General features: G+C 52.0%; 108 protein-coding genes, 1 tRNA gene, 3 pseudogenes and 1 riboswitch (2 of these 113 only partly in view). Of the genes and pseudogenes, 34 read left to right on the top strand and 78 right to left on the bottom strand.

Annotated elements, in window-relative coordinates:
* The 4 genes from ACTID9_RS07115 to istA all read right to left on the bottom strand — a co-directional run.
* On the bottom strand, nt 1–166 hold the 5' end (the start) of the coding sequence (locus ACTID9_RS07115; RefSeq protein ID WP_441070530.1) for a DarT ssDNA thymidine ADP-ribosyltransferase family protein. Its footprint begins 410 nt before the window's first position; only the first 166 of its 576 coding nucleotides appear in the window; the start codon lies at nt 164–166; the stop codon falls past the left edge of the window.
* 177 nt (nt 167–343) lie between these two features.
* Complete coding sequence (locus ACTID9_RS07110) at nt 344–1,354, bottom strand: recombinase family protein (RefSeq protein WP_441070529.1); 1,011 nt, start codon at nt 1,352–1,354, stop codon at nt 344–346.
* Between the two features lie 31 nt (nt 1,355–1,385).
* Nucleotides 1,386–2,111: an IS21-like element helper ATPase IstB gene (istB, locus tag ACTID9_RS07105; RefSeq protein WP_441070528.1), complete on the bottom strand. Its 726-nt coding sequence runs from the start codon at nt 2,109–2,111 to the stop codon at nt 1,386–1,388.
* Between the two features lie 76 nt (nt 2,112–2,187).
* Entirely contained in the window at nt 2,188–3,600 is a 1,413-nt protein-coding gene (istA, locus tag ACTID9_RS07100) for an IS21 family transposase (protein ID WP_441070527.1), read from the bottom strand.
* Between the two features lie 542 nt (nt 3,601–4,142).
* Here istA and ACTID9_RS07095 point away from each other — a divergent pair.
* On the top strand, nt 4,143–4,412 hold the full coding sequence (locus tag ACTID9_RS07095) for a helix-turn-helix domain-containing protein (protein WP_441070526.1): 270 nt from the start codon (nt 4,143–4,145) through the stop codon (nt 4,410–4,412).
* Between the two features lie 73 nt (nt 4,413–4,485).
* Here the strand turns inward: ACTID9_RS07095 and ACTID9_RS07090 are convergent, their stop codons facing one another.
* Nucleotides 4,486–5,484: an integrase gene (locus ACTID9_RS07090; protein ID WP_441070525.1), complete on the bottom strand. Its 999-nt coding sequence runs from the start codon at nt 5,482–5,484 to the stop codon at nt 4,486–4,488.
* A gap of 448 nt (nt 5,485–5,932) precedes the next feature.
* Between ACTID9_RS07090 and ACTID9_RS07085 the strand changes: the two genes are divergently transcribed.
* On the top strand, nt 5,933–6,409 hold the full coding sequence (locus tag ACTID9_RS07085; RefSeq protein ID WP_441070524.1) for a hypothetical protein: 477 nt from the start codon (nt 5,933–5,935) through the stop codon (nt 6,407–6,409).
* Nucleotides 6,410–6,515: 106 nt separating this feature from the next.
* Here the strand turns inward: ACTID9_RS07085 and ACTID9_RS07080 are convergent, their stop codons facing one another.
* Nucleotides 6,516–7,514, bottom strand: coding sequence for a hypothetical protein (locus tag ACTID9_RS07080; RefSeq protein ID WP_441070523.1), 999 nt, complete (start codon nt 7,512–7,514; stop codon nt 6,516–6,518).
* 160 nt (nt 7,515–7,674) lie between these two features.
* Here ACTID9_RS07080 and ACTID9_RS07075 point away from each other — a divergent pair, with 160 nt between their 5' ends.
* Nucleotides 7,675–7,989 (top strand): helix-turn-helix domain-containing protein, encoded by a 315-nt coding sequence (locus tag ACTID9_RS07075; protein ID WP_441070522.1) that lies wholly within the window; start codon nt 7,675–7,677, stop codon nt 7,987–7,989.
* Between the two features lie 186 nt (nt 7,990–8,175).
* Here ACTID9_RS07075 and ACTID9_RS07070 read toward each other — a convergent pair whose 3' ends face one another.
* The 3 genes from ACTID9_RS07070 to ACTID9_RS07060 form a co-directional block, all read right to left on the bottom strand.
* Nucleotides 8,176–8,424 (bottom strand): hypothetical protein, encoded by a 249-nt coding sequence (locus ACTID9_RS07070; protein ID WP_441070521.1) that lies wholly within the window; start codon nt 8,422–8,424, stop codon nt 8,176–8,178.
* Between the two features lie 939 nt (nt 8,425–9,363).
* On the bottom strand, nt 9,364–9,597 hold the full coding sequence (locus tag ACTID9_RS07065; RefSeq protein ID WP_441070520.1) for a hypothetical protein: 234 nt from the start codon (nt 9,595–9,597) through the stop codon (nt 9,364–9,366).
* Entirely contained in the window at nt 9,594–9,779 is a 186-nt protein-coding gene (locus ACTID9_RS07060; RefSeq protein WP_441070519.1) for a helix-turn-helix domain-containing protein, read from the bottom strand. Before ACTID9_RS07060 ends, ACTID9_RS07065 begins: the two co-directional genes overlap by 4 nt.
* Nucleotides 9,780–10,216: 437 nt before the next feature.
* Between ACTID9_RS07060 and ACTID9_RS07055 the strand changes: the two genes are divergently transcribed.
* Complete coding sequence (locus tag ACTID9_RS07055; RefSeq protein WP_441070518.1) at nt 10,217–10,378, top strand: hypothetical protein; 162 nt, start codon at nt 10,217–10,219, stop codon at nt 10,376–10,378.
* The gene (locus ACTID9_RS07050; protein ID WP_441070517.1) at nt 10,378–11,928 is read left to right on the top strand and encodes a recombinase family protein; all 1,551 of its coding nucleotides are present in this window, start codon (nt 10,378–10,380) and stop codon (nt 11,926–11,928) included. Before ACTID9_RS07055 ends, ACTID9_RS07050 begins: the two co-directional genes overlap by 1 nt.
* A 110-nt stretch (nt 11,929–12,038) precedes the next feature.
* Here the strand turns inward: ACTID9_RS07050 and ACTID9_RS07045 are convergent.
* Nucleotides 12,039–12,114 (bottom strand) — tRNA-Ala (locus ACTID9_RS07045).
* Between the two features lie 278 nt (nt 12,115–12,392).
* Here ACTID9_RS07045 and ACTID9_RS07040 point away from each other — a divergent pair.
* The gene (locus tag ACTID9_RS07040; protein ID WP_441072471.1) at nt 12,393–13,517 is read left to right on the top strand and encodes a DUF5050 domain-containing protein; all 1,125 of its coding nucleotides are present in this window, start codon (nt 12,393–12,395) and stop codon (nt 13,515–13,517) included.
* A 58-nt stretch (nt 13,518–13,575) separates the two neighbouring features.
* On the opposite strand, the gene ACTID9_RS07035 is transcribed toward ACTID9_RS07040, so the two are convergent.
* Together ACTID9_RS07035 and ACTID9_RS07030 are read right to left on the bottom strand one after the other, a co-directional pair.
* Nucleotides 13,576–14,232, bottom strand: a complete 657-nt coding sequence (locus tag ACTID9_RS07035) for a response regulator (RefSeq protein ID WP_441072469.1) — start codon at nt 14,230–14,232, stop codon at nt 13,576–13,578.
* Nucleotides 14,233–14,276: 44 nt separating this feature from the next.
* The gene (locus ACTID9_RS07030) at nt 14,277–15,866 is read right to left on the bottom strand and encodes an ATP-binding protein (protein ID WP_441072467.1); all 1,590 of its coding nucleotides are present in this window, start codon (nt 15,864–15,866) and stop codon (nt 14,277–14,279) included.
* A gap of 108 nt (nt 15,867–15,974) precedes the next feature.
* Here ACTID9_RS07030 and ACTID9_RS07025 point away from each other — a divergent pair, with 108 nt between their 5' ends.
* Together ACTID9_RS07025 and ACTID9_RS07020 are read left to right on the top strand one after the other, a co-directional pair.
* Nucleotides 15,975–17,039: a DctP family TRAP transporter solute-binding subunit gene (locus ACTID9_RS07025; RefSeq protein ID WP_441070516.1), complete on the top strand. Its 1,065-nt coding sequence runs from the start codon at nt 15,975–15,977 to the stop codon at nt 17,037–17,039.
* Between the two features lie 109 nt (nt 17,040–17,148).
* Complete coding sequence (locus ACTID9_RS07020; protein ID WP_441070515.1) at nt 17,149–18,417, top strand: dicarboxylate/amino acid:cation symporter; 1,269 nt, start codon at nt 17,149–17,151, stop codon at nt 18,415–18,417.
* 62 nt (nt 18,418–18,479) lie between these two features.
* Here the strand turns inward: ACTID9_RS07020 and ACTID9_RS07015 are convergent, their stop codons facing one another.
* Nucleotides 18,480–19,814, bottom strand: a complete 1,335-nt coding sequence (locus ACTID9_RS07015; RefSeq protein ID WP_441070514.1) for a purine/pyrimidine permease — start codon at nt 19,812–19,814, stop codon at nt 18,480–18,482.
* Between the two features lie 114 nt (nt 19,815–19,928).
* On the opposite strand from ACTID9_RS07015, the gene ACTID9_RS07010 reads away from it, so the two are divergent.
* Entirely contained in the window at nt 19,929–20,813 is an 885-nt protein-coding gene (locus tag ACTID9_RS07010; RefSeq protein WP_441070513.1) for a LysR family transcriptional regulator, read from the top strand.
* 24 nt (nt 20,814–20,837) lie between these two features.
* Complete coding sequence (locus tag ACTID9_RS07005) at nt 20,838–21,431, top strand: YdcF family protein (RefSeq protein WP_441070512.1); 594 nt, start codon at nt 20,838–20,840, stop codon at nt 21,429–21,431.
* Nucleotides 21,432–21,468: 37 nt separating this feature from the next.
* On the opposite strand, the gene dnaI is transcribed toward ACTID9_RS07005, so the two are convergent.
* From dnaI to nrdR, 4 genes are all read right to left on the bottom strand, one after another.
* Nucleotides 21,469–22,419: a primosomal protein DnaI gene (gene dnaI, locus ACTID9_RS07000; protein WP_441070511.1), complete on the bottom strand. Its 951-nt coding sequence runs from the start codon at nt 22,417–22,419 to the stop codon at nt 21,469–21,471.
* Nucleotides 22,420–22,428: 9 nt separating this feature from the next.
* The gene (locus ACTID9_RS06995) at nt 22,429–23,880 is read right to left on the bottom strand and encodes a DnaD domain protein (RefSeq protein ID WP_441070510.1); all 1,452 of its coding nucleotides are present in this window, start codon (nt 23,878–23,880) and stop codon (nt 22,429–22,431) included.
* A 95-nt stretch (nt 23,881–23,975) separates the two neighbouring features.
* Complete coding sequence (locus ACTID9_RS06990) at nt 23,976–25,751, bottom strand: ABC transporter substrate-binding protein (RefSeq protein WP_441070509.1); 1,776 nt, start codon at nt 25,749–25,751, stop codon at nt 23,976–23,978.
* 23 nt (nt 25,752–25,774) lie between these two features.
* On the bottom strand, nt 25,775–26,251 hold the full coding sequence (gene nrdR / locus ACTID9_RS06985; protein WP_441070508.1) for a transcriptional regulator NrdR: 477 nt from the start codon (nt 26,249–26,251) through the stop codon (nt 25,775–25,777).
* 149 nt (nt 26,252–26,400) lie between these two features.
* On the opposite strand from nrdR, the gene ACTID9_RS06980 reads away from it, so the two are divergent.
* A complete protein-coding gene (locus ACTID9_RS06980; RefSeq protein WP_441070507.1) occupies nt 26,401–27,522 on the top strand; it encodes an HD-GYP domain-containing protein in 1,122 nt (373 codons plus the stop codon).
* A gap of 124 nt (nt 27,523–27,646) precedes the next feature.
* Here ACTID9_RS06980 and ACTID9_RS06975 read toward each other — a convergent pair whose 3' ends face one another.
* The 5 genes from ACTID9_RS06975 to polA form a co-directional block, all read right to left on the bottom strand.
* Nucleotides 27,647–28,690 (bottom strand): glyceraldehyde-3-phosphate dehydrogenase, encoded by a 1,044-nt coding sequence (locus ACTID9_RS06975; protein WP_441070506.1) that lies wholly within the window; start codon nt 28,688–28,690, stop codon nt 27,647–27,649.
* A 199-nt stretch (nt 28,691–28,889) separates the two neighbouring features.
* A complete protein-coding gene (locus ACTID9_RS06970; protein WP_441070505.1) occupies nt 28,890–29,453 on the bottom strand; it encodes a lytic transglycosylase domain-containing protein in 564 nt (187 codons plus the stop codon).
* On the bottom strand, nt 29,453–30,052 hold the full coding sequence (gene coaE, locus ACTID9_RS06965) for a dephospho-CoA kinase (protein WP_441070504.1): 600 nt from the start codon (nt 30,050–30,052) through the stop codon (nt 29,453–29,455). Before coaE ends, ACTID9_RS06970 begins: the two co-directional genes overlap by 1 nt.
* A 16-nt stretch (nt 30,053–30,068) precedes the next feature.
* The gene (gene mutM / locus ACTID9_RS06960) at nt 30,069–30,896 is read right to left on the bottom strand and encodes a DNA-formamidopyrimidine glycosylase (protein WP_441070503.1); all 828 of its coding nucleotides are present in this window, start codon (nt 30,894–30,896) and stop codon (nt 30,069–30,071) included.
* A gap of 34 nt (nt 30,897–30,930) precedes the next feature.
* The gene (gene polA, locus ACTID9_RS06955; RefSeq protein ID WP_441070502.1) at nt 30,931–33,591 is read right to left on the bottom strand and encodes a DNA polymerase I; all 2,661 of its coding nucleotides are present in this window, start codon (nt 33,589–33,591) and stop codon (nt 30,931–30,933) included.
* A gap of 214 nt (nt 33,592–33,805) precedes the next feature.
* Between polA and ACTID9_RS06950 the strand changes: the two genes are divergently transcribed.
* Together ACTID9_RS06950 and ACTID9_RS06945 are read left to right on the top strand one after the other, a co-directional pair.
* Entirely contained in the window at nt 33,806–34,744 is a 939-nt protein-coding gene (locus tag ACTID9_RS06950) for a DMT family transporter (RefSeq protein WP_441070501.1), read from the top strand.
* Complete coding sequence (locus tag ACTID9_RS06945; RefSeq protein WP_441070500.1) at nt 34,710–34,844, top strand: hypothetical protein; 135 nt, start codon at nt 34,710–34,712, stop codon at nt 34,842–34,844. Before ACTID9_RS06950 ends, ACTID9_RS06945 begins: the two co-directional genes overlap by 35 nt.
* A gap of 113 nt (nt 34,845–34,957) precedes the next feature.
* Here the strand turns inward: ACTID9_RS06945 and ACTID9_RS06940 are convergent, their stop codons facing one another.
* From ACTID9_RS06940 to ACTID9_RS06905, 8 genes and pseudogenes are all read right to left on the bottom strand, one after another.
* Nucleotides 34,958–35,902: a VanW family protein gene (locus ACTID9_RS06940; RefSeq protein ID WP_441070499.1), complete on the bottom strand. Its 945-nt coding sequence runs from the start codon at nt 35,900–35,902 to the stop codon at nt 34,958–34,960.
* A gap of 35 nt (nt 35,903–35,937) precedes the next feature.
* Nucleotides 35,938–38,064 carry an RNA degradosome polyphosphate kinase gene (locus ACTID9_RS06935; protein ID WP_441070498.1) on the bottom strand — a complete coding sequence of 709 codons (2,127 nt, stop codon included), beginning with the start codon at nt 38,062–38,064 and terminating at the stop codon, nt 35,938–35,940.
* Nucleotides 38,065–38,172: 108 nt separating this feature from the next.
* Nucleotides 38,173–38,832, bottom strand: coding sequence for a phosphate signaling complex protein PhoU (gene phoU, locus ACTID9_RS06930; protein ID WP_122917797.1), 660 nt, complete (start codon nt 38,830–38,832; stop codon nt 38,173–38,175).
* Nucleotides 38,833–38,931: 99 nt separating this feature from the next.
* Nucleotides 38,932–40,203: a two-component system histidine kinase PnpS gene (pnpS, locus tag ACTID9_RS06925; protein ID WP_441072465.1), complete on the bottom strand. Its 1,272-nt coding sequence runs from the start codon at nt 40,201–40,203 to the stop codon at nt 38,932–38,934.
* Nucleotides 40,204–40,260: 57 nt separating this feature from the next.
* Nucleotides 40,261–40,590: pseudogene (locus tag ACTID9_RS06920) on the bottom strand (two-component system histidine kinase PnpS); the annotation flags it as partial.
* A gap of 123 nt (nt 40,591–40,713) precedes the next feature.
* Nucleotides 40,714–41,409 carry a winged helix-turn-helix domain-containing protein gene (locus tag ACTID9_RS06915; RefSeq protein ID WP_441070497.1) on the bottom strand — a complete coding sequence of 232 codons (696 nt, stop codon included), beginning with the start codon at nt 41,407–41,409 and terminating at the stop codon, nt 40,714–40,716.
* 237 nt (nt 41,410–41,646) lie between these two features.
* Nucleotides 41,647–42,453 carry a carbon-nitrogen hydrolase family protein gene (locus ACTID9_RS06910; RefSeq protein ID WP_441070496.1) on the bottom strand — a complete coding sequence of 269 codons (807 nt, stop codon included), beginning with the start codon at nt 42,451–42,453 and terminating at the stop codon, nt 41,647–41,649.
* Nucleotides 42,450–43,715, bottom strand: coding sequence for a sigma-54 interaction domain-containing protein (locus tag ACTID9_RS06905; protein WP_441070495.1), 1,266 nt, complete (start codon nt 43,713–43,715; stop codon nt 42,450–42,452). The genes ACTID9_RS06910 and ACTID9_RS06905 overlap by 4 nt, the downstream gene beginning before the upstream one ends.
* Before the next feature lie 236 nt (nt 43,716–43,951).
* Between ACTID9_RS06905 and ACTID9_RS06900 the strand changes: the two genes are divergently transcribed.
* Nucleotides 43,952–45,304: an APC family permease gene (locus ACTID9_RS06900; protein ID WP_441070494.1), complete on the top strand. Its 1,353-nt coding sequence runs from the start codon at nt 43,952–43,954 to the stop codon at nt 45,302–45,304.
* Between the two features lie 54 nt (nt 45,305–45,358).
* Nucleotides 45,359–46,228 (top strand): carbon-nitrogen hydrolase, encoded by an 870-nt coding sequence (locus ACTID9_RS06895; RefSeq protein WP_441070493.1) that lies wholly within the window; start codon nt 45,359–45,361, stop codon nt 46,226–46,228.
* A gap of 166 nt (nt 46,229–46,394) precedes the next feature.
* Here ACTID9_RS06895 and mdh read toward each other — a convergent pair whose 3' ends face one another.
* The 3 genes from mdh to citZ form a co-directional block, all read right to left on the bottom strand.
* Complete coding sequence (gene mdh / locus ACTID9_RS06890) at nt 46,395–47,333, bottom strand: malate dehydrogenase (RefSeq protein ID WP_441070492.1); 939 nt, start codon at nt 47,331–47,333, stop codon at nt 46,395–46,397.
* A gap of 45 nt (nt 47,334–47,378) precedes the next feature.
* Entirely contained in the window at nt 47,379–48,662 is a 1,284-nt protein-coding gene (gene icd / locus ACTID9_RS06885; RefSeq protein WP_441070491.1) for an NADP-dependent isocitrate dehydrogenase, read from the bottom strand.
* Nucleotides 48,663–48,782: 120 nt separating this feature from the next.
* Nucleotides 48,783–49,895: a citrate synthase gene (citZ, locus tag ACTID9_RS06880; protein ID WP_441070490.1), complete on the bottom strand. Its 1,113-nt coding sequence runs from the start codon at nt 49,893–49,895 to the stop codon at nt 48,783–48,785.
* Between the two features lie 306 nt (nt 49,896–50,201).
* Between citZ and ytvI the strand changes: the two genes are divergently transcribed.
* Nucleotides 50,202–51,326, top strand: coding sequence for a sporulation integral membrane protein YtvI (ytvI, locus tag ACTID9_RS06875; RefSeq protein ID WP_441070489.1), 1,125 nt, complete (start codon nt 50,202–50,204; stop codon nt 51,324–51,326).
* Nucleotides 51,327–51,410: 84 nt separating this feature from the next.
* Here ytvI and ACTID9_RS06870 read toward each other — a convergent pair whose 3' ends face one another.
* The 11 genes from ACTID9_RS06870 to ACTID9_RS06820 all read right to left on the bottom strand — a co-directional run bounded on the left by ACTID9_RS06870 (nt 51,411) and on the right by ACTID9_RS06820 (nt 63,749).
* Nucleotides 51,411–51,992, bottom strand: coding sequence for a DJ-1/PfpI family protein (locus ACTID9_RS06870; RefSeq protein WP_441070488.1), 582 nt, complete (start codon nt 51,990–51,992; stop codon nt 51,411–51,413).
* An 89-nt stretch (nt 51,993–52,081) separates the two neighbouring features.
* Nucleotides 52,082–52,477 (bottom strand): FxsA family protein, encoded by a 396-nt coding sequence (locus ACTID9_RS06865; protein WP_441072463.1) that lies wholly within the window; start codon nt 52,475–52,477, stop codon nt 52,082–52,084.
* Nucleotides 52,478–52,554: 77 nt separating this feature from the next.
* The gene (locus ACTID9_RS06860; RefSeq protein ID WP_441070487.1) at nt 52,555–52,968 is read right to left on the bottom strand and encodes an acyl-CoA thioesterase; all 414 of its coding nucleotides are present in this window, start codon (nt 52,966–52,968) and stop codon (nt 52,555–52,557) included.
* A gap of 14 nt (nt 52,969–52,982) precedes the next feature.
* Nucleotides 52,983–54,737, bottom strand: a complete 1,755-nt coding sequence (gene pyk, locus ACTID9_RS06855) for a pyruvate kinase (RefSeq protein WP_441070486.1) — start codon at nt 54,735–54,737, stop codon at nt 52,983–52,985.
* Nucleotides 54,738–54,851: 114 nt separating this feature from the next.
* On the bottom strand, nt 54,852–55,811 hold the full coding sequence (gene pfkA, locus ACTID9_RS06850; RefSeq protein ID WP_441070485.1) for a 6-phosphofructokinase: 960 nt from the start codon (nt 55,809–55,811) through the stop codon (nt 54,852–54,854).
* Nucleotides 55,812–56,042: 231 nt separating this feature from the next.
* On the bottom strand, nt 56,043–57,002 hold the full coding sequence (gene accA, locus ACTID9_RS06845) for an acetyl-CoA carboxylase carboxyl transferase subunit alpha (protein WP_441070484.1): 960 nt from the start codon (nt 57,000–57,002) through the stop codon (nt 56,043–56,045).
* Between the two features lie 2 nt (nt 57,003–57,004).
* Nucleotides 57,005–57,886 (bottom strand): acetyl-CoA carboxylase, carboxyltransferase subunit beta, encoded by an 882-nt coding sequence (gene accD, locus ACTID9_RS06840; RefSeq protein ID WP_441070483.1) that lies wholly within the window; start codon nt 57,884–57,886, stop codon nt 57,005–57,007.
* A gap of 16 nt (nt 57,887–57,902) precedes the next feature.
* Nucleotides 57,903–58,088 carry a glutamate decarboxylase gene (locus ACTID9_RS06835; protein ID WP_122917816.1) on the bottom strand — a complete coding sequence of 62 codons (186 nt, stop codon included), beginning with the start codon at nt 58,086–58,088 and terminating at the stop codon, nt 57,903–57,905.
* A gap of 86 nt (nt 58,089–58,174) precedes the next feature.
* Nucleotides 58,175–58,846 carry a FadR/GntR family transcriptional regulator gene (locus ACTID9_RS06830; protein WP_441070482.1) on the bottom strand — a complete coding sequence of 224 codons (672 nt, stop codon included), beginning with the start codon at nt 58,844–58,846 and terminating at the stop codon, nt 58,175–58,177.
* 48 nt (nt 58,847–58,894) lie between these two features.
* Nucleotides 58,895–60,139, bottom strand: a complete 1,245-nt coding sequence (locus ACTID9_RS06825; RefSeq protein ID WP_441070481.1) for an NAD(P)-dependent malic enzyme — start codon at nt 60,137–60,139, stop codon at nt 58,895–58,897.
* A 145-nt stretch (nt 60,140–60,284) separates the two neighbouring features.
* On the bottom strand, nt 60,285–63,749 hold the full coding sequence (locus ACTID9_RS06820; protein WP_441070480.1) for a DNA polymerase III subunit alpha: 3,465 nt from the start codon (nt 63,747–63,749) through the stop codon (nt 60,285–60,287).
* 134 nt (nt 63,750–63,883) lie between these two features.
* Between ACTID9_RS06820 and ACTID9_RS06815 the strand changes: the two genes are divergently transcribed.
* The 4 genes from ACTID9_RS06815 (at nt 63,884) to ACTID9_RS06800 (ending at nt 69,018) form a co-directional block, all read left to right on the top strand.
* On the top strand, nt 63,884–65,149 hold the full coding sequence (locus ACTID9_RS06815; RefSeq protein ID WP_441070479.1) for a S8 family peptidase: 1,266 nt from the start codon (nt 63,884–63,886) through the stop codon (nt 65,147–65,149).
* 115 nt (nt 65,150–65,264) lie between these two features.
* Nucleotides 65,265–67,415 carry a YhgE/Pip family protein gene (locus tag ACTID9_RS06810; protein ID WP_441070478.1) on the top strand — a complete coding sequence of 717 codons (2,151 nt, stop codon included), beginning with the start codon at nt 65,265–65,267 and terminating at the stop codon, nt 67,413–67,415.
* An 81-nt stretch (nt 67,416–67,496) separates the two neighbouring features.
* A complete protein-coding gene (locus tag ACTID9_RS06805; RefSeq protein WP_441070477.1) occupies nt 67,497–68,624 on the top strand; it encodes a glycosyltransferase family 1 protein in 1,128 nt (375 codons plus the stop codon).
* An 82-nt stretch (nt 68,625–68,706) separates the two neighbouring features.
* A complete protein-coding gene (locus tag ACTID9_RS06800) occupies nt 68,707–69,018 on the top strand; it encodes a YtpI family protein (RefSeq protein ID WP_441070476.1) in 312 nt (103 codons plus the stop codon).
* 86 nt (nt 69,019–69,104) lie between these two features.
* On the opposite strand, the gene ACTID9_RS06795 is transcribed toward ACTID9_RS06800, so the two are convergent.
* The 7 genes from ACTID9_RS06795 to ACTID9_RS06765 form a co-directional block, all read right to left on the bottom strand.
* Nucleotides 69,105–69,674 (bottom strand): metalloregulator ArsR/SmtB family transcription factor, encoded by a 570-nt coding sequence (locus tag ACTID9_RS06795; RefSeq protein WP_441070475.1) that lies wholly within the window; start codon nt 69,672–69,674, stop codon nt 69,105–69,107.
* 129 nt (nt 69,675–69,803) lie between these two features.
* Nucleotides 69,804–70,004 (bottom strand): copper chaperone CopZ, encoded by a 201-nt coding sequence (gene copZ, locus ACTID9_RS06790; protein WP_441070474.1) that lies wholly within the window; start codon nt 70,002–70,004, stop codon nt 69,804–69,806.
* Between the two features lie 26 nt (nt 70,005–70,030).
* Nucleotides 70,031–70,351 (bottom strand): metal-sensitive transcriptional regulator, encoded by a 321-nt coding sequence (locus tag ACTID9_RS06785; RefSeq protein WP_441070473.1) that lies wholly within the window; start codon nt 70,349–70,351, stop codon nt 70,031–70,033.
* A gap of 502 nt (nt 70,352–70,853) precedes the next feature.
* Nucleotides 70,854–72,164, bottom strand: coding sequence for a DRTGG domain-containing protein (locus ACTID9_RS06780; RefSeq protein ID WP_441070472.1), 1,311 nt, complete (start codon nt 72,162–72,164; stop codon nt 70,854–70,856).
* 256 nt (nt 72,165–72,420) lie between these two features.
* Entirely contained in the window at nt 72,421–73,116 is a 696-nt protein-coding gene (locus ACTID9_RS06775; RefSeq protein ID WP_441070471.1) for a metal-dependent hydrolase, read from the bottom strand.
* Between the two features lie 201 nt (nt 73,117–73,317).
* Nucleotides 73,318–74,073 (bottom strand): polysaccharide deacetylase family protein, encoded by a 756-nt coding sequence (locus ACTID9_RS06770; RefSeq protein ID WP_441070470.1) that lies wholly within the window; start codon nt 74,071–74,073, stop codon nt 73,318–73,320.
* A 66-nt stretch (nt 74,074–74,139) separates the two neighbouring features.
* Complete coding sequence (locus tag ACTID9_RS06765) at nt 74,140–75,294, bottom strand: DUF445 domain-containing protein (RefSeq protein ID WP_441070469.1); 1,155 nt, start codon at nt 75,292–75,294, stop codon at nt 74,140–74,142.
* Nucleotides 75,295–75,381: 87 nt separating this feature from the next.
* Between ACTID9_RS06765 and ACTID9_RS06760 the strand changes: the two genes are divergently transcribed.
* From ACTID9_RS06760 to ACTID9_RS06735, 6 genes are all read left to right on the top strand, one after another.
* Nucleotides 75,382–76,821 carry a YheC/YheD family endospore coat-associated protein gene (locus ACTID9_RS06760; RefSeq protein ID WP_441070468.1) on the top strand — a complete coding sequence of 480 codons (1,440 nt, stop codon included), beginning with the start codon at nt 75,382–75,384 and terminating at the stop codon, nt 76,819–76,821.
* Nucleotides 76,822–76,827: 6 nt separating this feature from the next.
* Nucleotides 76,828–77,940: a YheC/YheD family endospore coat-associated protein gene (locus tag ACTID9_RS06755; protein ID WP_441070467.1), complete on the top strand. Its 1,113-nt coding sequence runs from the start codon at nt 76,828–76,830 to the stop codon at nt 77,938–77,940.
* 2 nt (nt 77,941–77,942) lie between these two features.
* On the top strand, nt 77,943–79,319 hold the full coding sequence (locus ACTID9_RS06750; protein WP_441070466.1) for a YheC/YheD family endospore coat-associated protein: 1,377 nt from the start codon (nt 77,943–77,945) through the stop codon (nt 79,317–79,319).
* Between the two features lie 38 nt (nt 79,320–79,357).
* Nucleotides 79,358–80,668 carry a YheC/YheD family endospore coat-associated protein gene (locus tag ACTID9_RS06745; protein ID WP_441070465.1) on the top strand — a complete coding sequence of 437 codons (1,311 nt, stop codon included), beginning with the start codon at nt 79,358–79,360 and terminating at the stop codon, nt 80,666–80,668.
* Between the two features lie 114 nt (nt 80,669–80,782).
* Complete coding sequence (locus ACTID9_RS06740; protein ID WP_441070464.1) at nt 80,783–81,472, top strand: hypothetical protein; 690 nt, start codon at nt 80,783–80,785, stop codon at nt 81,470–81,472.
* A 99-nt stretch (nt 81,473–81,571) separates the two neighbouring features.
* A complete protein-coding gene (locus ACTID9_RS06735) occupies nt 81,572–81,991 on the top strand; it encodes a hypothetical protein (protein WP_441070463.1) in 420 nt (139 codons plus the stop codon).
* On the opposite strand, the gene ACTID9_RS06730 is transcribed toward ACTID9_RS06735, so the two are convergent.
* The 11 genes from ACTID9_RS06730 to ACTID9_RS06680 form a co-directional block, all read right to left on the bottom strand.
* A complete protein-coding gene (locus ACTID9_RS06730; RefSeq protein ID WP_441070462.1) occupies nt 81,983–82,510 on the bottom strand; it encodes a hypothetical protein in 528 nt (175 codons plus the stop codon). The two genes, ACTID9_RS06735 and ACTID9_RS06730, sit on opposite strands and share 9 nt — an antisense overlap.
* 14 nt (nt 82,511–82,524) lie before the next feature.
* The gene (locus tag ACTID9_RS06725; RefSeq protein ID WP_441070461.1) at nt 82,525–83,658 is read right to left on the bottom strand and encodes an HD-GYP domain-containing protein; all 1,134 of its coding nucleotides are present in this window, start codon (nt 83,656–83,658) and stop codon (nt 82,525–82,527) included.
* Nucleotides 83,659–83,701: 43 nt separating this feature from the next.
* Nucleotides 83,702–84,856: an ATP-binding protein gene (locus ACTID9_RS06720; protein ID WP_441070460.1), complete on the bottom strand. Its 1,155-nt coding sequence runs from the start codon at nt 84,854–84,856 to the stop codon at nt 83,702–83,704.
* Between the two features lie 263 nt (nt 84,857–85,119).
* Nucleotides 85,120–85,557, bottom strand: a complete 438-nt coding sequence (locus ACTID9_RS06715; RefSeq protein WP_441070459.1) for a DUF350 domain-containing protein — start codon at nt 85,555–85,557, stop codon at nt 85,120–85,122.
* Nucleotides 85,554–86,777, bottom strand: a complete 1,224-nt coding sequence (locus tag ACTID9_RS06710; RefSeq protein ID WP_441072461.1) for a glutathionylspermidine synthase family protein — start codon at nt 86,775–86,777, stop codon at nt 85,554–85,556. Before ACTID9_RS06710 ends, ACTID9_RS06715 begins: the two co-directional genes overlap by 4 nt.
* A gap of 49 nt (nt 86,778–86,826) precedes the next feature.
* Entirely contained in the window at nt 86,827–87,111 is a 285-nt protein-coding gene (locus ACTID9_RS06705) for a hypothetical protein (protein WP_441070458.1), read from the bottom strand.
* A 14-nt stretch (nt 87,112–87,125) separates the two neighbouring features.
* Nucleotides 87,126–87,575, bottom strand: coding sequence for a hypothetical protein (locus ACTID9_RS06700; RefSeq protein WP_441070457.1), 450 nt, complete (start codon nt 87,573–87,575; stop codon nt 87,126–87,128).
* A gap of 352 nt (nt 87,576–87,927) precedes the next feature.
* The gene (hutI, locus tag ACTID9_RS06695) at nt 87,928–89,154 is read right to left on the bottom strand and encodes an imidazolonepropionase (protein ID WP_441072459.1); all 1,227 of its coding nucleotides are present in this window, start codon (nt 89,152–89,154) and stop codon (nt 87,928–87,930) included.
* A gap of 168 nt (nt 89,155–89,322) precedes the next feature.
* Nucleotides 89,323–90,987, bottom strand: coding sequence for a urocanate hydratase (gene hutU / locus ACTID9_RS06690; protein WP_441070456.1), 1,665 nt, complete (start codon nt 90,985–90,987; stop codon nt 89,323–89,325).
* Complete coding sequence (locus ACTID9_RS06685; protein WP_441070455.1) at nt 90,984–91,973, bottom strand: agmatinase family protein; 990 nt, start codon at nt 91,971–91,973, stop codon at nt 90,984–90,986. The genes hutU and ACTID9_RS06685 overlap by 4 nt, the downstream gene beginning before the upstream one ends.
* A 70-nt stretch (nt 91,974–92,043) precedes the next feature.
* A complete protein-coding gene (locus ACTID9_RS06680) occupies nt 92,044–93,273 on the bottom strand; it encodes a helix-turn-helix domain-containing protein (RefSeq protein ID WP_441070454.1) in 1,230 nt (409 codons plus the stop codon).
* Between the two features lie 180 nt (nt 93,274–93,453).
* On the opposite strand from ACTID9_RS06680, the gene ACTID9_RS06675 reads away from it, so the two are divergent.
* The 3 genes from ACTID9_RS06675 to ACTID9_RS06665 all read left to right on the top strand — a co-directional run bounded on the left by ACTID9_RS06675 (nt 93,454) and on the right by ACTID9_RS06665 (nt 96,156).
* The gene (locus ACTID9_RS06675; protein ID WP_441070453.1) at nt 93,454–94,125 is read left to right on the top strand and encodes a hypothetical protein; all 672 of its coding nucleotides are present in this window, start codon (nt 93,454–93,456) and stop codon (nt 94,123–94,125) included.
* Nucleotides 94,126–94,292: 167 nt separating this feature from the next.
* Entirely contained in the window at nt 94,293–94,943 is a 651-nt protein-coding gene (locus ACTID9_RS06670; protein WP_441070452.1) for a phosphatase PAP2 family protein, read from the top strand.
* 79 nt (nt 94,944–95,022) lie between these two features.
* Nucleotides 95,023–96,156 (top strand): glycosyltransferase family 4 protein, encoded by a 1,134-nt coding sequence (locus ACTID9_RS06665; protein WP_441070451.1) that lies wholly within the window; start codon nt 95,023–95,025, stop codon nt 96,154–96,156.
* A gap of 30 nt (nt 96,157–96,186) precedes the next feature.
* Here ACTID9_RS06665 and ACTID9_RS06660 read toward each other — a convergent pair whose 3' ends face one another.
* The 4 genes from ACTID9_RS06660 to ACTID9_RS06645 form a co-directional block, all read right to left on the bottom strand.
* Complete coding sequence (locus ACTID9_RS06660) at nt 96,187–96,558, bottom strand: DedA family protein (RefSeq protein WP_441070450.1); 372 nt, start codon at nt 96,556–96,558, stop codon at nt 96,187–96,189.
* 18 nt (nt 96,559–96,576) lie between these two features.
* Nucleotides 96,577–97,518: an alkaline phosphatase family protein gene (locus ACTID9_RS06655; RefSeq protein ID WP_441070449.1), complete on the bottom strand. Its 942-nt coding sequence runs from the start codon at nt 97,516–97,518 to the stop codon at nt 96,577–96,579.
* A 118-nt stretch (nt 97,519–97,636) separates the two neighbouring features.
* Nucleotides 97,637–98,941 carry a sensor histidine kinase gene (locus ACTID9_RS06650; protein ID WP_441070448.1) on the bottom strand — a complete coding sequence of 435 codons (1,305 nt, stop codon included), beginning with the start codon at nt 98,939–98,941 and terminating at the stop codon, nt 97,637–97,639.
* Nucleotides 98,928–99,605 carry a response regulator transcription factor gene (locus ACTID9_RS06645; protein ID WP_441070447.1) on the bottom strand — a complete coding sequence of 226 codons (678 nt, stop codon included), beginning with the start codon at nt 99,603–99,605 and terminating at the stop codon, nt 98,928–98,930. Before ACTID9_RS06645 ends, ACTID9_RS06650 begins: the two co-directional genes overlap by 14 nt.
* 247 nt (nt 99,606–99,852) lie before the next feature.
* On the opposite strand from ACTID9_RS06645, the gene ACTID9_RS06640 reads away from it, so the two are divergent.
* Nucleotides 99,853–101,025, top strand: a complete 1,173-nt coding sequence (locus ACTID9_RS06640) for a glycosyltransferase family 4 protein (RefSeq protein WP_441070446.1) — start codon at nt 99,853–99,855, stop codon at nt 101,023–101,025.
* 61 nt (nt 101,026–101,086) lie between these two features.
* Here ACTID9_RS06640 and ACTID9_RS06635 read toward each other — a convergent pair whose 3' ends face one another.
* The 6 genes from ACTID9_RS06635 to ribD all read right to left on the bottom strand — a co-directional run bounded on the left by ACTID9_RS06635 (nt 101,087) and on the right by ribD (nt 106,726).
* Nucleotides 101,087–101,944 carry an SDR family oxidoreductase gene (locus ACTID9_RS06635; RefSeq protein WP_441070445.1) on the bottom strand — a complete coding sequence of 286 codons (858 nt, stop codon included), beginning with the start codon at nt 101,942–101,944 and terminating at the stop codon, nt 101,087–101,089.
* Between the two features lie 135 nt (nt 101,945–102,079).
* Nucleotides 102,080–102,850: a DODA-type extradiol aromatic ring-opening family dioxygenase gene (locus ACTID9_RS06630; RefSeq protein WP_441070444.1), complete on the bottom strand. Its 771-nt coding sequence runs from the start codon at nt 102,848–102,850 to the stop codon at nt 102,080–102,082.
* Nucleotides 102,851–103,217: 367 nt separating this feature from the next.
* Complete coding sequence (gene ribH, locus ACTID9_RS06625) at nt 103,218–103,685, bottom strand: 6,7-dimethyl-8-ribityllumazine synthase (RefSeq protein WP_441070443.1); 468 nt, start codon at nt 103,683–103,685, stop codon at nt 103,218–103,220.
* A 6-nt stretch (nt 103,686–103,691) separates the two neighbouring features.
* The gene (locus ACTID9_RS06620; protein ID WP_441070442.1) at nt 103,692–104,894 is read right to left on the bottom strand and encodes a bifunctional 3,4-dihydroxy-2-butanone-4-phosphate synthase/GTP cyclohydrolase II; all 1,203 of its coding nucleotides are present in this window, start codon (nt 104,892–104,894) and stop codon (nt 103,692–103,694) included.
* A 47-nt stretch (nt 104,895–104,941) separates the two neighbouring features.
* Nucleotides 104,942–105,598, bottom strand: a complete 657-nt coding sequence (locus ACTID9_RS06615; RefSeq protein ID WP_441070441.1) for a riboflavin synthase — start codon at nt 105,596–105,598, stop codon at nt 104,942–104,944.
* Nucleotides 105,599–105,625: 27 nt separating this feature from the next.
* Complete coding sequence (gene ribD / locus ACTID9_RS06610) at nt 105,626–106,726, bottom strand: bifunctional diaminohydroxyphosphoribosylaminopyrimidine deaminase/5-amino-6-(5-phosphoribosylamino)uracil reductase RibD (protein WP_441070440.1); 1,101 nt, start codon at nt 106,724–106,726, stop codon at nt 105,626–105,628.
* A gap of 139 nt (nt 106,727–106,865) precedes the next feature.
* Nucleotides 106,866–107,013, bottom strand: a riboswitch (FMN riboswitch).
* 375 nt (nt 107,014–107,388) lie between these two features.
* Here ribD and ACTID9_RS06605 point away from each other — a divergent pair.
* Complete coding sequence (locus ACTID9_RS06605) at nt 107,389–107,934, top strand: helix-turn-helix domain-containing protein (protein ID WP_441070439.1); 546 nt, start codon at nt 107,389–107,391, stop codon at nt 107,932–107,934.
* Between the two features lie 88 nt (nt 107,935–108,022).
* Here the strand turns inward: ACTID9_RS06605 and ACTID9_RS06600 are convergent, their stop codons facing one another.
* The 3 genes from ACTID9_RS06600 to ACTID9_RS06590 all read right to left on the bottom strand — a co-directional run bounded on the left by ACTID9_RS06600 (nt 108,023) and on the right by ACTID9_RS06590 (nt 110,607).
* Nucleotides 108,023–108,889, bottom strand: coding sequence for an alpha/beta hydrolase (locus ACTID9_RS06600; protein WP_441070438.1), 867 nt, complete (start codon nt 108,887–108,889; stop codon nt 108,023–108,025).
* Between the two features lie 280 nt (nt 108,890–109,169).
* A complete protein-coding gene (locus ACTID9_RS06595) occupies nt 109,170–109,568 on the bottom strand; it encodes a DoxX family protein (RefSeq protein ID WP_441070437.1) in 399 nt (132 codons plus the stop codon).
* A gap of 100 nt (nt 109,569–109,668) precedes the next feature.
* The gene (locus ACTID9_RS06590) at nt 109,669–110,607 is read right to left on the bottom strand and encodes a LysR family transcriptional regulator (protein ID WP_441070436.1); all 939 of its coding nucleotides are present in this window, start codon (nt 110,605–110,607) and stop codon (nt 109,669–109,671) included.
* A 119-nt stretch (nt 110,608–110,726) separates the two neighbouring features.
* On the opposite strand from ACTID9_RS06590, the gene ACTID9_RS06585 reads away from it, so the two are divergent.
* Entirely contained in the window at nt 110,727–111,962 is a 1,236-nt protein-coding gene (locus tag ACTID9_RS06585) for an MFS transporter (RefSeq protein WP_441070435.1), read from the top strand.
* A gap of 54 nt (nt 111,963–112,016) precedes the next feature.
* On the opposite strand, the pseudogene ACTID9_RS06580 reads toward ACTID9_RS06585, so the two are convergent.
* Nucleotides 112,017–112,368 (bottom strand): annotated as a pseudogene (locus ACTID9_RS06580) (formylglycine-generating enzyme family protein); the annotation flags it as partial.
* A gap of 362 nt (nt 112,369–112,730) precedes the next feature.
* Here ACTID9_RS06580 and ACTID9_RS06575 point away from each other — a divergent pair.
* Both ACTID9_RS06575 and ACTID9_RS06570 read left to right on the top strand, forming a co-directional pair.
* Nucleotides 112,731–113,180, top strand: coding sequence for a deaminase domain-containing protein (locus ACTID9_RS06575; protein ID WP_441070434.1), 450 nt, complete (start codon nt 112,731–112,733; stop codon nt 113,178–113,180).
* 14 nt (nt 113,181–113,194) lie between these two features.
* The gene (locus ACTID9_RS06570) at nt 113,195–113,542 is read left to right on the top strand and encodes a hypothetical protein (protein ID WP_441070433.1); all 348 of its coding nucleotides are present in this window, start codon (nt 113,195–113,197) and stop codon (nt 113,540–113,542) included.
* A 348-nt stretch (nt 113,543–113,890) separates the two neighbouring features.
* Here ACTID9_RS06570 and ACTID9_RS06565 read toward each other — a convergent pair.
* Together ACTID9_RS06565 and ACTID9_RS06560 are read right to left on the bottom strand one after the other, a co-directional pair.
* Nucleotides 113,891–114,046: pseudogene (locus tag ACTID9_RS06565) on the bottom strand (SDR family NAD(P)-dependent oxidoreductase); the annotation flags it as partial.
* Between the two features lie 232 nt (nt 114,047–114,278).
* Nucleotides 114,279–115,000: the 3' portion of an energy-coupling factor ABC transporter ATP-binding protein gene (locus ACTID9_RS06560; RefSeq protein ID WP_441070432.1), read on the bottom strand. Its footprint extends 166 nt past the window's final position; only the last 722 of its 888 coding nucleotides appear in the window; the start codon falls outside the window, past its right edge; it ends in the stop codon at nt 114,279–114,281.

Here is a 115,000-nt window from a genome sequence, read left to right as displayed (position 1 = left end):
CGTAATCAGTAATGCTATTATCTTCTCTAAACTCGATTATTTCTGCATCTGCAATATCTACAAAACCATCTAATTGATTTCTTGGTAATAATCCCGACTGGAGTATCGACTCAAAATTCTGAATGCTGGTAAGATGATAGATTAATTTTTGATCCCGTATCGACATACCTAAGGTCAGCTCCTAGTCTTAATAGTTAACATAAACCATATACTTCAATTAATCAAAAAGACCTATTTTTATAGTATCACATTGACTACGAAAAGAATGTCGAATTTTCCCGAACACATAAAATTAGACTCCTGCAAGTAGCAGGAGTCCTATCTTGAATTAGTCTTATATACCTTAAACAATTACCTTATTAGCATCCACCTGATTTCCCCCATCTACACCCATCGTACCAATGAACTGGCTGATCCGCAGCTTATAGTGAATCTTGATTCCGTCTTTTCGAACCTCGATCCCTCCAATTATGGTTCGAAGCATCATTTGCTTTTGCTGGACAGAAGCCTGATTGAAAACCTTGCGCCAATTTGGAATATGCTGCTTCAAGGTCTCCAGTTCCTTCTTCTCGATACGCTTGGCTTCCACTTGGCGCCTGACCTGCTCGACCTGCTCCTCCAACTTGGAGATTCGCTGGGCAGTTTCTCCGATCAGTTCATTCAACAATTCACTTGTGAATTTCCCCGTACCTTTCAGCGACAAGATCACCTCAGCTTTGTAGGTCTTCATTTCCTCTCGTGCATCATCCAAATCTTTACTCAGCCTCTGGAGCTGTGTGGTCTCCGTGCTGCTATTCCGTTTCTTGAGTTCGTTCAGTTTGCTGGTCAAGTCAACTTGTTCCAAGTGGTCTAAATATCGCAGTACCTCATCGATGACCACATTTTCCAGCCGCTTTTTGGAATAAAGCGTCTGTCCTTCGCAATCCACAGCCTTTTTCAAACCTTTACCAGAACAACGGTACATCATATACTTCTGTTTTATTTTTGTTCCATCTTGCAAGATGTACTTCTTATAGTTAGGAGTAGAGGACAATACATGTTGGCAATGACCGCATCGTGCGAGTCCGATCAAGAGCATTTCACCTTTTGTATTTTTGACCATCACTTCAACGCCATGCTTCTTGGTCTGCTCTGGATTGCGTCCCGCCCGGATCGCCTGTACACGATGCCATTTCTCTTCTGAAATAATAACCAGTTCTGGATTCGCGGCACTTGAACGAACTTCTTTTTCCTTCCCTTGAGCGTAGGTCAGGTACCCCATATAGGTCGGATTTCGAAGAATGGCACTAATCGTATTCGATGCCCAAGGCTTGCCTGTGTTTTGCAAGTAGAAAATGCTCATTTTTGCAGCCAAAATTGCCTAAGCACTTGCCAGCCGTTTGAAACTACATAGGAATCCTATCCATTGCCTGCTTGAAGCGGAAACTCTCACCCGTAAATGAGAGGATATGAGCGTGGTGCACCAGACGATCAACGAGCGCCGACGTGAGCTTCGTGTCTCCAAACACCGATGTCCATTGGCCAAACTCTAGGTTAGATGTAACGATCACACTCTGTTGCTCATAGCAATCCGCAATCACGTTAAACAATAACTCAGACCCGGTTTGGCTGAACGGCACGTAACCGACTTCATCAAGAATAAGTAAATCTATCTTTTTCAATTTCTCGCGAAATCGGCTGAGTGTTCCCGCCACAAATTTTTCCTGAAGTACAGAAACCAAATCGGAAGCCCGGTAGAACTGTACCGCCTTGCCCTGGCGGCAAGCCTCCACACCTAATGCTGTTGCCATATGGGTTTTCCCTGTGCCGACGGCACCCATTAAGAGTAAATTTTCTTTGCGTTCGAGCCAATCCAATTCCTGGAGCAGCTCCGGACTACTGCCACTAGGGAAAGAGATATGGTCATACACATACTCCTCGAAAGTCTTAATATGCGGGAACCCCGCCTGCTGAACAAGCTTACCTAACTTGGCACGGCGGCGGCCGTCCAGTTCCGCGACAAGGATTTGCTCCACAATGCTACGAATCTGCTCATTCTGTTGAACGGATACGTAGTCCACGACATGCGCCAATCGGAGTTGTCGGCACAAATCTCCCAATGCCGTCGGCATCTCAGCTCACCCCCACAAGTTGATCATAGCGTTGGAGGGAACCTTCTACGCGAGTTCCCGGAGGGGACAACGTCTCCTACCACGTGACAGGGAGGTCACGACCGCCGTATTTTACGCCTAGCACGGCCGTGATGCGCGTAATCGGTGTGTCTTGGCCTAGTAGAGCAATTACCTCTTGAATCTGTTCGATGGTGTAAATATCACACCAGTGTGACATTGCCTGAAGACGATCTTTTCGCTCTGTTAGATCCTTCACGGTTACATACCCTTGCAAGATCTCCGGTAGCATACGGAGAAACTGCGAGTGCGTTACACTACGTGGTTTTTTCAGCCATCCAGCGCATACTTGTGACCACGGAATATCTACATTTCGTCCCGTATAAGGTCTGGGTACTTCCCGAATTAGCTGGTGTTGGCCGTTTAGAATGACAAGGCGATCCCAAAACGTTTGGATCAGTACCTCGCTGCCTGGCGTTGCCATCCCCAACAACGGAACCGTCAATTCATCCATACGAATTTCTCCATACTTATTCACCACTGCAGCACCCAAGCGAAAAGCCTCAAATCCATGCTCCGGCAAGGTAAGCAATTTACGGCGATCATCCTCCCATAGATCTGCGATGCAACGATTTAGGGCATAATGCTGACGACCACGATCACGGCTAGCTTGCTCGGCGAAGTAGGCAACTAACTGTTCATGGCTTTCATAGATGGGAATCGGCACTGCCCAATTGCGCTTGGAGTACCCGCATTTGTTCTCCACGTGCCCCTTCTCATGACCACTGTATGGGTTGCAAAAGACAGCTTCAAACCGGTAGTGAGCGCAGAATCGCTGGAAGCCATCCGTTAATTGCCGTTCGCCCTGCTTCTCGATATGAACGACGGCAGCGGAGAGATTGTCAAACCTGATTCGCTGAGGAACACCTCCCATTTGTTCAAAGCACAGCTTCATCGCCTCCAAAAAGCATTCCTGATTTTCCGCTGGTGTCGGATAGACGAAAGCAGCATTGCTGTACGGAAAAGACATTACCAGCAGTTTGTATGTGACCAATCGATGATCTCGGCATACCTCAATGGTTGTAAAGTCCACTTGTGCCTCACCCCGTGGATGTTCAAGCCGTTCGTACGTTTTGGCACGGTCCAGTTCCATTTCATTTTTTCGTCTCTGCACATAGGCCAATACTGTACGCTGTCCACCTGTAAACTGATGCTCATCGCGCAATCGTTGGAAAATGCGCACACCTGTGTGTCGCTGCTTACGGGGGACCAAACGGTCCTCCTCTAACCAGGTATCGACGATCTCCATAAATGGACCCATGACAGGACTTCTGCCCTTTCGTTTTGTCATCGAGGCATTCCAATCGGTTTCATCGGCATATTTTTTGGCAGTCCGCCAGTGAACACCTACGCGTTCTGCAATCTCGTTTACCGAGCATCCTTCTACTTCGCGTAAAAACCTGATATAGTGTTGTTGAGGCATTTTCAGCATCCTTTCCATTCTCCTTCGCTAAGTTGTCCCAAACCTAACGGTAGGAGGAAGTATTGATGCTGACAAGTGCCTTTTTTGTATTTGTTTTGAGCATTTTTACGCTGCAATATTAGGCATTTCAATTGTGCAATAAACAGCCGAGTCCAAGTTGACTAAAATGGACAGAAAGATAGGCTTATATCCCGATGTTTGTCTCTACTCAACTTTCTCTGAGTTGAACTATTATCGTTTTTCCTCATAATCCATCCATGCCTATACTTTATATCCTGCGAATTGTCTTAAATTGCTTGTTGTTTCTAGTGTTTGAGAAAATATATCCTCCGGCATACTGACATAGTAGAAAGTCAAACTCACAAGGATAGACTGGTTTTGTTGGCTTAAACTGGTTTTCTATTGTTTTTACCAACTTCTGAAGTCACTAGAAAGGATCTGGTGACCAAAAAACATACAAGAAATTGTAAATAATTACCTTTTTGTTGAATACTCTATCTGTTGTTGCTATTATACCAATTTGATAATGGTTGTAAAAGGAGTATTTCCCTTTGAAAAACCATTACCTGACCATTAAACAAATCATCGGTAAAACCTTGAAAGCCTTACGAATCAAGCAAGGATTAAGTCAAGAAGATCTCGCTGGCCTTTGTGAAGTAGATCGTTCTTACATCTCAATGATTGAAGTTGGAAGAAACGAACCATCTGTCAGCAAAATATTCGAAATATGTGATGGGCTTAAAATTAAGCCGTCTTTCTTCTTACAGTTAGTTGAATCAGAATATGAAGATCTTAAAGATTCCAATCATGGTAACAAATAAAGAGCGGAAGGTAAGTTAATAGCTTATCCCTCCGCTCTTTATTAATTGATATATTTTCCAATATCAGGGAATTTTATATCAAATGGCAATAGTTGCTTTTGTTTATTTCGTGATTAATCGATATATCGATATCAATAATATGTTTTAAAAAGTTATTATTATAAAATTTCTTCTCAATTGCAGACAATGTTGTACCATTTATTACTGAAATAAATGCTGGATTTGTTCCGTTTCTAACCAATTGATAAATAGCAGAGTTCATAATAACTTCTACAGGATATGTGGTTTTCTCATCTTCAATTTCTATTATTTCATAATGCTTAAGAAAGCTACAGAACCAATCATTCAAATTTTCTCCTCTGAAACTTTCTCCACTAATAACATTAAATAAAAAATCGCAATCTCTGAACTGTCTTTTATTTTCCTGTTCAACTAGAGCTAATGTACCAGTAATATCACGATATAAACCTGTAGGTACTTTAATCAAAACTCCATTAATTATTACAGAACGAAAATCATCTGTAAAATCACTTTTTTTTAAAGAACAAATTACAGACCTTTTTGCAGGTGCAATCAACGTAAGCTTTATAAAAATTCTAAGCGCTAAGTATTTAAAGAATCTCTTATATTCATGTGATCTTTTATTTTGATTTATTGAATGTGAATCGAAGTAAAGGTCTAACTTCTCTAGAATTTCAACTACTATCAATTCATCTAGCCACTCCCTTTCCTTAACCGTTTTAAGACTATACTTATCGATGATCAATTCTTTAAAATCTTGATATGATGATATTTTCGAAAAAATATCAGTTGCATAGTCTTTTTCAACCAAAAATTTATAAAAAGCCTTTACACTTTCCAAATGACTCTCCATCGACTTTATTGTGTTAATTTTACCCAACTTATTATAGAAACCAACACAATCTATAACATCCTCTAAAGTAATACTGACAGGTCTATTTGCTTTTCCGATGTGGATAATATAATCTATAAACTTTGTAATGTGATTCTTATAAGTGCTATCATTTTCTAAGCATTCTACCTTCCATTGGACAAGGATAAAATTATTCAAAATATCTACTCCATTTCATGTTCCAGATAATCCATAAGCAAAAAAGTCGAACTACAAATACTAACCTTGAAATAATAAATAGGTGCATCAGCCTCACGAGAAACGCACCTTTAGTTTAGCTTATTATGTAAAATACTCCAACACTAATATCCACTTCTCAACGTCTGTCCCTGAATTAAATAGAACATCATCAAAATAATTTTATATTACAATATAAGTTAATGTGTGGCTCCATTATGCTATTCCTTCACTAGCAACACACAGCACTCCACATGTGTTGAATCGACACTGATAACAAACTTATGTCCAGCGGAAACGGGAGTATTCGCTTTGTAGCGTTTCAAAGTACTGAATGGCGCTGTCTTTTCTCAGATTGCGCATGTTACAATATGGTCAAATAACATAGCTTTCTAAAATCAATATGATATAAGTGGGGCTGAATCGCTCTATGAACAGTTTTAGAAACAACAAATCGCTGATTACCGTTTTTTGCGATGCTTCATGCGATGAATCAAATAACTCAATTGGTTTGGGTGTGATCGTCGTAGGTATGAAGAAGCATATCATTGCTTCTGAACTAAAACAAGTAGCCGTTCCCGATCCTTTATTTGGCGAACTAATGGCAGTCGAATTTAGCCTTAATAGACTGTCAGAACTTCTCGAATCCAATACTTTTGCTGTAGATAACTTGGAAAGGGTTATTATTTATTCCGACTGCGACATAATAAAACGCCTTTTTTCCAAAACCGTATCATCTAAACCCCTGTACACAGAGTTAATCGACGAAATAATTGATCTGCTGCAAAAATTATCTACTACTTATGAAAACACCGCTTTTAGCGTGAAATACATTGGGCGTAGGAGAAAATTTACATACTATAAAGCCGCCCATGCCACGGCGAGGAAGGTATTAGGGAAGGGGTAGCGGGGGTTAACTATTTGGACGGCAACTGCCAATAAAGAAATTGCCATCAAAATAAAAAGGCACAAAAAAAAACGCTGCTACGGTAAAACGTACAGCGTTTTTGTCATTATTTCAAGTGATCAAGAGGCATGTAGCCTTTTTCTCCGCTGAATGTTCCTGACGTTACCTTGACCATAGCCCATCCCTTTAGGAAATTCGTTTCAAGCACAAGAACCGTAGTTCCTTCCTGTATCGGAATAACTTCTCCAGACGACATAAAGCGTTTCAGAGCGTCAACATCCAATCTAGCCATAATTTTCATTCCTGTATCAAATGACTGTTCTGAGGGCGCTACATAACTTAGGCTTTTTGTTTCCCTCTCATCCCCGACCATTACCCTAGTAGGATCACCGTTAGGCTTGATGTCTTTTGTTGTTTCGGAAGAAAGTTTTTGCCTGTTTTGTTTATCATGTTGATTTACTATTTCTGCATCTTCCTGCATCTTAGAGACAAAGGAGGGATTTTCATTCGTAAATTTACTGTTCTGGCTGCTTAGCCAATCATAATACTCTTTGAGTTGCTTATCGTTCATGATTTCATCGTATTGTTCCTGCTCCATTTGCTGTTCGAGCGCTCTATCTTTTTCATTATCCATTGGATCGAGCACAATATACCACTTACCTTTTACCCTTTTCAAACCATAGGGCGATTTGATGTAAAACTCCCCTTTAGCTTCCGAGAAAGTAAGTTTTGCGGCAACACCCACGACGGCAACGCTTCCAGTTATTTTTGTTCCAAAAATTTTTTCTACAGAGACTGATGTTGGATTATGAAAAAGTAGTTTTAAGTCTTCCACAGAAGTTGTTTTTTTAGAAATATCGAACAAAAGCGAATGAGCATTTTCATATTGGCGTAGGTTTATATAATTGAAGTACTTCTTTATTACTTCTTCCGGCGTTTCAATAGCTGGTATTGAATCGTCTTCCTCGTTAGCTTGTTCCGCCGCGACATTTATGGATTTTTTATCAGTTTTTTTCTCGAAACTTTTGTTGATTGAATTCAATATGCCTACGGCGATTAAAACGCAGAAACAGATAACAAAGACTTTTTGAATCCTTCCATACAATGTAACCACTCCTCGGATATAAACTAACCTTATAGATATATCGGAAATTGTCAGTCTCCATTTGATATTCAAAAATACAATTTTAACTTAAAACTGTATTCAACGCCTGATGTCTCGTGTTCGATTCATTACCTACACTTTTTCTTAAAGAGGTGGGGTAATGGACGAAATTGCTAAACAGGTTGGTTTACGGATTCGAGAACTAAGAAAAGCAAGAGGTCTTTCGCAAGAAGCGCTGGGGGAGAAAGGTGGTTTCCACTATTCCTACATCGGTCAAATCGAGCGCGGCGAGAAAAACATATCGCTTCAAAATATAGCCAAGATTGCTGAAGCCTTAGAGGTCGGCATACATCAGTTGTTCAGTTTCTCTTATGAACTTGAATCGTTGACCGAATCTGAGCAGACAATTAAAGAAATATTGACCATTCTTAAAAAGTTAAACCGGATCAGCTTGTTAAGGTTCGAAATGTGTTGATCGAAATCTTCGATGAATTAGCCTGAATTTGTGTGCGTACCCGCCATTCAGAAAAATTTGGTACAGGATAAACGAGAGTTCCCCTTGTTCAGAACCATATTTGATATTTATTCGGCACTGGGTGGGGGCTTGAACGGCTGGAAAATAAAAAAGTGCTACATTCGTTAGTAGCACTTTTTACTATCGCTATATCAATCTATCAAGTCTTTCTTTTAACTCGTTCATCGTTGGTTTTCGTCTGGCGGTTGCCGTGATCGTCTTGCTGCGCTTGAATTCAGCACCGTCAAACGGTATGGATGCGTCTTGATTTTGATGAAAATCGCTTAGTTGCACATTATTATTTTTCAATAAGGAAACCAACTCAGTAAGTATTTGAGTTTGACTGTTTAATACTGTTTCAATATGGTCAAGCTGTTTTTTGATTTTTTTACCCATGCTTTCACCCACCCTTCATAATGCAATTGCCCTGCTGATACTAATATCTGCTTACAAAATCCCGCCTCTTAAAATGCCGAGAAAATCCCTTTTGCTAAATCATAAAGTTAAAGTGAAATCATTCTGTGACTTTAAAGTAAGAGTCCAAGAAAAAAGGCGGGGGAAACTATTAAATTGGGACAATATCTGCATCGGCTAGCCCCTCGTTTGAGAATTGAATGGTTCTCGAGCTGTGATCGTAGACGGTAGTTTTTGGTTATTTGAAGTGCTGTTTTTGTCACTTCATTTTTATTTTGAAATGTCATTTTCGTCACTTCATGAAGTGTCATTTTCGTCATACAAAGTATATTAAGTAGAACTATAGAAAGTAAAGAGTGAAGTATAGAAAGTCTGTCTGCGATCACATATTATGTTCCAACTTACTGATTGCCCGCCCTTGGCGGGTTTTCTCTTTATGAAAATCAGTTTACTGATGTGGCAGCCGTTCGCTACGCTCACGTCTGCTCACATGCGGGCTTCGCTGCGCTACGCCCGCTGACATCAGAAGAGTTTATTTATTCTTTGGCTGGGGGGAACACAGGTGGTTTAGGAAACTTTACTCCCCCCTAATTTTAGGGGAAGAGTAAAGGAAACAGGTGGTTTGAGGTTTCCTACATGACATCAGACGCGCTCAGGTACGGCTTTACCTCGTTTATGATAAATTATCATAAGTCTGTCATGACTCCCTTGCCTTTCGGCAACCGTGACGGGGCTACATAAAGTAGAATCTGAGGGATGCAAGGATCATTTGCGGATTGTCCCTGTACCGTGTGGTATCAAACCAGCAGTACAGGGACATGCTCCTCTAACGAGCGACACACCGACTGATTAGTCGGGACGGTTATTTAACGTGTGCTACCGTAAAACCACGGAAGATACTTATGTTTGTGCAAACTCGTCTTATTGGACTGGGAAAATAGAACCAATATCCCAGTCTTTTTCCTGTAAAAAGACGATTAGATCAGTTTCAGCAATAAGGTACGGTCTTGATCCGACTCTGATATTGTCGGGGGCACGTTCAGCCCGTAGCCCCTCGTTCTTAATCCATTGCCATACCCGATCAGGTGTTACAAGTCTGCTTCGGCTAGAATTGGTTAGCATGTTAGCAACCTCAGAAATGGAGTAGTAATTCATTTCTGACTCCCTCCTTTACCGTACACAAGGTTTTCAACGTCTTTTTGCTCGATCATCCAGCGTTGATTCACCTTGTAAGCCTTTAGTTTTCCTTCGTCAATCCACTTGTAAATGGTCAATTGCGATAGCCCCAGCAATGAGGCTACTTGCCGCGGGGTGTAGAACTTGCTAAGTGTCGTCATAACGTCACCTCATTATGAATTTGTATAGCTATTATAAGTAATCGAATAAAATCATTAACTCGGGAATGTCAGACTTTCTTTTGTCCAAAATGCAGGCAAAGGGATCGCAACATTTTCCAGCAGGAAAATGGAGGTAACTGTGTAAAATAGCAATTCGTTTTTTCTTGGAGGCTATCTTAATAAATCTGACTTTAACATCGAAAATATGTACATCAAATTAGGTTAAATTTGAGCACAGCTTTTCGGTGCGTACAAAGGTTCAAAGATTTTTTGGCACAGATATTTCAAGCGTTACCGATCCTTTTCTAAGTACCAATAATCCATCAGGCACTGGGTGGCATCTAAAATCGCTATGTTGCCCCGCTCCCGTCCTATAAAAATTTATCGCAACTGTTCCCACACTCACCACGATAGGGAAGGCGAGGAGGGGATAACTGATGAACAAAGTAGATCGTTTGTTTATCGGAGAAAATTCATTGGAAGAAGCATTAATCTTTATTCTGAATGGTCAAATTGACAAAATTTTATCAGCCGCTTACGATATCGGTAAAGCGAATACTCCCCTTTCTTGTGTGGATAAAGAAGGGGGAAAAAACTAATGTTGAAGGTTGTTATATATGCCCGTGTAAGTACCAAGCAAGATGCCCAAAAGAACAGCCTTGAAAATCAAGTATCGTATGCCATGAACCTGGCTGCCCAAAATGGCTGGACAGTTGTCGGTCAGTACATTGATGACGGAATCAGTGGGGCGACCAGAAACAACCGAGAAGGCATTCAGCGACTGCTTTACGATGCAAAGAAGAAAAAGTTTGATGCCGTAATCGCAAAGTCTGTATCAAGGTTAGGCAGGAACACCGTTGAAAACCTTCAAACCGCTCATGAAATAGAGTCTTCTGGGATTCGACTAATCTTGCCAGAAGATAACTACGATACAGAAACACGCGATAGCAGAATCATGTTTAATTTGAAGGCTGTATTAGCTGAGGAAGAAAGCGCAAAATTGTCCCAGCGGATCAAGATTGGATTGCGGGCAAGTGCAAGGCGAGGGGTTTACAAGGCTTCCCTCCCCGCGTTTGGTTACAAGCGTGACCCATTTAATAAGCGATTGGAATTGGATGAGGATTATGCTCCCATTGTCAGGGAAATATTTGACCTTTACCTGTATCATGATTGGGGCATGTACAAAATCAGCAACCACCTCATTGATCGTGGCATTCCAACTCCAAGAACCGTATCGGGCGCTAGTAACGCGGGGGAATTGTGGCATCAAAGCACAGTAAAACTCATTTTGAGTAATATTGTGTATACTGGTACGCTTGTTCATCACCGAGAAGAAACAAGGGATTTCATTTCCAAGAAGCGTAAACAAGTAGAACCCAGTCAGCAGATTGTTTTTGAAAATGCCCACCCTGCCATCATAACTATGGACGAATACAACGCCGTTCAAGAGAAAATGAAACAAAAGGGCAGGAACAAAAGCAACGGACGCGAGAGTCTATTTGCTCATATCGCTGTCTGCGCTGATTGTGGTAAGGGAATGGTTTTCCGTACCGACAGACGGAAAAGCGGGGCTTATGTTTGCGGGGGCTATGTGAAGCATTCACGATCTTTTTGTTCCTCACACATTGTAGAATCTGATACGTTACTGCAAGCGGTAAAAGATGACCTAAAAGAGTTAATTGCTGATAACGTCAGGTTGGAAAAGCTATACGGGGCGGTAAATGGCAAAGCCAATGAACAACAAGCCAAGTATGCCAAAGAGTTGACTAACATCAGCAAACGGTTGAAGCAGCTTAACAAAGAGTTTCAAAGCCTGCTGCAACTCTACTCTGAAAAAGTTATCGACATCGTACAATTCAAGGCTCAGAACGAACACATCCAAGAGGAGCAAACCAGGCTAACCCAAAAGAAAGCTGAGATAGAATCTCTGCTTGAAACGAAAAAAGACATGGATGAACAACTCCATGCCTTTAAAAAACAGATAGCCCGCTTCGCAAAGCTAGACATCGACGATGAACAAGTTTTGAAACAGGTTCTTCAAAGACTTATTCAGAAGATAGAAGTCAATGAAGATGGTACGATCAAAGCAATTCATTACAACATTACCCGCCCTCATTCGGTCAGGGCGTTAGAAAAACGAGGGGCTTAATCCGTAGCCCCTCTTAATTTAAGTAACACTGTACACTCCACATGCTCCGAATACGGAAACATAAATTAAAAAAGAAAAAACGGCATCTCTGCCGTTTTGAAGTTTAAGTATGGTGGAGACAAGGGGGATCGAACCCCTGACCTCTTGACTGCCAGTCAAGCACTCTCCCAGCTGAGCTATGCCCCCACGATAATAATGCTGGTATTCATTTTCCGGTACTACATCTGACCAGCTCGGAATCCCAGATGAACTACTTGCTTTTCCTTGGCTGTGTCAATGCTACATGGTGTGCTCCCAGCTGAGCTAAGGGCCCGTTATGTACGCAAACTTTGCATTGATTTAACTTACATTGAAAATATACCATACCCCACCTATAAAAAGCAATACCCAAATTACATGATAATCCCCTCCCCTTTCTTTTCTGCACAATCCCTCTTCTCTCGCCATCCACCATTTGGTAATATATACTAGAAGATCCCAATTCCCACCAAATTCACGCATCCCCGCACGCCGACTACACCACGATCACGAACGATCATCACAATCAAACAAGCCCCCTGCTCCTATCCTGCCCCAAAAACAACCCATATCAAAAAAAGAAAGCGAGTGAAACCCGTCCCTTCCACAAGCACCGATCCCAGCATATCATCCTCCTATGCCTGCTGCTCCTCTTCACCACATTCTACACACAACCAGCCTCTGCAAAATCATCCGACGAAGATTGGGTTTACTATTGGATTCGGAATGAGAAAGACTCCACATACACCATGTATAAAGATCGACCTGATTCCCCAACCCAAAAACCAGTGAAAATGACCTCACCAAAATATATAGTCGGCTCGCTCACAGAAACAAAGGGCTATGTGTACTATATTCAACACTACAATGACGGTAGGATTACTAGATTTTTTAAAGGATACATGTACAGGATCGATAAAAAGACAAAAAAATCGAAGCGCATGACTAGCAGATATATCTATACCATCGCTGCAGCCAATGAGACTATCTATTTTTCTGATCAAGGCACGCTCTACAAAATGAATCCGGATGGCAGCAAAAAGGAAAAACTTGTTGACGGCCATGTTACCACAATACAGATTTCAAATGGTTGGCTATATCATAACGATTTAGACCAAAAAACCATCAACAAAGTCCGGTTGGATGGAACGGACAACCAACAGCTAACTTCAGATGATGAGGAATTCAATGCATACGTTAGCTTTTTTGGCGTTTTTGGTGACTGGGTTGAGTTTGGTTCAAAGTCCAAGTCCGATCACAGCACTCAACACATCCTCCTAAACGCCAACGATCCCGAACACACCCGAATCAAGCTGGAAAACTCCACTCGCATCTTGGACGTCACCGACGACGGCATCTACATCCAAAGAGACAACATCCTCTACAAAAAAGACATCAAAACCGGCGACGAAACCCCGCTCTCCGACCTCGGCATTGACATCGACCTCACCAAGCTGGATGGATATGTCCACTCCTACCATTTCGCCGACGGCTATCTCCTGTACATCTCCAAAGACAACAACCTCAAAAAACTCACCTTCGCGAAACCGACGAACCGAACCCGTGAATAATGTCTTCACACGAGAGCTGGTCTGTATGACTTGCTCTCTTTTTCACGCCTCGTTCAGCTCAAACTATCACATACCGGTTCGTCGGCCTCCCCACGCCGCCATACTCGACATCCCGCTTCACCCGGCCGCTCTTCTCCAAAAACTCCAAATAGCGCCGGGCCGTCACCCGGGCGATCCCGATGCGTTCGGCGACTTCCTCCGCTGATAGCGCGGCTTTCTCCGTCGACAATTGCTGGACGATCTGCTCCAGGGTCTTATCCAGCAATCCTTTCGGCAGTTCCTTGCTATCCAGTACAGCGCTCCGCTGCGGCTCTGCCGCTTTACGAAACAGCAGTTGGTCCAAATCGGCCTGCGACACGCTTCCGTCCTGCTCCATCTGCTTCCGATAGCTCCGGTACGCTTCCAGCGACTGCTTGAGCCGCTCGAATTTGAATGGCTTGATAAGGTAATCCATGGCGCCGTTTCGCACCATGCTCTGGATGGTTTCCTTGTCTTTTGCCGCGGTGATGACGATGACGTCCGTCTCTTCGCCTTCCCCGCGCAGTTGCTGCAAGGTTTGGACGCCATCCTGGATCGGCATGAACACGTCCATGATGACGAGGTCGGGTCGCAGCTCGCGTACCATGCGGATGCCTTCCGCGCCATTTCCGGCGATTCCGACTACCTCGAACGGTTGGACCTGCTCGACGAACTGGCGGTTTACTTCCTGTACCATAGGGTCATCTTCAATAATCAGCACGCGTATAGGGTGCAGGTTGTTCACTGCGCGTCCTCCTTTTTCATCGGGAAGGTCAGCAAAAAGCTGCTGCCTGCCCCGGGCTGTGATTCGATCGTGAGCGTTCCGCCGCCTTTTTCGACAAGCTGGCTGATCATGAACAGTCCGATCCCTTGATGCTCTTGCTGTTTGGTGGAAAATCCGCGCTCGAGCACGCGCTGACGCGTCTCTTCATCCATGCCGATGCCGTTGTCCTCGACCAGGATGGAGCAGATTTCGTCATCCTGCTCGATGCTCACATACACTTCCTTGTCAACTTTATCCGTTTTCTCGAGGGCATCGAAGGCGTTTTCGACCAGGTTGCCGATGATGAGCACGATGTCATGGTTGTCCAGAAAGAACGGCAAGCGTTCCAACCGGCTTCTGCGATCGATGGTGACTCGGATGCCCAGCTCCTTGCCGCGGCTCACTTTGCCGAGCAGCAGTCCGGATACGTTCGGGTCGGCGATTTGGCTGGTCAAAAATCCGGTGATTTCCGCCTGCTGCTCGCTGATTTCAAACAAATAGGTGAGCGCCCGGTCCAGCTGGCCGAGCTGCAGCAGCCCGGCGATGGTATGCAGCTTGTTCATGTGTTCGTGGTTTTGCACGCGCAGCGCGTCGACGAACGCTTTGACGCCCGTCAGCTCTTCGGCGATTTGGGTGACTTCCGTCCGGTCCTGGAAAATCGCGAGCGCGCCTACGGTTTTGCCCTCGACTTTGATGAGAAAACGGTTCGACCAGAGCAGGGCATTGCCGACGCGCAGCTCGTAATTCAGGAACGGGCGTGCTTGTTCGAGCACTTCCGGCAGCCTCGTCTCGGGGATGACCTCGCGGATTGGCCGCCCCAGCACATCTTCTTCCAGCGGGATCGCGAATATTTCCTTCGCCTTGTCGTTAAAAATCGTGATCCGCTCCTGGATGTCGATGGCGATAACGCCTTCGTGCATGGCGTGGAAGGTCGCGGTCCGCTCGACCAAAATGCGGGCGATCTCGTCTGGCTCCAGGTTGAGCATCTGCTTCTTGATATGGCGCGCCAGCTGGTACGAACCGACGATGCCTGCCACTAACGAGAGCAAAAACGTGACGAGCACGCTTTCCTTTTGGGCGACAATCATCTGGGGAATACTGGGCAAAAGGCGGCCGACCATGACGACGCCGACCTGCTGATGCTCGCGGTTCATCACGGGAACGTAGGCGCGCAGCGCGGTGCCGAGCGCGCCCCGTACTTTTTGCTGGTACGTATGTTCCGCAAAGGCAGGCTCGGCGTCCTTGCCTGTATACGGTTGTCCGATCCGGCTCTCCAGTGGGTCCGAGTAGCGGATGCGGTTCATATCCATGACGACGATATAGGTGACGTCGTTGATGACACGGATTTTTCGCGCGACGGGAGCGATGTCTTTCCACCCGTTTGCCTGTGTCAGCTTCTCGCTGATCAAGGGGATTTCGGCGACGGTGCGCGCGGTCGTGGCGAGACGTTGGCCGATCTGGGTTTCCTGCAAGCGAATCATGCTGCCGAGCTGGATGATGCCGCCGATTACCAGCGAAAACAGCACGATTCCGATGGAGAGCAGCATGATTTTCCATTTGATCTTCATGACGTGTGCCACAAGCTGCTCTTCCCCTCCGCTGAAATGTCAACTACTATATATTGTATTGTAGAAACAGATGGACGAACAAATCAACTTTTTCGGAGTGTGGAACCTATGCGTTCTCGATTGGGCATTCTATTGTTCATTCTCGTCGGCCTGTTTACGGCGCTTGTCATCGGTTTTCAAAACGACCTGCTGTTTGCCCAACTCGGCTACGATGAAGAACAGGAGGGACTAAAAGAACGGATCGTGATCCGCTTTAGCCACGTCGTCGCGGAAAATACGCCGAAAGGGCTGGCGGCTGAGCATTTTTCCCAGCTCGTGTCGCAAAAAACGCACGGGCGGGTCGAGGTGCAGGTGTTTCCGAACGGCATCCTGTATTCCGATACGACGGAGCTGAAAGCGCTGCAGGATGGCGACATCCAGATGATTGCGCCCGCCGTATCGAACTTGTCGGAGGTCGACCCGGCCTGGTCCGCGCTCGATCTGCCTTACCTGTTTCATGATCATGCCGAGGTGAATCAGGCGCTGTCGGGCAAAATCGGCTCGCTCTTGTTTGACACGCTGGATGCGCACAACATGAAAGGTCTCGCGTTTTGGACGAGCGGTTTCAAGCAAATGACGGACAACCGCAATCCCCTCTTGTCTGTCGCCGATTTCGCCGGACAGCGCTTCCGCATCATCCCGAGCACGGTGTTGGCTGCACAAATGCGATCGTTGGGTGCAACGCCTGTGCCGATGGGGTTCAACGAAGTGTACCGGGAGCTGGCGGACGGGCGCATCGACGGCGAGGAGAACACGATTTCCAACATTTATTCCAAGCGGCTGTACCAGGTGCAGCGCTATATGACGCTGAGCAACCATGGGTATTTGGGCTATGCCGTCATCATGAGCAAGCCGTTTTGGGACAGCCTGCCCGCGGATGTGCAGGCAAGCATTCAGGAGGCGATGCAGGAGACGACCGCATGGAGCAACCAGCACACCGCCGAGCTGGACAAAAAAGACCTCGCGCTAATCCAGGAGAGCCGTTCGATGGCGATCCATGTGCAGACACCGGTGGAACGCGCCGCTTGGGAAGCGCATTTGCGGCCGCTGTATCAGCAGTTTGCCTCTGACATCGGCGATGAGCTGATGCAGGAAATCGAGCGGCTCCATCAGCAGCGTCCGCGACCAAAATGAACAAAACGATCAATATGACCGAATTATTTTAAAAGATTCTGAAAGTAGTACAATGAGTCCATCGATAAAGCGCTTCCAAACGAAAGCATACCCAAAGGATGTGACTCTAGTGCGAATCAATTTCAAGAATCTGACCGTGCAAGTCGTCATTGCCATTATTCTCGGTGTCCTCGTCGGTCAATTTTTTCCCAAGTTCGGTACCGAGTTAAAAGTTCTGGCTGACATTTTCGTCAAGCTGATCAAAATGATCATCCCGCCGATCGTGTTCTTCACCGTCGTGAACGGAATCGCCGGCATGGGCGACATGAAAAAGGTCGGCCGCATCGGCGGAAAAACCGTCCTCTACTTTGAAATCGTTTCCACCGTGGCGCTGGCCATCGGGATCATCGTCGTCAACCTGTTGAAACCGGGTGCGGGAATCGACATGAGCAAAGCGGGACACGGCGATATTACGCAATATACGAAAGCGGCGGCAGAAAGCAGTCACGGCTTCATCGATTTCGTGATGGGTCTGATTCCTGACAACATCGTCAGCGCCATGGCAAAAGGCGAGCTGCTTCCGATCCTGCTGTTCGCGGTATTGTTCGGTCTCTCGCTGGCAGCGATGGGACAAAATGCAAAGCCTGTGCTCCAGCTGTTTGACAAATTGACGCTCGGTTTCTTCGGCGTCGTCAACATGATCATGAAAGTATCGCCGCTCGCAGCATTTGGCGCAATGTCCTACACCATCGGCAAATTCGGGATCGGCTCGCTGTTTTCGCTCGGCAAGCTGATGGGTTCGGTATACTTGACCATGTTTTTGTTCATCGTCATCGTCTTGGGCTCGATCGCCAAAATGTTCAACTTCAACATCTTTTCGTTCATTAAATACATTCGCGAGGAAATTCTCCTCGTGCTCGGCACCTCCTCCTCCGAGTCGGCTTTGCCACGGATGATGGAGCGCCTGGAAAAATACGGATGCTCCAAATCCGTCGTCGGTCTGGTGATTCCGACAGGCTACTCGTTTAACCTCGACGGAACCTCGATCTATCTGTCGATGGCGGCGATTTTTATCGCTCAAGCATATGGCATCGATCTGACGCTTGGACAAGAGATTACGTTGCTCGGCATTTTGATGCTGACATCCAAAGGCGCAGCTGGCGTGACCGGCTCCGGCTTCATCACGCTCGCGGCGACGCTGGCCGCATTCCCGATGGTTCCGGTCGAGGGCATCGCGCTCTTGCTCGGCGTGGACCGCTTCATGTCGGAAGCCCGCGCGATTACCAACCTGATCGGAAACGGCGTGGCGACTGTGGTCATCTCCAAAATGGAAAACGAATTTACCCCTGTCGCACCGGTTGCAGCGGAAGGTTCCGGTACGCCAAGCAAGTCTGCGTAAGGGAAAACAGAAAAAAAGAGACGTCGGCCATGATGCTGACGTCTCTTTTTGCTATTCCCCGCCTATTTAATCGAGTACGTTTCATTCATGCGCTTTTGTGGCTGCACCACACGTTGCTTGGCGACTTTTTTTGCCGAGCGATTCGACATGTTTTCCAACACCATCGCGATGCCGATGCCAATGATCAGCCCATTGCTCAAAAGCGATACGAAAAACGGCGGCAAGGAGGCGAACGCCGTAGCCGGCACATACATGGCCCCGATGCCGGCAAACAGGGAGATGCCAACCGTTTGGTACAGGCGGCTGCGATTTTCCACCGCTTCAAACTCTTTGAGAGCCAATCCGATCGTGTTGGCAAAAATCGGGAACGCTGCTGCGAAGCCGACCGCTTCCGGCATCGCCGCCACAAACGAGGTGATCGGCGGGAACAGGCTGATGGCGATGATCAGTCCCGCGCCCATCACGAAAGGCACTCTGCCGGTAATTTTGGTCGTGGCGATGAAGCCAGCCGAGCCGGATACCGGTACCGCCCCGATTGCGGCAAAGATCCCGCCCAAAAACTGGTTGACCCCTGAAAAAATTCCCGCCTGCTTCAGCCGATTTTTGTCCACCGGTATGTTTTCCTGCTCCAGCACCTGTGTCACAACACTGATGGTCGCCAGCATGTTGGCGAGCAGGAGAAGCGTGGCGAACATGACCATGCCGATCATCGACGGTTCGATCCGCGGTGTGCCGAATACGAAAATGCCCGGCAATGTGAACATGTCAGTCACCTGCGTCACTGGCTTCGCCAAGCCGAACAGCGCAAACAGCGTCCAGCCGAGCACGATGCTGATCAGCACCGAATATTTGCCGATTCGCGGCATTTTTTTGATCAGGTACGAGGTGACGACGATGACGAGCGAGATCATCAGCACATCCCAGCGTACGACCTGGGAGTCTCCTTCCAATCCGAACATGCCTTTCAAAAAGGAGCCGCTGAGCTGCACCATCAAGAGCAGCAAATACGTGCCGACGATCGTCGGCGTAAACAGGCGCGCGATTTTTTCCACCAGTCCCAAAAGGCTCAGAACGATAAAAAGCACGCCGCTCAACAAAAAGGCATATTCGAGGACGCGAAGCGTCTCGTTATGCGATCCGAACAAGACCGTGCCTAATCCGGCATACAACGAAAAAATCCCCCACCAGATGCCCGCCGGCCCTTCCTGGATGGGGAGTCGATGCCCGAACAACGCTTGCAAAATGCCGGTAACACCCAAAATAAACAGCGTCCGCTGCACAAAGCCGACGGTATCTGCCGGATCGAGCCCATAGGTGGACGCGATGGCGACAGGCACCACGATGCTGCCCGATAACGTAAATAAAGCCCATTGAAGGGCGGCAACCATGTTTTTCATCTGATGATACCCTTCCTTTTTTGCTCCAACTGCACGCCTGACTTGCACTAGCATAATGCAAATGCAATAATGAATCAAATTACTATCATTCATGATCAGCATGAGGAGAAGCTCATGACCATTACCCAATTCCAGGTGTTTGCCACGATCGTTGAAACCGGCAGCTTCACGAAAGCGGGCGAGGCGCTCAATATGACCCAATCTGCGGTGAGCCATGCGCTGGCTGCATTGGAGGCGGAGCTGGGCGTTACGCTTTTGATCCGCGACAAGCGCCAGGGGCTTTTGCTCTCTGACATCGGCAAATCGTTTCTCGTCCATATTCGCGAAATTTTGAGCCGCTACGAGCAAATCAAACAGGAGGCGGCGCAGGCATCGGGGCTGGAGATCGGGACGATCCGCATCGGCAGCTTCCCCAGCGCGTCCATGCACCTTTTGCCGAAGATGCTCGGCGTCTTTCACAGCCAGCACCCCAATGTCGAGGTCGTGTTGTTTGAAGGAACGTTCCAGGAGGTGACCGAGTGGCTCACCTCCCGAATCGTCGATATCGGCTTCCTGTCCTTGCCGCACGCGGATCTTGACGCCATCCCGTTGACCCAAGACCAGATGATGGTCGTGCTCCCGCTCGGCCATCGGCTAAGGGACCACGACTCGATCCGCCTGGAGGAGCTGGCTGACGAGCCATTCATCATGACCAAAGCAGGGTCGGAAGTGCTGATTGCCAACATGTTTCGCGAAGCCAACATCTCGCCAGCCATCCGGTTTCACGTGCAGGATGGGGGAACGCTTTTGCACATGGTGCAGGAAGGATTGGGCATCACGATCGCGCCCGATCTGTCCTTGCCTCGCACGCCGCTCGCGCTGCATAAAAAGAGCCTCAATCCGCCGGTTTGGCGGCAACTCAGCCTGGCCTGCCCTTCCTTTCGCGATGCATCGCCGGCGGTCAAAGCTTTTGTTCAGGTTGCCAAAACCTTGTATCCCCATGAAGATGCTACGAAATGATAGGAAAAGAAAGAGGAGAAACAGATGCGCGGACAGCGTTCACGCAAATTCATCGCTTTTGTCCTGCTTATCGTCATCGTCTGGTCCGGCTTCATCCTCCATCGCATCAATGAGGTGGAACGTCAGGCGATGCCGCACAAGGCAGACGTCGCCATTGTGCTCGGGGCAGCTGTTTGGGGAGACGTGCCGAGTCCGGGGTTATCCGAGCGGTTGGACGTGGCAGTCGCCATGTACCACGAGCATTATGTGCCCAAACTGATTGTCAGCGGCGGACTTGGCACCGGCAAGCAGGTGGCCGAGGCGGTCGCCATGCAGCGCTATCTGATCCAGAAAGGGGTCCCGGAACAGGACATTCTGCTTGAGGACCAATCACACTCCACCTTTGAAAATTTGGTCAACAGCAAGCAGCTCATGCTCGAAAACGGCTTTGCTACCGCGCTTGTCATCAGCCACGGCTACCACCTGGCCCGTGCCGTCGACATCGCATCCACGCTGCATATGACAGTTTTTCCGGTCGCGGCCGAAACCCATGTCCTCTTCGTCCCGTACCACAAAGCCCGGGAAATCCTCGCCTATACCAAATGGAAGGTGATGAGCCTGATCGGCGAACCGGAGTGATGCCCCACGCACAAAAAAACCGCAGGCTACGCACACATTACGCGTGCAGCCTGCGGTTGACTCCTTCTATTTCACAAACCTCCACATAGTGGCGAATCCGTTCCATAATCCGCATCGCCTTCGTGGTCTCAATCCGGTTGCCGTTGGAAATCGACAGATGCTCCTCCAGCTCCTCCAGCGAATAATTGGAGGTGTACAAGGTTGGCATCTGCTTGGAGCTTCTGTGATGCAGGATGACGCCCAAAATCTCGTCGCGAATCCACGGCGTCAAGCTCTCCGCACCAATATCGTCCAAAATCAGGACAGGCACTTCCTTCAAAAACGCCAGCTTGCCGGAGTACGACTGGTCTGCGATCGATTCCTTGATCTCCCGCACGAAATCCGGCACATACACCATCAGCGACTGCACATTATGCTTGGACAGCTCGCGGGCCACCGCTCCCATGAGAAAGCTTTTGCCCACGCCGAACGGTCCGTGCACATAAAGCCCCTTCGGCTTTTTGCCGAGCGTGAAATCATTGCAAAAGCGCAGGGCGAGCGCCACAGCCTCCTGATTGCCGGCTGCGACCTCCAGCTTCCCGTCAAAATCGGCGTGCATCGTCTGCTCGGCCACATAGTAGCTGCGCATCAGCCGCTGCGTGCGCAGCATCTCCTCATGCGCCTGGAATTTGGCGCAGCTGGAAATCGCGCTGACCACTTGCCGATTGGCGACATTGAGAACCGTCGCATGCCCTTTCACCAAATTCGGGCAATCCGCGAGGGCTGTACACTTTTGACAGCAATACTGCTCCTTGACCGCCGTGTAGATCATCGAGAGCGAGCGCAGCATATCATCGCGGGTCACGTCCGGATGCTTGCGCTGGAATTCTTGCAAATAGGTAGAGGATTGCAGCATTTTATCCAACTGTTGCTCAGGCGTCCGCACCTGATTGTTCAGGCGCGTGCTGCGCTTCGCCAATTCTTCAAAAAACGATCCGATTGATTCCATTTACCAGGCTCACCCTCCCCTCTCCCGATTGCGCAGCGATTGCAGGAGCGCATTGATCTCGGGTACATCTTTGACGGTCTTTTTCGTTTGGGCAGATTCGGACCCTTCCGCGCTTTCCTGCTCCCGCTGAAGCTGACGCTGCACCGAGGCGGGCAGCTTGTCCTGCGGGATCGCTTTGGTACGCCGGTTGCCCGTCCCCACAGCCGTCTCGCGTCTTGCCGGCTGCTTGGCCTGCTCCACCGCTTTCGCCTGCGCTTCCGTGCGTTCCTGCAGCACTTTGACCGCCGCTTCGACCGTCGTGATTTGCTGCGCCTTCCAGCTATCGCGAATGGTTTCCACATACGCCTTGGGCAGCTCCATCTGCGTGCTGCGCATCGTGTGCAGCAAGAGCGCATTGGCCACCTCCGTCGTCAGGCCATCCGTGAACACAAGCGCCTCGGCCCGCTCCACGAACGTCTTGTTGATCCGGCCGCCAACGACTTGCTCAAGCAAAAGGAGCGGCGAGTACCGCCGGCAAACCCGGCTGAAGCTCGGGCTGGACGGATCTGGCACGGTGCCAGCCGTCAGGTCGGCATCTTGCGCCGGTGGAGCGCTCTGCTCTTTGTTCACGTATTTTTGCATCAGTCGTTTGCGCAGGGCGGACGGATCGAGCTGTCCGTGCTTGAACAGCGTCCAGTCTCCCAGCTCCACCCCCAGCATCCAGCTGTCGATTTGGTAAAAATGCATCAGCTTGTAAAAAAACTCGATATTTTCTTTCGTGAAAATATCAGCCGGATTCAGTTCCTTTGGAAGATTCAGGCGCAAGGAGGATAAGCTGAACTGCTCGGGCGTCTGTGCCACGTAGCTGCCATCCATCGCTGCTGCCGGGTAGCGCTCCTCCATCTGGTGCAAAAACCGGTCCGTCTCCGTACCCGGCCGTACATCAAGCTCCGATGCGGAGAGCGTATGGTACACTTCGTAAAACGGCTTGGTGAGGTTCTCCTCATATGGATACTCCTCTTCCAGCGCATAAGCCAGCGCATCCGCATACCTGCGCTTGATTTGCTCGAACTTTGTTTTTCCCACCTGGTTCAAGAGCATCACCGGCCAAATGTCCTCGGAAAAAAACTGCTTCGGCGACATCGGCGGCTTGAGGGTATATTCGAAAATATAGTCGCGCTGCCGGTTTTCACGGCGGCGAACCTCCAAAAGCCCCATCGCTTCCAGCCGCTCCCGCGCCGCCAGCAGCCGATCCAGCGTCAGCGAGGTCATCAACAGAAGACCGCGATGCGTGCTCTCCGCAGAGGCGCCGCTCGCCTCCTGAACCTCATGAATCAGAAGCTGGTACAGCGAATACGAGTCAATTCCTATCAAAGGCAAATAGAGATGGGTGGCAAAGCCCATCTCCGCAAAGCTGATCGGTCGTACGGTACGCACCAGATAACGGTCGTTCGGTGTTAATTCATTCCATACCAGGCGCAATCGCTCCAACCCTTCCTGTCAGTATTGATCTATTCATTATACCATCCTTTCGGAGAGGAAGAGTAGGGGGAGGAACTGGGAGCAAGCCGATTCGCTCACTCCCCCAGCGACCATTTCCAGACATGTTCAAACGGATGCGCAGCGCCATTCGTCTCAACGCCATGCAATGTTTTCGCGACTGCGTACGAATCCGGCAGACGAAGCAGCGGCATGATCGGCAAGTCCTGCGAAAACAGCTTCTGCCACTTGGCATACAAGCGCTTGCGTTCCTCCTCCGGCAAAAAGCGGTTGGCCCGATCGAGCAGACGGTCCGCTTCAACGTTGTGATAATGGGACGCATTAAAGCCAAGCTCGCCCGCTTTTTCCCGGCTGTGCCAAATGCGGGAAAGCACGGAAGGGTCCGGCCCGTCTTTCCAGCCGAATACATACAAGTCGTACGGACTTGCGCCAAAAACATATGCGGCGAATTCGTCCGCAGGAAGCGCTTTTGCCGTAAGCGTTACCGGCAGAGGGCGCCACGCTTCCTGGACGGCCGCAAACAGCCTCCCCCGCACAGCGTCCTGCGGATAGGCAATGACAAGCGAAAGCGGGTGGGCCTTGCTGTAGCCCTTTTCTGCAAGCGTACGAGCCGCCCGTTTTGGATCATAGACCGGCAGTGGCTGCGGCTTGTATGCGAAAGAGCGGGGGGATAGCGGGCCGTCCGCGATTTTGCCCATGCCAAAAAAGCGATCCCGCACAATCGTTTTCGGCGGCAGCGCCCAAGCCAGCGCGAGCCTCACAGCATGATCGGCAGTTGCCCCTTCTGACAGGTTAAAGCCGAGAAAATGATAGCCGGCCGCCTCTGTCGAAATGAGCTGCACATGCGCGGGCAACTGTTTGCCCAACAGCGCTGCCTGCTTCGGCGACACCCATGCCAAGTGCACATCGCCTGCACGCAGCGCCGCTTCCGTACGATCGGCGGGCAACCTGCGCACCTGAAGTGCTTGTAACCGGGGAGTGCCAGCGTAGTAATGCGGATTGGCAGCAAAAGTCCAATCTGCTCCCTCCACCGCCTGTGCCTGAAACGGCCCCAGCCCCATCAGCTGACCAGCTCGTGAAAGCTGTTCGAGCTGCCGCATGTCTTTTCCGGCAAGCTGCCTGGCTGACAGCAGCGGTGCAGTCAAGATCGGCAAAAACGAACGGTCCTCCTGCACAAGACGAATCGTGACCGTTTGGCTGTCACGATCGGTGACGATCCCGCTGATATGATCGGCTCTCCCCGCACGATAGGGGGAAGCCCCTTCGACCACGGCCATCTGACTGCGCCAAATTCCGTAAAAATCCGGTCTCGCATATGTCTCCAGCGTTGCCCGGACATCGTCGACGGTGACAGCCGTCCCGTCCGGCCACTTCAAGCCGGGGCGCAGCTGTACGGTGATGACGGCTCTGCCAGCGCGCGGTTCCGCCTGGAATGCAGAAGCGAGGGCGGGTGCATACGTTTGATCCGGACGGGCCTGAATAAGCCCTTCATAGGCAAATCGTTCAATCGGGGTCAGCTCCTGCTCCCGCTTGTCCAATCCGAGCGGGTCGATCGCCGGATATTGCTCCGGCACGGCGATCACGGCGGTCTGTCCCCGTTGTCCGGCCGATGCCAGATCGGTTGTTGGCTGACCTTCCGCGCCCTTTGCTGCCTGTGCCAGCATCTGCTGCCGGGCTGGCACTTTGGCAGCTGTATAACCTGGAGACTCTTCTGCCACACGAACGGCGGCACTGTGTCCGGTCTTTTGGCCCGTGGAAAACGTCTGTCCATTCCGGTGGAAACAGCCACTCACAAGCAAGACAAGCAAAAGAAAGACGACTCCCATCCATCGGGATGGCCAAGGCATCTTCATTTGGTTCCCCCTCCCCGCCGTTATCAGGAATTTTCGGGGTTTGTGCGTGCTTGCGCCAAAAGCTCCTCCAGTTCTCGCATGAACACGTTGATGTCTTTGAACTGACGGTAGACGGAAGCAAAGCGCACATACGCCACCTCGTCTACGTAGTATAACCGCTCCATCACTTTTTCCCCCACATCTTTGCTGGGGATTTCCGATTGAGCGGAACTGCGAAGTTCTTTTTCAATTTCATTCACGATATTTTCCAGTGATTCCAAAGACACGGGTCTTTTTTCACAGGCACGAATCAGCCCGCGCAAAATTTTCTCGCGGCTGAACTCTTCCCGCGTACCGTCTTTTTTGACGATCAAAAGCGGCGTCTCTTCGTACACCTCAAACGTAGTGAAGCGGCGGCCGCATTCCTCGCACTCTCTGCGGCGGCGAATGGATTTATTGTTGTTGAACGGACGGGAGTCCAATACTCTCGTACTATTACTTTCACAAAACGGACATCGCATAAACTATCAACTCCAGAATTGGCAATCCTTATTTTTCAGTGTCCCTCATCTTAACTGCCTAGTCAAGTTCCAATCCTATTACCTATTTCCATCTTTTTTCTGTTTCTTTACAATGAAAACATGTATGTGGACACGGGAGGATGGAACGTATGCGCTTGGTCTCAATCAAACAGGCGAAGCCTAGCATGAAGCTTGGCAGAACAATTTTCACAGATGACGGCAAGGTTCTTCTTGGCGCAGGTGTCCTGTTAACCGAGCGGCTCATCCTCGGTTTGATCCGGTCCGGAATCGATTCGCTCTATATCGATGACCCGCGGACCAATGACATTATTGTACCCGATATGATTACCCCTGAGACGCGGAACAAAGCGGTGGACACGATCCAGCGCACCGTCCGGCAGATCACGAATTCCAACAAGGTTGCGCGCCGCATTTCGGTAAAAGATATGGGCATGCATTTCCAGCAGGTTTTCCACTCGATTTTGACAGACTTGATGGCAAATGAGCAGATGCTGCTTCATCTGACCAACCTCTGCTCGCAGCCGGGCGCGATCTATCATCATTCGGTCAACGTCGCCGTGATGGCTACCGCAGTCGGGATGTCGCTCGGCTACAACCGCAACCAGCTGAAAGAGCTGGGCATCGGCGCCCTGCTGCATGATATTGGCAAAATTGACCTGCCTGAGGAAATGACCTCGAAAAAGACGAGATGGTCGGACGAGGAACTGGAATATGCCAAGCAGCATGCGATGAATGGCTTCAACATTCTGCGCAAGCAGCATGACATCTCCCTCTTGTCTGCGCACGTCGCGCTGCAGCATCATGAGCGCCTCGATGGAAGCGGCTATCCGCAAGGCTTGAAAGGGTCGCAAATCCATGAATACGCCCAGATCGTCGGAATCTGCGACGTCTATGACAATTTAACAACCCCGCGCCCATGGCGGAAGCGCTTTTTGCCGCAGGATGCGCTCGAATATTTGATGGGCTCCGGCGGTCACCTGTTTGAGCTGAAATTGATCAAAGCGTTCCGGGAGCATATCGCGATTTTCCCGCTCGGCACCTCCGTGGTGCTGAATACGGGCGAAGCCGGCGTCATCTGCAAGGTTGATCCGCTTTACAGCCATCGTCCGACCGTGCGGATCATGCGAGATGGCCGAGGCAACGAGCTGCGGATGTCATACGAATTGGATCTGCGCGAAGAACTGAAGCTGTTTATCGTCGGTTTTGATGATGAAGAACTGTTCAGCTTGCCGAATGCAGCAAATAAATAACCGAAAAACCCCCTGCTCCGAAATCAATCGGTAGGCAGGGGGTTTTTCACTGACAGAAGCCCACTGGACAAAAAACCGCTGCGGACACGAGTCGATCGTGTTCACAGCGGTTGCTGCTCAAGCTTTAGCCGCGAACGCCGGCCGCCGCTACTTCCTTGCTTGGATTTTTCATATCCGACACGTGGCGAACGAGGTCTACTACACGGCAGGAATAGCCCCACTCGTTGTCGTACCACGCAATGACTTTTACTTGCTTGTCACCCATCACCATTGTGGAAAGCCCGTCGATGATGGAGGAATGATCGTTTCCGTTGAAATCGCTGGAAACGAGCGGTTCTTCCGTGAATTCGATATAGCCTTTCATTTCCCCTTCAGCCGCTTCACGCAGTACGCGGTTTACTTCCTCGGCCGTTACGCTCTTTTGCACGTTGACCACCAGATCGACAACCGAAACGTTCGGAGTCGGCACACGCAGCGAGAAGCCGTTCAGACGACCGTTCAGCTCTGGCAGCACTTTGCCTACCGCGCGGGCTGCACCTGTTGTCGTAGGAATGATCGATTGGCCGCAAGCGCGCGCACGGCGCAGGTCTTTGTGCGGGTTGTCGATGTTCACCTGGTCGTTGGTGTAGGAGTGGATCGTTGTCATCATGCCATACTCGATGCCGAATGCTTTGTGCAGCACATCGGCTACAGGAGCCAGACAGTTGGTCGTGCAGGATGCATTCGACACGATGTGATGGTTTTCATGGTCGTATTTGTCGTGGTTTACACCCATTACGATGGTGATGTCTTCTTCTTTTGCCGGAGCGGTGATCACGACTTTTTTCGCGCCCGCTTGCAGATGCTTGGATGCGCCTTCACGATCTTTGAATTTGCCAGTCGCTTCAACCACGATCTCAACGCCGAGATCGCCCCATGGCAGGTTCAGCGGATTGCGGTCCGACAAGACCACAGTCGGTTTGCCATCGACAATGATCTGGTTTCCATTCACTTCTACTTTATTGTTCATCCGTCCATGGATGGTGTCATGCTTGAGCAGATGCGCTAAAGTTTCAGGGGGATAGCTGGCGTTAATGGCAACGATTTCAATGTTAGGGTCCTGTATCGCTCTGCGAAATACCATGCGTCCGATTCGTCCGAAACCATTGATCCCAATTTTGATAGTCATTATAATAAATCCCCTTCCTGGAGTATAGGTTATCCTTATTCCGTTATCTCTATTATAATAAGTATGTCACAATTATCAATGTGTTTTACTGAAAAATAAATATTTGGACTTTTTCCCCGAGAAAAACAAGGCCGCTGCAGCGGTTTGACAAGATACAAAAAAACGCCTTTCCCAAGAGGAAAAGACGCATTGTACCAACTCATTCAAGACGTTCGTTATATACCTGATTGTAGCGCTGCTGATAATAAAGCACGCGCTGCACGTAATGGCGCGTTTCGCCATACGGGATGTTCTCCAGCGAATCCGGTGACCCGTTCCACATCTTTTGGCTCATCCAATTGTTCACCTTGCTCGGCCCCGCATTGTAGGCCGCGATTGCCGGAACCAGCTCGCCTTCAAATTTGGTTAGCAAATAAGACAAATACCAGGCTCCCACCTGGATGTTGACCTCCGGCTTTTCCAGATCGGCCACCGTCAGCTCCTTGAATCCGCCTTGCTTGATCACCCAATCAGCGGTGTCAGGCATCAATTGCATCAGCCCAAGCGCACCTTTGCGCGAAACGCGGCCTTCCTCGAAATTGCTTTCCGTGCGGATAATCGCGACGATCAGCCGCGGGTCGACCGTATAGCGTTCGGCTGCCTGCAATATTTCTTGATGATATTTCACCGGGTACATCCATTTCCAGACCATCGGCGAATTGATGACCATAAACACGGCCATCAACACCGCCAGCAATACCCAGATCGCTTTTTTCCGCCGCATTATGACAACTCCGCATGCAGTTTTGCCAATAAAGCGTCCACTTGTCGTTCCGTTTCCTCGCGTGTGCCATGATTGTCAATGATATAGTCTGCCTTGGCTTTCTTCTCATCGATCGGCATCTGCGCCTCCAGCCTGCGGTTGGCCTGGACCTCATCAAGCTCATCCCGCTCCATCAGACGTGAGCGTTGGACCGCTTGGTCGACGTACACGACCATGACCTTATCGACCATATGCGTCAATTTGCTTTCATACAAGAGGGGGATATCCATGAACACAATCGCTTTACCGGAGCTTTCCGCTGATTCCGCTTGTTCACGCATTTCGCGGCGAATTTCCGGATGGATGATGCCATTCAGCACCTGACGCTCCGCCTGATTGGCAAAAATGATTTCCGCAAGCTTTTTGCGATCAAGCTGGCCGTCCGGCTTCAACACTTTACAGCCGAAATGAGCTGCGATGGCCTGGTATGCCGGCATGCCCGGCTCGACTACTTCTCGCGCAATCTGGTCGGCGTCAACGACTGTATACCCACGCTGCCTGAGCATGGCAGTCACAGTGCTTTTTCCGGTGGCAATGCCCCCGGTAAGCCCTACTATCATGGTTTTCGCCTCCTTGTTATTCCTTCTGGCACCGAGGACAGATGTGGGTCCCGCGCCCGCCCACCACAAAGCGGATGATCGGCGTGGAACAAACCTCACACGGTTCTCCTTTGCGCCCGTACACTTTCAGCGACTGCTGGAACATCCCCATCTCGCCCTGGCCGTTCACATACGACTTGATGGAGCTGCCCCCTTGATCGACCGCTTCCTGCAAAGTCCTCACGATGGCTTCATGCAATCGCGCAACCTGCCTGGATGTCAGCTTGCCCGCTGGCCGTTCCGGGTGTATGCTTGCCCGAAATAACGCCTCGTCCACATAAATATTCCCCAGGCCGACAAGAAATTCTTGGTTTAGCAGGAGCGGCTTGATTTTTGTCGTTTTCGCTTTCAGCATTTTTTTCAACCGGTCGGGTGTAAAGCCCTCGTCGAGCGGTTCCGGCCCCAGCTTGCCCAGCGGCTCTTCCGTCATTGCCACATCGGCCGGCAAAAGATCCATCGTCCCGAATTGGCGCACATCGCGGTAGCGCAGCTCGGTTTTGTCGGTGAAGCGAAAAACGACATGCGTATGCTTTTCTACCTCATCGCCGGGCTGGTACAGACCATAGCGGCCTTCCATCCGCAAATGAGAAATCAAAATATCGTGATCAAGCACAAACAAGATGAATTTGGCGCGTCGTTCAATGCGGTGGATGGTTTGGCCGGCCAATTGCGCGCAAAAATGCTGGACATCGTCCGGCCGGCGGATAATCCGCGGCAAATGGACGATAACCTGGTCGATTGTCTTGCCGACCACAAGCTTGCGCAGCGTGCGGACAACCGTTTCCACCTCTGGCAATTCAGGCATGTGTCAAGTTCCTCCCGTTGCGTTTCAGGCGCGTTTACTTCGCTTCGTACCAGGTGCGGCCGTCATTCACATCCGCTTGCAGCGGAACGTCGAGTTTGATCGCAGCGGCCATGACCTCCGGCACGATCTTGCGCATCGTTTCCAGCTCATCCTCCGGCACTTCGAACACAAGCTCATCGTGCACCTGCAAAAGCATGCGGCTTTGCAAGCCTTCTGCCTGCAGCCGTTCCTGCATGCGGATCATCGCGAGCTTGATGATGTCTGCGGCCGTTCCCTGGATCGGCGTATTCATGGCAGTGCGCTCGGCGAACGAACGCAGGTTGAAATTGCTGCTCGTAATGTCAGGCAGGTAGCGGCGGCGATGCAGCAAGGTCGTCACATAACCGTCCTGCTTGGCCTGCTTGACGATGTCTTCCATATATTTTCTCACCCCGGAGAACACGGCAAAATAACGCTCGATGAATTCTGCCGCTTCCTTTCGGGTAATGTTCAGATTTTGCGACAAACCGTAATCGCTGATGCCGTAAACGATCCCGAAGTTGACCGCTTTTGCCTGACGGCGCATCAGCGAGGTCACTTCATTCTCCGCCACGCCGAATACGTCCATTGCGGTGCGGGTATGGATGTCCATTCCTTTTTGGAACGCATCGATCAAGTTGGCGTCCTGGGAAATGTGAGCAAGCACCCGCAGCTCGATCTGCGAATAGTCCGCAGCCAGCATATACCAGCCCGATTCGGAAGGGACGAACGCTTCCCGGATCTTGCGGCCTTCCTCCAACCGGATCGGGATGTTTTGCAGGTTCGGCTCCGTGCTGCTCAGACGGCCGGTCGCCGTCGTCGCCTGATTGAACAGCGTGTGCACCTTGCCTGTTTTCGGATGGATTTCCTTGAGCAGCCCTTCGATATACGTCGAGCGCAGCTTGCCGAGCTGGCGGAAATGCAGGATCATCTCGATGATCGGGTGATACGGCGCCAGCTTTTCCAGCACATCGGCACTGGTCGACGGCCCTGTTTTCGTCTTTTTCCAAACCGGCAAGCCCAGCTTGTCAAACAGCACTTCTCCGAGCTGCTTCGGCGAGTTGATATTGAAGCTTCCGCCCGCCTGCTCATGGATTTGGGTCGTCAGCTGTTCCAACTGTTTGTCCAGCTCGATCCCCATCGCTTCCAAACGGCTGCCGTCGACTTTGACGCCGGTATGCTCCATCTGGGCGAGCACAAGGCTGAGCGGACCTTCAAGCGTAAACAGCAGCTCTTCGAGTTGGTGCGCCTCGATCTCGCGCTTCACTGCCGGAATGCTTTGCCAAAGCGCCGCTGCTTTGCGAGCCACATGCTCTCCCAGCTTTTCTGCGGAAGGCAAGGCGCGCTTTGCCCCTTTTCCATAAATCTCTTCGTCCGATGCCACGCGCAGCTCGCTGTAAAGTGCGGACACGTCAGCAAGCGTCGGATTGCTCTCCGCCGCATTGAGCAAATAGGAAGCGAGGTACACATCCAGCGTAGCGCCGCGCAGCTCAAGACCGTGCCACGCCAATGCGACCGTATCCTTTTTGCCGTCGAAGACGATTTTTTCCTTGCTTGCATCGCCGAGCCAGGCAGAAAATGCTTCCCATCCTGCGGCGACATCGACCGGGACAAACAGCGCCTTCTCCGCAGATGCCAGCCCGAAGCCGAGCACCGGCGCCCGGTGATAGTTTTCACCGTCAATCTCCACGGTGAAGCTCATCGGCGAGCCGAGCAAATGGGCGAACTGATCGCGGTTTTCCTGCGTGACGACCTCATGCGTAAAGCTCTGGGCTTGTTCACCGCTCGCTTCCTCCGCTGCCGCTTCATCCTCTGCGGAAACTTTCACTTTTGGAATCAGCGATTTGAATTCCAGTTTTTTGAAAAAATCAACCAAGACCTTGCCATTGTAGCCAGCATAGGTCGTCTTTTCCGTTTCGATTTCAATCGGCGCCTCGCGGAAAATCGTCGCCAGCGTCTTGCTCATTTTGGCTTGCTCCACGTTGTTGCGCAAGTTTTCCTGCAGCTTTTTGCCGGAGATTGCATCGATGTTTTCCAGGACGCTTTCAACCGAACCGTACTCGTGCAAGAGCTTCAATGCGGTTTTTTCGCCAACGCCCGGCACGCCGGGAATATTATCCGACGTATCGCCCATCAAGCCTTTCAAATCGATGATCTGCGACGGTGCAAGCCCGTACTTTTCCCGAATCGCCGCTTCATCGTACATTTCCAGCTCGCTCACGCCTTTGCGTGTCAATGCAACGGAGACATGCTGCGAGACAAGCTGGAGCATGTCCTTGTCTCCGGTAATGACCGTCGTGGCAAGACCGCTCGCATCGGCTTGGCGCGTCAGCGTGCCGATGATGTCGTCGGCTTCGTAGCCAGTCAATTCTGTCCAGTGGATCGAAAACGCGTCCAGCAGTTCGCGCAGCACAGGGAACTGTTCGGACAACTCAGGCGGGGTTTTGGCCCGCCCTGCTTTATATTCAGTGAATTCGCTATGGCGAAATACGACTTTCCCCGCATCAAATGCAACGAGCAGATGGGTCGGCTTCATTTCTTCCAACACTTTCAGAAGCATCGTTGTAAAGCCAAGCACAGCATTGGTGTGCAATCCGCTGGATGTGGATAACGGCGGCAGCGCATAAAACGCGCGGTTCGCAATACTGTTTCCGTCAATCAGCACTAAATGGCCCATCCGTTCGACTCCTCTCAAATCCTTATCACATATACCTTTCATCATACCATAGGGCAAAGAAATCAGGCAAAAGATGCATGGAATTTGTTCCAGCGCGACAAAACGATTGTCGGAAAAAGGGACAAGCAGTAGAATAGGGGTTATGACCTTGCGAAGGAAATGACTTTGCGGTCGCTTATGTTTGATGCGTAGAGAAAAAGGAGTTCCACACCCCATGCAAACGCAACAAAAGCCTGCATTTCCGCCCTATTTGGCACTGTTGATCGGTGTGATCGCCGTTTCCACCTCAGCGATTTTTGTCAAGCTGTCGAGCGCACCGGCTCCCATAACGGCAACCTATCGGCTCGCGTTTTCCGTGCTATTGACCATTCCGATGCTGTTCTGGTCGAAAGGAATCTTTCGCGAGATTTTACGAATGAATCGAAAACAATGGCTGCTCAGCTTTCTTTCCGGTGCTTTTTTGGCCAGCCACTTTCTGCTCTGGTTTGAATCGCTCAATTATACGTCTGTCGCCAGTTCAACCGTCTTGGTGACGTTGCAGCCGATTTTCGCCTTTATTGGCGGTTATTTCCTTTTTGGCGAGCGGGTTAGCAAGCTTGGCCTTTGCGGTGGATTCCTTGCCATCGCTGGCAGCTTTGTTATCGGGTGGGGAGATTTTCGCGTCGGCGGCATGGCGTTTTTCGGAGATGTGCTGGCATTGCTCGGTGCGCTCACTGTGACCGTTTACTGGCTGATCGGTCAATATGTACGCCAAGGACTCTCGCTGACCGCCTACACGCTTGTCGTCTATTCCGCAAGCTCGATCTTTTTATTTGCCTATGATGCATCGCTCGGGATCAAACTGACTGGATACCCGAACTCTGACTGGCTTTGGTTTTTCTGTCTCGCTCTCATTCCAACACTCCTCGGCCACTCCATTTTCAACTGGGTAATCAAATGGTTAAATACTTCGACTATTTCCATGGGAATACTAGGGGAGCCCGTGGGCACATCCATTTTGGCTTATTTCATTTTGGGCGAAACCATCACCGTTCCGCAATGGGTTGGCGGCGCTATCATCTTGTTTGGAATCTTTCTGTTCGTGCAAACCAATAAAATGACGAAAGGAGCGACCGCGAATGAACCAGCCATCGAATCGCAAAAGCCTGCGTGAATATATTGCCGGCCTCTCCGTTTGGGGCAAAATTTTCTGGGTGATCGTGCTCGGCTATATCGTCGGCAGAATCGTGCTGTGGGTCAGACACCTGCTGTAAGCTGCTTGTTAAAAAACCTGGCTGCGCCATGCCTTTTGGCGAAGCCGCGGTTGCCCTTATACTGGATAGGAATTTTATAAATTCCTATCTGTAAAAAAACACTCCCTTTCCCGCTATGGAGAAGGAGGAGTGTTTTTTTCTGCTTCGTGATCCTGAACGTCGACTTCATACAGCTCGGTAAACATGCCTGGGACGACGCGCGGGTCATATTCGATTTCATTGAAGGAATGAATGGTTACGGAAACCTGGCCAAAATTGGAATACGTGCGGATCAAAATCGGGTAGGCGTACTTGTTCTGAAACTTGAAATCCGGGCCGTACCAGCTGACCGTCGCATCCCGGCCTGGCGGCACATACGGAACTTGCCGGCTGTGGGAATACCGCTGCACGATATGTAAACCCGCTCGATCAACGGCATTGAACAAAGTCGAGGATACTTGGCAAATTCCGCCGCCGACACCTTCGGAAATTTCCCCCCGCACAATGACCGGCGCTTCCTTATACCCCTTCTCTCGCGTTCGCATGCCGACCACTTTATTGAACGAGAAAACTTCCCCGGGAAATACTACGTAGTTATGAAGCGATTTGGCAGAAAGCGCAATATTGTTCACGCGATTTTTGTTATTGGTATTGAAATAGGTCGTGTAGGAACCGATCCGCTTCTCCGCCAGCTGCACCAGCAGCTGCCGGTCGACACGCGGCAAAATGAGCTGAACAGGCACATCGATCTTGGTCCCAGCCCCTTCGTACATGCCTTGATAAAGAGCTTGCTCCAAAGCAAAACGGTCAAGCTGCCGCCCGTTTTTCTCAGCGACGAGTTTGCCCGCCTCATCTGTCGTCGCATTCTTCGGTTCCTGATAAACGCGCCGCTCCACTTTCGTGAGAAGCTTCTCCAGCTTGTCCGGATCAATGACAGGCAATCCAGGTGAAACCGGGAGTAGATATGCTTCCTTTTCTACAACTTCCAGCGGTTCTCCCGCCAGTTCCAGAGTCAGCTGCCCCTGCGGGCTGACGGTTGAACCTAGCAGGAGAAGGCTGGCAACCCATGTCAGCAACATGATTGCTCACCTCCCCTGCATAGTATGAGCGATCCCTAGAGCACCCATTCCTCCGCCGGTTTGTATGGAGCGGCAAAGGTTTCTTTCTGCCTTCTCTCCGTCATTTCAATCGCCAGCTGTGTAAAGTACATTTGGCTGTTGATCAAAGGCTCGCTTTCTGCCGGCTGTACATGGTGATAAATGCCGTTCGAGTCAAGCTCCCGTGCCTTTGTATTATCCGATAAATAAACGTGCAGGATGTCGATCACGCGCTGTACCAAATTGCTTTGCTCAATCGGGAACAAAAGCTCCACGCGACGGTCCAAATTGCGGGTCATCCAGTCCGCACTGGACAAATAGACGCGCGGGTTGCCGCCGTTGGCAAAGTAAAAGATACGGCTGTGCTCCAAATAATGGTCAATGATGCTGCGGACGCGAATATTTTCGCTCACGCCTGGGATGCCTGGTCGCAAACAGCATATCCCGCGTACGATCAAATCGATCTGAACGCCTTTTGAGGAAGCCTCATACAGCGCCATAATGATTCGCTCATCGGTGAGCGAATTCATTTTTGCGATGATCCGTCCCGGCTTTTCCTCCGTATGCGTCTCGATCTCCCGCTTGATCATGTCCAGATACTTGCGGCGCAGCCCTTTCGGAGCGGCCTCCAGCTTGCGCCATTCAGGCGGCTCGGAATAACCGGACAGATCGTTGAACAGCGCGGACGCATCGACACCGAGATCGGGATTGCTCGTAAACAAGCCGAGGTCAGTATACAACCGTGCCGTGCTGTTGTTGTAATTGCCTGTGCTTAAGTGAACATAGCGGCGAATGTTATCGCCTTCCTTGCGCACGACAAGCGTAATTTTGCAGTGTGTCTTCAAGCCGACCAAACCGTAAATGACTTGGCAGCCCGATTTTTCCAGCTGTCGCGCCCAATTGATGTTGTTTTCTTCATCAAAGCGCGCTTTCAATTCTACCAGCACGGTTACTTGCTTGCCTTTTTCAGCGGCGGAAGCCAGCGCTTTGATGATCGGCGAGTCACCGCTGACACGATACAAGGTTTGCTTGATCGCGAGCACATTCGGATCATCCGCCGCTTTCGTCACGAAATCGACGACACAATCAAATGACTCAAACGGGTGATGCACCAAAATGTCCCGTTCGGAAATCGCCTCGAAAATGTCGTCCTCCCCGATCAGATCGGCTGGCGGCTGCGGCTGCTTTGTTTCATTGCGGAGATGCTCCAACCCCGGGAATTGGACAAAGCTGAAAAATTTCGTCAGGTCGATCGGGCCCTCGATCGGATAAATGTCGCGGTTGTGGACTTCAAGCGCTTCTTGCAGAATCGTCTTTACATCCTCATCCATCTGCCCGTCGATTTCCAGGCGAACGGCAGAGCCCCATTTCCGCTTGCGCAATTCCTTTTCGATTTCTTTCAATAAATCTTCGGCTCCCTCTTCATCCAGCGACATATCCGCGTTGCGCGTAATACGGAACGGATAGACGGAACTGATTTCATTTCCTTTAAACAAACGATTGCTATATTTCTTGATCACATCTTCCAATAGTATGAAAACCTTGCCCACCGGGCTAGGCAGTTCAATATATCGTGACAAAACTGCGGGAACTTGCACGACGGCAAATACCTTTTTGCTGGATTTCGCTTTTTTGCGCTCCAGCATGACAGCCAGATTCAGGCTTTTGTTCAACAAAAGCGGAAACGGCCGGCTTTGGTCGACCGCTAGCGGGGTTAACACCGGATAAATATGATTGTCAAAATAACTGTCGATAAATGCTTCCTGCTCTTCGGACAGCTGCTCCGGCTTTACAAAGGAAATGCCTTGCTCCTCCAGAGCCGGAATGATTTCCTCCCGAAAGCAGCGGTACTGGCGCTCCACCATTTGGTGGGTGCGAACATTGATCATACGCAATTGTTCCTTGGGCGTAGCTCCTGACGGGTCAGGCTTCTGGAATCCGGCCTTCACCTGGTCCTTCAGCCCTGCCACCCGAACCATGAAAAACTCGTCCAAATTCGATGAAACGATCGCCAAAAATTTCAGGCGCTCCAGCACCCGATTTGATTCGTCCAATGCTTCTTCCAACACGCGAGCATTAAACGCCAGCCAACTCATTTCACGATTAATAAAATACTCCGGATGAAGAAAATCTCGTTCTTCCACCGGTTTCTCCCCCTTTTTTGCACAAACAACCTATTGCCGTTTATATGCCCTAGTATCTATGATACCTGAACGCATCTTTTCTTCAACTATCTATTTTGGGGAGAGTAGTCATTTATTCAAATCTGTCATTTGTCCGGTCTTCATGTACACGATCCATTCACAAATGTTCGTCACATGGTCGGCGATCCGCTCCAAATACTGCGCGACAAGCAGCAGATGCGTCCCTTGGTTGATCGCTTGCGGCTTGTTGCTCATGACCTCGATCAAATCGCGGAAAATGGTAGAGAACAGCTTGTCGACAACATCGTCGCGCAGTGCGATCTCTGCCGCTGCCTCCGTATCGCGGATAATGTATGCATTCAGACTGTCGCGCACCATCGCTTTTACATGGTCCGCCATGAGCGGAATATCGATCAACGGTTTCACATATTGCTCATTCATCAAGCGGCGCGTCGTCTTCGCAATCGCTACGGCATGGTCGCCCATTCGCTCCAGGTCGGTTACCAGCTTGAGCATGGTCCCCAGCCTGCGCAGATCGCCTCCAACCGGCTGCTGCAGAGCAATCAGCTGAAAGCAGCCGCTCTCGATCTCGGCTTCAAGCGAATTGATGACCCCATCGCTCTTGATGACTTCATCTGCCAGCTGGAGATTTCGCTCTACGAGACTTTTTATGGACTTGTGAATTGCTTCTTCCACCAACGATCCCATCGACAAAAGCTTGCGATGAAGGCTATCAAGCTGTTCTTCAAAGGTATGTCTGGCAACCATGATTTTCCCCCTCGGATTTCAACCCATTCTTTCTGACAGTTGAAATCGTACAAGAGAATTGTGTAGCTGATTTAAAGCAATTGTATCGTTTACGTAAAATTATTTATCAAGCGGAAACACCAAAATAAAAGTCGTGCCCTTGCCTTCCTCGCTCTGCACGGCGATCTCGCCATGCAATGCATCCACCAGATGCTTTACGATCGCCAACCCCAAACCGGTACCGCCCGAATCGCGGGAACGCGCCTTATCGACGCGATAAAACCGCTCAAAAATGCGCGAAATATCCCCTTCCGGAATGCCGATGCCCGTATCGGCGACGACGATCGTCACGTTTTGCTCATCCTTGCTGACCTCGACCTTCACCGTCCCGCCCTCCGGCGTGTAAGATACGGCGTTCGTAATCAGATTCAGCAAAATTTGATTCATGCAGTCGCGGTCGCTGACCATGGTCACATCTTTCACCGTCGGCATGATAAACCGCAGCCCTTTACGTTGGATCTGTTCCTGCAAAAGAGAAGCCGTTCCTTCGACCAGCTTGTTGATGTTTACTTCCGTCATGTTCATGACGATCCGCTTTTGTTCGATTTTGGACAAGTCGAGAATTTCCCTGATCAGCCTGAACAGACGCTCGCTTTCCTCCGAAATGATTTGCAGGAAGTTGCGGCACAGCTCCTCATCCTGCATGGCACCGTCCAGCAGCGTCTCCGTAAACCCTTTGATCGACGTGATCGGGGTGCGCAGCTCGTGCGACACATTGGCGACGAATTCGGAGCGCATCTTTTCCAGCCTGCGTATTTCGGTAATGTCATGCAGCACCGTCACGACGCCCTTTTTCTCGCCTTTGAAATTGATATAGGGCGCCAGATTCACATCCAAAATCCGCTCCTCCGGATAGTAAATATGAATCTCTTCCCGCATTTTTTCACCCGTATCAATGCATTTATCGATCGACTGGCTGAGCACGAAGTTTTTCCCCGCCTCAATATGCAGCTTACCGACCAAATCCTGTCCGGCTGTGCCGAGCAGCTTTTCCACCGCGGGATTCACCAGCATGATGCGGCGCGATTCCGTCACGAAAATAACCCCGCTGGTCATGTTCGTCAGCACGCCAGACAGCCGTTGCTGGTTCTCGGAAATCTCGTACATTTGCTGTTCCAGACTGGAAGCCATGAAATTGATCGCGGAGGCAAGCTGACCGATCTCATCGCTCGCCTTCAGACGCACGCGGCTTTCGTACTGGCGCTGCGTAATGTTGCGGGCCACGCGCGTGATCTCCTCGATCGGCTTCGTAATGCTCGAAGCGATGCGCGCGCTGATCAGCGACCCGATCAATACCGTCACCAGGAGTCCGGTCAAAAGACTGTACCACATGCTGTGAATCGTATCGGTGATGCTCTCCATGGACATGGCAGAGCGAACCACGCCGACGACCATCCCGTTTTGCTTGATCGGCGCGCTGATATACATCATCTGATAGCCGAGCGTCTCGCTGAATCGCATGGCCATCGCCGTTTCACCCTTCATCGCACTGATGAACTCGGGCCTGTTGGAGTGGTTTTCCATGTCGCTTGGATCATGATTCGTATCCGAGAGCACTTCTCCATTGGCGTTGATCACCGTCACCCTTGCTTCCGTCGATTGCGTGAAATCATACACCCGTTCCCGCAGCTTCTCATTGTTGTTATAAATGCTCGGTTCATGTACCGCTTCCGCAATCAGCAGCGCTTCTTTCCGCAATAAATCAGAGAGCGTCTCCATATAGGAACGCTCCAGGACTTTGGCAAAAAAACCGCCCAATAACAACAGGACAAAAGAGATGAGAATCAGGATGGTAAAAGTTAATTTTAAGCGAAAGCGCGTCACCTGAATCCCTCCTCCCGGCTATCCTTCCAGCTTGTACCCAAGACCTCTCACCGTTTTGATATAGCGCGGATTTTTTGTATCTTCTTCCAATTTTTCACGCAGATGGCTGACATGCACGTCCACAATCCGCGAATCACCGACGAAATCATAATTCCAAACCGCGTTCAAAAGCTGATCGCGCGTCAGTACGCGGCCATGGTGGCTCGCCAAGTAATGCAGCAGTTCAAACTCCTTTGGCGTCAGCTCCACTTTTTCTTCCCCGCGGAACACTTCGTATTTCTCCGGGTACAGCTTGATCGTACCGAACTCGAGCACAACCTCGCCATCGTCACCGCCTGCATCCGGCGCTGCCTGGGTCCGGCGCAAAATCGCCTTCACACGGGCCACAACTTCACGCGGGCTGAACGGCTTGGTCAAATAATCATCCGCCCCCAGCTCCAGTCCGAGGATTTTATCCAGCTCGTCATCTTTGGCTGTAAGCATCAAAATAGGCGTATTGATCCGGTCTTGGCGGAGCGTTTTGCACACGTCCATCCCGTCGATTTTGGGCAGCATCAAATCCAATATGATAAAGTCAGGCTTTTCTTGGCTGACCATCTCAAGCGCTTGCTTTCCATCGTATGCGGACACGACTTCAAACCCTGCCTTTTCAAGGTTGAACTGCAGGAGTTTGGCGATAGATAGTTCATCATCGACAACCAAAATTTTTGTCATTTCTACGTACCCCCTAATTGAAAACTTGGCTCAGCCAAGCATTTTTGCGGAGCATTGGCTGCACTTCATCCGGATGGAAAATGGCATGATGTCCTATCTGTGCGAAAAAATGTTCCCTTCCCATTCATTAGTCTGCCAGAAGACAATATGTGATACAAGTAAATTTTCGGTAAATCCTGCAGCAACAAACAACAAACCACATGACATCTGCCATGTGGTTTGTCCGTTTGAAAAAAGCTATTCGGCGAGCAATCCGTGCGCCTGATACACCTTCTGCTTGCGATCCGTCAAATATTTCATCGGCCGTTCGGCTCTCGACCGCTCCACCTCCCCCAGATCGATCGGCACGACGATCAGCTCTTCATTGTTGCTGCCTCTCGCCACATAATCGCCATCGGGAGAGATAACCCCGCTTTCGCCGAAAAACAGCGTCATCTCCTGAAGCCCAACCGTATTCGCCGCCGCGATGAACAGCTGGTTTTCAAGACCTCTGGCGCGCAAATACATCTCCTGATGCTGCTCATAAGGAACATGGTGGGCATTCAGCACGAACAGAAGGGATGCTCCGTTTACCGCATAGAGGCGGGCCATTTCCGGAAATTCCACATCATAGGTCATCATCATGCCCATTTTGCCCCCGGGCAGCGTGAACAGCGGGCAATGCTCGCCTGCGGTAAAATACGACTTCTCCTTGTCAAACAAATGGACTTTGCGGTAAACGCCCTGCAGCGTGCCATCCCGGTCGATGAAAGCAGCCGAGTTGTACATGTTCTCCCCATCGCGCTCGGGAAAGCCGATAATGACGCCGACGCCGGTCTCCTTGGCTTTTTCCTGGAGTTTTTTGATACTCTCCCCGTCCGCCGGTTCCGCCAGCTCGCGAATGTTTTGCTGAATGAAATAACCGGATAGAAACAGCTCGGGAAAGAGCACGTAATCCACCTGCTTTTCTTTGCACGTCTGAATCGTCGCCAGGGCGCGGTTCAAATTCAGCTGCTTATGAAAGGAAGTCACCTTTAATTGTGCCAGCGCAATGGTCACTGTCATTTCTGTTTCCCATCCTCTTCTCGAAATTCTTTCAGCTTCTTTGCGATCGTCGACTGGTCAACCCCAAGCGCTTCCGCCACCCGATAGCTGCTTTTATACAAATCATAGGCTTTTAAAATCAGTTCTTTTTCCACCAGCCGTTTTGCTTCTTTTAATGGAATGATCCCGGTCGCCTCGTTTTTCGGCAAAATGCCGGACAGTGGGGAATGAAACGCGGCAGGCAGGTGTTTGACCTGAATCTCGCTCTCCTCGGCTGTGATGAAGACCCGCTCGATCAAGTTTTCCAGCTCGCGGACATTGCCCGGCCACTCGTGCTGCTTCAGCACCTCTTCCACATCGGGATGAAACGTTTTGTAGATCCCGTATTTTTTTACGCGCTGGGTCAAAAAATGGCGCGCCAAATACACGATGTCTTCCGGCCGCTCACGCAAGGAAGGAATCTCGATCGGCACGACGTTCAGCCGATAATACAAGTCCTCGCGAAACTTTTTCTGTGCAACAAGCTCCAGCAAATCCTGATTCGTTGCGGCGATCACGCGGACATTCACCGGCACCAGGCGGCTTGCTCCAATCGGCCGGATGCTGTTTTCCTGCAAAACTTCCAGCAGCTTCACCTGCAGGTTTAAGGGAAGCTCGCCGATCTCATCGAGAAACACAGTCCCTTCATTCGCTGATTCAAAAATTCCTTTTTTTCCGCCGCGCTTTCCGCCGGTAAAGCTGCCGTGGGAGTAGCCGAACAGCTCCGACTCCATCAACGCTTCCGGGATCGCACCGCAGTTGACGGGAATGAAGCTCTTGTTCGAACGGCTGCTGTACTTGTGAATCAGCTTGGCGATCACGCTCTTCCCGACGCCCGAGCGGCCGAGCAGCAAAATCGTTGAATCGACGTGCGAAATTTTACGCACAATCTCCATAATTTCCAGCATTTTGGGCGAGCGGGCAATCAGTGACGCCTCCATCGAGCCGGCATCCGCTTCGCCGCTGCCGCCTGTCTGGTTCGTGTCCTGCATGCTGACAGCCGTAAGAATTCTGCTCGGCTCCTTTACGATTAAGAGAAGAAACGGCGCGATCAAAAGCTGGCTGATCGCTTCCGCTTTCAGCGAGGTGATTTTTTTGTGCACGATATTTTTAATGAACGAAATGCTTTCCTTGCTAAAGATCGTCTCCAGCAGCTCTTCCTGCTTGCTGCCGAGGACGGAATCGACGGTCTTGCCTGCAGAATGCACAAGCCAGTTGTCATGTATTTTGATGTCTGAAAACATGCGGATTCCCATCACTCCCCAGCGATAATGATTTTTCGCATTATAATGATTTATTTCATTATACCAAATAGTAACATACTAAAAAGGCCTAAAAGCTCTTATACTACAAACAAGTAATGATTTTTTTCATTATTCCTCCACATTATAGACGTGAAATGTCCGCTTTCGCAATCTTTTCATATTGGCACGTAAATTGCTTATTAAAGATTTCGAAAATAAAACAAGGAGGGAACAACATGAACAAGGAACAAGCACCGCAATTCAGCCGGACACTCACACTCCTCCCACTCGTGATTCTCGGCTTGGCCTATATGGCGCCGATGACGGTTTTTTCTACGTATGGAATAGCCGCGCAAACGACACATGGAATGATTCCGGCGGCTTATATCATTGCCTTGGTCGCTATGCTGTTCACAGCTTATAGCTACGGCAAAATGGTGAAAGCGTATCCATCCGCTGGTTCGGCCTATACGTACACGCAGAAATCGATCAGCCCGCATCTCGGCTTTTTGGTCGGATGGTCTGTCCTCATGGATTATCTGTTCTTGCCGATGATCAATTTCCTGCTGTCAGGCGTTTTCTTGTCCGCTGCCTTCCCACAGGTTCCATCATGGATCTGGATCGTCGGATTTATCTGCATAATCACACTTGTAAACGTTTGCGGAATCCGCATGACCGCCAGAATCAACGGGATTCTTGTCTTGTTCCAGTTTCTCGTAACCGTTCTCTTTGTGATTCTCTCGATCAAGGGTGTCACCCACGGCATGGGAATGGGCACATTGCTTAGCGCATTGCCGTTCTACAACCAGGATGTCCCATTCTCGTTCGTCATGGCGGGCGCATCGATTCTTTGCCTGTCGTTCCTCGGCTTTGATGCTGTCACCACACTCTCTGAGGAAACCGTGAATCCGAAGAGAACGGTTCCGAGAGCGATCTTCCTGGTTGCTTTCATCGGGGGCGCGCTGTTTACATTCGTCTCCTACATCGCGCAAATCGTTTACCCGGATTTCAATTCGTTCAAAGTCGTCGATTCGGCAGCATTTGAAATCGCCGATCATATCGGTGGCACGATTTTTGCTTCTATATTTTTGGCAGGGATGATCACCTCCACCATCGGTTCCGGCATGTCGTCACACGCGAGTGCAGCGCGTCTGTTGTTCGCCATGGGCCGCGAGTCCGTTTTGCCGAAAAAATGGTTCGGGTACATTCATCCGAAGTTTCAAACCCCTTCGCTCAACATCATCTTGATCGGGGTATTCTCTCTTGCCGCACTGGTGCTTGATTTGTCAACCGCAGCATCGTTCATCAATTTCGGCGCTTTGGTCGCGTTCACCTTCGTCAACCTGTCCGTGATCGCCCACTACTACGTCCGTCAAAAGGAGCGCGGCGCAAAAGGATTTTTCCAAAACGTGCTGCTTCCTGTCATCGGCGCCTGCTTCACGATCTGGCTTTGGTCGAATCTGGACAAACACTCGATTATTTTGGGCAGCGTCTGGGTCATCGTCGGCTTTGCCTACCTGCTCGCGTTGACGAAAGGCTTTTCACAAAAGCCGCCTGAAATTCAGTTTGCGGAAGCAGACCAAGCGTAACGGCGTGCAAGAATGACAAACTTAACTCACACGATTTGAATGGAGGACGTTCTCATGAAAACAAACAAAGTAACCATCGGCTTGATTCAAGGAAAGTGCGGCAAAGATATTGCCCAAAACGTGGAGTACCATGTCCAAAAAGTCGAGGAAGCTGCGAAAAAAGGCGCGCAAATCATTTGCTTGCAAGAGCTGTTCAACGCCCAATATTTTTGCCAGACGGTAAATGTAGAGCACTATAACCTCGCGGAACCAATCGACAGCCCAACGTTGCAAAAAATGAGCGAGCTGGCGAAAAAATTCGAGGTTGTCCTGATCGTGCCGATTTACGAAAAAGCAGGACGCGGCGTTTACTTCAACAGCGCGGTCGTGTACGATGCGGACGGCTCGTATCTGGGCACTACTCGCAAAAACCACATTCCGGACGGCCCGCAGTACCATGAAAAATATTATTTCGTCCCAGGCAACACGGGCTACCCTGTATATGAAACACGCTACGGCACGATCGGAATCGGCATTTGCTGGGATGAATGGTTCCCAGAAGTTGCCCGCATCCTGGCATTGCAAGGCGCGGACATCCTGTTCTACCCATCCGCAATCGGTTCCGAGCCGGATCACCCTGAGCTGTCCACCCGCAGAGCATGGGAAAAGGCGATCTCCGCGCACGGCATCTCCAATGGCGTCTTCATCGCTGCGGTTAACCGTGTAGGCCAGGAAGACGATATGAGCTTCTACGGCGGCAGCTTCGTCAGCAACCCGCTGGGCGACATCGTTCAATCGCTCGACGACGAGGAAGGCATCTTGATTCAGGAAGTAGACCTTGGCGAAATCGACTTTGCCCGCAACCTGCTTCAATTTCTCCGCGACCGCCGGGTGGAGACCTACGGGCCGCTGCTGGAGAAGGAATTATTGAAGAAACATCGCTAATTGAAAATTCAAGAAGGTACGCGCATCGAAAGCGCCTACCTTCTTTTTTTGCCGATGTGGATTGTATCTATAAGTATTTTAACTTTGCTGTATTATTCGGAAGGAAACTGAAGTGAAAAAAAGGGGCTGCCCGCAGGCAAGCCCCTTTGCTTTTTCCTATCGCTTTTTATGCCAAAACTTTCATGACGTTGCGAACCGAATCGGCAGATTTGTCCAAAGCTGCTCTTTCTTCCGCCGTCAATTCCAGCTCGTATACTTTCTCGATGCCTTTTGCGCCCAGGAGGGTAGGTACGCCCAGGTAGAGATCGTTGTAGCCGTATTCGCCTTCCAAATACGCGATGGATGGCAGGATGCGCTTCTTGTCTTTGATGATGGCTTCAGCCATTTGTACCAGCGCTGCTGCCGGTGCATAGTAAGCGGAACCGTTGCCGAGGAGCGCGACGATCTCGCCGCCGCCTTTGCGGGTACGCTCAACGATTGCATCCAGACGATCCTTCGGAATCAAGGTTTCGAGCGGGATGCCGCCAGCATAGGAGTAGCGAACCAATGGCACCATTTCGTCGCCGTGGCCGCCCAGTACAAATCCTGTTACATCCTCAACCGATACGTTCAGCTCTTGCGCGACGAACGTGCGGAAGCGGGCTGTATCCAAAACGCCGGATTGGCCGATTACGCGCTCTTTCGGGAAGCCGGATGTTTTGAAGAAGGTGTACGTCATGGCGTCAACTGGATTGGACAATACAATAACAACGGAGTTTGGAGCATAGGTTTTCACTTGCTCTGCTACGGAGCGCATGATGCCAGCATTCGTGTTGACCAAGTCGTCACGGGACATGCCTGGTTTACGCGCGATACCTGCGGTGATGATGACCATGTCAGCATCTTTGATGTCCTCATAATTCGCGGTTCCCGTGATGTTCGCGTCAAAACCCAAAACCGGGGACGACTCCATCATGTCGAGCGCTTTCCCTTTGGTCGGGTTTTCCAGTTGAGGGATGTCAACCAGAACGATGTCACCCAGTTCTTTTTGGCCAAGGATGAATGCTGTTGTTGCTCCGGTAAAACCACTGCCGATCACGGCAATTTTTTTACGATTGAAACTCACATTTGTTCCCTCCTTGTATTTCCTTTTTCGTTGTACACCTCTATATTACATGTTTTTGATCAATGCATCAGCAAATTCCGAGCATTTCAGTTCGGAAGCACCTTCCATCAGGCGAGCAAAGTCGTACGTAACGGTTTTTGCGGAGATTGTTTTCTCCATGGAGTTGATGATCAGATCAGCCGCTTCGTTCCAGCCGAGGTGACGGAACAGCATTTCCCCGGAGAGGATCACGGAAGATGGGTTCACTTTGTCCAAACCAGCGTATTTTGGAGCTGTACCATGTGTTGCTTCGAATACAGCGTGACCGGTTACGTAGTTGATGTTCGCACCTGGAGCGATACCGATACCGCCTACTTGTGCAGCCAGCGCGTCGGAGATGTAGTCACCGTTCAGGTTCAGTGTAGCTACAACATCGTACTCAGCCGGACGAGTCAGAATTTGTTGCAGGAATGCGTCGGCGATTACATCTTTCACGATGATTTTGCCAGCTGCTTCCGCTTCTTTTTGCGCTTTGTCAGCGTCGCCGCCTTCCGCTTTGATGCGGTCGTATTGTGCCCATGTGAACACGCGATCGCCGAATTCAGCTTCAGCCAGTGCGTAACCCCAGCTTTTGAACGCGCCCTCGGTGAATTTCATGATGTTGCCTTTGTGTACCAATGTTACGGATTTGCGGTTGTTTTCCAATGCATAGTTGATCGCTGCGCGAACCAGGCGCTCTGTACCTTCTTTGGATACAGGCTTGATCCCGATACCGGACGTTTCCGGGAAGCGGATTTTTTTCACGCCCATTTCTTTTTGCAGGAACTCGATCACTTTTTTCACTTCAGGTGTGCCTTCTGCCCACTCAACGCCCGCATAGATGTCTTCTGTGTTTTCGCGGAAGATCACCATGTCGGTTTGCTCAGGGTGTTTCACAGGGGATGGTACACCTTCAAAGTATTGAACAGGACGAACGCATGCGTACAGGTCCAGCTCTTGGCGCAGTGCCACGTTGATGGAGCGGATTCCGCCGCCTACCGGTGTGGTCAAAGGACCTTTGATCGCGATCAGGTATTCGTTGATTGCAGTAAGTGTATCTTCAGGCAGCCATTCGCCGTAGTTGTTGAACGCTTTTTCACCAGCGAACACTTCGAACCACGCGATTTTCTTTTCGCCTTTGTATGCTTTTTCAACCGCTGCATCGAGTACGCGTACGGAAGCGTTCCAAATGTCAGGACCGGTACCGTCACCTTCGATAAAAGGGATGATTGGATTGTTAGGTACGTTGAGTTTGCCGTTATCGACTGTGATTTTTTCGCCTGCAGCAGGCTGTGCCAAATGTTTGAACAAGGAAAACCCCTCCATTATGATTCGTTCACTTCTGTTGAAGTTAAAAGTTGTAAACAATGACAGACGTAGAGAACTACCACAAGCTGGTGGTAGTCCTTCTACGCCATGATAAACCTGAATTTATCGCTGGTCAATCGGAACGTAGTGTTGATTGACCGGGCCGATATAATCCGCGCGCGGACGAATCAGGCGATTGTTTTCAAACTGTTCCATGATGTGCGCAGTCCAGCCGGACATGCGGCTGATGGCAAAAATTGGCGTGTAGAGATCGGTTTCCAGTCCCAGTGCGATGTACACGGAAGCGGAATAGAAGTCTACGTTTGGTTTCAAGCCTTTTTCGCCTGTCACCAGTTCTTCGATTTTGACAGACATCTCGTACAGGTCGCTGCGTCCGATTTGCGTTGTCAGTTCTTTGGACATTTGACGCAGCCATTTGGCGCGCGGGTCGCCGTCCTTGTAGACACGGTGACCGAAGCCCATGATTTTCACTTTGTTTTCAAGCGCATTGTGGATGAATGGCTCCACGTTTTCCACGGTGCCGATTTCGCCCAGCATCGCTGCCACTTGCTCGTTGGCTCCGCCATGCAGAGGCCCTTTCAGCGTGCCGATTGCAGAAACCACACCGGAATAAATGTCAGTCAGCGTCGCAACGGTTACGCGAGCCGCGAATGTGGAAGCGTTAAATTCATGATCAGCGTGAAGAATCAGAGCTGTGTCGAAGGCTTTGACCGCTGTTTCGGTTGGTTCTGTTCCGTTGAGCATGTACAGGAAGTTTTTCGCAACGCCGTATTCCGGGTTCGGTTGGACAGGCTCCAACCCTTTGCGAATGCGCGCATAAGCAGCGATCAGCGTTGGCGTTTGCGCCATCAGGCGGATCGATTTGCGATAGTTCGCTTCTTTGGACATATCCTGCGCTTCCGCGTCATACAAAGCAAGTGTGGACACCGCTGTGCGCAGAACGGACATCGGATGCACACCCGCCGGATAAGAGCGGATTGCGTCAATTACTTCTTTTGGTACGACGGCATTAATGCCAAGCTCTTTTTTCAGCTCATCGAGCTGTTCACGTTTAGGCAGAACACCGTGCCACAGAAGATAAATTACTTCTTCAAAGGTAGCGTTTTCAGCCAATTCATCGACATTAATGCCGCCGTAACAGAGTACACCGTCAACGATGGAACAGATCGCAGATTGCGCTGCAACCACACCTTCAAGCCCACGAGTCGTTGTCATAGTTCTCTCTCCTTTACCTGTCATGATCTGTAAGGCCCTCTCTTTTCCGCCGATTTTCTGTATCGATCGTAGGTCGTCTGTCTTTTGCATCGACGAAAAGAGAGACGGATGAAACGACAGAGCCCGGCAACGAAAAGAAAGAAAAACTTTCGTTCTCGGACATCATTATAGTAAATATTGTCCGATTTGTGAATACTAAAGTTTCATAGAGCGAAAAAGGGTTTTATTTTTCTCACAGCGTGTATTGGAAAGAATAGCATAATTTCGTTACAATAAAGTTACATTTTCATGAAAGGGGAAGAGCGGTTGAACATACATAACTGGCAGGTTCGCCTGTTTCAAATCATCCGTTTTTTGTGGGTTGTGCTGTTGGTGTATGTTGGAGTTAAGGTCGTTGTCTTCGCAACACCTTTACTATACCCATTTCTAATCTCCGTACTCATCGCCCTGGCGATCAACCCGCTGGTCAACGTCCTTTCCAAGCGGGCCAAGTTTCCCCGTTGGCTCGGCGTGCTTATTGCACTGATCTTGCTGTTAGCCATCGTCGTAGGGGCTGTCACGCTTGTTGTGACGTTTACGGTGATCGAGATAGGGAATTTGACCACCAAGCTGCCGCACACGCTCAATGAGCTGTCTGGCTACGTCCAGAGCTTCATAACGCAGGAGACGTTGAACGGCATCTACAACCGTATCCAGTTCATGTACGCCCAGCTTGATCCGAGCTACCAGGAAACGGTGAAAGACACCATTGGCAAAACCGTATCCTCCATCTCCCAAGGCAGCAAGCAGTTCGCCCTCAATTTCCTCGATGCGGTGAAAACGTTGCTGCTGTCGTTGCCGAATTTGGCGACTGTATTCGTCATCTCGCTGATGGGTGCGTTTTTCATCAGCAAAGACTTTTACTTGTGGCGCAATCGCTTCCGTCGGATCTTGCCGCAGCGAGTAAACAGCCGCATGGACACCGTGATCCTCGATTTGCGGAATGCACTGGTCGGGTTTATCAAGGCGCAGATTACGCTCGTCGCTATCACGGCGGTGATCGTGATCATCGGGCTGTTGATCATGGGAGTGCCGTACGCCGTCACCATCGGACTTTTAACCGGCGTGGTCGATCTGCTACCATACCTCGGAACCGGAACGATTTTCGTCCCCTGGATTGTCTACATGTTCTTCAAAGGCAACTACAGCCTGGTCATCGGCCTCGCCATTCTGTATGCGGTAGTGCTGATCGTCCGCCAAATCATCGAGCCGAAAGTTGTCGCCGAAAATGTCGGGCTCGATCCGCTTCTGACCTTGGTCGCGCTGTTCATTGGCTACAGCTTGTTCGGCTTCCTTGGGCTGATCGTCGGCCCAGTGAGCCTCGTGCTGATCAACGCCTTGTTCAAAGCGTGCGTGCACAAGGATATATGGCTGTATATCAAAGGGACCTAAGAAAAACTTCTTTAGAAAAAAAGCCCAACGCTGCATCAAGTCTGCGTTGGGCTTCTTGCTGTTGTGCTGATGAAATTTTTTCCATTACCTCGTGATGACCATTTGCTCTACTGGCAAAACCGAGTCGATCACACTGTCCACCATCTCTTGACCAGCCAGGCTGCGGATTATCCAGGCCGACAAGTCCTGTCCTGCCAAACAGCCGGCAGCGGTTGCGACATTCCCGTTTTGCACAAACCCTCTGTCCACGACTTTCGCGCCCATGGAGGCAAGCAGCTTTCGCCGCGTCGGATAAGTGGTCGCTTCCATCCCCGTCAACAATCCCAGCTTTGCCAAAAACAAAGCCCCCGAACACATTGAGCCGATCAGCTGCCGTTCGGGCGAAAGCGAGAACCGATTCATGTATGCCCCGTCCTCAATAAGCGAGGGCACGCGGGGTCCGCTGGTGAAAAGTACCGCATCGGCATCAGCAGCTTCCTCCACAAATCCTATGGTTGGAATGCGCAGTCCCGCTTGCGAAACATGAGTAGCTTCCGTCCCAACGATTTTCACATGCCAATCGTCTCTGCCGCCGACCAATCGGACACGGTTCAACAAATCCCAAGGCAAAAACAAGTCGAGGTCCGTAAAATCATCAAACACAACAAGCGCGATCGTTGTTCCCACTTCCAATAACCTCCATCTAAGAATTGGAGTTATTGTAACAGGCTTTCAACGGAACCGTCACCATTCCAATGTGCATGGAACTGCTGTAACTATCTACGAAACAGAAACCGGATTCTTCCCGATGCGATCTGCTTCCACAGCCATCCTTTGATCAGCGTGCGCAAAATGGCGCGCGACAATGGGATCAGCAGCAAAAGCCCGGCCACATCAGCCAGAAAACCGGGCATGATCAAGAACAGCCCGCCTAGCAAAATAAAGACGCCGTCGATCACAGCATCTGTCGGCATTTGCCCACGGGAAAGCTGGACCTGGATCAATCGTAAAATCTCCAGCCCTTGCTTTTTGGCAAAATAGGCACCTGCCACGCCTGTCAGCAGGATGAGGAGGAAGGTCGGTCCGGCACCGATGGCCTTCCCCATTAAAAACAATCCCCACAGCTCAACTGCGGAGGCAAGGATGAACACCACGGCAAGCAGGCGAAACATAGCCACACACACTCCTTTGCGTGACAAAACCGGGGACGCTTCCATGCGCACCCCAGCATGTCTGCACCGTCCGCTGCTTACGCCTGCGCCACCAACCACTCATACAGCTCGGGAAGCAGCTTGGGCAAGCGAACGGGTTTGAATTGGAGATTGGTAAAAACGTGTTTGGTCGTGCCGGTGACGAGCAGCTGCTCATCCCGGTATACCTCATAGCCAAAGTCAAGGCGGACCGGTGTGATCTGTTCGATCCATGTCCGTACTTCAACGATGTCGTCATAGCGGGCAGGGGACTTGTACGACACCTGCACATCTGTCAATGGCAAAAGCAGCCCCTGCGTTTCCAGCTCGCGATAGCTGATGGAGGCATCGCGCAAAAACTCCGTCCTGCCGATCTCCAGCCAGTTCACGTAATTCGTATGGTAAACAACGCCCATCTGGTCCGTTTCGCCGTAACGAACGCGAAACCGGATGGTCTTCTGCTGTTTGGCCATATTTCTTTCACTCCTTACAGTACGCGCGCCAGCCCTGTGTAGATGTGGCCGCGCTCCGTATCGACCGTAACGGTCTGTCCTTCCTTCAGCAGCTCTGTCGCACGGCTTGCCCCGACGATCACCGGCACATTCAAGTTCAAACCGACGATTGCGGCGTGGGACGTCAAGCCGCCCTCTTCCGTGATCACCGCGCCCGCGCGTTCAAAAGCCGGAATCATTTCGGAATCGGTGCCGATCGTGACCAGAATCGCGCCGTCTTCCATTTTGTCCAACGCTTCTTTGGCATTGTTGGCAATGACGACTTTGCCTGTCACCACTTTGCGTCCGATGCCTTGTCCACGCGTGATGATGTCGCCGATCACGTGGATTTTCATGATATTGGTCGTGCCGGTTTCACGCACAGGGACACCTGCGGTGATGATCACCAAATCGCCATGGCGGACCATGCCGGAGCTGAGCGATTGCTGAACCGACAGCTCCAGCATTTCGTCTGTCGTATGTGCCATCGGTGCCAGCAGCGGGTAAACGTTGTTCACCAATGCCAGGCGGCGAAGGACGTCCGCATGCGGCGTTACCGCGATGATCGGCGCTTTCGGGCGATATTTGGAAACCATGCGCGCAGTATGACCGCTTTCGGTCGGCGTGATGATCGCAGCCGAATCCAGATCGAGCGCCGCGTTGGCAACCGCTTGGCTGATCGCCTCGGTGATCGTCACTTGCTTGCGCATCGCTTGCAGTTGGAAAATTTCGCGATAATTCAGCTCTTGCTCGGTTCTCACCGCAATCCGCTCCATCGTGGCAACGGATTCAACCGGATATTTACCCGCAGCGGTTTCACCGGACAGCATGATCGCATCGGTGCCGTCAAAGATGGCGTTCGCCACGTCGCTCGCTTCCGCACGGGTCGGACGAGGATTGCGCTGCATCGAATCGAGCATTTGCGTAGCCGTGATGACCGGCTTGCCCAGCTCATTGCATTTGAAGATCAGTCGTTTTTGCACGAGCGGCACTTCTTCTGCCGGAATTTCCACGCCAAGGTCGCCGCGCGCTACCATCAAGCCATCGGCAACTGCCAGAATCTCGTCCACATTGTCGACGCCTTCCTGGTTTTCGATTTTGGCGATCACATCGATTTTGGTGTGGTGGCGCTCCAAAATTTCGCGAATCTCCAAAATGTCCGCTGCTTTGCGCACAAAGGAAGCGGCGATAAAATCGACGCCTTGCTCGATGCCGAATACGATATCCTCGGCATCCTTGCTGGTGATACCCGGCAGGTTGACTTGCACGCCTGGCACGTTCACGCCTTTTTTGCTTTTCAATGTTCCACCGTTTTTGATGCGGCAGATGATGTCGGTTCCTTCGATTCCTTCGACGACCAGCCCGATCAGACCGTCGTCAACCAAAATGGTGCTGCCAACGGTGACGTCCTGGGGCAGCTCTTTGTATGTAATGGAAACGCGCTCCGCTGTGCCCGCTACCTCTTCGGTCGTCAAAACCAGAATTTCTCCTTCGACCAGTTCCACGGAATCGACCGCAAGCGTGCCTGTCCGAATTTCGGGCCCTTTCGTATCCAACAAAATGGCGATCTGCTTGCCGGTTTGCTCGCTTGCCTCGCGAATGTTTTTAATCCGGGCAGCATGCTCCTCGTGGGATCCGTGGGAAAAATTCAGACGGGCAACGTTCATCCCCGCGTGGATCATTTTGACCAATGTGGAAACAGATTCACTCGCTGGCCCAATCGTGCAGACAATCTTCGCTTTTCTTAGCAATGCAAGTCCCTCCTTGAAGTGTGAAGCTATGTAGCGCTGGCACGCAAACAACCTGAAACGCCGGAACAGGAGAGCGTAGTCTCCCGTCCCGTGCCATTTCAGTGCCAACGATGATTATATAGAGAGCGAACGAGCCAGGTCATAGATCGACAGATCCAGCTCATGCCGCTGTTGTAACGCTTCGTTGAAATCGAAATCGACAATTTGATTATTCTGAATTGCCACCATCCGATCTTTCTTTCCTTCCAACAGCAGGTCTACGGCCGCTGCCCCCATCCGGCTTGCCAGCATCCGGTCAAACGCTGTCGGCGAACCGCCGCGCTGGATATGGCCCAAAACGGTGACGCGCGTTTCCCAGCCTGTTTTTGCCTTGATCTGGTCTGCGAACGATGCCGCACTGCCGCATCCCTCGGCAACGATGATGATGGAATGCTTTTTGCCGCGGCTGCTCCCTGCGTGCAGACGTTCCACGATGTCGTTGATGTCATGGTCCGCTTCCGGGATAATGACGGTTTCCGCTCCTGCGGCAAGACCAGCCCACAGCGCAAGATCGCCTGCATCGCGTCCCATCACTTCAATAATATACGTGCGTTCATGAGAGGTGGCGGTATCGCGAATTTTATCGATCGCCTCTACGATGGTGTTCAAAGCGGTATCGAACCCGATCGTAAAATCCGTGCACGGAATGTCATTGTCAATTGTACCCGGTACGCCAATCGTCGGAAAGCCTTTTTCTGTTAATTTTTGTGCGCCGCGAAACGATCCGTCTCCACCGATGACGATCAAGCCATCGATCTCGTGCTGCTTGAGCTGCTCCACTGCTTTTTGCTGCCCCGCCTCCGTGCGGAACTCCTCACTTCGTGCGGTGTACAGCGTCGTGCCGCCGCGGTGAATGATATCGCCGACTGACCCCAGGGTCATTTCTTTAATATCTCCCCGAATCAGCCCATCATAACCGTGGTACACTCCGAAAATTTGCAGGCCGTGAAAAGCCGCCCGTCGTACCGCTGCCCGAACAGCTGCATTCATTCCCGGCGCATCGCCGCCGCTCGTCAACACTGCCAATCGTTTCATATCGCTCACCTCTTCACCCTTCTCCATGATTAGGATGGCTGCAAACGAAAAACAGTATGTACTATTCTTCACATGCGCCACCCTGTTATATACAACCTTACCTATCTGTTATACAAATTAACGACAATATGACATACTTATTCTTCTCATGCCGCCAACCTGCAATCCCTTGGTACGAATACGATTGTAGCAGATTTAATCAGGAGAAAAAAGCAGAAAAAAGCCTCCGTTTTATGAAAGGGAGGCGTATTGACCAATCTGTTTGAATTTCTCGTAACGATCCTGTATCAATTCTTCCGGCGTCATTTGACTGAGCTGTTCCAGTCCGGATACAAGCGTAGCCTTGAGCAGCTCCGCCTGTTTGACCATGTCGCGGTGTGCACCGCCGAACGGCTCCTCGATCATGCCATCGATGATCCCCAGCTCCAGCAAATCCGGAGCGGTGATTTTCATCGTTTCGGCCGCCTTCTGTGCCAGGCCCGCGTCCTTCCAGAGCAATGCTGCTGCTCCTTCCGGCGAAATGACCGAGTAGGTGGAGTTTTCGAGCATATAAATCCGGTTGCCCAGACTGATTGCTAACGCTCCGCCGCTTCCGCCTTCCCCGATGACCACGCACAAAATCGGGACGCCGAAGCCGGCCATTTCACGCAGATTGCGTGCGATCGCTTCGCTCTGGCCGCGCTCTTCTGCGGCCTTGCCTGGAAAAGCGCCTTGCGTGTTGATAAAGCAGATGATCGGACGTTTGAATTTGTTGGCTTGCTGCATCAGGCGCAATGCCTTCCGATACCCTTCCGGATGCGGGCTGGCAAAGTTGCGCGCGATGTTTTCTTTCGTGTCTTTTCCTTTTTGGTGGCCGATGACGGTAACCGGACGTCCATCCAAATAAGCGATGCCGCCCACGATCGCCATATCGTCCCCAAACAGCCTGTCCCCATGGAATTCGATAAAATCCGTAAAAATATGATTGATGTAATCAAGGGTAGTGGGGCGCTGCGGATGACGCGAAAGCTGAACGCGCTGCCATGGCGTCAGTTGGCCGTAAATTTGCTCAGCCATCTCTTTCGCCTTGATTTCCAAACGCGCAACCTCGTCGGAGAAATCGATGCCCTTCTCCTCGGTGAATCTGCGCAGCTCTTTGATTTTATCCTGAAGCTCGATTAACGGTTTTTCAAAAGGAAGCTCGCCTGCCATCCCTACACTCCTTCCCGCACAGTATGCATTTCCACGATTTTGCCCAATGTCTCGCGCATGTTTTTGCGGTGCACGACCATGTCGAGCTGACCGTGTTTCAGCAGGAATTCAGCAGTCTGAAAATCTTTCGGCAACTCCTGGCGAATCGTTTGTTCAATGATCCTGCGTCCGGCAAAGCCGATCGTAGCACCCGGTTCGGCGATATTGATGTCGCCGAGCGATGCGAAGCTTGCGGACACGCCGCCTGTCGTCGGATGCGTCAGGACGGAGATAAACAGCAGCCCCTCGCGATCCATCTGTGCGAGCGCTGCGCTCGTCTTGGCCATCTGCATCAGGCTGAGTGCGCCTTCCTGCATGCGCGCACCGCCCGAGGCCGCAAACAAAATCACCGGCAGCTTGCGTTCGAGCGCACGCTCAATCGCACGGGTGATTTTTTCGCCGACAACGGAACCCATGCTGCCCATGCGGAAACGCGAGTCCATGACGCCGATGACGACGCGATTGCCCATCAAAAGGCCTTCTCCCGTCACGATCGCCTCATTCAGATTGCTCAGTTCCTTGTCCTTTTCCAGCTTGTCCAAATAACCGGGGAACCCGAGCGGATTCGCGCTCAGCATATCAGCATCGAATTCTTCGGTGAGCACGCCGTCATCAAGCAAGGACGCGATCCGTTCAGGCGCGGAAAGCGAATAATGATGCTGGCAGCCTTTGCACACGCGAAGATTTTTTTCCAAGTCTTTGGAATAGTGAATAGTGCCGCAATGAGGACATTTGTTCATCAGGCCCTCCGGCACTTCTTTTTGCTCTATAGCAGGTGCGCGTTCGATTGGCTTTGTTGGGACTGTCGCGAACTTGCGCTTTTTCCCGAAAAGATCTTTAAGCACCGTAACACCTCATCTTTCATTCAGTGAAGGATCGAGCCAACACTTCTTGGACTTCATGAAGCTCGCTCTGGGGTACAAGGATTTCAAATTGCTTCGATACTCCTGCCTCCCGAACCTTTACCAGGAATCCTTCGTCTGTCAGCCGATGCTGAATGCGTTCTGCGATTCTGGCGCTGGGAGCGATATAGATGACCGTCCACATGATGGTTCCCTCCTCCAAACTCCGCTGCAATATGTAACCTGACATATCATATCACAGCGCGGTTTCTCGCCGCAAACTCCTGTTTCTCACAGTTTGCTGTTATCCAGATGCCTCAGCATTTTTTCGACTGCCGACTGTTCGTCTCCCGAGCGGATCGCTTCCATGATGCCGCGATGTTCATCGACCGCCGTCCGGGCACGTCCTTCGCGGGAAAGCGATTCGTTGCGCACGCTTTCGCTGTATTCGACCAGCGGTGCCCAGATGCGGTGCAGGACGGAATTGCGGCTGGATCGACAGATGACGCGGTGAAACTGGTAGTCTTCCTCTGTCGGCACTTCACCGTTCGCAATCCGTTCCTCCGCGTGCGCCAAAATTCGCTCCATTTCCTCGAAATGTTTGCTGGTGGCCCGCTTGCAAGCCAGACGCACCGCATCGATTTCGAGAATTTTGCGCATCTCGACCAAATCTTTCTTGGTCTTGACATCGCGTAAAACAAACATGCCCAAGATGTCGATCAGCCGGTTGTGGCGGTAATGCTTCAAAAACGTACCCTCGCCCCTGCGCGTCTCGATCAACCCCAAAAGCTCCAATGCTCTGAGTGCCTCGCGCACGGAGGAGCGCCCAGCGTTCAACGTTTCGGACAGATCCCGCTCCGAGGGCAATTTGTCACCCGGTCTCAGGTTGTTTTGCTGCACGATATCGTGGAGCTGCAGCAGAATTTCTTCGTATACTTTGCGTTCTGTCTCGGAATGGAGCACGCCTTATTCTCCTCTCGTGTGAAAGTCATTTGGTCCAGGGAGTGGAGATTATGCTTTTTGCAAAGCCGTTTGCGTCAGCTGGAACGTTTTTTCTTTAACCGCTTCAGGATCAACCGTTCTGCGCGCCACGCCCGTTTCCATCGCTGCTTTGGCAACAGCTGCCGCTACATGCGGTGCCACGCGCGGGTCGAACGGAGCCGGAATCACTTTATCGACGGACAGCTCTTCCGGAGAAACAAGACTTGCGATCGCATGAACCGCTGCCAGCTTCATCTCTTCGTTGATGCCTGTCGCATGCACGTCCAGTGCGCCGCGGAAAATGCCCGGGAAAGCCAGCACGTTGTTCACCTGGTTCGGGAAGTCGGAACGACCGGTACCGATGACAGCCGCGCCCGCTTTTTTCGCTTCTTCCGGCATGATTTCCGGAACCGGGTTTGCCATTGCGAAAATGATCGCATCGCGGTTCATCGACGAAACCATCTCAGGGGTGAGCGCGCCTGCTACGGAAACGCCGACGAATACGTCTGCACCCTTCATCGCATCGGCAAGCGTGCCTTGCACCATGCTGCGGTTCGTGATTTTCGCCATTTCTTCCTTCACGGCGTTCATGCCGAACGGACGGCCTTCATACACGATCCCTTTCGTGTCGCACATGATGACTTCTTTCACGCCCATGCTGATCAACAGCTTCATGATTGCGATGCCCGCTGCGCCTGCGCCGTTTGCAACCACGCGGATTTCTTCAAGCTTTTTGCCGACCACTTTCAGCGCGTTGAGCAAACCTGCAGCCGTTACAATCGCAGTACCGTGCTGGTCGTCATGGAATACCGGGATGTTGCACTCTTTTTTCAAGCGCTCTTCGATTTCGAAGCACGCAGGTGCCGCGATGTCTTCCAGGTTCACGCCGCCAAAGGATGGCTGAAGCAGTTTGACTGTTTCTACAATTTTGTCAATATCATTAGTTTGCAAGCAGATCGGGAACGCGTCCACGCCCGCAAAAGATTTAAACAAGACCGCTTTTCCTTCCATAACCGGCATGGCCGCTTCCGGACCGATGTTGCCGAGGCCAAGCACAGCCGTACCGTCGCTTACTACCGCTACCGTGTTGCCCTTCATCGTGTAGTCATACACTTTGGATACATCATCGAAAATCTCTTTGCACGGCTCCGCAACACCCGGGGAGTAGGCCAAGCTCAGGTCGTATGCGTTACGCACTGGCACCTTCGTAACGGTTTCCAATTTCCCTTGGTATTTTCTATGCAGTTCCAATGCTTCTTCACGTAAGTTAGACATCCCGTCATTCACTCCTATCTCACCTATCAGGTCTCTGGTAGTACGCCTGGAAGTGGTCAGACCACTTTTTAAACTATGTACTCATTATATCAAAACACTTTCATCTGTAAACCTACGGAAAAACAGAAAAAAGGGAGGTTCACCATCATCCTCCCCAGTTTATGCTCATTTCTTTCAAGATTACGCTGCCATGTCCAACAATATCTCGCGCTTTCGCCAAAAATGACTCGTCTGCATCGATCCGAATCGTCTCCGGCAGGCGAATTGACTGCTTTTTGGCTTCGTAATAAAGCACGACGGGAATCGTTCCTTTTTTTCCGACAAAAAGCTCCTGCAGCTTCGGCAATGTCGAATCATGCTCCTGCTCGGCGGTGATTTTGATGAACAAAACTGGCGACGCGGCAGGCTTCGGCAGCGTCTCGAGGTCCCACATCCGGGACAGCATGAGCTTCGGCATATCATCCTGCATGTCCACGCGCCCTTCCGCCAGCACCATCCGCTCCTTGCCCACGAGATCGCCATATTTGGCGAACACTTGCGGGAAGGCGACCACTTCCACGAGCGCGGTTTTGTCCTCCAGCGTCAAAAAGGCCATCGGGTCACCCTTTTTCGTCTGGATGCGCTTGAAGTCCAGGATCATCCCGACGACTTTCACCTGCTGGTCTTTCTTTCCTTCATACATGGAAGCGACGCTTGCGACCTCGGGCCGGTTCATCACGTGCGCGTATTGGTCGAGCGGATGGCCGGACAGGTAGAGGCCGAGCAGCTCCCGCTCTTCCTTCAGCTGCTGCATCCGGTTGAACGGCGGCACTTCCGGATAGCCGTTGGCATCGGTCGTCGTCTTGCCGACGGTATCCTGTGCCCTCGGCTCCTCTTCTTCCAGCGAGGCGAACAGATTCAATTGGGCGCCGCTGCGCTCCTGGCGCTTGGAGACGGCTTTGCCCATCGCCTCGTCGAGCAGGACGAGCTGTTGGGCGCGGTGGCCTGGCAAGCTCTCCAATGCCCCTGCCAAAATCAGCGATTCCACCACTCGCCGATTGACCAGGCGTCCATCCACACGCGTGCAGAAATCGAACAGGTCGCGGAACGGCTCCCCTTTCCGCTCTGCGGTGATCTGGTCGATCGCGCCGTAGCCGACGTTTTTGATGGCAGCCAGGCCAAAGCGGATTCCGCCCTCCTCGGGAATAAACCCGGCCTCGCTGCGATTGACATCGGGCGGGAGCATGGCAATCCCGAGCCGCTTGGCTTCTTCCGCATACTCTGCGATTCTTGTCTGACTGCCGATCGACAGCGACAGCAGGGCGGCCATGAAGGCGAGCGGGTAGTTTGCTTTGAGATATGCCATCTGGTATGCGATGACGGCATAGGCGACCGAATGGGCTTTGTTAAAGCCGTAATCGGCGAATTTGACGATCAGGTCATAAATTTGGTTGGCGAGCGCCTCATCGTAGCCTTGGCGGATGCTGCCCGCCACGAATTTGGCTCGCTGCTCGGCCAAAAGCTCCCGTTTTTTCTTGCCCACCGCCCGTCGCAAAATGTCGGCTTCGCCCAGGCTGAAGCCTGCCATTTTCGACGAAATTTGCATGATTTGCTCCTGGTAGATCATGTAGCCGTGCGTCTCTTGCAAGATCGGTTCCAGGTCGGGGTGGGCGTACTGGACTTTTGTCTGCCCGTGCTTGGCCCGGATGTAGTCGGGAATGATCTCCATCGGCCCGGGGCGGTACAGTGCCACAACGGCGATAATATCGGCAAGCGTGGTCGGCTTCAGCTCGCGCAGCACATTGCGCACGCCTGCCGACTCCAGCTGGAAGATCCCGGTCGTCTCGCCTCGCGTCAGCATGCGAAACGTCTTTTCATCATCGGGCGGCAGCTTGTCCAGGTCGAGATGAATCTCTTGGTGGGCGAGATGGCGCAGCGTTTCCTGAATGATCGTCAGGTTGCGCAAGCCGAGGAAGTCCATTTTCAAAAGGCCGACCGCCTCCAGCACCTCCATCGGGTATTGGGTCAGCGCCAGTCCCTCGTTGCCCTGCTGCAGCGGGACATACTCGGTCAGCGGCTCGCGCGAGATGACGACGCCCGCCGCATGTGTGGAAGCATGGCGCGGCAGTCCCTCAAGCCCCCGCGCCGCTTCGATCAGGCGGGCTACCTCCGCGTTTTGCAGCGCCAGCTTGCCGATCTCGGGATTGAGCGCCATCGCTTTTTCCAGCGTCATCCCCGGCGATTGCGGGATCATTTTCGCCACGCGGTCCACGATCCCGTGCGACAATCCGAGCGAGCGGCCCACATCGCGCACGGCCGCCCGCGCTGCCAGCGTTCCGAACGTGATGATTTGGGCGACGCGGTCTCGGCCGTATTTTTCGGCCACATACTGGATGACCTCATCGCGCCGCTCTACGGAAAAGTCGATGTCGATATCCGGCATCGTCACCCGTTCCGGATTGAGGAAACGTTCGAACAGCAAATGGTAGCGCAGCGGATCGACATTCGTGATGCGAAGGACATAGGAGACCAGACTGCCAGCTGCTGATCCGCGCCCCGGACCTGTCGGAATCCCCTTTTCATGCGCATACTTCATAAAGTCCCAAACAATGAGAAAATAATGTGTAAATCCGGTCCGCGTGATGATCGCCAGCTCGTGCATGAGCCGCTCGCGGATCTGCGGCGTGATTTCTCCGTACCGCTCCATGCAGCCTTGCTCACACAGCTCAAGCAGGTAAGCATCGGCATCCGTTCCCGGCGGCAGCGGATACTGCGGCAAAATGTGCTGGTCAAAAGCAAGCTCCACCGAGCAGCGAGCAGCAATGGCAGCCGTATTGGCAAGCGCTTGGGGAGCGAAAGCAAACAAGCGCTCCATCTCGCCGCCGCTTTTCAAATAAAACTCTTCCGACTCGTAGCGCAGCCGATCTTTGTCGTCGATTGTTTTGCTCTCGCCGATCGCCAGAAGAATATCGTGCAGCGCCGCATCCTGCTTTTTCACATAATGAACGTTGTTGGTTGCGACCAGCGGAATGCCGGTTTGCTGGTGAAGCCGCAGCAGACGCTGGTTCAGTCTGCGTTCCGTCTCCAGCCCGTGATCCATCAGCTCCAAATAGAAGCGGTCCGGCCCGAAGGTGGTTTGGTACCACAAAGCCGCTTCACGCGCGCGATCGGCATCGCCTGCCAGCAGGTGGGTGCCCACCTCGCCCCGGTGGCAGCCGGACAAGGCGATCAGCCCGTGGCTATGTGCCTTCAGCCATTCTTTATTGATACGCGGCAGCGTCTGGTACCCTTTCGTGGCAGCCAGCGTCGCCAGCTTCAAAAGATTTTGGTAACCGGCATTGGATTCAGCCAGCAATGTCAAATGGTAGGGAGAAACCGCCTGATTGCGCGGCTTGATTTCCTGCAGGTCGCCATCGATCACGTACATCTCCATCCCGATGATCGGCTTGATCCCCGCTTCCAGGCAAGCCCGGTAAAACGGGACCGCTCCATACAAATTCGCATGGTCGGTAATCGCCAAAGCCGGCATGCCAAGCTCTGCTGCCCGTGCGATCAGCTCGTCGATACGCGCCGCGCCGTCAAGCAAGCTGTATTCGGTGTGTACATGCAAATGAACGAAAGACATGTCCATAAATCCTCCAGGCGATTATTTGTTCTCCTCCATTATAACGCAGCTTTCACTTTTTTCACGCATGTGGGTATTCAAACACGCTCTTTTTCGCTGCTTGCCATAAAGTAGTTGTATTCGTAAGGGAGGTGCGGACCATGGCCCAAAATACTACCGACTGGATACGGCAGCACAAGCGCTTGCTTGATCTCCCCCTTCGCAAGGGACTTCGGCGGGCATCCCCCCAAACGAGCAAAGAAAACGCGCGTTATCCAGTGATTGTCCAATTCAAGAAAAAGACCCTTCCGTCAACCATCCAGTCGTGCAAAAAACAGTGGGGGACCTCATCCTTCACGCCGACCCGCCGTTTGGGCATCATTCAAGCCATCTCGGGAACCGCTACGCTCTCCTGTCTGCAGAAAATGTGCGAATCCGGGCATGTGGAGCGCATTTATTTGAATCAAAAGGCAAAAATGTCGCTTGATGTCGCGGCACCGAGCGTGGGTCTAACGCGATCGGCAGCAAATCGGTTCACCGGAAAGGGTGTGACCATCGCCATTCTCGATACGGGAATTTATCCCCATCCCGACCTGAAAGGGAGGATCATCGCATTCCGCGATCTCATCCACAAGCGCACGAAGCCTTACGACGACAACGGGCATGGAACGCATGTCGCCGGATGTGCGGCCGGAAATGGCAGCAGGTGCAAAGGAAAAGCCGCCCGCCGGTTCATCGGTGCAGCTCCTCATGCCAAGCTCGTCGGTGTCAAGGTGCTGGCTCAGGACGGGCAAGGCAATTTTGACGACATTATCGCCGGCGTGCAATGGTGCATCCGCAATCGCAAAAAATACGGTATTCGCGTTCTCAACCTCTCGCTGGGGGCTGAACCGTTGTCTCACAGCAAAAACGATCCGCTCTGCCAGGCGGTTGCCCGTGCCGTCCGCGCCGGCCTGGTCACCGTCGTCTGCGCCGGAAACAACGGACCTCACCGCCGCACGATTTACACGCCGGGAATCTGTCCCACAGCGATTACGGTCGGGGCGACGGATGACCGCAACAAGCTGAACCAGGCCGCCCACAAAATCGCCCGATTCTCCAGCCGCGGCCCCGGCATGTACGGCCAGCTCAAGCCTGATTTGGTTGCGCCTGGTGTCAATATCACCTCGCTGCGCGCGCCTCGCTCTTTTTTGGACCGCGAGCTGGCGCTTCAGCGCGTCGGGCGCTGGTATTTCACGCTGTCCGGCTGCAGTATGTCAGCACCGCTGGTCGCCGGAACCGTCGCCTGCATGCTGGAAGAAAATCCCAAGCTGACGCCGCAGCAGGTGAAAGCACGCTTGCTGCAGCATACCGTCCATCTGGTCAAAAGCAACCGCTACGCGCAAGGACACGGCGAGCTGAACGCCAGGTTCCTGAAGAAAAAGTGAAGAACGGCCGAAATGGGCGTTCTTTTTCTTTCCTGCACATGTTTGGAACGTTTTGAGGCATGGTAAAATATACAAAAACCTGCGTGCCCGGCGTGTGGACAGGAGAGAAGCTGCTATGAACAAAATTGGTACCATTTACCGGACGGACCTGAAAAAAATCGCCACCAACTGGGCTGCGGCAGTCGTCATTCTTGGCTTGGTCTTTTTGCCGTCGCTGTACGCCTGGTTTAACATCAAAGCCTCCTGGGACCCGTACAGCCAGACGAGCGGAATCGCCATCGCGGTCGCCAACAACGATACCGGCTCCGCCATCCGCGGCAAACCGATCAATTTGGGAAATGAGATCATCACCTCCCTGAAAGACAACAAGAAAATCGGCTGGACGTTTGTGTCCGAGGAAGAGGCGATCAAAGGGGTGCAGGAAGGCGACTTTTATGCCAGCATCGTCATCCCGGCCGATTTTTCCGCCAAAATCGCAACCATCATGACCAATCAACCGCAAAAAGCCGAAATCATTTACACCGTCAATGAAAAAATCAACGCAATCTCCCCGAAGATCACCGCCAAAGGCGCAAGCGGCGTGATCGAGGAAGTGAACCAAAATTTCATCAAGACCGCAAACGGCACGATTTTTCGGATCTTCAATGAAATCGGCGTAGAGCTGCAAAATCAGCTGCCGACCATCGAAAAGCTGAAAGCGCTGGTTTTCCGCCTCGAAGGCATGTTCCCCGAGATCAATCAGGCGGTGGGGCGCGGGCTGACTGACGTCGACCGGGCGGCACAAATCGCTGCGAAGGTTCAGAAGGACTTGCCACTCGTCGCCGAACTGGGCAAAGACGGCACCGACTTTTCCCGGCGGCTTGGCGATTTCCTCACCAAAAGCGAGGATGCCCTGATCAGCGTATCTCCCACGATCAAGGCGGACTTGGCGCTGTTGCAGCAAGCTGCGGCGGCAGCGGAGCAACTGGCTGCCGTCCTGCAGGAAAACAGGCCAGACCCGGCCGTCGCGAAAGCGCTGATCGAGCAGACGATCAAGCGGCTTACGGTGGCTGCCTCTGTGACCGACAAGCTGAAGCAAGCGCTGGCGCGATTGGAGGACATCACCGGCGGCACCAGGCTGAAACCCGCCATCGACAAGCTGGGACAGGCCCAAAGCCGGTTCCAGGAGCAGACCGCGACGTTGACCAAAATCAAAAACGCCATCGACAAGGGTGAGCAGCCCGCCGCAGAGCTGTTCGACCGCATGCGCGCGCTCGCTGCCGAGACGAATGCGATTTCAGGCGATATTCTTGGTCGGTACGACAGCGAAATCCAACCCTTCGTTTTGGACGCCATCGAGCAGGCGAAAAAGGCGAATCAGCGGGTCGGTGCCGTCTTGGCCGACGCGGTGCAGAAGCTGCCCGAGGTGACACGTGTTGTTCAAGATGTCGCCAAGGCACTGGCGACCGGAAAAAAAGAACTGCAAACCATCCAGCAAAGCTTGCCCGCTTATGAAGCCCAGCTAAAAGCGCTGGCCGCCAAAATGCGCGCTTTGGACAAAGAGGCCAACCTGCGGGAAATCATCGACCTGCTGCGTCATGACGCGCAAAAAGAAAGCGAGTTTTTTGCAGAGCCGGTCGTGCTGAAGGAAAATCGGCTCTTTCCGATTCCCAACTACGGCTCCGCCATGTCGCCATTTTTCACCACGCTTTCGCTTTGGGTCGGGGCGCTGTTGCTCGTATCGCTGCTCACGGTCGAGGTGCATCATCCCGAGACGCCTTACCGCAGCTACCAGATTTATTTCGGCCGATTCTTCACTTTTCTCACGATCGCCCTGCTGCAATCCTTGTTCGTCACGCTCGGCGACATCTACCTGCTCGGCACGTATGTGTGCGACAAGCTGTGGTTCGTCCTGTTCGGGCTCGTGCTGAGCGCCGTTTTCATGTTGATCGTCTATACGCTCGTCTCCGTCTTCGGCAACATCGGGAAAGCGCTGGCGATCGTGCTGCTCGTGCTCCAGCTGGCAGGCTCCGGCGGAACGTTTCCGATCCAGGTGACGCCGCCGTTTTTCCAGGCGATCCACCCGTTCCTGCCCTTCACCTATGCGATCAGCATGATGCGTGAAGCGGTCGGCGGCATTTTGTGGCATGTGGTGACGCGCGACCTGATGATGCTCGCCGTCTATGTCGGTATTTTTCTTCTGCTCGGCCTCGCTTTGAAAAAAGTCATCAACCGTGCCAGCGCCGGTTTTATCCAGAAAGCGAAGGAAAGCAAGCTGATCCATTGACGCGCGAATGGACAGACACCTTTTCGCCTCTCTTTGCCATATCATGGGTTATCGTTTACGTGATCAAAGGGAGAGAACCCGATGAAAATATGCTTTTCGTGCAATCTGGAGAAATACAAGCCAAAAGGCAATGTGCTGCAGTTTCTCGGCATGCTCAAGGCGTTTGACCGCGAAGTGAGCAAGCTGTCAAACAAAAAACGGAAGAAATTCGTCATCGACTGCGTGCTGCCCTTCGAATTCCAAAACGGCCACGATGGGTTCAAATTTCATCACGTGCGTTTCCATCAAGCGGACGATCTGACGGACAAGATCATCAAGCAGGATGAAAAGAAAGACTACGACTTCATCTTCATCCGCGGGCGAGACCAGGCGCTCGATCTGGTGAAAAAGAAGCGTTCGCTCGGCGACAAGCTCCTGTTTCTCTCGATCAACTACAACCTGAATGATCCGCGCATCATGAAGGAAGTCCATTTTTTGCTGCGCCATACCCGTGTCATCTTTTTCCAGTCGGTACCGATCGCCGAGCGGTTTAAAGCCTATTTGCGCCGGAAAAAATGGGGGGAAGCGCGCATCGAGCGTCAGATCAAGGTGTTGCCGCAGTTCGTTGAAGCGATGTCGGAAGAAAAAATGCTCCGGATTCACCGCGCCACCCCGCCCCAGCTCATCAATTGCGGCGTGATCCGTCCGCGCTACGGCTTGCCAGTAGCCGTCAAAGCGATCCGCCTGATCCGCAAGCGCGTCCCGGAGGCGAAACTGAACCTGCTCTACCCATCGATTGTCAACGCTTACCGCCCGACTGCGGAGAAGCTGCTGAAAAAGCCGGGCGTCGTCAACCACGGGCAAAAAAACGTCTGGGAAACGAAGAAAATGATCGTGAAAGCCGGGATCGGGCTGGCCCTGATTTATGACAACACGCCCGATTTGACGCCGTCCCATGCTTATTTGTCCCGCGTCCTCGAATATATGGCGCTTGGCGTGCCGGTGCTGACGACCCGCACCTTTGGCAATGTTCATCTCTTGGGCGACAATTACCCGCTGTTCGTTCAGGATGAGCACGATATTGCCCGCTGTTACCACATGCTCAATGAGCCTGCTTACTACCAGGAAATGAGCGAGTACGTCAGGGAACGTGGCAAAGCGTATCTCGGCGAAAATGCGATTAAAGATTTTTGGAAGGTGCTGACGACGGAATTGGGGATGCCTGCATAGGCGTCCCTTTTGACTGTTCCGGAATGATTTTGGTACGATGGAAGCGTATGGCTTGTACGAAAATTGAGGGGTTGGTTTTTCGGTGTGGTTTGCAATTTATTTGACAGGTTTTGTCGGATCGCTTGTGCTGGCGCTTTATTTCAGCATCATGGCGCGTCAACGCGGCATTCATCCGCTCGCCTCGCGCATGACACTCGGGAAGATGAACATGGCGATCGGCGTCCTGTTTACGCTGATGGCGCTGAACCAGTTTACGTTTGAAGATTTGACAGGGGTACGCATCGGCGTCGCGCTCGTGCTGCTTCTGGTCGGGCTGGTCAATTTGATTTTTGGTACCCGCAATTATATCCAATACCGCCGAGGCTGGATCATGGAACTGAAGAAAAACGGTTGATCCCGTAACCCTCGGACATGAAAAGAAGGAGCACAGTTCCCCATCGCCACCGGAGAACCGCTCCTTTTTTCGTTTTCGCAAAGTCATCATTCCGGCTGTGCCCACATCTCCTGCGGATTCAGCTCGTAGATGTTGTTCTCGCGGTACATGTAATGATTCATGATGAACTCGCGGCGAATCGTGGCAAAGTCTTCATGAAACCGGCTGATGTATTCGTTGATTTCCTTTTCCGTATACTTGCGGCCCACTTCCAGTCCGGAAACCATGTGTTCGAAAACATAGAGCTTCTTTTTGCGCTGAACCGGAATCGACTTCAGCTTGCCATCGACAGTGAAAAAATTTTTTATGACTTTTTCCTTCTCATTTCCATCCACGCTGCCCTCTCCTCCCCAAACAACGTCCAAAATCGCTTGCGCATCACGCCGCAAATGATCGGCATCCAAATAAAAATAAATCGTATTTTTGTCCCGTCGCTCATAGACGATGCCGGTCTCGCGAAGCTTTGCCATATGGTGCGTAATCGTCGGCGGCGTCAAGCCGAGCTTGCCGGCGATCGCCTGACCGTGGAGCGGGCCTTTGGACAGCAGGGTCAAAATCCGAATCCGCGTCGGGTCTCCCATCGCCTTGTGAAAATTGACCAAATGCTGCAGCTGCATCTCGTTGCTCTCCTTTCTTTATGTAATTCGACGTTTATGTAATTAGATAATATCTTAATTAGCTAGGAATGGCAAGCAGGCACATGACTTTTCCATGTGCCTGCTTGCAGTTCGTGCCTGTTTTTTCTTTTACTTTACATCGTAGCCTTGATCTTCGATCGCTTCTTTGATCGCTTCGAGACTTACCTTGCTTTCGTCGAAAGACACATCGACCGTTTTGCTGGCCAAATCCACTTTTCCGCTGGCACCGATATTTTTCAGCGTTCCTTCCACAGCGTTGACACAATGATTGCAGGACATGCCCTCGACTTGCAGCGTAACGTTTTTCATCTTTTTCGCTCCCTTTCTTCCATCCGTTATTTCATCAGCTTGTTGACGGTCACCAACAGCTCATCGATTACATCGTGATCGCCCGATTGGATACGATCGATCACGCAGCTTTTCATATGGCCTTCCAGCAGCAGTCTGCCGACGCTGTTCAGCGCGGATTGAATCGCCGCGATCTGGTTCAATACATCGTCGCAGTACGTGTCTTTTTCGATCAGCCCTTTCACGCCGCGAATCTGCCCTTCTATGCGATTCAATCTGGTAATCAGGTTGCTCTTCATTTTGTCCGAGTGGTGACTCTTCCGTTCCTCACCTTGGGCACAATGGTTCGTTTGATCTTCGTGGTCCATTTGTTTCCCTCCTCTTATTGTAAATATACAATACCCCCCTATACTATGTAAAGGGGTTTTGCTTCTTTTGGCCTCACAAACGATTATACATCATAGTCATATGCAGGACAGCTGGCTGATCTGGCAAGTTCGTGTGGCGATGGTTTGTGGAGGCGATGGTTTGTGGAGGCGATGGTTCGTGGAGGCGAGGGGCCTCGCGAAAAAAGCGCTCCGGCTCCGCTCTGACAGCGCTCGCCGGTGGTTAGACTGTCCGGCTCCGTGTAAAAAGCGGGACCGCGCCCCAAAGCCACTCGCTGCGCGGCGGGTGTTTCTCAAGGATGATGTGGGGCGCGAAAGACGTCCCGCTTTTTACACTACGCCTGGGTCGGCGCTGTCAAGGCTGCGCGGCCCGCTTTTTTCGCGAGGCCCTGCTGCAGCGGTTGTATCGCTTTCACTCCCGAAAAATCTGAATGAAAAAAAGAACAATACATAACGATAAAAAAACAGCCCTCCGGCTGTTTTTTTATCGTTCTACGATTTGTGCGGTTACCAGGGCTTTGCAGACCAACTGGTCCTGGTGGTATACGGCTACCTCGACTTTTCCGAATCGGCGGCTGATGTCGAGCAGCTGTGGTTTGATTTCGATGCGGCTTTCGATTTGGACGGGCTTGAAGAAGTAGACCATGATGTTTTCCGGCACCATATCGCCGCGGCGGTGCAGGCGCAGCAGGTTGCAGGCCGATTCGACCATGACGGTGGTCATGACGCCGGAAGCGACGGTTCCTAGGTGGTTGGTCATCTGCGGCGTGATGTCGCCTTGGTAGACCAGGGTGTCCGCGATTTTCTCCTCGCGGAAGCGGCTCATGATCTGGGTCGGGAATGTCTCGCCCATCTGCGGCTGTTTCTGCATGTATTGAAGCGCTTTGAGCACGTCTTGACGGCTCAATACCCCCACGAGCCTTTTATGATTGTCGACGACCGGCAACAGCTCGATGCCTTCCCACACCATCAGGTGAGCGGACGATGCGACCGAGACGCGCGGCGATGTGGTGATCGGATTTTTCGTCATGACCTTGTCCATCGTCACCCAGCTGTCGTGTCCGATGATGTCTTTCGACGTCACGATCCCGACCAGCCGCATCTGGTCATCGACGACGGGAAAACGGGTGTCATGGTAGTCTTGCGTATATTGGTGCCAAACATCCACCGTATCATAGGTGTGCAGCATTGGTGTTTCTTCGATCGGCTTGAGCACATCCTCGACCATGACGATCTCTTTTTTGATCAGCTGGTCATAAATGGCCCGGTTGATCAGCGATGCGACGGAGAACGTGTCATAGCTCGATGAAATGATCGGCAGCGCCAGCTTGTCGGCCAGCTGTTTCACCTCATCGCTGGTGTCGAACCCGCCGGTAATCAGCACCGCCGCGCCTTGCTGCAGCGACAGCTTGTGCGCCTGGGTGCGGTTCCCGACGATCAAGAGGTTGCCCGCGTCGACGTAACGCATCATGGCGTCCAGCTGCATGGCGCCGATCACAAACTTGTTCAGCGTCTTGTGCAGCCCTTCGCGCCCGCCCAAAACATGGCCATCCACGATGTTGACCACCTCGGCAAACGTCAGGCGCTCGATGTTTTCCTTCTGCTTCTTTTCAATCCGCACGGTCCCTACACGTTCGATCGTGCTGACATATCCTTGTGATTCCGCTTCTTTGATCGCCCGATACGCCGTTCCTTCGCTCACATCCAGATCTTTGGCGATCTGGCGCACGGAAATTTTGGAACCTACGGGTAAATTATCAATATATTGTAAAATTTGTTCATGTTTTGTCATCATTCGCAAAACACCTTCCCTTTTGCTCAACAGTTATCGGGATCGCATCGGCCAATCCATGCAGCAATTCAAGTGAAGCGGGAGAATTCCGTATCCCTCCCACGACAACTATAACCGAATCTGTAGCAAAAAAAAAGAGTGCAGCCAGTGCTACACCTTCAAAAGTATATACATTAAGGGGGTTTTCATCGTGCTTTTATCTTACCCCGCAAATATTACAGGAGTATTACAACGGGATTACATTTTGTTTTCATTTTGATTAGGCAATTGTGTAGCTCTCGCCTGGCGCAAGCGCGCTGCCGCCAATGCCTTTTTCCTGCAACTGTCTTATATAAGCGTCTCCATCCTGTGCCAACAGCGGGAACGTATTGTAATGAATCGGCACCACGGCGCGCGCTTGCAAAAACTGTGCAGCGATGAGCGCATCTTCCGGTCCCATCGTAAAGTTGTCGCCGATCGGCAGGAACGCCAAATCGATCGTGTTGAGTTCGCCGATCAGCTTCATGTCCCCAAACAGACCGGTATCGCCGGCATGATAGATCGTTTTGTCGCCTAAATAGAGCAAAATGCCGGCCGGGAAGCCGAGGAACTGGAAGGTAGACGATCCTGGCAAAAGCTCGCCTGCGCCATGGAAGGCCAGCGTAAACTTGACTTTCCCGAACGGAAATGAAAACGATCCGCCGATGCCAAGCGGATGAACCTTGCAGCCTTGGCTTTCCATGTACATCGCCAGTTCATATGTTGCGATGACCGTTGCCTCGTTTGCCTTGGCAATTTCCACAGCATCCTGGATATGGTCGTTGTGACCATGCGTCAGCAGCACGTAATCCACCTTGATGTCCTGCGCTTTCGCTTTTGCAACAGGATTGCCCGTCAAAAACGGATCGATGATCAAGCGGTGTTCGTTGTAAGCGATTTCTACTGTGCTGTGTCCATGATAGGTAACTTGAATCATGTCATGTCCTCCTTTTTCGTACAATCGTTTTCATCCTTATGTACTTTCATGCAGCGAAATCTCCAAAGCGTCCGCAATCTGACTGGTTCGCAGTCTGCCTTTTATTATACCAAACTCTGCCACAGGTTCGCGCGCTTGCAATGTGCTTTCCATGCAAAAGCGGCCTGCCCAGCACGCTGCTGGCACAAGCCGCTTTTTTGCCTATTTTCCGTTTACTCGTACTTTGCTCAAGGTCAAAAGCTCCGACACGGTTACAAAGCGATAGCCTTCCTTCTGCAGCGAGGGGAGAATTTCCTCGATGGCGTGAACGGTCTGTTCGCGCGCGCCCCCGTAGTCATGAAACAGGACGATGTCGCCGTTCCTCGCATTTTTCAGCACCTTGGCTACAATCTTGTTGGTCCCCGGGTCCGTCCAGTCCTTCGTGTCTTGATGCCACGACCACAGAACGACCAGGAAGCCGGCTTTTCTCAGGCTATCCACGAGCGATTCGTCATAATAGCCGCCAGGCGGCCGGAACAGCACAGGCTTTTTGCCGGTCACATCATAGATCGCCTTCTGCGTCTGTTCGATCTCCCGGTGCAGACGGGCAGGAGACAGCCGTCGCATGTTGGGATGGCTGAACGTATGATTGGCCAATTCATGTCCGTCTTCCGCCAATTGCCTGACTACGCTCGGGTTTTTCAGTACGCGTGATCCGACGACAAAAAACGTTGCCTTGGCATCGTACTTTCGCAGCAGTTCGGCGATTTGCGACGTGAACACCGCATCCGGGCCATCGTCAAACGTGAGCGCCATCACTTTTTGTCCGGAAGGGACCTCCCACACAATTTCCCCCCGTTTTTCATAGTAAGCGCGCCCTTTTCCATCCTTTTTGGCGACAGCCGACGAACTGAGTGGAAGTACGGCCAGCATGATGATCGTTAGCAGTGCAAGTAAGGTTCGAGTGCGTTTTCTCATACGCTTACTCTCCCAAAGTCGGCGGAAAATTAGTCATGCGCCACAGACAAAAAGGGCGAATAAAGGTCAGACGAAAAGGGTAAGCAAGCCTTGCACGAGGCCGATGATGGCACCGAGCACGAAACCGAGCACCGTGATCATCCGAAACTCTTTTCCCGAAATGCCGATGATCATCTCCTCGACGCGTTGAAGCGGAAAGCCTTCGACCTGCCGTGCCACAATATCTTTGATCGGCAGCTTGCCAAACAAGACATCCACATTGGTCTGCAGCGCGTTCACCGCCCATGCTGACAGGCGAGGTATCCAGCCGCCAAGCACCTGCTCGCGAAGCGGGGCCGTCAGATCGCAGATGCGCTTGTCCAGCACTTTTGCTCCTTCCGCTGCCAGGCGGACAAACGCCTGCTCGCGCCACGCATGGATTTGGTCCTCGCCGATCCACCGCTGCAGCTCAGAAAACGGCTTGTCCAACAGCGTATCGCATTCGCGCTTCAACACCCCGCTCACACGGTTTGCTAAATCTTCCCGGCGCAGCAGCTCGTCGAGATGCGGCAGCAGCATTGCCGTGAGCTTTTCCTCGTTCAAAAACATGCCGACAAGCCCGCCCAGCATCCCTCCGCCGCCTGCGAGAACACCTTTGATCATGCCCGCCAGATTCTCCTGGCCTTCCGGACTGTTCAGGTGATCCCGCAAGCGGGCAAACAGCGACCTGGTCAGACTTGCCATTTCCCGTTCCAGCTTTTCTTCACCTGCAGGTGGCAAAAATGCGCGCAGCGGCTTATCTGCCATCTGTTCCAGCCAACGCTCCACCCCGTTGTTCCATGCCTGGCGCAGCGGCTCTTTCACCGCCTCCCCGAAATTGCCATCCTCGGCAATCAGCGCTGGCACGTACGTCCGCAGCCAGTCCCGCAGCGTCGTCTCTTGCCCAAGCTGGGCAAGCGCCACGTTGGACAGCCAGGCGCGCAGCGTCCCTTCCAAATCGCTTTTGGCAAGCGCGCGTTTTACTCCTTCGGGCGTCAGCAGATGCTCCTGCACCAAACGCCCCATTTGAATCCCGATTTCATCCCTGCGCCGGGGGATCAGCCCCGGGGTAAACGGCACCCGGACGCCGCCTATTTTCCAAGGATGATAAGGGCGAAACAACATCCTGATAGCCAGTTCATTCGTTACTCCACCAATGACGGAGCCGATTATGACATTGACCGCAAGCATTCCAATACCCAAGCCTAACACCCCTCTGTACGATGTAACCAAAGAACTTCACTGCTCATAAGATAAGACTAACCTAAAGCCTCCTGGAAGGGGATAGCCATGTCATATGTACGTACGATGATCCAGGCACTTGAACCCCGAACAGCCGAACAATGCGACGTTGCCATTCCCCAGTCCTTCATGCGCCAGCTATCCATCCCTGCCGATTCCGTCGTCATTCAATTCGGCTCCCAGACGCACAGGGCTCAAGTGAAGGGTAAAGAGGCAGGCCGAGTGGTACAAATGACCCCTACACTCGCCCGTTCACTGCTTCTCCCCGGAGGTGTGCCGCTTTTGATGCGCTATGATGCTACTGCAGAGCGCATCATTTTTGGCCCCTATATCGGTGTTCTGGTTTCTGCCTATGGCAAAGACCCGCGAGATCCGTTTGGTTCCTTCACACCGTTTTTCAATGAGCTTGTCGACATCAGCAGACAGCATGCGGGCGTCGTCAGCGTTTTTACGCTCCACGATGTCAATTGGGAAACGAAGACCGTTCGCGGCCTGATCCGGAGAAACGGCAACTGGCACATGCGCACGCTGCCGCTCCCGCAAAGCATTTACAACCGTCTCGCATCACGGCAGCGCGAACGGTCAGAGAGTGCGGAGATGATGATCAAACGCTGCCGCGAGCATGACATTGCTTTTTTTAATGAACACTTTCTCAATAAGTGGCACGTGCACAAGGCACTCTCTTCCGTGCCAGAAGCAACTGAATTTTTGCCCAAAACCATTTGTCTGGGCGACTTGAACGAATTGAAAGAAATGCTGGATCAGCATCGTTTTCTTTACGCGAAACCGGCAAACGGCAGCATGGGAAAAGGCGTCTATCGCATTCGCCGCGGCCCATCCGGCTATCAGCTGGCAAGCAGCTACTCTGCCAAAACACATAAAGATCTGCCCTCTCTTCACCGCGCCTTAAAAAAGATTGGGCAAGGCAAAAACTACTTGCTACAACAAGGGCTGAAGCTGATCCGCAGCGGAAGCAGAACCGCCGATTTCCGCGTTCTCGTTCAAAAAAACGGCAATGGCGAATGGGCCGTCACTTCCATGGTGGCACGGATTGGCGCGGGCAGCGTCGTTTCCAACGTAGCGCGCGGCGGCACCATGATGCAGGCAAAGCAAGCGCTCGCCGTCTGCGGTCCGTGGGCCACCACCATGAGGCCCTCGCCGCAAACGCTGCAAAGGACGGCGCTCTCTCTTGCCGAGATGCTCGAAACCTCGATGGGCGGGCAATATGCCGAATTCGGCATCGATCTGGGGGTGGATATCCACGGTCACATTTGGCTGCTGGAAGTCAACAGCAAACCTTCCAAGGCGACCACTACCCTCAATATCCCCGAGGGCCAGGAAGAACTGCCCAGACGAGCTCGCCCATCGGTACGCCGTTTGTATGAGTACGCAAAGTTTCTGGGTGGCTTTCCTAAGATCAAACCGACACGTAAAAAACGACGAAAACCATTGGCTACCAAATCATTGAAGAAACGCAATCGTAGGTGACCATTCATGAAAAGAAAAATAACCAAATCGAAAGAGTGGTATAACTTAGGAATCATTGCGTATTGCAACGGGCCTACCTTTACCGAAAAAGAGTATTATCGGAACTTGACGTTAGTCGGACGCAAGGTGGGCATCCGTGTCTTTGTATTTTCTCCGCGTCAGGTGGACTTCGATTCGCGCACGACAATCGGGTACGAATATAAAAACGGCGTCTGGCATACGCGCACGTTCCCGCTGCCTCCGCTCATTTATGACCGATGCTTTATGGGGCCTGCTTACCGAAACTATAAACCATTTATCGAGAAGTTGCAAAATGACCCCAAAATCATGTTTATGGGCCGTGGTCTGTCCGGAAAGTGGGAGGTTTACAAGATGCTAGAATGCCTGCCCGAGATCACCAAATGGCTTCCGGATACAAAGCCGCTCGTCATTTCCGAGATGATGGAGCGCCTGAAATCCCACGAGGCGGTTGTAATCAAACCGATGTCAGGAACGCACGGTTATGGTGTCGTGCGTTTCGCAAAATTCGGTAACGGCTATGAAGCGACAGGACGCGCGCGCCGCACCAATGTACCGTTCCGCCGTTCGTTTCGGACGCTGGCCCAGGTGAGGCAGTTTGTCACAAGCTTCACGGCTGGCCTCAACTTTATCATTCAGCCTTACCTGTCGCTCTCTACTCGAGACGGCGTCCCGTTCGACGTTCGGGTGCTGGTGCAAAAAAACGGGTCTGGCGAATGGCAAACGACCGGAAAAGCGGTTCGGCTCGGCAACAAGGAAAGCATCACCTCCAACTTGCATGGAGGCGGGCATGCCGTCCCGTTATCCAGCTTCCTTGCCGATCATTTTTCACCTTCCCAGACAGCCATGATCGAAACGGAAATCAACGCTCTCGTTTCTGTCTTGCCCCCTGCTCTGGAAAAACACCATGGCTCATTGTTTGAGTTAGGAATCGACATCGGTGTCGATCAACAAGGCAGGGTATGGCTGATCGAGGTCAACAGCAGACCGGGCCGCGCCGTATTTCGCATGATCGACGACAGCACCGCTCGGCTTCGTGCTGTGACCCAGCCCATTTCGTACGCCAACTATCTTATGAAAGAGCGTGTAGGAGGTTACTAAGCATGGATTCAATCACCGTGCGGCTGCGCTTTCTCTCCTATCCCCAATTGGCAGGGATTGTCTTGCCGCCTTCGATTTGCCAGCAATTACAGCTCCGGCCTCGTCAGCAAATCACCTTATCGCTTGGAAAACGCGAGACGATGGCAACCGTGTTCCAGGACAAAAAAGCTGGAGATAACAGCAATGTCGTCAAATTGACCAGCTCCATCAAAGAAGAGCTTGGTGTTCCCCATGGCGGACTGATTCACTTGAAGCGCGACGGCGACACGCTGCGCATCGGCCCCGCCATCGGGATCGTCACAACCGGCGTGCAAAACAACGCCGCCAAACCGATCGGGCCGCGCAGCTCATTTTTCCACAAGTTGCTGCTCGCGCAGAAAGGAAAAGGCGTTTTTTACTTCATCTTCTCTCCAGCTGACGTCAATTGGGAGCGGAACACGGTTTCCGCATGGTTTCTGCGGCCCAAGAAACAAGGCGGCTACGAATGGAAAAAGCTTTTGACCGCACTGCCGGACGTGGTGTATGACCGCATTCCTTCGCGTGGGGCCGAGAAGCTGCCGCATGTGCAGCAGTTTAAGTTGCGCTTGGCCAACTTGAGAAACCTGCCCATGTTCAACCAGGGCTTTTTCAACAAATGGGGCGTCCATCAGCTGCTTTACCCGAATCCCGAGGTCAACGAGTATATACCGGAGACGTACACGACGCCGAGTCTGCAGCTGATGCGCACGATGCTGCGTCAATACCCGATCGTCTATTTGAAGCCGAAAAACGGAAGCCTTGGGTACGGCATCATCAAGGTGACCCAAGTCACAGGAGGCTACGATGTCTCCTACCACAACGGCAGCGGCAATGTGAAGCGCCACTTCAAATCGATCTCGGCTCTGTTCCAGCACATCTTCCGCACGCGTCGCCAAAGTGCTTACCTGATCCAGCAAGGAATCAACCTGTGCACGTACCAAAACCGCCCGTTTGATTTCCGCGTTCACCTGCACAAAAACCAGGCGAACGAGTGGGTCGTATCCTGCATGGCCGCCAAAGTCGCCGGGGCCGGCAGCGTCACCACCCACGTGCGAACCGGCGGGATGGTCATCCCCGGCGAAGAATTGCTCAGCCATCTGTTCCGGAAACAAAAAAGCCTGATTGAGGAGCGCATCCGCAACGCCTCCATCCGTCTGGCTTCCGCCATTGAAGACGCCAAGGGCGTCTATTTAGGTGAACTGGGGCTTGATATGGGCATCGATTTGCAAGGAAATGTCTGGATGTTTGAGGCGAACTCCAAGCCAGGCCGGTCCATCTTCAAACACGCCAGGCTGAAGGAAGCCGATGCCGTCTCCCGCAATTTGATTGTCGACTACAGCCGCTATCTGGCCAACTTTTAAGCCCGCCATGAAGTGTCGAGCTGGAAGGAGGAATTTCCATGTCCCAAATAAACTCCGGTTGGCTGACTATTCTTCCCTCGGGCAGATGGTACCTGCAAGACACGCGGCTGAAACCTTATCGGCGAAACGGTAAGCGAATCACGCTCAACCTGGGTCCGTGCAACGTTCACAAGCCGTTGTTCATCGGCCTTCCGGCGCAGGCGCCCGGTCGCATTCGCACGCGTATCCGATGGAAGTGGTCAAACGATACCATCAAGATCGGTCCGCTGATCGGCATCTTGACCGTCGGTTACGGGTCAACGTTCCGGGGCAATCGGGAAAATTTCAAAGACATTTTTCTCGCTGGTAAAAAGCTGGGTGCCTTGGTTTATGTGTTTACACCTGCAAGCATCGACTGGGAAAAAAACTGTGTCCGCGGTTTCGTATACGATGAAAAGCAGGGGGTCTGGGCAGAGTCTGAATTTCCCTTTCCACACGTTGTCTACAACCGTGTGCCTACGCGCAAGGAAGAAATGAAGGAAGAAGTTAGCTCTGCCCTGACGAAAATTTCGTCAATGCCGGGGGTTACCCTATTCAACATGCATTTCTTCAACAAGCAGGCGCTCTTCGCTTCACTCGGGCGCTTGGAGCAAACCCAGCATTTCTTGCCGGAAACGCGCAAGCTCGATACGCTGACGCGCTTGCGTTCATTCTGCTCCCGCTATCCCTTGGTTTATCTCAAACCGGTGACGGGCAAAGCCGGTCAGGGCATCATGCGTCTCGAGCAGCTCAACAACCGCTGGCAGCTGCGCCGCGTCTACGCCCGCACGTCCATCACCAAGCACTTCGCTTCCATCGATGACGTCTGGGAGCATATCGAACAGCTTGTGAAAAAGAAAAAATATATCATCCAGCAAGGAATTAACTTGGCCCGTTATAAAGGAAGACCGTTTGACATACGGGTTTTGGTGCAGAAGAACGGCATTGGCGAATGGGGGATTACGGGCATCGGCATCCGCCAGGCGGGGGCACGCAGCATCACCACGCATGTGCCGCGCGGCGGCAGCATCCAATCGCCTGCACGGGTGTTAAACCATCTGTTCGGTGAAAGGGCTGGCATCATCTTCGCCAAAATCGAGGACGCTGCTCTGACCGTGGCCCGCTCGCTCGCTGACGAGATCAGCTGCCTTGGGGAAATGTCCATGGATCTCGGGCTTACGGCGGACGGCATGCTCTGGTTTTTCGAGGCCAATGCCAAGCCGGAGAAATTCGACGAGCCGGCGATCCGTCAATCCTCGCTCAAAACCTTGATCCAATACGCGCAGCATGTCGCAAGCTTGCATCCGAAACTGAATATACAAGTCGGGTAACGAAAGTTCCCGGCTTGTTTGTTCTTGTCAGTGAAATGAGAAAGTTACTTTTTTTGGAACCTGTGCATGGATCAGCCACCTCCTGCGCACAATGAAGGCAGGAGGTGGACATCCATGAATTATCAAAATCAAAGTCCCTTTGCACAGTCTCAAATGTCCTATCAGCCAGTATCTGCATTAGGTAGCGCAAACGCCATTTTCCAACCGGGTTTTGCAGGCACGAACGTACAAGAAGTGCGTCAGTTGAACAGCGGCTACGCTGCTCCTGCGCTTTCCACCGGTTACACCGCTACATACGGAACAGGGCTCTCCGGCAACATCGGACTCGGCACTCCGGTTCAAGCCATCTTCCAGCCTGGCTTCGCGAACACGAATGTTCAAGAAGTGCGCCACTTGAATCAAGGCGGCTATCTGCAGCAGCAAGGCCTCGGTGCGTATGGCACCGGTATCCATGCAGGCATGCAAACTGGTATGCAAGCTGGCATGCAAGCACCTTCTTTCCCTGCGACCGCCCAAGCGATCTTCCAGCCTGGCTTCGCTGGCACCGATGTCAATGAAGTGCGCGCTCGCAATGCAGGCGGCGGCTTCATCGGCCAAAACGCTTTTGCTGCGATGCATGCCATTCCATCCCAAGGCATGAACACCCAAGCGTACATGCCAGTGCAGTCCTTTGGCAATACGGCACAAGCTATATTCCAGCCAGGATTCGCGGGTACAAACGTGGCCGAAGTGCGCCAGGATTATGCACTTGCTCAAAACACCCAACCACAACCGCAACCATACGTGCCATACCGCACATTCTAATTTTGCTTGTCAGCGTCTGCCGTTTGTGCGGCTGCTGACTCGGTTTCCAAAAACAAAACCGCCTTTCGGGGCGGTTTTGGCTGTTTATGAGGTGATCGGATGCGAACATACGGCAATTACGAAAAATTGTACAAGGAACTCAGCCGCTATGGCGCTTCCCATGCGACGGTGAGCAATCTCAGGGATCTTTCTGACATCCATGCGATCTGGGACTTTTACGACAAACTGCCGGTTGAGGACTTGCGGCTGATTTATGCCGCGATCAAAAAAACGGAAGTGCAGCTGGGCTACATTCCGCTTTGCTTTACATCGGTTCCTTTTATTTTTCTGGTCTTCTCGAGCAAGCTGGCCAACTTGCTGGAGGAAAGCATTCCGGCGCTTCTGTGCGTCATTACGATTTTATGCGTGGTTGCCCTCTATTTGATCCACCGCCATTTTACGTCCAAATCGCAAAATGCGCTTCACCTGCACATCGTCGAACAAGTCTTGGCGAGCAAGCAAAACGGCCCATCAGGATGAGGGGGGCCGCTGCCCCATGATTGCGTCAACCAATCGCTTGAGCGACTGCACGCTTCGCTCATCTACCGAAAAGGGAGTTCCTTCAAACCAATAACGGTCGTCCGTCACGCATGCCATCTCTTCCCCGCATCGGACAAATTGCTCGGTAACACAGCTTGCCGTATCATCGACAAGCTTGCGGATGCGCAGATGCAGCTCAAGATCGTCATGAAACCGGTTGCGGATTTCTCCAAACTTTTGATCCGCCTCCGCCAGCCGGTATAAGGCAAGATCGATCTGCAGCCAGCAAGTGAGGTAAAAGTGAAATTCCTGAAACAGAATGGTCAGCTCGCTGACCAGACGCCCGCTTTCACCGCTTGCTCTCATCTCTTCTCTCGCCAGCTCCACATCGCGCTTCTTTTTCTGAATGAACGGATCATGCTGGAGCGCCGCCCGGGCGAACTTGCGGACCACCTGAAACAGCATATCCGGCGTGCGCCGCGGAAGCCCTTGATAGCGATTGGCGACGTCTCGAACCATATGCTCCATCCCCTTTACCCTTCCAGCACTTCATCTCGATAGGCTTCCTTGATCGCGATGAATTCATCCGTGTGATCCAGAAGCAAATCGACAAGCACCGGATCAAAATGTTCGCCGCGCTCCTGTCTGAACAGGTCGATGACGCGGTCGAAATCCCAGGCCCGCTTGTAGACCCGCTCGCTTGCCAGGGCATCCAGCACGTCAGCTACCGCCGTGATCCGCCCATACAAGTGAATCTGCTCGCCGCTGAGTCCTTGCGGGTATCCTTTCCCGTTCCATTTTTCATGGTGCTGATAGGCAATGATGGCCGCGGCTTTCAAAATGCGCCGGTTGGAGTTTTTCAACAATCGATAGCCAATGTATGTATGAGTTTTCATGATTTCGAATTCTTCTTCGGTCAACTTGCCCGGTTTTTTTAAAATCTCGTCGGGAATGGCCACTTTCCCGATGTCATGCATGGGCGAAGCCATTTTGATCAATTCCGCTTCCTCAGGGCTCATCCCATACAAGGTGGCCAACAAAAACGAATACTCGGCTACCCGCTTCACATGGTTGCCGGTTTCCTTGGAGCGGCTTTCTCCAATTTCACCCATGCGGAAAATGATTTCCTTTTGGGTTTCCTCGATCTCCTGATACAAGAGCGCAGATTCCAGCGACTTGCCGGAATAGGCAGAGGCAAGCGTCAAATATTCCAAATCTTTCACCGAAAAAACCTGGGCTTCCGTCAGCTTGTTGATCGCCTGGTAAGCGCCGATGATCCTGCCCTCATTGTCGCGGATCGGCGTTACCAAAACCGCTTTCGTTCGATAGCCTGTCTGCTTGTCTACCGTCTGGTTGAATCGCTTGTCACCGTATGCATCCTCGATAATGATCGGCTCGCCGCTCTGAATAGCGCTGCCCACCAATCCGCTGTCCGCCGGAATCCGGATTTCCTTGACGCCATGTGCCACTCGCGTCCACAGCTGGCGGTTGCTTTCATCCAGCAACCATAGTGTGCATCTGTCGGCAACGATCAGTTCTCGTCCCATATCAGCCATCAGCATGAGCAAACGGTCGAGGCATTTTTCATTGGCGATCTTGGCCGTGTATGTAAAGATGATTTTCAGCAATTCTTCCGGTTGTAACTCTTCACGTATTCTGGGTGCCATCACCAAGTCCCCGTCGCCCTCCACCACGAGTCACTCGCTTTCCTTACGATATGGGCAGCTCGACCAATATTTTCGTGCCTTTGTTCAACTGGCTCTCAATCTGAATCGAGCCTTGATGCTGCCGGATAATTTTTTCGCTCATCATGAAGCCAAGGCCCGTGCCGAAATGCTTGGTCGTGAAGAACGGCTCGCCCAGCTTCTCAAGCTGCGCCTCCGATATGCCGCACCCCTGGTCGCTAAAGGCAATCCGGTAGCTGAACTCATCAGGCGCACATAGATGAATGAAAATTTCTCCGCCATCGGGCATCGCTTCGATCCCGTTTTTAATAAAGTTGATAAATGCCTGTTTCAATTGATTCTCATCACAATGGATGACCGCTGTTTTCACGTCATAAGCAGCCTTGATCACCACATTGTTCAAGATGGCTTTCGTCTCCAGAAGCGTCACCACATGCTTCAAAAGCTCTACGAGATCGCTCTCCTTGAACTGCACGGAGGCCGGTTTGGCGAGCGTCAGCATTTCCCCTACGATGCCCTCGATCCGGTTCAGCTCGGAGGACATGATTTGAAAATATTCGCGTTTGCCGGTTCCATGTGCCTGCATCAGCTGCAAAAAGCCTTTCAGCGACGTCAGCGGATTGCGGATTTCGTGGGCAATACCGGCGGCAAGCTGTCCGGCGAGCGACAGTTTTTCCTGGTTGCGCAGCAGCTGTTGCGTCGCTTTCTGCTCCGTAATATCCCGTACCAGCAGATGGATGGCAGGCTGCCGGTTATAGGAGGTGAGCGTTCCCTTCCACTCGATCTCCTTCATCCGCCCGTCCAGCCTGATCACTTTCCCTTCCACGAGGCCGATATTTTGACCCGTCTCAACCTTCCGAAAATGTTCAAGCGCATGTTCACGATGGTCAGGATGGTAAAACTCGCAGACATGTCTACCGATCAGCTGTTCACAGCTGCTCGCTCCGAGAAGATCGAGCGCTTCCTGATTCACATAAACGATCGTGCCGCCATCCAAACAGATCAGCACAGGATCGGGGGACTGATCGACAAGACGCCGGAATCCTTCCTCCATCTGCAGCAAATGATCGTGCGCATGCTGTCGCCGAGCCGTCATGCTTCGCTTCAATTCGGTCTTGATCACATCGCTCATCGTTTGTGCGCACCCAACCCCTCTTTGCTTTTTATGCCATTGTTTCATGCGACTAAACATTCCTTGTTGTCTCACGCGAGAAAGCCAAGATGTTCCACGAAATAGACTGAATGTTATTAATTATACTGTGAAAATAAGGAACTGTAATCCACTTTTTTACGTGACAGCGGTTCACAGACTGAACCGCGCATCATGTCAGATCGTCTGTTTTCGCAAATCACCCTGTCGAAATGCGGCAGGTACGAGAAAAAACGCGCCGCCTCTTCCGGAAGCAGCGCGAGTTTTTGCTGATAAACAGGGGATTCCTGATTTTAATAGCTGATCAATGCAGCTAAAAGTAAGCCCGCCGCCACGCTCAGGCGCGATGAGAAAATCCCGACCGAAACATTCCCTTTGGGAATTTCCGAGATAACCCGAAATGGCGTCAAGAGTTCGAACAAATAAAAAACAAGCACTTGGAAGACGATGCCGATCCCGCCCCACACAACCAGATCGACCAGATTGACGGAATGGTAGATGGCCGAGGCCAGCACGATCACCAAACCTAGTATCTTGCCGCCCAGGTCATGCGCCGCCGCTTTTGCCGCGTTGATTTTGGCCGGATCTGTCGTATCTGCGCCCTGTTTGATCAAGTCATACTCTTTATAGGGAGTTGTCACCAAAAAAACGAAAATGCCTACGGCCAAAAGCGGCAGCGTTACTGCCAGATAGGTTAAAAAATTAAGTATATATGCCCATTGGGTGATCATGTACCCCACTCCTTCTCATTCTTTTTGCCTTTTACGCCGACCGGCAGAAAGTACGACATGTTGTTCGTGATGCGCCCGCCCACTCTCGCGACAAGCGCCGATGGTTCGCCGCCAATAAAGAACGATCCCCACAAAAGGTGGCCTGCAAACGATCCGCCAAGCGTTTCCACTTGAATCGCAGGCAGCTGCGCCATCTCTTGATAAATCATCGGCTGATCCCAATATTCGCTTTCCTGGTCGCGCTCAAGCTCCTGCCCGTCCGCACGGTACAAGGTCACGCCGCCTCCTTCGCGCCCGAAGATCGGCTTGGTCACGTAGGCACACCGGCCGTGGAATTCATTGGTAAAATAGGTCGGCAGCATATAGGTGCGGATCGTCTCCTGCTCGGCGGCATCGAAAAACTCGCCTGCTTCGTGCAACCCCCACATCAATGCTTGCAGCGCCTTTGTCTGTGCGACAAATGCCGAAGGCGGATTGATGATCCCCACTTTGCGGCCGGCGGTCAGCGCGAGCAGCTGCGCGCCTGAAGGAAATCCTTCCTCATCCGTCTCGAACGCAAGCTTTTCAAGCGCATGCAGCCGGTACAGCAAGTCGATCGGGCATAGCTCCTCCCCCACCGCAGCATAGACCCCCTCATCGGTGACGCGCAGGTCGGCGAGCGGTACGAACGAGGCGGGCAAGCCGGATTGCTGCAAAAGATAGCGGGTCGTGCCGGCGTCCTCCTCATGCCAGTCCAGCGCGCTGAACCAGATTCGCTCGGTCGGGTAGCCAAGCTCGCGGTAGCGCTGTACGATCCGGGCGAATGCCTGCCGGATATGCCGTTCCATGCCTGCATTCGGGTTTGTCACCTGAAAACGGCTGCATACTTGCCCATTCACATAAAAAGCCTCGACAATGCCGGTCGGCGTATCGCTGTTGCACTCCAGCATTTTTAGGCCCTGTGGCGTTTGGGCGAAATCAAAGCGGCCGATGACGGTCGGGCATTCCGGCATAATCGCAAGCCGCACCGCTTCCACGGCAGCTTCCGGTACGCCCAGCTCAAGCAGCAATCGTTCATCCGCTTGTTGCACCACGGGCACTGTCTTGGCAAAAATTCGCGCGAGCGCGGCTGTCGCAGCCGTCAATTCCTCGCGAAACGAATCGGTAATGAGGTGAATCGCTGCGAGCGCATATTCTTCTCCGTACATTTCATCCCACGTGAAGATTCCTTCTTCCCGCATGTGCCCATATAGCTGTTGTCTGCGCTGCGCATAGGTCAGTCCATGCAAGTCATCCACCAAACGATCCCCCCGAGCTGCCGATTCCGCTCTTGGCCCCGGAGGAAATTCCCGAGCTAGTGCCCTTCGCCTTTGTGCCACCGCTCCCACCGTAGTAATACCCGCCTGACGAGCCACCAGAACCGCTCGAGGAGCCATCGTCGCAATACCCGTCGTTATTTCTGTCGTTGCAGTCGTCGTCTGGTGAGCTGCAGCCCGCCGTTGCGGTGGTCGCAACCAGAGACGCTGCCAAAAACATGCGGATCAGCGCAGTCGATTTTGTTTTCGGCGAAACCATAAAGAAACACCCTCCTATCCTGATACGGTTGCATAATACACGTATACCATGCGGTCCTCATCGATTTCCGTTGAGCTTTTCGCCCACTCGCGCCCATTCAAATAAAGGTAATCGCTTTGCAAATGGAGCAGCGCATCGTCGTCATCGCGGAAGCGGTATGTGCCGATGACCGGATAACTGGCGGAGTCTTCGTGAAACTCCCTCACTTCCATGACGATATTCCGCTCATGTGCGGCTGATTTGGCATTCGGAACATACGCCTCTTCATCATCGGCCGGTTTCACGTAGATGACATACGTGTTTTCTTCGATTGCGCAGGATGTTTTTTCAAACACTTTGCGATCTTTCACCAAATAATCGCAGGCAAAGCGCAGCGAAACCTCATCCTTGTCGATCATGGGGTAATAATACAGAACGGGAAAATGGCGGTGCTCATCAAGCAAGCGGTATTCCAGACGTGCCACCTTGTTCACTCCTCCTTACAGAAAGCCATCAACATTTCACTATATAAGTAATACAGAATATCGCACGAGAAGTTTCAGGAAATCGTTGTTTTCATCTGAAATTTTGGTTGATAAAGGAAATAATGTCAAATCCAATTAATCCCTGATTCTGGAGGTGCGTCTTGAATCCTTTTGACAGCAAAAAACTGTTGCTCTACATCGGCTATGCTTTTATGATGCTGCTTGGCTTTTTGGTATTCGTCGGCCTGTTCAACTTCTTTTACACCAGCTAGATTGTACGGATACACCGCAAAAAAGCAAAAGCCCCGCCACCAAAAGGGCGAAGCTATTGCTTTGTTTTTCATTTCTTCCTTTATACAAGCTGTCCTTCCGCCACAACCACCAGGCCGCGCTTCACGACCGTGTTTACATGATTGATGCCGAAATGATAGGGCAGATAGGCGAGATTAGTCGCATTGAAGATCACGAGGTCCGCCTGTTTGCCAGCTTCCAGACTGCCGACTACATCTGCTTTGCCAATCGCATGTGCCGCGTTGACCGTGACAGCCGTCATCACTTCCTCCGGCGTCAGACCCAGATTCAAGCAGCCGAGCGTCATTACCAATTGAATCGACTCGGTAGGCGAGCTGCCTGGGTTGTAATCGGTAGAAATGGCGACCGGCACGCCCATCTCGATCATTCGCCGTGCGCGCGCATGCGTTTTCAGCCGCAGATTGAACGATGTCGCCGGCAGGCAGACCGCAACGGTACCCGCTTGCTGCATCGCTGCGAACCCTTCATCCGTAGCAGCGAGCAGATGCTCGGCGGAAATGCAGCCCAGCTCTCCTGCCAGCTGCGCGCCGCCCATCGGTTCGATCTCGTCCGCATGAATTTTGATACCGAAGCCCAGCTCTTTGGCCGCGGTCAAAATTTTGCGCGATTGCGCGACGGTAAACACGCCGTGCTCGCAAAATACGTCGCAAAACTGGGCCAAACCTTGGCGCTTCACTTCCGGCAGCATCACGTTGATGACGAGATCCACATACTCATCCGCGCGGCCTTTGTATTCTTCCGGTACGGCATGAGCGCCCATAAACGTGGAGACAAGCTCGACCGGATGCGTCTCGTTCAGGCTGCGCGCCACCGCAAGCTGCTTCAGTTCATCTTCCAGCGTAAGCCCGTAACCGCTCTTGGCCTCGACGGTGGTCATCCCTTGCAAGAGCATCATATCGAGGCTTCTTCGCGCTTTGTCGTACAGCTCCTGTTCGGTCGCTTGGCGCGTGGAACGAACCGTGCTCAAGATGCCCCCGCCGCTCGCCAAAATGTCCAGATAGGAAACGCCTTTCAGCTTGAGGTCCAGCTCATGCTCGCGGGAGCCTCCATGCACCAGGTGCGTATGTGCATCGATCAAGCCCGGCGTGACCAGCCTGCCTTCCGCGTCCAGCTCTTGCGCCACCGTCATGCCTGCGATTTGGGCGCGAACCTCGTCCTCAGTGCCGACCGCATAAACGGTCCCATCCGCAATCGCCACAGCGCCGCCCGTGATTTCTCCGACCTGCGCCATGGCACTGCCCGTACGCGGGCCCGCCTCGCCTTGCATGGTCACCAATCGGCCGATGTTGTGCACAAGCAAATCAATCTTGTTTTCCAACTTTTTCACCTCGAAAAGGAAGTGCCCGAAAAACGCTTCGGACACCTCGCCAATTTTTTCTGCACAAACCGCGTCGTGCTGTATGAATAACACGCTTATATTATAGAAGCTTTACGATTATATGCCTTGCATCGGCACGCGCACGCCGCGCTCTTTTGCCGTCTCGATCGCTTTTTCGTAGCCTGCATCGGCGTGGCGGATGACCCCCATGCCAGGGTCGGTGTTGAGTACGCGAGCCAGACGCTCCTCCGCATCCTGCGAACCGTCTGCCACGACAACCATGCCGGCGTGCAGCGAGTACCCCATGCCGACACCGCCGCCGTGGTGGACGGATACCCAGCTTGCGCCTGAAGCCGTGTTCACCAGCGCATTCAGGATTGCCCAGTCGCCGATGACATCGGAGCCATCTTTCATCGCTTCGGTCTCCCGGTTCGGGGAAGCGACCGAGCCGCAGTCCAGATGGTCGCGTCCGATGACGATCGGCGCTTTCAGTTCGCCTTTGCGCACCATTTCGTTGATGGCCAGACCCATTTTCACGCGCTCGCCATAGCCGAGCCAGCAGATGCGCGCTGGCAAGCCTTGGAATGCCACTTTCTCGCGCGCCATTTTGATCCAGCGGTGGAGATGCTCGTTTTCCGGGAACAGCTTGAGCACCAGCTCGTCGGTTTTGTAAATGTCCTCCGGATCGCCGGAGAGCGCTGCCCAGCGGAACGGTCCTTTTCCTTCGCAGAACAGCGGGCGGATATACGCCGGGACAAAGCCTGGGAAGTTGAACGCATCTTTGACCCCTTCATCGAGAGCCACCTGACGAATATTATTGCCATAATCGAACACGACGGAGCCCATTTTTTGCAGATCGAGCATCGCTTGTACGTGTGTTGCCATCGACTGCTTGGAGAGCTTCACATATTGCTTCGGATCGTTTTTGCGCAGCTCTGCGGCCGCTTCGAGCGTGAATCCGGCTGGCACGTAGCCGTTGAGCGGATCGTGCGCGGATGTTTGGTCGGTGACGAAATCCGGCTTGATGCCGCGTTTCACGAACTCCGGGAAAATCTCGGCGGCATTGCCGACCAGACCGATCGCGAGCGGTCTTTGCTCCGCCTGTGCTTCGCGTGCCAGACGCAACGCTTCGTCCAGATCGTAGACCATCACATCGCAATAGCGCGTATCGATGCGGCGTTGGATGCGGGTCGGATCGACGTCGACGCCGATGACCACACCGTCGTTCATCGTCACGGCCAGTGGCTGGGCGCCGCCCATGCCGCCGAGACCGGCTGTCAGCGTCAGGGTGCCACGGAGCGTGCCATTGGCATGCTGGCGAGCCGCTTCCGCAAACGTCTCATACGTTCCTTGCAAAATGCCTTGCGTACCGATGTAAATCCAGCTGCCCGCTGTCATTTGCCCGTACATCATCAGCCCTTTTTTGTCCAGCTCGTGGAACGTATCCCAGTTGGCGAAAGCCGGCACGAGCACGGAGTTGGAAAGCAGCACGCGCGGCGCGTGTTTATGCGTTTTGAACAGGCCGACCGGTTTGCCTGACTGGACAAGCAGCGTTTCGTCCGCTTCCAGGTCTTTTAGGCATTCGACGATTTTGTCAAAGGACTCCCAGTTGCGCGCCGCTTTGCCGATGCCGCCGTAGACGACCAAATCTTCGGGACGCTCTGCCACTTCCGGGTCGAGGTTGTTCATCAGCATGCGGAGCACCGCTTCCTGCTCCCAGCCTTTTGCACTCAGTTCGGTACCGCGCGGGGCGCGGACTACGCGTTTTACGGATTCTGTCATTGGTTCGTCTCTCCTTTATCATTACGTTTCATGTAGCCTGCCAGGAAATTCAAAATGACGTGCAACGTGGTTCTCACTGTCGCTCTGCGCGGGTCCTGCATCGGATCGACGCACACGATGTCAAAGCCTTTTACCTTTGGATGCTGACCGAGCAGGAATGCGGCATCGATCAGCTGCCAGGAAGTCATGCCAGCCGGGACCATCGCTGGCACCCCCGGCGCGTAAGCCTGGTCGAGCACATCCATGTCGATCGTGACATAGATTGCGTCGGTTCCTTCGCCTGCGATCTCCAGCGCCTTTGTCACAAGCGGCTCAATTCCTTCGCGCGCTACCTGTCTCGCGGTGAACTGGGTGATGCCTTTGGATACTGCATACTCCCGGTACGGCTTGGAGTTGGCAAAGCTGTGGATGCCGATCTGGGCAATATGCTTGCCTTCCACCGTGCCCGATTCAATCAAACCGCGGATCGGCGTCCCGTTGGATGGCCCGCCGTCTTCAAGATTGCGCACATCCATATGGGAATCGATTTGTACAATTCCGACTTTTCCGCCTATTTTTTGTTTAAATGCCTTGACCGATGGACAAGTGATCGAATGGTCGCCGCCTGCAATGATCGGGAACATGTCAGGCAGCGCCTCGTACACATTTTTCATGCCCTGCTCGATATTGGCATGGCAGCGCAGCAAATCAGTCACATGCATTTGGATGTCGCCCAGGTCACAGGCTGCCAGCTCCTGCAAATCCACATCATGATCGATGCTGTACGTGGTAACGTTTGCAAAAAGCTCGCGCAACGCATTCGGCGTCATCGAGGCGCCGGAAATGCTGATCGAGGTTTTGGACAGCGGCAGACCGATAAAGCCGATTTCCGGTGCCGTTTCCCCATCCCAAGGCGTCAGCCACTGCGCTACCTTCGTTTCATAGCGATCCCGCCAGTTTGACCTGCGGATAAGCTCCGGCGGGTTCAGCAAATCGATTTGTTTCAATTTGCATGTCTCCTTTGCAGTTGCGGTTTGGTTGTTACCTTTATCTTAGCGAAAGTTCAGCCTTTTTCATCTAGCTGAACTTGTTTGAATCTAGCACAATCTTGCGCGAACGATACTCGGACGGGCTCAACTGGTGTACCTTTTTGAACATCCTGCTGAAGTAATTGGCATCTTGAAACCCGACCTGGCTCGCGATCTGCTGCATCGTCCAGTCGGTCGTTTCCAAATAATACTTGGCTTTTTCCAGCCGCAGCTTGTTGATAAAGTCCACGACGCTCAGTCCCACTTCCCGTTTGAACAGGTGGCTGAGATGGTATTTGCTCAAGCAACAATATTGTGCTACTTCTTCCAGCATGATGCGTTCGTTCAGCTGTTCCTTGATGAACCGGATCGCCTGCCGAATCAGCGGGGACACTTCCAGCATCTGCGTCAGCGCAACCTGTTCCGTCAACTGGCGCACATACGTGCACACTTTCTGGACGAACTTGTCGTAGCGGATCGTCCGGTACAGCTCCTGAATAAAATGCGCGTTCTCCGTCAAAATCGTTTCCGCGCTGAACCCAGCCTCCAGCACAAGCCGCGATACCATCATCACCAGATCGACCACCTCGGATTGAAACCGGCTCACATGGTATTGATTGGCTTGTGCCACCTTCTCCAGCAGCGTCGGCAACACAGCGATCGCGCCCTCGACGTCGCCAATATGGACTCGTGCCAACAGGTCGATACGCTCATTCTCGATCATTTCTTTATAGGCGGACATCGATTCGCGTGCGGCTGCGTCCGCCTGCTTCTTTTTCATATAGGAAAAAATCAGCCGGTTGCCCTGAAAGAAGCGGTCGACCATCGACTGCATCGCTTCGCGATACGAATGCTGCAGCATCGCCGGATCGCCGTAGTGCGTACCGATGCCGATCGAGACGGAAATCCGCTGTGCATCCGTCGCCTTTTGCATGTCCTTCGCGATTTGCAGCGCATTGAGGCCCGGGGGCAGCTGGTCCGTCTGCGCCGGCAGTTCCAGCAGAAGCGCCACCACGCCCTCTTCAATCCAAAGCCACGTGAACGGAACGCCCACCGTCTTGCAGATCGCCTTCATCAGCGTCTGCCCCAGCTCTACTTTCCACTCAATATCTTTTCCCATGATCAAATCGGGATAGCGATCTACGGAAACGAGCATGACGAGCGACGGATTGATCGTGACGCCATACGCCTTTTGCAGCTGTTCGTAGGTGTATTCATGCACATAGGTTCCCGTAAGCAGCAAGTGCGAAAAAGCCGCATGCTGTGGATGCTGGTTCATAGGCTCAATCTCCTCTTTTGGCATCAAATTATCGCGTATCCTCCTGCTATTGTAGCGTGGATGGCCCGTCCATTCCAAATCGGGAAGGGGAGGAGAAGAAAACAAAAAAGCAGTAACATTTCGGCACGATGATCCGTCTAATTCGATAGTCAACGTTTTGTGTACCAAGGAAAGGAAGTAGTGAAAGTGGTAAGGCTAACGAGAAAAGCGCTGATTGGAACGGCAGCGGCAGCATTGTTGTTCATAAGCGGAATGATGTCAGGCGACACGGTTTTTGCCAAAGCGACCCAAGCATTCAAAGGCGATCTGTCGGCCATGCTGGGCATCGGGCAGCCTCCTGCCCGCAACGATTCCCCGACTCAGGCGCCGAACGAACACGCGGAAGAGTTCGACAACAGCGTTCAAGCTGCCAAAGCCGATTCGACTGTCATGGAAGACCATGCCAACTATGCGCTGAATGCGCTCTACTATATGCCGATCGGGCAAGATGTCGTGATGCAGGTGCTCAGCCATCGGGCCATCCCGATTCCCAAACAAACGAACGGAAGCCTGACCCCGGTGAGCCGGATCGTCCATGACAATCTCTTTTTCATGGCGGAATCCGTCGCAGTTAACGGACGTTCGAAGGCTTCGATCAATTGCTACCAGCTGGACAAAGCAAATAACACGATCAGCTTGCTGTTCTCCCAACCCATCCTCGACATCGCGGAAGGGACAGCGTACAGCTTCAGCTATAACGAGGCAACCCGGCAATTAACCGTGAATCAGTATAAAGACGCCAAGCTATCGGCTGTCACGAATTACGTATTGGCAGACCATGCTTTCCTGAAAAAAGAAGAGCTGGTCAAATAGCAGCGAACACGTCGACACACCAAAAAAGCCCGAAACCGCAACAAACGATCCGTTGTTGCGGTTTCAGGCTTTTTTCATCGAGAATGCCCCATTGCGTTTCTCCCTTACTAACAAGACTCTCATTTGGATAGACTTGATAAAAGTTGATCGTATGGGAGGATGCCACCATGAGTGCCAAACCGTTATCAAAGCCGATTGTACTCTCAATCGTGTCGGTGATCGGCTTCGTTTTTCTCGCGAGCCTGATCTCCCGGCACGCTCTTTCTCATTTTGACAGCGCGATCTCCGGGTTCTTACAAGGATTTGAATTCCCGGCGATCACCACTGTGATGAAATTTCTCTCGTTTATCGGTTCACCCATTCCGATGGTGGTTCTGGCCGCTATTGTGTTACTTCTCTTGCATAGGTATTATCCCAAACGCGCGGAGGTTTACTTGTTCGTTTCGGTCCTGTCCTCGACCATTCTCTCAAACTGGCTGCTGAAGCATGCGTTCAAGCGCGCGCGCCCCGATTTGCACCAGCTTGTGCATGAGACAGGCTACAGTTTCCCTAGCGGGCATTCGATGACGGCCTTTTCTTTTTATGGCATTCTCGCGTTTCTCTTGTGGCACCAAAGCGATCGGCCTTCTGTTCGTTTGGCCATCATTTTGATGAGCACCATCATGATTGCAGGCATCGGCATCAGCCGCATTTATCTTGGCGTCCATTATCCAAGCGATGTGATCGGGAGCTATTTTTTTAGCGGATTTGTGCTTGCGGTCGGAATCTGGTTCTATCAACGATACCAAGAAAGGCATTATCTGCGTTCGAAACGGTAATTGATGCAATGGTCTATAGAACTCCACTGATCCCTCACATATACTGTATGGCCCAGCATACTGACAGGGGGAATCTGTTTTGCGCATCCTGGTTATCGCACCAGAGCAATTGCCCATCCCGCCCATTAAGGGAGGATCAGTGGAAACGGTCATTTACGAAATTTTTCGGCGGGTGAGCCGGAAACACTCGGTTGTTCTCGTCAGCCGTTCTCATCCGAGATTGCCTTCCGTGAGCAAGCAAAATGGCGGACGGCTGAAAATCGTTCGTGTATCCGCTCCGAATCGCTACAGTTACATCAAGAAGGCGCTGCAAAACGTAAAAAGACAAACATTCAATGTCATTCAAGTAGAAAACCGTCCCACGTTCGTCCCCCATGTGCGTCGTGTATTCAAAGGCATTCCCATCATGCTGTCGCTTCACTCGCTCACGTTCATGTCCCACCTTTCCCAAAAACGCGCCCAAGCCATTTTGAAGCAAACGAACGGCGTTACGTCGGTCAGCAAATTTTTGAAACATGCCATGAAGCATCGATTTCCAAAACATGCCAAAAAATTTCGCACAGCCCAATTGGGTGTAAACACGGACAGATTTCACCCCCGTTCCCCACAGTTTAAGCAGCAGTTGCGCAAACAATGGGGCGTTTCTGGCACATACAACGTTTTGTTCGTCGGGCGGATGGTTCACGGGAAAGGGCTGCACACGCTAGTCAAAGCGGTTGCCCTGTTGAAAAAACATTTCCCCAAAGTCCGGTTGATCGCCATTGGCTCATCATGGCCAGGCGTTCGTTCCCAAAGCCCGTATATGAAGCGGGTTCGTCAATTGTCAAAATCGTTAGGCGTTCCCATCCGGTTTACCGGGTACATCCCCCCGGCTCGGGTCGCCAGGTTGTATCATTTGGGTGATGTGCTTGTTTGTCCATCCATCTATCGCGAGGGTTTTGCCATGGTCAACACGGAAGCGATGGCATCGGGAATTCCGGTGGTTGCCTCCCGACGTGGCGGCATCACCAAGATCATAACGCATGGCAAAAGCGGTTTTTTGGTATCTGCATACACGAGTCCGAAAGCTTTCGCCAGTCGTCTCATCCAATTGAAAAGGTCCCCATCGTTAGCGAAAAAGCTGGCTGCTGGTGGACGCCGTCGGGTCGTTCGATCGTTCAGCTGGTCAAAGACCGTGAAGAGGCTTCTCAAGCACTACCGGAAAATACGCTGATGATTCCAAACAAATAGACGCCTCACGTTTTTATCGCGAAGGCGTCTTCTTTACGTTTCGAAAAAGAAAGAGCAACACTGCCAGCACAAGCCCGGCGAGAATAGTGTAGCTGATCGGTTTCATCCACGGCTCGATCCGGCTCCAATTTTCCCCTAAACGGTAGCCACCGTAGGTCAGCAGCAAATTCCACGGGATGCATCCAAGGCTTGTCAAAATGACAAACCGATCAAATCGCATCCCGCTCACACCCGCCGGAAGCGAGATGAATGTTCGCACCACCGGCAAGCAGCGGCAAAAAAAGACGGTTCCCCCGCCGTACTTGGCAAACCAGGCATCCGCTTTGGCGATGTGGTTCTGCCGGATGAACACATACTTCCCGTAGCGCTCCAGAAGCGTAGACACCCTCCTCCTGCCCGACCGTTACTTCCAAACGTCCTGAATCGGGGTCGCCTTCGCGCTTTCCCCCAAATGGCCCAAATGGTACATATCTTCGATCGTGCGCAAGACGTTGTAGTGATTGATTGTTTCAGAATAGCTTCCCGGCTTGACCATGGGGCCGACAAACAATGTCGGGATATGGTTTTTCGGAGAAAAGTCATCTTCATCCCAGGTGACGATCAGCAAGCTGTTGTGCTTTTTCGCCCATGTGACATACGGAGCGATGTGCTGTTTCAACCACTGATCCGCTTGCGCCACGGTCCCATCATGCATGTCGTCCATATGGTTGGGGATGACGAATGAAACGGTCGGAAGCTTTGCAAAGTCGCCTGGCAAGCTGGTAAGCGGCATATTCACCCCGGCCGGAACATTCGTGAAGTTGACCCATGGATTATGCTTCCGTCCATACCCTTTCGAAGAGCAACCGGTAAACCCGACCTTTGGCAAATCTTCTGAATACCCCCCGAACGACAGATGCGCACCCATCAATTCTGTCGCCAGGTTCGGTGTTGAAAAGGAGTGAGGACAGGAATCATCCTTCACGTTTTGCGTGGAACCTGAGAAAAGCGCCAAGTAATTCGGCTGGCTTGGATGCCGGATGCCAAAAGAGTTGCTGAACAGCGCCCCCTCCTTGACCAAGCTGTTCAAGTACGGAGCTGCGTTTTTTCCAATGATTTGGCCAAACGAATGATTTTCCTCCACGAGGATGACCACATGTTCGACGTTCGCCGGTTTCGGCTTGGGTGTTGATCCGGCTTTGGCCGACGGTGTCGTGGTTACCGATCGAGTGGCAGCGGTCGACTTCGCCGAAGCATGACTGGTTGTCACATTCTGCGTATCTGCAGGTGACGGCTTGTACAGCAGCACACCTAAAAGCACGGACAGGCAAAGCAGGCTGAAAGAAAGTATACGTATACGTTTCATGAAAAAAATCCCTTTCGTGGCGGATGGCGTTTTTACTTCAAAGATACCACGCGATTATGAAAACCATATGAAAAAAACGCAAAAGAGACGCCAATACCGATCATCCCCTGCGGCTCCATTACTTCAGCGGCAGAAGAACCGTAAAGGAGCTGCCAACACCCGGCACGCTTTCGACGTGGATGGTCCCGCGGTGGGCGTCGATAATCCATTTGGCTATGGCAAGGCCCAACCCTGTCCCTCCTGATTGACGGGAGCGATTTTTATCTACGCGATAAAACCGGTGAAAAATGTGGGCAAGCTGGTCGGGCTCAATCCCGATCCCCGTGTCTTCAACCATGATGCATAGCTTGGGCTTGTGGTCGACCATCGTTGTCCTGGTCGTAAGCGTTATTTCTCCTTGTTCCGGCGTGTATTTCACCGCATTGTCCAGCAAAATATACAAGAGCTGCTTGATCTTTTCCTGATCGGCGTGCAGCACGATGGCATCCTGCCCATGCAAATGCAGTCGGATTTGCCGCGATTGGGCAAACCCTTGAATCGAACGGATCACTTGCTCCGCCATCAGGGAAAAATCAAAGGTGTCCATCGTTATTTCCTGTACGCCGGAATCGGTGCGTGCGAGCAGCAACAGATCGCCCACCATTTTCGCCGCGCTCTTCGCTTCTTTTTGCAAGTCTTGCAAGAGTTCATGCGAGAATGCCGAAAGCTTGTCGCCATCTTCCAGCCCAATCAGGTCAAGGCCCGATTTCAAAATGCTGATCGGCGTTCTCAGTTCATGGGAAGCATCCGCCAAAAAATCCCGCTGCAATTCGTAGGATCGCAAAATCGGCTTCATGGCGCGCCTCGTCAAAAACTGGCCGGTCACGATGGCACCCCCCATAAAGAGCACGGTCATCCCGAGCAACACGACCAACAGCCATGTGAACATGCTCCACAAATACGAAACGTCTTTACCGAAGTAAACGGTGCCCAACATGCGGCCATTTTGAGAAACCGTTTGTGCAGCAATCAAAAGGTGCGACTCTGCTTGCTTCTGGTTTTCGATTGCTTTGTATTTGATTTCAACGGTATTCGGCTTCCACCCATTCACGTATTCCACGATCGCTTGCCGCATTTCGGGTGCAAATTCGTCCCCTACCACCAGTTCTCCGTTTTCTTTTACGAAATAATTGAAATACATCCCTTGATTGGCAGCATATGCATTATCGGGCTTCGTTACACCCGGCGCACTCGTCTTGGTCTCCTCTACCTCTTGCTGGGTAAGCGCTTTTAGTTCCAGTTTTTGTTCGTTATAAAAAATCGAAAAGAGCAAACCGAACGTACCGATAATAAACAGCAAAAGGAAGACCATCAGCATCACGCTATTAATGATCGTCAACCGTTTCCTTGTGTCCCGAAAAAGCTCTTTGTTATGATTTTTCAATGACGTACCCCACTCCCCTGATGCTGCGGATCAACGTTTTTTGGTTCGGCGCATCGATTTTTTTGCGCAGCATCGTGATGTAGACATCCACCGAATTGCTGGCAACCTCCATGTCGCCGCCCCAAATGCGATCGTGAATCAAGTCGCGGGTCAGCACCGTTCCCCGGTTGCGCACCAACAGATCGAGCAAGGCAAATTCCCTTCCTGTCAATTGGATCTCCTCGCCATCGCGGGTGATGGATTGCTTGGAACGGTTCAGTCTGATTCCATTCACTTCAATGATGTCCTCCTGGATCGGGGCAAAATTCCGGCGTGACAGCGCACGCAAGCGGGCGAGCAGCTCGTCATGCTCAAACGGCTTGACCAAATAATCGTCAGCTCCTGCGTCGAGCCCTTCGATCCGTTCCTCCAGCGTATCCTTGGCCGTAAGCAGCAGAATCGCACCCGAATACCCTTGTTCACGCAATTCCTTGCATAAGGTGACGCCGTCTTTTTGCGGCATCATCCAATCCAGGACAAGCACATCGTAATAGGAGTCGATGATCAGGTTATAGGCCTCTTGCCCATCCGTTACCCACGTGACGTCATGGCCGCCCCTTTGCTTCAGCATATGCGCAATGATTTTGCCCAGGACGAGCTGATCTTCCGCAAGTAAAACTCGCATTCCCGCACCTCTTTTCTCTCCTGTTTGCATGCAAGGAGGGACCTTGGGGAAAAAGGTCCCTGTACGTATCTTGAACACTCTCCACCCATTTTAGCCTACAAGATGATTTGCCTGATTTACGATTGAGTGGTCATCGTAACTGTACATGAGAAAAATTAAAAGTGAATGAAATAGATTCGTGTCCGTGGACTTCCCTTCTCCCCTTTCATAAACTGCATGATTGAGATTGCAACAGGGGGAGTTAGTCATGCGCATCCTAGTTATCGCTCCGGAACAACTGCCTGTCCCTCCTATAAAGGGAGGCTCTGTCGAAACCGTCATCTACGAAATCGTGCGACGATTGAGTCAGCATCATCAAGTCGTCCTGATCAGCCGGTCCCATCCAAGCTTGCCAGCCGTCAGCCGATTGCAGGGAGGCAGGCTGACGATTATTCGTCTGCCCGTTTCGGGGCGATATGCCTTCATTCAGGCAGCATTGCGCCGGGTAAAAGGATTCCGCTTCAACCTGATCCAAATCGAAAATCGCCCTACGTTCGTTCCGCATGTCCGGAAAGCATTCCCGCACACGCCGATCATGCTGCAGCTTCACTCGCTTACCTTTCTGTCAAAACTGTCAAAGGAACGGGCCTCTTCGATTTTGCGGCAAACGAGCGGGATCACTTCCGTCAGTTCCTTTCTTACTGCGGTGCTGAAATCGCGCTTTCCTGCCCACGCGCATAAGTTCAGCACGGCACGGCTTGGGGTGGACACGTTCAAGTTTCGTCCCCGCCCCAAAGCGTTCAAGCAGCAATTGCGGGCAAGATGGGGCGTTTCCGGGACGTACAACGTTTTGTTTGTCGGTCGAGTTGTTTATGGCAAAGGACTGCATACGCTGATCAATGCCGTCGCTCTGCTCAAACGCCGCTATGCCAATGTTCGTTTGATCGTCATCGGATCTTCCTGGCCCGGCGTTGCTGCCCAAAGCCCTTATATCCGCCGCGTGCGCCGGTTGTCACAAGCATTGGGCGTGCCCATTAGATTCACCGGCTACATTCGGCCCGCGCGCATCGCCGAGCTTTATCACTTGGGCGATGTGTTCGTCTGTCCCTCGCAATATCGAGAAGGGTTTGCCATGGTCAATACCGAGGCGATGGCATCTGGCCTGCCGGTAATCGCTTCGCGCCGCGGGGGAATTGCGCAAATCATCGAGCATGGCAAAAGCGGCTTGTTGGTATCGGCTTTCACCAGCCCTGCCGCTTTTGCAAAACAGATGATGGCCGTGAAAGCATCGCCGTCTCTCGCAGGACGGCTGTCGATTGGCGGCCGCCGGCGAGCGGTGGAAAAGTACAGTTGGGCCCATACCGTACAGGCATTGCTCGGGCACTATCAACGTTTGTTGAATCGGAAACCGAACCCTAACCAACGTAAACCCTTCCGGTAGCGCCTCGCTGTGCACAAAAAGCATGCAAAAAAGCCTGTTGAATTTCACCTCAACAGGCTTTTCACTTCCACCATGACTGATAATCTTCAATAAACGTATGCATGGAAATGGGCTTTCTTCCAAGGATGCGTTCAATATCCGGCGTCACTTTTTTTGCCAGGCCGATGCGCGCCGTTACATATATGCCCACCATGACTGTCGCCATATCTTTCGGCACACCCCGCTCAATAAGCCGTGCCCGAAATTGGGAAGGTGGTGGCGAGACATAGGTTATGGTTCTTCCGAGTACCGAACTGAAAATTTCCGCGACCTGATTGTACGTCAACGCCTCAAATCCGGTCAGGGAATAGGCTTGATTCAGATGTTGCGGATCATGGAAAGCTCGCACGGCTACCTCGGCGATATCGCGCACATCGATAAAACTGGTGCGACCGTTCCCGGCAGGCACATAGATCATATTCTCGTTACGGATTTCATCACGGTGGGTTGTGCTCAAATTTTGCATAAAAAAGCTCGCCCTGAGAAATGTGTAGGGTATTCCTGCTTTCAAAATGCATGCTTCAATTTTCCGATGTGGAACAAACGGCATTTTTTCTGCCCCCAACAAGGAAAGAAAAACAATGTGCCGAACTTTCGCTTGTTTGCATGCTGTCAGAAAAGGAACAAGCCTCCGAATATCCGAAATCGCTGGTGGACGGATGAGAAACACTTTATCGGATTGCTCCAAAGCGGGCCTGAACGTCTCAGGTGCTTCGAAGTCAAATGCGATGTATTCAATCGAGCCTCCCAGCTGTTCCCTCGCTTTTTCGGGGTTGCGAGCTGCCGCGATGAATGGCAGGCCCGCTTTTTGAAGAAGGGGTGGCATTTCGCCAGCTACATTGCCTGTTACACCCGTAACCAGAATTTTACCAGATTCCATCCATACGTCTCCCTGTACATGCGCATTCTCATTCATCAGTATGGGCATACCGACTCACGTCTAGACCAGACGTTGCGAAAACGCTACCTGCTCAATGCCAACGCCAAGGGCACTGGTCCTTCTGAATCCAATTTCTTATGAAAATGCAAAGCTGAGATAGCTTAACGTCCCATAATCATAGCTGCGATGAATGATTTGCGCTTTGGTGTCCGGGTTCCCACTTCCCATCGCGATAAAGAGTGGAACGAAATGCTCCGCTCGCGGTACCGCCATTCGTGCATGTGGAGCCTGGGTTTCATAATCAGCGAGCGCATCGACATCATGGTTTTGAATGTGCGCAATCAACCAATCGTCAAATTCTGTGGCCCACGCGTCCGGGTGCTGTTGGCCAAATTTCAGCATGCGCAAATTATGAACGGTAACGCCGCTGCCAATGACCAAAATGTCTTCCTTCCCAATGCCTTGGAGCGCTTCACCGATTTTGATCTGCTCACGGACAGCAAGGTATGGGTTCACCGAGATTTGGACAACGGGAATGTCTGCGTTTGGATACATGCGGTACAACAGCGTCCAGGACCCATGATCCAAACCGCGCGTCGTATCTCTTCTGACTGCGATTCCCGCTTGCTTGAACCTGGCTTCTACCATTTCGGCGACTGGTTCCGAGCCTTTTGCAGGATACTTGATGCGATACAATTCGTCAGGAAAACCGCCGAAATCATAAATGGTATCATAGGCATCATTCGTATACGAAATGGTGAGGACGTCCGTTTCCCAATGGGCGGTAAAAATAACGATCGCTTTCGGCTTGATTTGCTGTCCAAGGTTTTCAAGAAATTGGCTGTATCCGGTATCTTCAATGGCTAGCATGGGCGAACCATGCGCTAAAAACAATGATGGTACCATGTTTCCACCTTCTTTTCAGAGTGATAGGAGTGCCTATAATATCTTCTGTTGAAGAGTTTTATCATATAAAACAAATATTTTTATTAACAAATCGATCGTAACAAAGCTGTTCGACTCAGTCAAGTAAACGAATTGTTGACTCTTACGAATTGTAATGCTATTTATAATGGATAGGGACTTTCGTTTCTATATAAAATAGTGCAGGAGGTGTTCAAGCATGGCAAAACAATGCGCCTGTGGAAAGACCCAAAATGCGCAAGGCAATTGCGACGGGTCCCACAACAACAAGTAAGGAAATCGGCTGGACAGTTATGGCCCAGGCAAAAAGCCCTTCTCAAACGTTCGCGTCCGGGAAGGGCTTTTCCATTTACAAAGAGAGTTGTCTGTTCAAATTGGCCATTTCAATCGCCGCAGCTGCCGCCTCCCAGCCTTTGTTGCCCGCTTTCGTGCCTGCGCGCTCGATCGCTTGCTCGATGTTGTCTGTGGTCAGCACCCCGAAAATCGTCGGTACGCCCGTTGCCAGCGAAATCGACGCCACGCCTTTCGCGCATTCGTTGCAGACGTAGTCAAAGTGAGGCGTAGACCCGCGAATGACCGCCCCGAGGGTCACAACCGCATCATACTTTCCGGATTCCGCCATTTTTCTGGCGATCAGCGGGATTTCGAATGCCCCCGGCACCCATGCCAGCGACACATCTTCATCGGCAACACCGTGCCGCTTCAGCGCGTCGAGCGCCCCGCCTACAAGCTTGCTTACAATCAACTCATTGAAGCGGCCTGCGACAATCGCGACGCGCAAGCCGGTTCCGACTAAATGTCCCTCAAACACTTTCATTGTCGATTACTCCTTTATCAGACTGAGCAGATGGCCCAGTTTGTCATGTTTGGTTTGCAAATATTTTTCGTTATGGCGATGCGTCGGCATCTGGATCGGGACGCGCTCCACCACTTCCAGACCGTAGCCGCTCATCCCGCGTATTTTCCGTGGATTGTTCGTCAGCAAGCGGATTTTGCATGCTTGCAAATCTTTGAGGATTTGCGCGCCGATGCCGTAATCGCGCAGATCGGCCGGATAGCCCAGCTTTTCATTCGCTTCCACCGTATCCAGACCTTCCTCCTGCAGCTTGTATGCGCGCAGCTTGTTGATCAGGCCGATGCCTCGTCCCTCCTGGCGCATGTACAACAGCACGCCTTTTCCCGCTTCCTCAATCTGTCTGAGCGCAGCATGCAGCTGCGGGCCGCAATCGCAGCGATGCGAGCCGAACACATCGCCAGTCAGGCATTCGGAATGAACGCGGACCAATACCGGCTCATCGGGGGAAATGTCCCCTTTGATCAGTGCGACATGCTCCTTGTCATCCACCAGATTGGAGTACGCGACGATGCGGAAATCACCGTAAGCCGTCGGCAGCTGCGCTTCCGCTTCCCGCTTCACCAAGCAATCCTTGGCGGTTCGGTAGCGAATCAGCTCTTCGATCGAAATCAGCTTCAGGTCAAAACGCTTGGCGATTTCGGTCAGCTGCGGCAAACGCGCCATCGTTCCGTCCTCATTCATGATTTCGCAAATCACGCCAGCCGGATAGCTCCCCGCCAGCACAGCCAGATCGACAGCCGCTTCGGTATGGCCGGAACGGCGCAGGACGCCGCCTTTTTTCGCGATGAGCGGAAACATATGGCCCGGCCTGCGAAAAGCTTCCGCCCCTTTCGTCTCATCGATCAGCGCGAGCGCAGTCTTCGAGCGTTCCTGTGCGGAAATGCCGGTATGCGTCGTGATTTCGTCGACGGAAACGGTGAACGCCGTTCCCTGCTTGTCCGTATTCACGTCCACCATCGTTTTCAGCTGCAAGGCTTGCGCGCGCTCTTCCGTAATCGGCACGCAAACCAAACCTCTGCCGTGTGTCACCATGAAGTTGATCATTTCAGGCGTCGCCGCTTCCGCCAAGCAAACGAAATCGCCCTCATTCTCGCGGTCTTCATCATCCACGACGATAATGGCTTTCCCCATGCGCAAATCTTGCAATGCTTCTTCTATCGAATGGAACATGCTGTTCCTCCTTTTCCACTCCTTTTTGCCGATCCTCTCCCGATGGGTCAGAAGCCGTGTTCACGCAAAAATTCAGCCGTCAGCCCCGTGCTTTTGCCCTGCCCGGGCTTTTCGGCGCGCACGCCCAGCAGCCGCTCGACATACTTGCCAATCAGATCGCATTCGAGGTTGACCTCATCGCCTGCCTGTTTCTGCCTCAGGCATGTCATTTCCAACGTATGCGGAATAATCGATACGCAAAAATCTTGGTCGTTCACCTCGGTAATCGTCAAGCTGATGCCGTCGATCGTGACCGAACCGCGCGGAATCATGTAGCGCAGCAAATCGTCGGATGCTTCGACGCGAAAGAGCACCGCGTTGGCATTTTGCGAACGGCTGACAATCCGGCCGGTGCCATCCACATGACCCGAAACGAGATGCCCGCCGAGCCTGCTGCCAACCGCGAGCGCGCGCTCCAGATTAACCGGTGAGCCTGTCCCCAGCGCACCCAAATTGGTATGTTTGAGCGTTTCCGGCATCACGTCCACCGTAAAGCGTGTCTCTTGAAATGAGGTTACCGTCAGGCAGACGCCATTGACCGCGATGCTGTCGCCCAAGCGAACGTCCGCAAGCACAGTCTGGGCCCGAATCGTCAGCGTGCTTGCCCGGGAGCCGCCGGCGACCCGCTCGATGCTGCCCACTTCCTCGATTATTCCGGTAAACATACCGCACACCTCACTCGCACTTCTTGTTTATTGTTCCACGTCCCACCGTGGATAGCCGCTGATCCGCAAATCGTGGCGATCCACCTGCCGGACCTCGATGTCATCGAGCCAAACCGCTTCATGCATGTAGGCGATCCCGCTGCCGCCAAACGGAACAGGTGCGGCCGCTCCGCCCACGAGCTTGCATGCCAGATAGCTGATCAGCTTCTGGATCGCCCGCGCGTCAAAAAAGGCGCCGTTCACCCCGCTCCCTCCCTCCACCAGGAGCGAAGTGATGCCTGCTTGCCCGAGCGTATCGAGCAGCATGCCGATTTCGATCACCTGCGCGTCAAGCACGAATACCTGCGCGCCCAACCGCTTGATCGCTTCCACCTTTTCCTGTGGAGCGCGCCTTGTCGTAAACACCCATGTCGGCGCCTTGCCGTCCGTTACGACCCGCGCGCTTGGCGGCATCCGAAGCGTGCTGTCCAATATCACTCGAACCGGTTGGCGCGTAGTTTCATACAAGCGGGCCGTCAGTTCCGGATCATCCGCGATCACCGTATTGATGCCCACCAGTATGGCATCGTGCCGATGCCGCAGCTGATGCACCTCCCGCCGTGCCGCCTCCCCCGTGATCCATTGGCTGTGGCCTGTTTTGGCGGCGATTTTGCCATCCAGCGACATCGCCGTTTTGACGGTCACAAACGGACGTCCCGTGCTGATGTAATGGAAGAACACCTCGTTTAGCGTGCAGGCTTCCTTTTCCAGCACCCCGACCGTCACCTCGATGCCAGCTTCCTTCAGCTTGTTCACACCTCGTCCTGCCACCAACGGGTTCGGGTCGAGCGTGGCGATGACGGCACGAGAAATGCCTGTCGCCACGATGGCATCTGCGCACGGCGGTGTTCGCCCATGATGGCTGCACGGCTCCAGCGTCACATAGATCGTGGCACCAGCGGCTTTTTCCCCTGCCATCCGCAGCGCATGAACCTCTGCATGGGGTTCGCCTGCCTTCAAATGGGCGCCCATCCCGACGATCTCACCGTTTTTCACTACAACGCTGCCCACCATCGGATTAGGGCTGGTTTGTCCTGCTGCGCCTTTTGCCATGTCCAGCGCCAGGCGCATGAAGACTTCGTCTTGCATGTAACTCCCCTTCCATCCTGCTTAACCTGTCAGTTGCAAAAAAAGAATGCCCCAGCTTCTTGTAGAAGAAACCAGGGCATAGGGAAATAAGCGTTCACTCGCAGGTTTTTTGAAAAAAAGACCCTGCTTGTAAACGCTCTGCAACCTTCTTCCATCCGGACTGTAACCGTCGGCCTTGGATTTTCACCAAGTCAGTCCCCGCTCTAAGGCGTACGGGGAGTCGCGGGCTCGGGCATTCGCATGCCATCACCGCCGGTCAGGAATTTCACCCTGCCCTGAAGGTTAGTATTGGATTGAGACGAGTATAGCATAATTGGGCGTGGACTAGAAACCTTTTGATGTTTTTGCTACCATGGAGGTGTTGGTGGAGGTTCGGGGATTTTCGAAAAAGGCTCCATGAAAGCGGTGACAATGCCTGCTGGGGGTCGGGGAGAACGGCGAAAGCAAAAAAATGAGAACTGCGCCCCAAAGCCACACGCTGCGCGGCGGGTGTATCTCAATGAAGTAGATGTGGCGCAAAAGCGTTCTCATTTTTTTCCTTCCGCCTGGTGGGCATTGTCAAAGCTTTCATTCCGCCTTTTTCGAAAATCCCTGAGCTGCCAACTTTCTAAAAAGATTTCATGCAATACAAAAAATATATTTAGATACAGGTGGCTAGACGTATGGATATCGGCTCGACCATTCGCGCGATTCGCAAGCGCAAAGGCATTACCATCGCACAGCTGTGTGAAGGGACCGGGTTGTCCAAAGGCTTCATGAGTCATGTGGAAAACAACAAGACGTCTCCTTCGATCGCGACGTTGGAAAGCATCGCTAACTTTCTCAATGTTCCGCTTCCGTATTTGCTTCTGGCAAAAGAGGAGCGGATGAATATTGTCCGCAAAAATGAGCGGACCTTCAGCACCTATGGAAAAGATCGAATTACGGTTGAACATTTGAGCACGGAAGGCGGGCTGCGGCTCAGCCTGATCGAAATTCCTGTCGGCTACCCCCGCGAAAACGATATGAGCGTGCACCCGGGGGAGGAATGCCACTTTGTCCTGAAAGGAAAAGTGTTGGCACAACAAGGCGAGGATGAAGCGGTGCTGGAAGAAGGCGATACGTTTTCCTGGCAATCCTGCGTCCCGCACATCGTCAAAAATCTCGGCGATACGCCCGCGGTCCTGTTGATCGCAAGCTATTCCGAGGACCGGAAGCGCACATTATAGACGCGTCTGCTTGCAAAACGAAAAAGGCATTGGCACCCATTCGTTCGTGGTGTGCCATGCCTTTTTTCTTTTCGCACGGATGCTTTCCCTACATGCAGCCGAACAATGGCGTCTGGTATTCGTGCTCGCGTTCAAACACTGTCGGCTGCTGTTGCTTGAGCACCGCTGCCAGCCATCTGCGCGTGTGATGAATCAATTGGTTGACGCCGTCGATTGACGAAAACGTATGGTCCGCCCCGAAAATAATCTCCTTGTCGCTTCTGCCCCGCTTGCGTAGCTTGAACGCGCTGTGGTACAGGAAGCTGTATTTCGCCGGGATCGCTTCATCATTCGTGCCGTGAACCAGCAGCACGTCGCCTGTATAGTTTTGCACTTCTTCAAGCGGCTTGTAGCCAGCGAGCGAACGGAAGAAGCGGTTGGTCAACGCAAATCCTTCGTGGTCGATATACGGCAGGTAAAAGGAATTGCTGTACTCCGTCTCGCCAACAATGCGCACGATGTCTTGGAACGGATGTCCGACTGCGGCCCACATCACCAGTTTGTGGATACGCGTGTCGCGAATGGCCGACAGCAGCGCGACGGCCCCGCCCAGACTGTGTCCGACCAGGATGACCCGGTTCGGATCGATTCCTTCCAGTCCGAATGCGAAATCAAGCACATGCTGCGTCTGCTCCAGCAGATGATCAAAACCGCCGGTTCCATAGTCGCCTTCACTCTCGCCGCAACCGGCATAGTCGAACCGGAGCACGTTGAAGCCATCTTTGGCAAATTCGCGGGCTGCTTTGACGAACAGGCGATTCACACCTGTTTTGCTGCCCACAAAGCCATGGCAGATGATAATCAACGGACGCTTTCCTTTGTCATTTTCTTCGTTTGTATGATAAATCGCGGCAAGTTTCGTTTCGCCAGCAGGAATGGTGATTGTTTTTTCCATCGTGATCGTTACCTCCAACATCTTGGAATCTCGTATCGGTCTGTTTTTTTATATTGTAATCTATATTATTCCTACCTGTAAACTATGAATTAGGTTTTATGGTGGAAATTCGGGGATTTTCGAAAAAAGGCTCCACGGAAGCGGGTTACAATGCCTGCTGGGGGTCGGGGAGTGGTAGGCATTGTAAAAGCTTCCGTTCCGCCTTTTTCCGAAAATCCCTGAGCTTCCTCAATAATTGATAAAAGCAAAAAAAGAAAGCCCCATCCATTCCGGAGCTTTCTTTTGCTTTCAATCAACTTCATTATGATTGCTTTTTACCAAACAAACGGTCTACCGGTCCTTTTACGCCTGCGATGATGAAATACACAACCGCTGCCAGCAGTGCCAGGTCGAGTTCGTAACCAGGTCCTTGGTCGCCGCCGAGCAAGCCGTTTGCCAGCTTGACCTTGAAGATCGCGCCGATCATCACGATCGCGAGCAGGATAGACACGTAGCGCACGCCCAATCCGATAATCAAGGCAGCGCCGCCGAGCAATTCAATGAATGCTACCGTGTAGCCGAGGAAACCAGGCAGCCCCATGCTGCCGAACCATCCTGCCACGTTGTCCAGCCCCATCTGCAGTTTTGCCAAGCCGTGCACGAAGAAAATAATCCCCAGTACGACATGCAGTACGGTGTTTGCTACTTGCTGCTTGTTCATTTTGTCAAAATCTCCTCTCCATTTTATTTCTTATAGAAATAATTGTTTTCTATTTGACAAAAACATCGTAGCATCACGAGGACAAGCGGTCAATTGTAAATTATTTGGATTGCACATTTGCATCGGTTGAAAGCTGCAAGGAGCCGTTTGTTTCTTCCGCCAAAATCTGTTCCAGCATACGTATGAATCGTGCAGCAGCAGGGGATGCTTGCTCCCCTTTTCTCATACAGAGCGTAATCGGCCGTTCCATGCTCACTCCCTCGACGCAGACGCGCGCTGCCTTGCCAGCAGCAATCGGCTCGCGGGCTGCCAGCGACGGGACGAGCATGGCCCCGTAGCCGGCGATTACCGCCTGCAGTCCTTCATGAATTCCCTGGAACATCAGCCCTGCCTGCGGAGGTTCCACCCGATGGGTCGCGCAAAGCGACAGCAGCATGTTGCGGGTAGAGCTTCCCTGCTCGCGGAACAGAAACGGTTCGCGCATCAGCCGCTCAATCGTTGTACAGCTGCCTGCCAGCTCATGGTCAGCTGGCACGATAAACCACAGCTCATCCCAACCGATCACACGACGCTCGATCCCCGCTTCTTCCCATCCGCCCGCCATCAGGGCGAGTTCAACATCTCCGCGCAGCAGCTGGTCGAAAACCAGCCGGGAATTGCCCGTATGCATCTCAATCTCTACACGCGGATGCTCCTTCTTGAACCGTGCCACCCAACCCGGGACCAAATAGTTGGCCGGAAACAGTGTCGCGCCGATGCGCAGCCTCCCTTGTTCCCCCTCTTGCAAATCCGCGATCAGCTGCTCGATCTCCCGCTCCTGCGCAAACAAGCGCATCGCTTGCGCATACAGCAATTCGCCATTGGCAGTCAGCTTGATCCCGCGGCCATCCGGTTCAACCAGGCGAAGCCTGGTCTCTTGCTCCAGCTTGCGCAATTGCGCCGTGATCGCCGGCTGGCTGATCAACAGTTGTTCCGCCGCTTTTGTCACGCTTCCCAGTTTGCCCACTTCAGCAAAAATTCGTAACGCATGCAAATTCATCCCCAACACCCATTCATCAATAAAATTTATGAATTGCACATTTCTTTCTATTTTAATTTTCGTCCGAACGAGCGTACAGTGAGAAACAAATCGTAGAAAAAAGAGGGGCGTTTTCCGCTATGATCGAACGACCAAATCCGGTTCGAGCCATCGCCGTCATCACGGCGTTTTGCCTCATGGGCGATTCCATGCTGTATGTCCTGTTGCCATTCTATTGGCAGGATGCCGGGCTTCATTCCTTGTTTGAGGCGGGGATTCTTCTGTCGATCAATCGTCTGATTCGCTTGCCGCTCGCCCCCTTCGTCGGCCGGCTGCTGCAAAAAATCCCGCTCAGGCTGGCATTGCTTTTCGCGGTTGCGCTCGCTGCCTGCACAACCGTCGCCTATGGGTATGCCAACGGCTTTTGGACATGGTTCGTTTTGCGTGCGCTGTGGGGCTTTACATGGTCCATGCTGCGGCTAGGTGCCCTGTATGCCATCGCGGATGCCTCACGCCCCGATGAGCACGGCAAAAACATGGGCACCTACAACGGCCTTTACCGGCTCGGCAGCCTGGCAGGGATGCTCTTTGGCGGGCTTCTTGCGCAGGCATGCGGCTTTACTGCCACGTCGCTTTTATTTGGGGCACTGGCAGCGCTCTCGCTGCTGTTGCTGCCAGCCGCAGGCATCACAACCGAGTCGGACAAACATACATTTTTCAGTACGCCCGGCCAGCAGGGTCATACCGACACACGCTTGGCTGCCCGCGCCTATGCCTCGCCACAGCTCTTGCTGATTCTCGGTTCCGGCGCCGTGATCGCCATGCTGTTTCAAGGGATTTTCACCTCGACGCTGAGCCATGTCGTCGATACCCATTTTCATGACGGGCTGCGGTTTGGCCCGCACTTGCTCGGCGCCGTCACCTTGGCTGGCTTCCTCTCGGCGATTCGGTGGGGATGGGAGCCGTTTCTCGCTCCGTTTGTCGGAAGAACGTCAGACCGGCTGAAACAAAGCGACGTGCTCCTCATGCTGATCCTCCTTGCAGCAGCCCCGCTGTTCGCACTCGTCCCCGTCCCGCTTCCAGCGGTTTTGTGGCTTGGGTTGATCGTCGCCGTTCAGCTGTCTGCGACTGCCTTGACCACGCTGTGCGACGCTGCTGCCACGCGCACTTCCACTGGCATGCCTGGTGGAAAAGCGTTTTTGACACGGTATTCGATCCTGCAGGATGTAGGCGCCGCACTCGGACCGCTGCTGGGGTATCTTGTTTTGACGGACTGGCTCTATCTGGGGAGTGCGGTCATGCTGCTTTGTCTCGGCATCTGCTGGTATGCCGTGACCCGCAAAGCAACTGGGATAACCTGCGGCATCGACCGATAGATATAACGTCGAAAGGCCGCTCCCCCGATGGGCAGCGGCTTTCTACTTGGATGATCATATGGACTGGGCAAGACGAAAGCCAAGGTCATCGATGCGAAAGGTAGGATGGCTGCGGCGGCGGCATGAAGCCCAACATCCCCTGGCCTCTTCCGCCCAGCTGCCTCCTCGGAAAATGCGGTAGGATCCGTACACTTGTTCATCGTAAAGATCCCAGCACCTCTCCCATACATTCCCGAGCGTATCATACAGCCCCCACGGATTCGGTTAATTTTGCCCTACTTCATGGATCTGACCACCGGAGTTTTCCTGATACCAGCCGATCTTGTCCAGCTCTCCGTATCGATAGCCAGCGGTCCCCTGCTTTGCAGGCATATTGCCACTCCGCTTTCGTGGGAAGGCGGAAGCCGTAAATCTACTTCTCCCGCTGGGATGGTTATCATTGGATAGTCAAATTTGTCCGTTACTGGATTTGCCAATACATCGTCCTCCTGCTGTTTTTTTACAAATCCTACCTTATTCCATATCAAATGCTTACAATCATTGCGTGTTTTCCATCGTACTGATCAGCTTTAGTTTATTGGAAGCTTCAGTTAGCTTTCTGATTTGTGCGAGATTATCGCACTTCACGTCAGCGCTTGACTCGCTGTACATGCATTTCATTGTCAAAGTATCCGGTTACATTTCCATGTCGAGATTTGTTAAAAAATGGTGACAGATGGTTAGAAAATTTGTATTATTTTTTACATATAATTATTTAAGGAGCCACAAATGAACGTAAGAAAGCATATCATAGTGCGGGATAAAAAAGATAATTTAAGGGAGCGGTTACCTGTTCCATTGTCGTATAAGGGAAACGTGGGGATAGCGTATGTTAACATCTCTGGTTTACCTCGGTACTTTTATGCTCACAGTGGTTATGATAGTGGTTCAAGTGGTGACCCTGTTCTTAGACGGTTATCCCATTTAAGAACAAAACGGAAATTCCGTACCCTAAGTCTCCCCAATAAAAATGAACCAAGAGATCAAGCATATGACAGGAAAGTTGATACTGAAGCAAAAATTCTTGAAGATATTGCATGGAGAATCGATTATAAACGATTAACCCGTGGTATTATAGTATTATATACAGAACGAAAACCTTGCGATAGTTGCCATAGTGTAATTAATCAGTTTCGGGCAAGATTCCCACGAATTCAAATTTCAGTATATTACGGATGAGAGGAGTGTTAATCATGAAATATCCTACAATACCACAATTGATTACTTTTATTCGAAGAGACTTTGGAGAGTTCCAAGAAGGCGGTCTTAATGCAAAACAAGCACTTTCCAGGGTCAGATACGAATATGAATATTTAGCTGACAAAAGTATTGAGTTCAAGGTAACCATACTCAAATGCCTTTACGAGATGGGTTTAGAAAATGGGTTTGAATATACAACCGTGCTAAATGAACTTAAAACGTTGCATAAAAAAGGCACGATTGATGGAATTACAAATAAACCGGAAATGAAGAAGGAAGCGGTAAAAAAATTCGATTTGGAGGATAAACATCACTTATCGACTTTTGCAACAATCGGGTAATACCTGATTGATTTTTTACTGTTACAGATAGCGCGGGGAACCGTATTACAAGCAACGAAAAAATGGTTCAACTAATGGGTATCGACAATTGAAGAGGAACCACAGCGGTAGTCTAGACGTTATGTTCCTATAAAGGATACTGTTGATCCTTATAATTGATCAGTCTACATCATTTTTTCAACGATCATTTCGCTGGTTTTTCCGGATCGCTTGACCGTGAATAGCAAAGGCTGCCGTAAGTTGACCGGCAGCCTTTGCTTGCGTACGCTTCATGTTGCGAATCTCGCCTACGATTCTCGGTTCCTCTCTTTAGGAATTCCACGAACAATTTGTTCGAGAGCTTCCTCCGCCTTGGCGAACGTCAAACCCGCGAGCGCGCAGTCCTTCCTCTTTCTCCGGATTGCGGACACTTACGGCCAATTGACTCGCCGTAATCGATTTCAAGAGTGCTTCTTCCACTTTCATTCCCAGTTTTCCTGTAGCACCGGTAACCAACATTTTCATTTTCCATGCCCCCCAATTTGACATAGCATCTCGTTGTAACACAAATAGTTACAACTTGTGTAAAAAAGAGAGCTCGCGTTAGGTGCTTGCTGCCTGTATCTTTATGGAATTGCTGTTGTTGTAACCATCATCGTTACGTGCAATACATTTTATCAAGACTCGATTTTCTACTGCAAACCGATTGCATATCGTCAACCGGTTCCCTCCGCTAAAACAAAAACCCGGCACTCCCCTATCGCTCCAGGAGATAACCAGGTTCTTCATTCTTTCTGCTATCAAACACAGCAAGCTGTGCCCGCCATTCATCAATACTGCGTGGAATATCACAATCCGTCATCTGCTCTTTCCATCGATCCGGCAGCGCCTGCCATAGAGCTACCATCTGCGGCACCCCGAGCTGCAGCGCCTTCAACTCTTCCGCCGAGACCAACACCTCATGCGGCTCACCTTGCATGACCAGCCGTCCGTTTTCCATCACGAATACCCAGTCCGCCCAGCTCCAGGCCAGCTCGAGGTCGTGCGTCGCCATCAAAATGGCGGTGCCTGCCTGATGAATTTGTTCGAGTTCTTCGATCAGGCGCCGTGTCTGTGACGGGTCGAGGTAGGCGGTCGGCTCGTCGAGCAGCAGCAGCTGCGGGGAGAGCACCATGACGCCGGCCAGCGAGACGCGTTTTTTTTGCCCAAGGCTCAGCTGATGCAGCGGTCGGTCCGCAAGCTCGGTCAGCTGAAACCGCTCAAGCGCCGCCTGCACCTTTTCCTTCACTTCATAATCCGGCAGCCCTTGATTGCACAAGCCGTACGATATGTCCTCGGCGACCGTCCCGGCGACCAGCTGTTGCTCCGGGTCTTGCAACACCAGTCCCACGTCCCGGCGCAATGCCAGGAGCGAACGTCGGTCATAGGCTACGGGTTTTCCCCGCCAAAAAACCGTCCCCGCGTCCGGCCGGCATAAGC

It is taken from the genome of Brevibacillus fluminis (assembly GCF_052072235.1).
Classification (GTDB): Bacteria; Bacillota; Bacilli; order Brevibacillales; family Brevibacillaceae; genus Brevibacillus_D; species Brevibacillus_D fluminis_A.
This window is presented reverse-complemented; position numbering and strand designations above follow the sequence as displayed.

What these genes read in the sequence shown, in the direction of transcription:
- ACTID9_RS06980 (WP_441070507.1), top strand. Translation starts at nt 26,401, where the DNA reads ATGCGCTTGGTCTCAATCAAACAGGCGAAGCCTAGCATGAAGCTTGGC.
- ACTID9_RS07070 (WP_441070521.1), bottom strand. Translation starts at nt 8,424, where the DNA reads ATGGGTAAAAAAATCAAAAAACAGCTTGACCATATTGAAACAGTATTA.
- istB (WP_441070528.1), bottom strand. Translation starts at nt 2,111, where the DNA reads ATGCCGACGGCATTGGGAGATTTGTGCCGACAACTCCGATTGGCGCAT.
- ACTID9_RS06915 (WP_441070497.1), bottom strand. Translation starts at nt 41,409, where the DNA reads ATGACAAAAATTTTGGTTGTCGATGATGAACTATCTATCGCCAAACTC.
- ACTID9_RS06605 (WP_441070439.1), top strand. Translation starts at nt 107,389, where the DNA reads ATGGATATCGGCTCGACCATTCGCGCGATTCGCAAGCGCAAAGGCATT.
- ACTID9_RS07085 (WP_441070524.1), top strand. Translation starts at nt 5,933, where the DNA reads ATGAACAGTTTTAGAAACAACAAATCGCTGATTACCGTTTTTTGCGAT.
- ACTID9_RS07035 (WP_441072469.1), bottom strand. Translation starts at nt 14,232, where the DNA reads ATGGTACAGGAAGTAAACCGCCAGTTCGTCGAGCAGGTCCAACCGTTC.
- pfkA (WP_441070485.1), bottom strand. Translation starts at nt 55,811, where the DNA reads ATGAAACGATTGGCAGTGTTGACGAGCGGCGGCGATGCGCCGGGAATG.
- dnaI (WP_441070511.1), bottom strand. Translation starts at nt 22,419, where the DNA reads ATGGAATCAATCGGATCGTTTTTTGAAGAATTGGCGAAGCGCAGCACG.
- ACTID9_RS06900 (WP_441070494.1), top strand. Translation starts at nt 43,952, where the DNA reads ATGAACAAGGAACAAGCACCGCAATTCAGCCGGACACTCACACTCCTC.
- ACTID9_RS06635 (WP_441070445.1), bottom strand. Translation starts at nt 101,944, where the DNA reads ATGGAATCTGGTAAAATTCTGGTTACGGGTGTAACAGGCAATGTAGCT.
- polA (WP_441070502.1), bottom strand. Translation starts at nt 33,591, where the DNA reads ATGGGCCATTTAGTGCTGATTGACGGAAACAGTATTGCGAACCGCGCG.
- ACTID9_RS07015 (WP_441070514.1), bottom strand. Translation starts at nt 19,814, where the DNA reads ATGAAAAACATGGTTGCCGCCCTTCAATGGGCTTTATTTACGTTATCG.
- ACTID9_RS06950 (WP_441070501.1), top strand. Translation starts at nt 33,806, where the DNA reads ATGCAAACGCAACAAAAGCCTGCATTTCCGCCCTATTTGGCACTGTTG.
- ACTID9_RS07075 (WP_441070522.1), top strand. Translation starts at nt 7,675, where the DNA reads ATGGACGAAATTGCTAAACAGGTTGGTTTACGGATTCGAGAACTAAGA.
- ACTID9_RS06905 (WP_441070495.1), bottom strand. Translation starts at nt 43,715, where the DNA reads ATGTTTTCAGACATCAAAATACATGACAACTGGCTTGTGCATTCTGCA.
- ACTID9_RS07010 (WP_441070513.1), top strand. Translation starts at nt 19,929, where the DNA reads ATGACCATTACCCAATTCCAGGTGTTTGCCACGATCGTTGAAACCGGC.
- ACTID9_RS06740 (WP_441070464.1), top strand. Translation starts at nt 80,783, where the DNA reads ATGAATTATCAAAATCAAAGTCCCTTTGCACAGTCTCAAATGTCCTAT.
- ACTID9_RS06865 (WP_441072463.1), bottom strand. Translation starts at nt 52,477, where the DNA reads ATGTTTCGCCTGCTTGCCGTGGTGTTCATCCTTGCCTCCGCAGTTGAG.
- ACTID9_RS06820 (WP_441070480.1), bottom strand. Translation starts at nt 63,749, where the DNA reads ATGGACATGTCTTTCGTTCATTTGCATGTACACACCGAATACAGCTTG.
- ACTID9_RS06785 (WP_441070473.1), bottom strand. Translation starts at nt 70,351, where the DNA reads ATGGACCACGAAGATCAAACGAACCATTGTGCCCAAGGTGAGGAACGG.
- ACTID9_RS06760 (WP_441070468.1), top strand. Translation starts at nt 75,382, where the DNA reads ATGTCATATGTACGTACGATGATCCAGGCACTTGAACCCCGAACAGCC.
- ACTID9_RS06970 (WP_441070505.1), bottom strand. Translation starts at nt 29,453, where the DNA reads ATGCGGCGGAAAAAAGCGATCTGGGTATTGCTGGCGGTGTTGATGGCC.
- ACTID9_RS06810 (WP_441070478.1), top strand. Translation starts at nt 65,265, where the DNA reads ATGAACAAAATTGGTACCATTTACCGGACGGACCTGAAAAAAATCGCC.
- copZ (WP_441070474.1), bottom strand. Translation starts at nt 70,004, where the DNA reads ATGAAAAACGTTACGCTGCAAGTCGAGGGCATGTCCTGCAATCATTGT.
- ACTID9_RS06745 (WP_441070465.1), top strand. Translation starts at nt 79,358, where the DNA reads ATGTCCCAAATAAACTCCGGTTGGCTGACTATTCTTCCCTCGGGCAGA.
- ACTID9_RS06860 (WP_441070487.1), bottom strand. Translation starts at nt 52,968, where the DNA reads ATGGCCAAACAGCAGAAGACCATCCGGTTTCGCGTTCGTTACGGCGAA.
- ACTID9_RS06645 (WP_441070447.1), bottom strand. Translation starts at nt 99,605, where the DNA reads ATGCGAGTTTTACTTGCGGAAGATCAGCTCGTCCTGGGCAAAATCATT.
- ACTID9_RS06575 (WP_441070434.1), top strand. Translation starts at nt 112,731, where the DNA reads ATGAACGTAAGAAAGCATATCATAGTGCGGGATAAAAAAGATAATTTA.
- ACTID9_RS06620 (WP_441070442.1), bottom strand. Translation starts at nt 104,894, where the DNA reads ATGTTCCATTCGATAGAAGAAGCATTGCAAGATTTGCGCATGGGGAAA.
- ACTID9_RS06750 (WP_441070466.1), top strand. Translation starts at nt 77,943, where the DNA reads ATGGATTCAATCACCGTGCGGCTGCGCTTTCTCTCCTATCCCCAATTG.
- ACTID9_RS06770 (WP_441070470.1), bottom strand. Translation starts at nt 74,073, where the DNA reads ATGAGAAAACGCACTCGAACCTTACTTGCACTGCTAACGATCATCATG.
- hutI (WP_441072459.1), bottom strand. Translation starts at nt 89,154, where the DNA reads ATGCAAGGCGAGGCGGGCCCGCGTACGGGCAGTGCCATGGCGCAGGTC.
- ACTID9_RS06975 (WP_441070506.1), bottom strand. Translation starts at nt 28,690, where the DNA reads ATGACTATCAAAATTGGGATCAATGGTTTCGGACGAATCGGACGCATG.
- istA (WP_441070527.1), bottom strand. Translation starts at nt 3,600, where the DNA reads ATGCTGAAAATGCCTCAACAACACTATATCAGGTTTTTACGCGAAGTA.
- phoU (WP_122917797.1), bottom strand. Translation starts at nt 38,832, where the DNA reads ATGGTTGCCAGACATACCTTTGAAGAACAGCTTGATAGCCTTCATCGC.
- ACTID9_RS06780 (WP_441070472.1), bottom strand. Translation starts at nt 72,164, where the DNA reads ATGATGACAAAACATGAACAAATTTTACAATATATTGATAATTTACCC.
- ACTID9_RS07025 (WP_441070516.1), top strand. Translation starts at nt 15,975, where the DNA reads ATGCGTTCTCGATTGGGCATTCTATTGTTCATTCTCGTCGGCCTGTTT.
- ACTID9_RS06805 (WP_441070477.1), top strand. Translation starts at nt 67,497, where the DNA reads ATGAAAATATGCTTTTCGTGCAATCTGGAGAAATACAAGCCAAAAGGC.
- mutM (WP_441070503.1), bottom strand. Translation starts at nt 30,896, where the DNA reads ATGCCTGAATTGCCAGAGGTGGAAACGGTTGTCCGCACGCTGCGCAAG.
- ACTID9_RS06910 (WP_441070496.1), bottom strand. Translation starts at nt 42,453, where the DNA reads ATGACAGTGACCATTGCGCTGGCACAATTAAAGGTGACTTCCTTTCAT.
- ACTID9_RS06825 (WP_441070481.1), bottom strand. Translation starts at nt 60,139, where the DNA reads ATGTCTAACTTACGTGAAGAAGCATTGGAACTGCATAGAAAATACCAA.
- coaE (WP_441070504.1), bottom strand. Translation starts at nt 30,052, where the DNA reads ATGATAGTAGGGCTTACCGGGGGCATTGCCACCGGAAAAAGCACTGTG.
- ACTID9_RS06585 (WP_441070435.1), top strand. Translation starts at nt 110,727, where the DNA reads ATGATCGAACGACCAAATCCGGTTCGAGCCATCGCCGTCATCACGGCG.
- ACTID9_RS06795 (WP_441070475.1), bottom strand. Translation starts at nt 69,674, where the DNA reads ATGCAGCTGCAGCATTTGGTCAATTTTCACAAGGCGATGGGAGACCCG.
- ACTID9_RS06570 (WP_441070433.1), top strand. Translation starts at nt 113,195, where the DNA reads ATGAAATATCCTACAATACCACAATTGATTACTTTTATTCGAAGAGAC.
- ACTID9_RS06640 (WP_441070446.1), top strand. Translation starts at nt 99,853, where the DNA reads ATGCGCATCCTAGTTATCGCTCCGGAACAACTGCCTGTCCCTCCTATA.
- ACTID9_RS06590 (WP_441070436.1), bottom strand. Translation starts at nt 110,607, where the DNA reads ATGAATTTGCATGCGTTACGAATTTTTGCTGAAGTGGGCAAACTGGGA.
- ACTID9_RS06720 (WP_441070460.1), bottom strand. Translation starts at nt 84,856, where the DNA reads ATGAAACAATGGCATAAAAAGCAAAGAGGGGTTGGGTGCGCACAAACG.
- ACTID9_RS07065 (WP_441070520.1), bottom strand. Translation starts at nt 9,597, where the DNA reads ATGAATTACTACTCCATTTCTGAGGTTGCTAACATGCTAACCAATTCT.
- citZ (WP_441070490.1), bottom strand. Translation starts at nt 49,895, where the DNA reads ATGACAACGACTCGTGGGCTTGAAGGTGTGGTTGCAGCGCAATCTGCG.
- ACTID9_RS06630 (WP_441070444.1), bottom strand. Translation starts at nt 102,850, where the DNA reads ATGGTACCATCATTGTTTTTAGCGCATGGTTCGCCCATGCTAGCCATT.
- ACTID9_RS06815 (WP_441070479.1), top strand. Translation starts at nt 63,884, where the DNA reads ATGGCCCAAAATACTACCGACTGGATACGGCAGCACAAGCGCTTGCTT.
- ACTID9_RS06835 (WP_122917816.1), bottom strand. Translation starts at nt 58,088, where the DNA reads ATGTGGACGGTCATCTATATCGCTCCCAGCGCCAGAATCGCAGAACGC.
- ACTID9_RS06670 (WP_441070452.1), top strand. Translation starts at nt 94,293, where the DNA reads ATGAGTGCCAAACCGTTATCAAAGCCGATTGTACTCTCAATCGTGTCG.
- ACTID9_RS06715 (WP_441070459.1), bottom strand. Translation starts at nt 85,557, where the DNA reads ATGATCACCCAATGGGCATATATACTTAATTTTTTAACCTATCTGGCA.
- accA (WP_441070484.1), bottom strand. Translation starts at nt 57,002, where the DNA reads ATGGCAGGCGAGCTTCCTTTTGAAAAACCGTTAATCGAGCTTCAGGAT.
- ACTID9_RS07050 (WP_441070517.1), top strand. Translation starts at nt 10,378, where the DNA reads ATGTTGAAGGTTGTTATATATGCCCGTGTAAGTACCAAGCAAGATGCC.
- ACTID9_RS07060 (WP_441070519.1), bottom strand. Translation starts at nt 9,779, where the DNA reads ATGACGACACTTAGCAAGTTCTACACCCCGCGGCAAGTAGCCTCATTG.
- ACTID9_RS07005 (WP_441070512.1), top strand. Translation starts at nt 20,838, where the DNA reads ATGCGCGGACAGCGTTCACGCAAATTCATCGCTTTTGTCCTGCTTATC.
- ACTID9_RS06595 (WP_441070437.1), bottom strand. Translation starts at nt 109,568, where the DNA reads ATGAACAAGCAGCAAGTAGCAAACACCGTACTGCATGTCGTACTGGGG.
- nrdR (WP_441070508.1), bottom strand. Translation starts at nt 26,251, where the DNA reads ATGCGATGTCCGTTTTGTGAAAGTAATAGTACGAGAGTATTGGACTCC.
- pnpS (WP_441072465.1), bottom strand. Translation starts at nt 40,203, where the DNA reads ATGTGGTACAGTCTTTTGACCGGACTCCTGGTGACGGTATTGATCGGG.
- ACTID9_RS06730 (WP_441070462.1), bottom strand. Translation starts at nt 82,510, where the DNA reads ATGGTTCGAGACGTCGCCAATCGCTATCAAGGGCTTCCGCGGCGCACG.
- ACTID9_RS06990 (WP_441070509.1), bottom strand. Translation starts at nt 25,751, where the DNA reads ATGAAGATGCCTTGGCCATCCCGATGGATGGGAGTCGTCTTTCTTTTG.
- hutU (WP_441070456.1), bottom strand. Translation starts at nt 90,987, where the DNA reads ATGACAGAATCCGTAAAACGCGTAGTCCGCGCCCCGCGCGGTACCGAA.
- ACTID9_RS06725 (WP_441070461.1), bottom strand. Translation starts at nt 83,658, where the DNA reads ATGGCACCCAGAATACGTGAAGAGTTACAACCGGAAGAATTGCTGAAA.
- ACTID9_RS06600 (WP_441070438.1), bottom strand. Translation starts at nt 108,889, where the DNA reads ATGTTGGAGGTAACGATCACGATGGAAAAAACAATCACCATTCCTGCT.
- ACTID9_RS06940 (WP_441070499.1), bottom strand. Translation starts at nt 35,902, where the DNA reads ATGTTGCTGACATGGGTTGCCAGCCTTCTCCTGCTAGGTTCAACCGTC.
- ACTID9_RS06895 (WP_441070493.1), top strand. Translation starts at nt 45,359, where the DNA reads ATGAAAACAAACAAAGTAACCATCGGCTTGATTCAAGGAAAGTGCGGC.
- ACTID9_RS06705 (WP_441070458.1), bottom strand. Translation starts at nt 87,111, where the DNA reads ATGGTTTCGCCGAAAACAAAATCGACTGCGCTGATCCGCATGTTTTTG.
- ACTID9_RS07055 (WP_441070518.1), top strand. Translation starts at nt 10,217, where the DNA reads ATGAACAAAGTAGATCGTTTGTTTATCGGAGAAAATTCATTGGAAGAA.
- ACTID9_RS07030 (WP_441072467.1), bottom strand. Translation starts at nt 15,866, where the DNA reads ATGAAGATCAAATGGAAAATCATGCTGCTCTCCATCGGAATCGTGCTG.
- ACTID9_RS06755 (WP_441070467.1), top strand. Translation starts at nt 76,828, where the DNA reads ATGAAAAGAAAAATAACCAAATCGAAAGAGTGGTATAACTTAGGAATC.
- ribD (WP_441070440.1), bottom strand. Translation starts at nt 106,726, where the DNA reads ATGCAAGACGAAGTCTTCATGCGCCTGGCGCTGGACATGGCAAAAGGC.
- ACTID9_RS06710 (WP_441072461.1), bottom strand. Translation starts at nt 86,777, where the DNA reads ATGCGGGAAGAAGGAATCTTCACGTGGGATGAAATGTACGGAGAAGAA.
- ACTID9_RS06775 (WP_441070471.1), bottom strand. Translation starts at nt 73,116, where the DNA reads ATGATTCAAGTTACCTATCATGGACACAGCACAGTAGAAATCGCTTAC.
- ACTID9_RS06680 (WP_441070454.1), bottom strand. Translation starts at nt 93,273, where the DNA reads ATGAACCAGCATCCACAGCATGCGGCTTTTTCGCACTTGCTGCTTACG.
- ACTID9_RS06735 (WP_441070463.1), top strand. Translation starts at nt 81,572, where the DNA reads ATGCGAACATACGGCAATTACGAAAAATTGTACAAGGAACTCAGCCGC.
- ribH (WP_441070443.1), bottom strand. Translation starts at nt 103,685, where the DNA reads ATGAAAGTGTTTGAGGGACATTTAGTCGGAACCGGCTTGCGCGTCGCG.
- ACTID9_RS06945 (WP_441070500.1), top strand. Translation starts at nt 34,710, where the DNA reads ATGAACCAGCCATCGAATCGCAAAAGCCTGCGTGAATATATTGCCGGC.
- ACTID9_RS06615 (WP_441070441.1), bottom strand. Translation starts at nt 105,598, where the DNA reads ATGTTTACCGGAATAATCGAGGAAGTGGGCAGCATCGAGCGGGTCGCC.
- ACTID9_RS06655 (WP_441070449.1), bottom strand. Translation starts at nt 97,518, where the DNA reads ATGAAACGTATACGTATACTTTCTTTCAGCCTGCTTTGCCTGTCCGTG.